General features: G+C 63.5%; 68 protein-coding genes and 1 pseudogene (1 of these 69 only partly in view). 37 read left to right on the forward strand and 32 right to left on the reverse strand.

Features of this window, described 5'->3' with window-relative positions; translation table 11 throughout:
• From nusG to B5F74_RS08200, 6 genes are all read left to right on the forward strand, one after another.
• Nucleotides 1-462, forward strand: partial view of a transcription termination/antitermination protein NusG gene (gene nusG, locus B5F74_RS08175; RefSeq protein ID WP_066829720.1) — the 3' portion only. The gene continues 75 nt to the left of window position 1, outside the view; only the last 462 of its 537 coding nucleotides appear in the window; the start codon falls outside the window, past its left edge; its stop codon occupies nucleotides 460-462.
• Between the two features lie 119 nt (nucleotides 463-581).
• A complete protein-coding gene (gene rplK / locus B5F74_RS08180) occupies nucleotides 582-1013 on the forward strand; it encodes a 50S ribosomal protein L11 (RefSeq protein WP_087201539.1) in 432 nt (143 codons plus the stop codon).
• Between the two features lie 106 nt (nucleotides 1014-1119).
• On the forward strand, nucleotides 1120-1827 hold the full coding sequence (rplA, locus tag B5F74_RS08185) for a 50S ribosomal protein L1 (protein ID WP_066829712.1): 708 nt from the start codon (nucleotides 1120-1122) through the stop codon (nucleotides 1825-1827).
• A 235-nt stretch (nucleotides 1828-2062) separates the two neighbouring features.
• Nucleotides 2063-2413 (forward strand): PadR family transcriptional regulator, encoded by a 351-nt coding sequence (locus B5F74_RS08190; RefSeq protein ID WP_066829709.1) that lies wholly within the window; start codon nucleotides 2063-2065, stop codon nucleotides 2411-2413.
• The gene (locus B5F74_RS08195) at nucleotides 2410-3543 is read left to right on the forward strand and encodes a permease prefix domain 1-containing protein (RefSeq protein WP_087201541.1); all 1134 of its coding nucleotides are present in this window, start codon (nucleotides 2410-2412) and stop codon (nucleotides 3541-3543) included. The genes B5F74_RS08190 and B5F74_RS08195 overlap by 4 nt, the downstream gene beginning before the upstream one ends.
• A 562-nt stretch (nucleotides 3544-4105) precedes the next feature.
• On the forward strand, nucleotides 4106-5320 hold the full coding sequence (locus tag B5F74_RS08200) for a mandelate racemase/muconate lactonizing enzyme family protein (protein WP_087201543.1): 1215 nt from the start codon (nucleotides 4106-4108) through the stop codon (nucleotides 5318-5320).
• A gap of 227 nt (nucleotides 5321-5547) precedes the next feature.
• Here the strand turns inward: B5F74_RS08200 and B5F74_RS08205 are convergent, their stop codons facing one another.
• Complete coding sequence (locus B5F74_RS08205) at nucleotides 5548-6591, reverse strand: threonine aldolase family protein (protein WP_087201544.1); 1044 nt, start codon at nucleotides 6589-6591, stop codon at nucleotides 5548-5550.
• 523 nt (nucleotides 6592-7114) lie between these two features.
• On the opposite strand from B5F74_RS08205, the gene B5F74_RS08210 reads away from it, so the two are divergent.
• The 4 genes from B5F74_RS08210 (at nucleotide 7115) to leuB (ending at nucleotide 11743) form a co-directional block, all read left to right on the forward strand.
• Complete coding sequence (locus B5F74_RS08210) at nucleotides 7115-8656, forward strand: 2-isopropylmalate synthase (protein ID WP_066829697.1); 1542 nt, start codon at nucleotides 7115-7117, stop codon at nucleotides 8654-8656.
• Nucleotides 8657-8701: 45 nt separating this feature from the next.
• Nucleotides 8702-9967, forward strand: coding sequence for a 3-isopropylmalate dehydratase large subunit (gene leuC, locus B5F74_RS08215; protein WP_239283424.1), 1266 nt, complete (start codon nucleotides 8702-8704; stop codon nucleotides 9965-9967).
• Nucleotides 9968-10045: 78 nt separating this feature from the next.
• On the forward strand, nucleotides 10046-10543 hold the full coding sequence (locus B5F74_RS08220) for a 3-isopropylmalate dehydratase small subunit (RefSeq protein WP_066829689.1): 498 nt from the start codon (nucleotides 10046-10048) through the stop codon (nucleotides 10541-10543).
• A gap of 39 nt (nucleotides 10544-10582) precedes the next feature.
• Complete coding sequence (leuB, locus tag B5F74_RS08225; RefSeq protein WP_204212514.1) at nucleotides 10583-11743, forward strand: 3-isopropylmalate dehydrogenase; 1161 nt, start codon at nucleotides 10583-10585, stop codon at nucleotides 11741-11743.
• Between the two features lie 185 nt (nucleotides 11744-11928).
• Here the strand turns inward: leuB and B5F74_RS08230 are convergent, their stop codons facing one another.
• Nucleotides 11929-12582, reverse strand: a complete 654-nt coding sequence (locus B5F74_RS08230) for a Crp/Fnr family transcriptional regulator (protein ID WP_087201548.1) — start codon at nucleotides 12580-12582, stop codon at nucleotides 11929-11931.
• A 111-nt stretch (nucleotides 12583-12693) separates the two neighbouring features.
• Between B5F74_RS08230 and hcp the strand changes: the two genes are divergently transcribed.
• The 3 genes from hcp to B5F74_RS08245 all read left to right on the forward strand — a co-directional run bounded on the left by hcp (nucleotide 12694) and on the right by B5F74_RS08245 (nucleotide 17483).
• Entirely contained in the window at nucleotides 12694-14298 is a 1605-nt protein-coding gene (hcp, locus tag B5F74_RS08235) for a hydroxylamine reductase (RefSeq protein WP_239283425.1), read from the forward strand.
• Nucleotides 14299-14636: 338 nt separating this feature from the next.
• Complete coding sequence (locus B5F74_RS08240) at nucleotides 14637-15620, forward strand: hypothetical protein (RefSeq protein WP_087201550.1); 984 nt, start codon at nucleotides 14637-14639, stop codon at nucleotides 15618-15620.
• A gap of 333 nt (nucleotides 15621-15953) precedes the next feature.
• A complete protein-coding gene (locus B5F74_RS08245) occupies nucleotides 15954-17483 on the forward strand; it encodes a helicase HerA-like domain-containing protein (RefSeq protein ID WP_087201554.1) in 1530 nt (509 codons plus the stop codon).
• 73 nt (nucleotides 17484-17556) lie between these two features.
• On the opposite strand, the gene B5F74_RS08250 is transcribed toward B5F74_RS08245, so the two are convergent.
• The 11 genes from B5F74_RS08250 to asnS all read right to left on the reverse strand — a co-directional run bounded on the left by B5F74_RS08250 (nucleotide 17557) and on the right by asnS (nucleotide 28595).
• A complete protein-coding gene (locus B5F74_RS08250) occupies nucleotides 17557-18336 on the reverse strand; it encodes a mechanosensitive ion channel domain-containing protein (RefSeq protein WP_066829675.1) in 780 nt (259 codons plus the stop codon).
• A gap of 29 nt (nucleotides 18337-18365) precedes the next feature.
• The gene (locus B5F74_RS08255) at nucleotides 18366-19328 is read right to left on the reverse strand and encodes an acyl-CoA dehydratase activase (protein ID WP_239283426.1); all 963 of its coding nucleotides are present in this window, start codon (nucleotides 19326-19328) and stop codon (nucleotides 18366-18368) included.
• Between the two features lie 62 nt (nucleotides 19329-19390).
• A complete protein-coding gene (locus B5F74_RS08260; RefSeq protein WP_204212516.1) occupies nucleotides 19391-20650 on the reverse strand; it encodes a 2-hydroxyacyl-CoA dehydratase in 1260 nt (419 codons plus the stop codon).
• Nucleotides 20643-21674 (reverse strand): acyl-CoA dehydratase activase-related protein, encoded by a 1032-nt coding sequence (locus B5F74_RS08265; RefSeq protein WP_087201557.1) that lies wholly within the window; start codon nucleotides 21672-21674, stop codon nucleotides 20643-20645. Before B5F74_RS08265 ends, B5F74_RS08260 begins: the two co-directional genes overlap by 8 nt.
• Nucleotides 21675-21795: 121 nt before the next feature.
• Nucleotides 21796-22590, reverse strand: a complete 795-nt coding sequence (locus B5F74_RS08270) for an ABC transporter ATP-binding protein (protein ID WP_066829664.1) — start codon at nucleotides 22588-22590, stop codon at nucleotides 21796-21798.
• A gap of 3 nt (nucleotides 22591-22593) precedes the next feature.
• Nucleotides 22594-23523 carry an ABC transporter permease gene (locus B5F74_RS08275; protein ID WP_066829661.1) on the reverse strand — a complete coding sequence of 310 codons (930 nt, stop codon included), beginning with the start codon at nucleotides 23521-23523 and terminating at the stop codon, nucleotides 22594-22596.
• 239 nt (nucleotides 23524-23762) lie between these two features.
• Nucleotides 23763-24797: an ABC transporter substrate-binding protein gene (locus B5F74_RS08280; RefSeq protein ID WP_087201559.1), complete on the reverse strand. Its 1035-nt coding sequence runs from the start codon at nucleotides 24795-24797 to the stop codon at nucleotides 23763-23765.
• A gap of 101 nt (nucleotides 24798-24898) precedes the next feature.
• The gene (locus tag B5F74_RS08285; protein ID WP_087201561.1) at nucleotides 24899-25912 is read right to left on the reverse strand and encodes an ABC transporter substrate-binding protein; all 1014 of its coding nucleotides are present in this window, start codon (nucleotides 25910-25912) and stop codon (nucleotides 24899-24901) included.
• Between the two features lie 435 nt (nucleotides 25913-26347).
• The gene (locus tag B5F74_RS08290) at nucleotides 26348-26668 is read right to left on the reverse strand and encodes a hypothetical protein (RefSeq protein WP_066829654.1); all 321 of its coding nucleotides are present in this window, start codon (nucleotides 26666-26668) and stop codon (nucleotides 26348-26350) included.
• 1 nt (nucleotide 26669) lies between these two features.
• Nucleotides 26670-26978, reverse strand: coding sequence for a hypothetical protein (locus B5F74_RS08295; RefSeq protein ID WP_087201563.1), 309 nt, complete (start codon nucleotides 26976-26978; stop codon nucleotides 26670-26672).
• A 213-nt stretch (nucleotides 26979-27191) separates the two neighbouring features.
• On the reverse strand, nucleotides 27192-28595 hold the full coding sequence (gene asnS / locus B5F74_RS08300) for an asparagine--tRNA ligase (RefSeq protein ID WP_087201565.1): 1404 nt from the start codon (nucleotides 28593-28595) through the stop codon (nucleotides 27192-27194).
• A 239-nt stretch (nucleotides 28596-28834) separates the two neighbouring features.
• Between asnS and B5F74_RS08305 the strand changes: the two genes are divergently transcribed.
• Nucleotides 28835-30562 (forward strand): ABC-ATPase domain-containing protein, encoded by a 1728-nt coding sequence (locus B5F74_RS08305; protein WP_087201567.1) that lies wholly within the window; start codon nucleotides 28835-28837, stop codon nucleotides 30560-30562.
• A 513-nt stretch (nucleotides 30563-31075) separates the two neighbouring features.
• Nucleotides 31076-32080: a VanZ family protein gene (locus B5F74_RS08310; RefSeq protein ID WP_087201569.1), complete on the forward strand. Its 1005-nt coding sequence runs from the start codon at nucleotides 31076-31078 to the stop codon at nucleotides 32078-32080.
• 31 nt (nucleotides 32081-32111) lie between these two features.
• On the opposite strand, the gene B5F74_RS08315 is transcribed toward B5F74_RS08310, so the two are convergent.
• A complete protein-coding gene (locus tag B5F74_RS08315; protein ID WP_087201571.1) occupies nucleotides 32112-33716 on the reverse strand; it encodes a hypothetical protein in 1605 nt (534 codons plus the stop codon).
• Nucleotides 33717-33724: 8 nt separating this feature from the next.
• The gene (locus B5F74_RS08320; RefSeq protein ID WP_087201573.1) at nucleotides 33725-34444 is read right to left on the reverse strand and encodes an ABC transporter ATP-binding protein; all 720 of its coding nucleotides are present in this window, start codon (nucleotides 34442-34444) and stop codon (nucleotides 33725-33727) included.
• A gap of 231 nt (nucleotides 34445-34675) precedes the next feature.
• On the opposite strand from B5F74_RS08320, the gene B5F74_RS08325 reads away from it, so the two are divergent.
• Nucleotides 34676-36031: an ABC transporter permease gene (locus B5F74_RS08325; RefSeq protein ID WP_087201575.1), complete on the forward strand. Its 1356-nt coding sequence runs from the start codon at nucleotides 34676-34678 to the stop codon at nucleotides 36029-36031.
• A 45-nt stretch (nucleotides 36032-36076) separates the two neighbouring features.
• Here the strand turns inward: B5F74_RS08325 and B5F74_RS08330 are convergent, their stop codons facing one another.
• Nucleotides 36077-37207: an aldo/keto reductase gene (locus B5F74_RS08330; protein WP_087201577.1), complete on the reverse strand. Its 1131-nt coding sequence runs from the start codon at nucleotides 37205-37207 to the stop codon at nucleotides 36077-36079.
• Nucleotides 37208-37537: 330 nt separating this feature from the next.
• Between B5F74_RS08330 and B5F74_RS08335 the strand changes: the two genes are divergently transcribed.
• Genes B5F74_RS08335 through B5F74_RS08345 form a run of 3 tightly spaced genes read left to right on the forward strand, consistent with a single transcriptional unit; the run spans nucleotide 37538 to nucleotide 40000 of the window.
• A complete protein-coding gene (locus B5F74_RS08335; protein WP_087201639.1) occupies nucleotides 37538-38440 on the forward strand; it encodes an alpha/beta hydrolase in 903 nt (300 codons plus the stop codon).
• A gap of 42 nt (nucleotides 38441-38482) precedes the next feature.
• Nucleotides 38483-39487 carry a YdcF family protein gene (locus tag B5F74_RS08340; RefSeq protein ID WP_087201579.1) on the forward strand — a complete coding sequence of 335 codons (1005 nt, stop codon included), beginning with the start codon at nucleotides 38483-38485 and terminating at the stop codon, nucleotides 39485-39487.
• A gap of 33 nt (nucleotides 39488-39520) precedes the next feature.
• Nucleotides 39521-40000, forward strand: a complete 480-nt coding sequence (locus B5F74_RS08345) for a YbaK/EbsC family protein (RefSeq protein WP_087201581.1) — start codon at nucleotides 39521-39523, stop codon at nucleotides 39998-40000.
• Between the two features lie 372 nt (nucleotides 40001-40372).
• Here B5F74_RS08345 and B5F74_RS12660 read toward each other — a convergent pair whose 3' ends face one another.
• The 4 genes from B5F74_RS12660 to B5F74_RS08360 form a co-directional block, all read right to left on the reverse strand.
• Nucleotides 40373-41134, reverse strand: a complete 762-nt coding sequence (locus B5F74_RS12660) for a PrpF domain-containing protein (protein ID WP_343217552.1) — start codon at nucleotides 41132-41134, stop codon at nucleotides 40373-40375.
• Complete coding sequence (locus tag B5F74_RS12665) at nucleotides 41029-41517, reverse strand: PrpF domain-containing protein (RefSeq protein WP_239283427.1); 489 nt, start codon at nucleotides 41515-41517, stop codon at nucleotides 41029-41031. The genes B5F74_RS12660 and B5F74_RS12665 overlap by 106 nt, the downstream gene beginning before the upstream one ends.
• Nucleotides 41514-42689, reverse strand: a complete 1176-nt coding sequence (locus B5F74_RS08355; protein ID WP_087201584.1) for an isocitrate/isopropylmalate family dehydrogenase — start codon at nucleotides 42687-42689, stop codon at nucleotides 41514-41516. Before B5F74_RS08355 ends, B5F74_RS12665 begins: the two co-directional genes overlap by 4 nt.
• Before the next feature lie 124 nt (nucleotides 42690-42813).
• Entirely contained in the window at nucleotides 42814-43788 is a 975-nt protein-coding gene (locus B5F74_RS08360) for a LysR family transcriptional regulator (RefSeq protein ID WP_087201586.1), read from the reverse strand.
• 219 nt (nucleotides 43789-44007) lie between these two features.
• On the opposite strand from B5F74_RS08360, the gene B5F74_RS08365 reads away from it, so the two are divergent.
• From B5F74_RS08365 to feoB, 7 genes and pseudogenes are all read left to right on the forward strand, one after another.
• The gene (locus B5F74_RS08365; RefSeq protein WP_087201588.1) at nucleotides 44008-46287 is read left to right on the forward strand and encodes a hydratase; all 2280 of its coding nucleotides are present in this window, start codon (nucleotides 44008-44010) and stop codon (nucleotides 46285-46287) included.
• 127 nt (nucleotides 46288-46414) lie between these two features.
• Nucleotides 46415-47785: a citrate:proton symporter gene (locus tag B5F74_RS08370; protein WP_087201589.1), complete on the forward strand. Its 1371-nt coding sequence runs from the start codon at nucleotides 46415-46417 to the stop codon at nucleotides 47783-47785.
• Between the two features lie 732 nt (nucleotides 47786-48517).
• Nucleotides 48518-50706 (forward strand): annotated as a pseudogene (locus B5F74_RS08375) (hydratase).
• A gap of 119 nt (nucleotides 50707-50825) precedes the next feature.
• The gene (locus B5F74_RS08380; protein WP_087201591.1) at nucleotides 50826-51728 is read left to right on the forward strand and encodes an alpha/beta hydrolase; all 903 of its coding nucleotides are present in this window, start codon (nucleotides 50826-50828) and stop codon (nucleotides 51726-51728) included.
• 152 nt (nucleotides 51729-51880) lie between these two features.
• Nucleotides 51881-53842, forward strand: coding sequence for an aconitate hydratase (locus tag B5F74_RS08385; protein ID WP_087201593.1), 1962 nt, complete (start codon nucleotides 51881-51883; stop codon nucleotides 53840-53842).
• 195 nt (nucleotides 53843-54037) lie between these two features.
• Nucleotides 54038-54937, forward strand: coding sequence for a LysR family transcriptional regulator (locus tag B5F74_RS08390; RefSeq protein WP_087201594.1), 900 nt, complete (start codon nucleotides 54038-54040; stop codon nucleotides 54935-54937).
• Nucleotides 54938-55103: 166 nt separating this feature from the next.
• Nucleotides 55104-57461: a ferrous iron transport protein B gene (gene feoB, locus B5F74_RS08395; protein ID WP_087201600.1), complete on the forward strand. Its 2358-nt coding sequence runs from the start codon at nucleotides 55104-55106 to the stop codon at nucleotides 57459-57461.
• Nucleotides 57462-57566: 105 nt separating this feature from the next.
• On the opposite strand, the gene B5F74_RS08400 is transcribed toward feoB, so the two are convergent.
• Nucleotides 57567-58097: an isochorismatase family cysteine hydrolase gene (locus tag B5F74_RS08400; protein WP_087201602.1), complete on the reverse strand. Its 531-nt coding sequence runs from the start codon at nucleotides 58095-58097 to the stop codon at nucleotides 57567-57569.
• 213 nt (nucleotides 58098-58310) lie between these two features.
• On the opposite strand from B5F74_RS08400, the gene B5F74_RS08405 reads away from it, so the two are divergent.
• A complete protein-coding gene (locus tag B5F74_RS08405; RefSeq protein ID WP_204212518.1) occupies nucleotides 58311-59888 on the forward strand; it encodes an aminotransferase class I/II-fold pyridoxal phosphate-dependent enzyme in 1578 nt (525 codons plus the stop codon).
• A 202-nt stretch (nucleotides 59889-60090) separates the two neighbouring features.
• Nucleotides 60091-61026 (forward strand): hypothetical protein, encoded by a 936-nt coding sequence (locus B5F74_RS08410; protein WP_087201604.1) that lies wholly within the window; start codon nucleotides 60091-60093, stop codon nucleotides 61024-61026.
• A gap of 160 nt (nucleotides 61027-61186) precedes the next feature.
• On the opposite strand, the gene B5F74_RS08415 is transcribed toward B5F74_RS08410, so the two are convergent.
• Complete coding sequence (locus tag B5F74_RS08415) at nucleotides 61187-62464, reverse strand: putative ABC transporter permease (protein WP_087201606.1); 1278 nt, start codon at nucleotides 62462-62464, stop codon at nucleotides 61187-61189.
• Between the two features lie 286 nt (nucleotides 62465-62750).
• Between B5F74_RS08415 and B5F74_RS08420 the strand changes: the two genes are divergently transcribed.
• Both B5F74_RS08420 and B5F74_RS08425 read left to right on the forward strand, forming a co-directional pair.
• A complete protein-coding gene (locus tag B5F74_RS08420; protein WP_087201607.1) occupies nucleotides 62751-63164 on the forward strand; it encodes a hypothetical protein in 414 nt (137 codons plus the stop codon).
• A gap of 456 nt (nucleotides 63165-63620) precedes the next feature.
• Nucleotides 63621-64541, forward strand: a complete 921-nt coding sequence (locus tag B5F74_RS08425) for a LysR family transcriptional regulator (RefSeq protein ID WP_158095730.1) — start codon at nucleotides 63621-63623, stop codon at nucleotides 64539-64541.
• An 84-nt stretch (nucleotides 64542-64625) separates the two neighbouring features.
• Here B5F74_RS08425 and B5F74_RS08430 read toward each other — a convergent pair whose 3' ends face one another.
• Together B5F74_RS08430 and B5F74_RS08435 are read right to left on the reverse strand one after the other, a co-directional pair.
• On the reverse strand, nucleotides 64626-67733 hold the full coding sequence (locus B5F74_RS08430) for a mechanosensitive ion channel domain-containing protein (protein ID WP_087201610.1): 3108 nt from the start codon (nucleotides 67731-67733) through the stop codon (nucleotides 64626-64628).
• A gap of 11 nt (nucleotides 67734-67744) precedes the next feature.
• Nucleotides 67745-68602 (reverse strand): transporter substrate-binding domain-containing protein, encoded by an 858-nt coding sequence (locus tag B5F74_RS08435; RefSeq protein ID WP_087201612.1) that lies wholly within the window; start codon nucleotides 68600-68602, stop codon nucleotides 67745-67747.
• 284 nt (nucleotides 68603-68886) lie between these two features.
• On the opposite strand from B5F74_RS08435, the gene B5F74_RS08440 reads away from it, so the two are divergent.
• Nucleotides 68887-69141 (forward strand): hypothetical protein, encoded by a 255-nt coding sequence (locus tag B5F74_RS08440; RefSeq protein ID WP_087201613.1) that lies wholly within the window; start codon nucleotides 68887-68889, stop codon nucleotides 69139-69141.
• Between the two features lie 232 nt (nucleotides 69142-69373).
• Here the strand turns inward: B5F74_RS08440 and B5F74_RS08445 are convergent, their stop codons facing one another.
• The 3 genes from B5F74_RS08445 to B5F74_RS08455 form a co-directional block, all read right to left on the reverse strand.
• Nucleotides 69374-69937 (reverse strand): ferritin family protein, encoded by a 564-nt coding sequence (locus B5F74_RS08445; RefSeq protein WP_066829589.1) that lies wholly within the window; start codon nucleotides 69935-69937, stop codon nucleotides 69374-69376.
• A 224-nt stretch (nucleotides 69938-70161) separates the two neighbouring features.
• Complete coding sequence (locus tag B5F74_RS08450; protein ID WP_087201615.1) at nucleotides 70162-71049, reverse strand: DUF5131 family protein; 888 nt, start codon at nucleotides 71047-71049, stop codon at nucleotides 70162-70164.
• A 327-nt stretch (nucleotides 71050-71376) separates the two neighbouring features.
• The gene (locus B5F74_RS08455; RefSeq protein WP_087201617.1) at nucleotides 71377-71787 is read right to left on the reverse strand and encodes a peptide deformylase; all 411 of its coding nucleotides are present in this window, start codon (nucleotides 71785-71787) and stop codon (nucleotides 71377-71379) included.
• 8 nt (nucleotides 71788-71795) lie between these two features.
• On the opposite strand from B5F74_RS08455, the gene B5F74_RS08460 reads away from it, so the two are divergent.
• The gene (locus B5F74_RS08460; RefSeq protein WP_143753832.1) at nucleotides 71796-74852 is read left to right on the forward strand and encodes a DEAD/DEAH box helicase; all 3057 of its coding nucleotides are present in this window, start codon (nucleotides 71796-71798) and stop codon (nucleotides 74850-74852) included.
• A gap of 24 nt (nucleotides 74853-74876) precedes the next feature.
• On the opposite strand, the gene B5F74_RS08465 is transcribed toward B5F74_RS08460, so the two are convergent.
• Nucleotides 74877-75275 carry a (deoxy)nucleoside triphosphate pyrophosphohydrolase gene (locus tag B5F74_RS08465; RefSeq protein ID WP_087201621.1) on the reverse strand — a complete coding sequence of 133 codons (399 nt, stop codon included), beginning with the start codon at nucleotides 75273-75275 and terminating at the stop codon, nucleotides 74877-74879.
• 188 nt (nucleotides 75276-75463) lie between these two features.
• Between B5F74_RS08465 and B5F74_RS08470 the strand changes: the two genes are divergently transcribed.
• The 4 genes from B5F74_RS08470 to B5F74_RS08485 all read left to right on the forward strand — a co-directional run bounded on the left by B5F74_RS08470 (nucleotide 75464) and on the right by B5F74_RS08485 (nucleotide 81509).
• Nucleotides 75464-76255 carry a 4Fe-4S binding protein gene (locus B5F74_RS08470; RefSeq protein WP_087201623.1) on the forward strand — a complete coding sequence of 264 codons (792 nt, stop codon included), beginning with the start codon at nucleotides 75464-75466 and terminating at the stop codon, nucleotides 76253-76255.
• A gap of 765 nt (nucleotides 76256-77020) precedes the next feature.
• The gene (locus B5F74_RS08475) at nucleotides 77021-78415 is read left to right on the forward strand and encodes a hypothetical protein (protein ID WP_158095731.1); all 1395 of its coding nucleotides are present in this window, start codon (nucleotides 77021-77023) and stop codon (nucleotides 78413-78415) included.
• 202 nt (nucleotides 78416-78617) lie between these two features.
• Complete coding sequence (locus B5F74_RS08480) at nucleotides 78618-79148, forward strand: nitroreductase family protein (protein WP_087201627.1); 531 nt, start codon at nucleotides 78618-78620, stop codon at nucleotides 79146-79148.
• Between the two features lie 525 nt (nucleotides 79149-79673).
• Nucleotides 79674-81509, forward strand: a complete 1836-nt coding sequence (locus B5F74_RS08485; RefSeq protein ID WP_087201630.1) for a DUF2130 domain-containing protein — start codon at nucleotides 79674-79676, stop codon at nucleotides 81507-81509.
• Between the two features lie 131 nt (nucleotides 81510-81640).
• On the opposite strand, the gene B5F74_RS12410 is transcribed toward B5F74_RS08485, so the two are convergent.
• A complete protein-coding gene (locus B5F74_RS12410; protein WP_158095732.1) occupies nucleotides 81641-81802 on the reverse strand; it encodes a hypothetical protein in 162 nt (53 codons plus the stop codon).
• Nucleotides 81803-82035: 233 nt separating this feature from the next.
• Here B5F74_RS12410 and guaA point away from each other — a divergent pair, with 233 nt between their 5' ends.
• Entirely contained in the window at nucleotides 82036-83019 is a 984-nt protein-coding gene (gene guaA, locus B5F74_RS08490) for a glutamine-hydrolyzing GMP synthase (RefSeq protein WP_079989040.1), read from the forward strand.
• Between the two features lie 154 nt (nucleotides 83020-83173).
• On the opposite strand, the gene B5F74_RS08495 is transcribed toward guaA, so the two are convergent.
• From B5F74_RS08495 to B5F74_RS08505, 3 genes are all read right to left on the reverse strand, one after another.
• The gene (locus B5F74_RS08495) at nucleotides 83174-84004 is read right to left on the reverse strand and encodes a class I SAM-dependent methyltransferase (protein ID WP_066829561.1); all 831 of its coding nucleotides are present in this window, start codon (nucleotides 84002-84004) and stop codon (nucleotides 83174-83176) included.
• A gap of 115 nt (nucleotides 84005-84119) precedes the next feature.
• Nucleotides 84120-84725 (reverse strand): class I SAM-dependent methyltransferase, encoded by a 606-nt coding sequence (locus tag B5F74_RS08500; RefSeq protein ID WP_066829560.1) that lies wholly within the window; start codon nucleotides 84723-84725, stop codon nucleotides 84120-84122.
• Nucleotides 84712-85104, reverse strand: a complete 393-nt coding sequence (locus B5F74_RS08505; protein ID WP_343217553.1) for a class I SAM-dependent methyltransferase — start codon at nucleotides 85102-85104, stop codon at nucleotides 84712-84714. The genes B5F74_RS08500 and B5F74_RS08505 overlap by 14 nt, the downstream gene beginning before the upstream one ends.
• Nucleotides 85105-85208: the final 104 nt, after the last annotated feature.

Genomic DNA, 85208 nt, shown 5'->3' on the forward strand with positions numbered 1-85208 from the left:
ATCGAGACCATGGGTATGCAGGACCGTATCTTCAACATCGAGATTCCGGTAGAGCGCGTCACCGAGATCAAAGAGGGCGGCAAGCGCGAGACCAAGGATTCGAAGATCTTCCCGGGCTATGTGCTGGTCCGCATGGAGATGGACGATGATGCTTGGACCTGCGTTCGCAACACCCCCGGCGTGACCGGTTTCCTGGGCGCCAACGGCAAGCCCGCTCCGCTCTCCCGCGATGAGTACAACAAGATGATGCGCAAGTCCGCTAAGGGCGGCGCTCCCAAGCGCACGTCGGTCGCCATCGAGGTCGGTACGGCCGTCAAGGTCATCTCCGGTCCTCTGGCCGATTTCGACGGCAAGGTGTCCGAGGTCAACGCCGAGTCCGGCAAGGTCAAGGTCACGCTGCTCATCTTCGGCCGCGAGACGCCGGTCGAGCTTTCGTTCGACCAGATCACGGTCATCGGTTAGGTTGTCCGTTCGCGCGTGCACGCTTCGTCATCCGGCCGCTCACCGGATGGTGTGCTTCTAACGGGTTCGCGCTGACGATATAGCACTTGTTCACACGTTCGTGTTTAGGAAGGTTTGACATGGCTGAGAAGAAAGTTGCCACCGTCATCAAGCTCCAGATTCCCGCTGGCGCTGCGAACCCCGCTCCTCCCGTCGGTCCTGCCCTGGGTGCCGCTCAGGTCAACATCATGCAGTTCTGCCAGGCGTTCAACGCCGCTACGGCTGACAAGCAGGGCGACATCATCCCCGTCGAGATCACCGTCTTCGAGGATCGCTCCTTCGACTTCGTCTGCAAGACCCCTCCTGCGGCTCACCTGATCAAGAAGGAGCTCAAGCTCAAGGGCGGCTCCGCCGTTCCGCAGCGCGACAAGGTCGGCCAGCTCACGCAGGAGCAGCTCACCAAGATCGCCGAGATCAAGATGCCGGACCTCAATGCCAACGACATCGAGGCCGCCAAGAAGATCGTCGCCGGCACCGCCCGCTCCATGGGCGTCACCATCGCCGACGCGTAAGTTGTTTTCCTTGCAGGCGCGGCATTCGTTCGCGCCTGTTTTTGCGCAATAGGGCGCATATCGATGTGGGAGGGCTCGTGCCCGTTCACCACAGGAGGTAAGAATCATGGCTAAGCATGGTAAGAAGTTCCGCGCTGCTGCGGAGAAGGTCGATCGTTCTCAGCTCTACACGCCGCTTGCGGCCGTGAAGCTGGTCAAGGAGCTCGCTCCCGCCAAGTTCGACGAGACCGTTGAGGCTCACTTCCGTCTGGGCATCGACACCCGCAAGGCTGACCAGAACATCCGTGGCTCCATCTCCCTGCCTCACGGCACCGGCAAGTCCGTTCGCGTTGCCGTGTTCGCCGAGGGCGCCAAGGCTGACGAGGCTCGTGAGGCCGGTGCCGACGTCATCGGTTCCGACGAGCTGATCGCTGACATCCAGAAGGGCGAGATCAACTTCGACGCCGCCATCGCCACCCCGAACATGATGGCGAAGGTCGGCCGCATCGGTAAGATCCTCGGCCCCCGTGGCCTGATGCCGAACCCCAAGCTCGGCACCGTCACCATGGATGTCGCCAAGATGGTCAGCGAGCTTAAGGCCGGCCGCGTCGAGTATCGCGCTGACCGCTACGGCATCTGCCACGTGCCCCTGGGCAAGGTTTCCTTCGACGACCAGAAGCTCGTCGAGAACTATGCCGCTCTGTACACGGAGATCCTGCGCGTCAAGCCCGCTTCCGCTAAGGGCAAGTACGTGAAGAGCATCACGCTGACCTCCACCATGGGCCCCGGCGTCAAGGTCGACTCCGCTGTCCAGCGCAACTTCATGGAGGAGTAGCGTTTAGCGCTTTACATTTCCGGTGTTGCTGACAGCCCGGTACCGTTCGCGGTACCGGGCTTTTTTGGTGCAGTTGTGGGCAAATGGTCCCGTTTCAGAACGTTCTTACGAAATCCTACCGTTTACCTTGCCTAATCTACCGTCTATCTGTGTGAGAAAATGTATATCAACACACAAAGTAATCTGTGCTACATTGGAGCTGTCAGAAAGCACGTATCCGACGGGAGGTGACGCAATGTCCACGAGGGATGCGGTAAGCGATCTTATTCGCGGAAATATCGACGCCATCATCTTGTGCACGCTTTCGAGTGGTGACAGCTATGGCTACGAGATCCTCAAAGAGATCGCCACGGCCAGCGGGGGAGAATATGAAATGAAAGAGCCCTCGCTGTACACGAGCCTCAAGCGCTTGGAGAATCAAGGGTACGTTGAGAGTTACTGGGGGGATGAGTCGCAAGGCGCCCGACGCAAGTACTATCGGGTTACCCCTTCGGGTGGCGATGAGCTCACCGAAGCGACGAAGCGCTGGGTTCGTGTTCGCAATATTATCGATAGGCTGCTGAAACAGGAGGGGGACAGACGATGAACGAGCTTCGTATGTACGTTGAGCATCTGTTCCAGGGTAGGGTTCTCACTGAAGAGAACATCGAGCTCAAGGAAGAGATCTACGGCAACCTCGTGGCGCGCTACGAGGATTATCTTGCCCAGGGGCTGTCTGAAGAAGAGGCGATGGCGCGCACGAAGGAAAGCGTGCCAAGCATCGATGACGTGCTGTCGGGAGGTGCCGGCACCGATGAGCCCGTCGAGGCGCCGACGACCGTGCTTCCCGAGACGGAGCCGACGGTCGTTATGGCTGCGCCCGCGGTAAAACCCGAGACGCCTCGAGGGCCGACTCCACCGACATCCTCTGCGGCCTCTGAGGGCTCACAGCACCAGGCGTCCAAGTCGCGGGCCAAATGGCCGCTCGTGCTCGGCATCGTCGCCGTTGCCCTGATCGCCGCGGTGCTCGGCCTGTTCGAGTTTGTGATCGATCCCATGCTGGATCATCAGGAGGATGTCGCCGAGGCCCAGGCAGAGCAGCAGTGGCGCGAGCAACAGAACCAGAGCCCGCAGACCTCGCAGGGCGACTCGACGAGCGGTGATGCGGCCACGTCGTCGAACACTCAGTCCCAAACGCAGGCCCAGACCCCGCAATTCGACGACCCTGAGGATCAGCGGGAGTGGGAGGCTACGACGGCGCTCGACAACGAGATCGCCAACAACTCGATCGATACGCTGAAGTCCTATACGGGGAACGGCACGACCAAGGTGCAGCTGTTCGAGAGCCTTCCGCTCGGCTCCTATGTTGATAGCTCCGGCGTCGAAGAGAACGGCGACAGCTTCAACGTGCGCTACAGCAATGTGAGCGAGGACATCGATGGCGACGCTCTCGACCGCGCGATCGTCTACGACGCCGTGGCGGCACTGTCGGTCTACGAGGACCTCAACACGGTGAACATCACGGTTCACGAGCAGTACGACAGCGAATACGAGACCGACATCTACAGCTTTGAACGCACGATGCTCGAGCAGCTCCTGTCGGATGCGAGCGGAGGTTCGATCACGCAGCTGAACTCCTCGCTGTTCGAATCCGGCGACCAGTGGAACGCTGTGCGTGACCTGGTGATGCGCGAGAACGTGTACGACACGGCAACCGATCGGGCTGAGCGCAACTAACTTGATACCTCTCGGATGGGGGCGGACATCATTTGGATGTCCGCCCCCCTGCGTTAGGGAAACACTGAACAATTGCTTTTGCGGTGGGTAGCATAAAGCGGCCTTGCGCTCACGTCCTGGGAGGACGCCCAGCGGAGATTCAGCCGTACAGAATTGCTGAAAAATCGACGTTATGAGTGAGTGGATTTGGAAGGTCCTGAAAATCGCATCCGTTGAATGGCTGTGACCTGCGGAAACATCGGCTCGAAGATGCCGTTTTGTTCGAGTTTGAAATCGATGCGCTCAAAACGTCGATTTTTCAGCGAACGCTCGGCCAGAACCCTCCGCAGTGGGCTGCGGGCCGTTAAGCCGTGCCATCAAACGCCCCCCGTGGGGCCGGCTTCCTACCCGGGGTGCTCCTGCGGAAGCCCTTACTCCGTGGTCCCTTTGCCATATCTGTTACTGCCGTTTATCGAATGTGTATTTCGTACCGATGACGAGTGCGTGGTTTCTCTATAGAACGGATGAAAGGGAGTGCTGATGATGCGCTTCGGTTCGAGACGCGGACGACGGAGGAACGGCCATGGCTATCATTACCACATTGCGGACGATTCGCGTAGAGCAGTATCCAAACTGCATATGGGTCGAGGTCGAGACCGACGACGGGCTTGTCGGTTTGGGCGAGGCGTGGCGCGGCGCCGCGGCGATCGAGGCGGTCGTGCACAGCGAGCTGGCCGATTGGCTGATCGGCCAGGATGCCCGTCGCATCGAGTTTATCTCGCGCACGCTGCTGACGCCCTACGTGGGCTTCCATAGCGCCAGCGCGGAGGTCCGCGCGGCGAGTGCGGTGGATATCGCCCTGTGGGACCTGTTCGGCAAGCGTGCCGGCATTCCGGTGTACGAGGCCCTGGGCGGTGCCTCTCGGACCTCACTTCCGGTGTACAACACGTGCTCGGGTTATTCGTTCAACGCGAGCAGCAGCGCCTATGACTCGGGGAACGCCCGTCGCGTCATCACCGATGCCGACGGCATGCGCGGTCCCTATGACGATCAGATCGCCTTCACACGCGATGCGGGCAAGCTGGCCGAGAGCCTGCTCGCGGAAGGCTATCGCGTGATGAAGATCTGGCCGTTCGATCCGTATGCGAAGGCGACCCAGGGCATGTGGATCTCCGACGAGGATCTGCAGGCGGGCATGGAGCCGTTCCGCAAGATTCGCGCCGCGGTGGGCAACCAGATGGAGGTCATGTGCGAGCTGCACAGCCTGTGGAGCGTGCCGGCGGCGCGCAGGATCTGCCAGGCGCTCGAGGAGGTGGACGTCTTTTGGGCGGAGGACCCGCTGTGCAAGATGGACGACGTCGAGCAGCTTCGAGACCTTCGCGCCGGGACGCGGACCCCGATCTGCGGCAGCGAGACGCTGTCTTCGGCTCCGGTGTTCCGCCGGTTGCTTGCCGAGCAGGCAGTCGACTACGCGATGCTCGATTTGGGCTGGTGCGGCGGCTTGACGGAAGGGCGCAAGATCGCCGCGCTGGCGGAGAGCTTCAACATCCCCATCGCACCGCACGATTGCACCGGTCCCGTCCAGCTGTGGGCGGGCCTGCATCTGGGCATGTATGCACCGACCGCCATGTTCCAAGAGGTGGTGCGCGCGAACCTCGCGACGTGGTATCAGGATCTGGCGGATGCGCTTCCCCAGATCGATGGCGGTCGTGTCGGTCTGCCCGAGAGGCCGGGACTCGGCGTCGAGCTGCGTCCCGAGGTCAAGCAGCGCCCGGATGCCATCATCCGTGAGAGCTAGAAGCTCTGATTGATTGGCCGATGCGCGCCCGAGGTCTCCCTTCGGGCGCTTTTCTGTGTGCGTCCAACGACGACACCCCTCTTCATTCATGAATGAAGAGGGGTGTCAGAAATTTGAATCCTGGGCAAACGTCGAAAAGGACCCCGCTTATTCATGAATAAGCGGGGTCCGAGGGGGTGCGGCAGGCCGATTCGTCTCGATCCGTTTCACGCGTTATCGGAAGCGGATCAGCCCGCGAGCTCGTTTTCGAGCTCGCGCACGATGGCGGCTGCTTCGAGGGCCTCGTCGCGCGTGATGCCGCGGTAGAAGACGAATCGGATGTAGCGCTTCATGACCGGGCGGATGATAAGGCCCCGTTGGGCGGCGAGCTCGCAATAGCGCAGCGGGTCATCGACCAGGTCGCTCACGTCTATCACGACGATGTTGGTGACGACATCGCCCACGATATTCGTATGCGGAAGGTCGAGGATCGCATCGGCGAATGCGCGGGCGTTCTCATGGTCTTCTGCCAGGCGGTCGATGTTGTGGCGCAGCGCGTAGAGTCCCGGTGCGGCGATGACGCCGGCCTGCCGCATGGCCCCGCCGAGCGCCTTGCGCATGCGGCGCACCTCCAGTATGGTGCCCTGATCTCCGCAGACGATCGAACCGACGGGGGCCGAGAGCCCCTTGGACAGACAGAACATAAGGGTGTCCACGGATGCGCACAGCACGGCGGGGGCGATGTCGAGGGCGACGGTCGCGTTGAACATGCGGGCGCCGTCCATGTGGACGGGGATGCCATGGGCTCCTGCGAGCTCGTGGATGGCGGCGAGGCGCTTGAGCGAGACGACGGCCCCGCCCGCGTAGTTGTGCGAGTTCTCGACGCAGACGAGGTCGATGCCGCCCGCATCGAGATGCCGTTCGATGTCGGCGAGGTCGGGCTGGCCGTGCTCGTCGTGGCGGTAGGTCTGGAACTTCATGCGTCCGAAATCGGGATCGAACAGGTACTTCTCGCTGATGAGCAGATGCTGCTGCTCGTCCACCAGCAGGGTGCTTCCCGGTTTTGCCTGGGCGAGCACGGCTGCGGTGTTCGCCATGCTGCCCGACGGCATGAGGACCGCGGCCTGTTTGCCGGTGATCTGCGCAGCGAGGTCCTCGAGCTCGTTGACCGTGGGGTCTTCGCCGCGGCCAAGCTCATGGGTCCGGTCGTCGTCGCCAAGCGGGGCGTCGAGGATCGTCTCGAGCATCTCAGACGTCGGTTTGGTGAGGGTGTCGCTGCGCAGGTCGATCATAGTGCCTCCTCGTGCCGGTGGTGCGGCACCATCATATCGTGCGATCGGGGAGTGGGCGAGGCGGCACCGTTCGGACGGAGGCATCGGGCCGGCTGAAGGCCGATGTCCTGCTGGGGCCCTCTCGGTGTGCCCGGGCATCCCGCGCTGGGCTGCCAGAGGCACCGTGCGGACCATTTACGGGATTCTGACTTGCATGAGCGCTTTAGTTTGCTAAACTGCAATACATTCGCCTACGAAAGGACGGAACGCATGGCAACAAGGGAGTACAGCATGACTTCGCGCGCGAGCGCCTCTGCTGCTCAGTCCCTATCCCTAGCGCTCCTACTAGCCGCCGATGCGCGCTAGGGTCCTTCGTATGGCACGAATGGCATAAGCCGGCACTTCCAGAAGCACCCCACCGCGCATCTGACCGACGCCTTGCAGGGCGTGACGCGCGACGGGGTGCTTTTGCGTATCTTGCGCAACCGCAATCGGTGCCACCTCCTGCAGGCACAGCACACGACCACGAGCACAGGAGGAACCCATGACCCGCAAGATCGCCATCTTCGACACGACGCTGCGCGACGGAGAGCAGTCGCCCGGCGCAAGCATGAACACCGAGGAAAAACTCATCATCGCCCGTCAGCTTATCCGCATGAACGTCGATGTCATCGAGGCGGGTTTCCCCATCTCGAGCCCCGGTGACTTCAAGAGCGTGGCCGAGATCGGCCGCATCGCGGGCGACAAGTGCACGGTGTGCGGTCTGACGCGCGCGGTCGACAAGGATATCGAGGTCGCAGCCGAGGCGCTCAAGACCGCCAAGCGTCCGCGCATCCATACCGGCCTGGGCGTGTCGCCCTCCCATCTGCGCGACAAGCTGCGCCTCACGGAGGAAGAGGCCATCGAGCGTGCCGTCCATGCGGTCAAGCATGCGCGCAACTTCGTGGACGATGTCGAGTTCTACGCCGAGGACGCCGGTCGTGCGGATCAGGACTTCCTGGTGCGCATCATCGAGGCGGCCGTCAAGGCCGGCGCCACGGTCGTGAACATCCCCGATACCACGGGCTACAACATGCCGTGGGAGTTCGGCGCGCGCATTCGCGACCTGCGCGAGCGCGTGGACGGTATCGAAGATGTCACTATCTCCGTCCATACCCATAACGATCTTGGTATGGCGACCGCCCTGGCGCTCGAAAGCGTGCGTAACGGCGCCACGCAGATCGAGTGCACCATCAACGGCCTGGGTGAGCGCGCGGGCAACACCTCGCTCGAAGAGGTCGTCATGGCCATCCGCATGCACGGCGCCGAGCTTGACGCCCACACCGACATCGTCACGCAGGAGCTCACCCATGCGAGCAAGCTCGTGAGCTCCATCACGGGCATCATGGTTCAGCCCAACAAGGCGATCGTCGGCGCCAACGCGTTCGCCCATTCCTCGGGCATCCATCAGGACGGCGTTCTCAAGGCGCGCGATACCTACGAGATCATCGACCCCGCCGACGTCGGCGCCGCCGGCTCGCAGATCATCCTGTCCGCGCGCTCCGGCCATGCGGCGCTGCGCCATCGCATGGCAGAGCTGGGCTACACGTTTACCGATGAGGAATTCGAGGGTATCTACCAGGCATTCCTCGAGGTCGCCGACAAGAAGAAGGAAGTGTACGACGAGGATCTGGAGTCCATCGTCCACGAGCGCGAGCGCGTGAGCGCCGCGATCTGGACGCTGGGCGCCGTGCAGGTGTCCTGCGGCTTCCCGCTGACGCCGACGGCGACGCTGACGCTGGTCGACGAAGAGGGCACCGAGCATACCGTCGCCGCCTACGGAACCGGTCCGGTCGACGCCGTCTACAAGGCGGTCGACCAGATCGTGGCCGTGGACAACGACCTGTCCGAGTTCTCCATCAAGTCCATCACCCGCGGCATCGATGCGCTGGGCGAGGTCACGGTGCGCGTGACCGCCGCCAACGGCGAGGTCTACATCGGCCGCGGCAGCGATAACGACATCATCGTGTCCTCCACGAAGGCCTATATCAACGCCCTGAACCGCCTGATCTCCGATCAGCGCGAGGCAGAAGCCAGCGCCGCCTAACGGCAGGCGACACGCAACGTCAGATCACAGAAAGGGATGCAACCAATGCCAAGACCTATGACCGTGGCCGAGAAGATCCTTGCGGCCCATGCCGGACTCGATGAGGTCCGTCCCGGCCAGCTCGTCGAGTGCGATGTCGACATCGTGCTGGCCAACGACATCACGGCGCCCATCGCCATTGACGTGTTCCGCGAGCTCGGCGCGACCGAGGTGTTCGACCGCGACCGTGTGTGCCTCGTGCCCGACCATTACGCGCCCAACAAGGACATCAAGAGCGCCGAGCAGACCAAGAAGATGCGCGACTTCGCCCATGAGCAGAAGGTGACGCACTATTGGGAGCAGGGCTGCGCGGGCATCGAGCACGCGCTGCTTCCCGAGACGGGCACCGTCGTGCCGGGCGACCTGATCATCGGCGCCGACTCGCACACCTGCACCTACGGCGCACTCGGTGCGTTTTCCACCGGCGTAGGCTCCACCGATGCGGGCGTGGGCCTGGCGACCGGACGGTGTTGGTTCAAGGTCCCGCCGACCATCAAGTTCGAGATCGAAGGCGAGCTTGTCGACGGCGCGACGCCCAAGGACGTCATTCTGCACATCATCGGCATGATCGGCGTCGACGGCGCTCTGTACCAGGCCATGGAGTTCACCGGGTCGGCCATCCGCAGCATGTCGATGGAGGGCCGCATGACCATCTCGAACATGGCGATCGAGGCCGGCGGCAAGGCGGGCATCATGGAGGTCGACGACGTTGCGCGCGCATGGCTCGAGGGGCGCTGCCAGCGTCCGTACGTGGAGTACCACGCCGATCCGGATGCGGAGTACGCGCAGGTCATCCATATCGACGCGGCCGACATCAAGCCGTGCGTCGCGTGGCCGCATCTGCCGGGCAACGCCCATCCGGTGAGCGAGAGCACCCATATCGCCATCGATCAGGCCGTCATCGGAAGCTGCACGAACGGCCGTATCGAGGATATGCGCGCTGCTGCAGAGGTGCTGCGCGGGCGCACCGTCAACCCGAACGTCCGCTGCATCGTGATCCCCGCGACGCAGGCGGTCTTCAAGCAGTGTATGGCGGAGGGTCTGGCCGATGTCTTCATCGATGCCGGCTGCGTGTTCTCCACCCCCACGTGCGGTCCCTGCCTGGGCGGCTATATGGGCATCCTCGCTGCCGGTGAGCGCTGCGTGTCCACCACCAACCGCAACTTCGTCGGCCGCATGGGCGATCCCACCTCGGAGGTCTATCTGGCAAGTCCCGCGGTCGCCGCTGCAAGCGCGGTCGCCGGCCATATCGCCGCGCCGTCCGACCTGTAATGATTCCTTTTGGGACGGGGCCATCTTGTTTCATGCGGGCCCCGTCCCGCCCAGATCGTGAGTACGAAAGGACCGCTCATGCATTTTGAAGGCACCGCGTTCCGCTATGGACGCGATATCGACACCGATGTCATCATCCCTGCCCGCTATCTCAACTCCTCCGACCATGCGTACCTGGCGTCGCACTGCCTGGAGGATCTCGACCCGACGTTCGTCGAGCGCATGAAGCCCGGCGACATCATCGTGGCCGAGGAGAACTTCGGCTGCGGCTCTTCCCGCGAGCATGCGCCGGTTGCCATCAAGGCCGCGGGCGTGTCGTGCGTCATCGCCAAGAGCTTCGCGCGCATCTTCTACCGCAACGCCATCAACATCGGGCTGCCGATTCTGGAGTGCCCCGAGGCCGTCGACGCGATCGCCGACGGCGTACGGGTCTCGGTCGACACGGATACCGGAACCATCACCAACATCGATACCGGAGAGGCGTTTGCGTCCGAGCCGTTCCCGCCGTTTATCGCCGAGATCATCGAAGCGGGCGGCCTGGTCAACCGCACGCGCGCCAAGCTGGCCGCGCAGTAATGCCATCCGGTACGTTTTGGGACGGGGTCGTTTTTGCTCATGGACAATCCGTTTTCCGCGGGCCCGAGCTCGCTTGATTGGAGCTGCAACGTGAAGAAGAGCTACAAGATTTGCTGCCTGCCCGGTGACTGCATCGGGCCGGAAATCATGGCCGAGGGCAAGAAGGTGCTTGCGGCCGTGGGTCAGAGGTTCGGCGTCGAGTTTGTCTGCGAGGACGCCTTGATCGGCGGCGCGGCGATCGACGCATGCGGCACCGCGCTGCCCGATGAGACGCTTGATGCCGCGCGCGCGTCCGACGCTGTGCTGCTTGCCGCCGTGGGAGGTCCCAAATGGGACACGACCGACCCTGCCGCGCCGCGTCCCGAACAGGGTCTGCTCAAGATCCGCAAGGAGCTGGGGCTGTACACCAACCTGCGCCCCGTGCAGATCTTCTCGGCGCTTTCCGGTGCTTCCACGCTGAAGCCCGAGGTCATCGATGGTGTGGACATGATGATCGTGCGCGAGCTCACCGGCGGCCTGTACTTTGGGCGTCGCGAGCGCTTCTATGACGAAGAGGGTGCGGGCGCGGACGGAAAGCCGGGCCAGCGCGCGTATGACACGCTCGAGTATCGCGAGTACGAGATCGAGCGCATCGCCCGCCAGGCCTTTGAGGCGGCGCGCAAGCGTCGCGGCAAGGTGGCGAGCGTGGACAAGGCGAACGTGCTGGAGACGAGCCGCATGTGGCGCGAGATCGTGCATCGTATCCACGACGAGGACTACGCCGACGTGGAGCTCGAGGACGTGCTGGTAGACAACGCCGCGATGCAGCTCATCAATCGCCCTGCGGACTTCGACGTCGTGGTGACCGAGAACATGTTCGGCGACATCCTGTCCGACGAGGCGGCGCAGATCACCGGGTCGCTCGGCATGCTCGCCTCCGCGAGCCTGGGCGACGGCGTGGCCCTGTACGAGCCGAGCCACGGAAGCGCGCCGGATATCGCGGGCAAGGGCATCGCGAACCCGCTTGCCCAGATTTTGTCCGTTGAGATGATGCTGCGCTACAGCTTCGACATGGGCGAGGCCGCCGACGCCATTCGCGCTGCGGTGACCGCGGTTCTCGATGACGGCCTGCGCACGCGCGACATCGCTGACGCCGGGACGCCTGGGGAGAACGTGCTGGGCACCGCCGCCATGGGGGATGCCGTCGTGGCACGGCTGTAGGGTCGCGCAAGGCCGTTGCGGGCCGCAGAATCGACCGGCTGCTCGGCAGATTGTGGGTGCTGGACCCGAGTGAGAGCCCTGCGGCGTGTGCCGCGGGGCTCTTTGCGCGCTGCGGCGCGCAAGGCCGGCAGCATATCGTCACCTCCTGCGGTCCCAACTGGCTCGCCCCGGCAAGTACCGCCGAATCATGTGAGCAGCTCGAAGCGGTTCTTTTTGAACCGGATGAGCCCGTCGCGCTGCATCTTCGAGAGCTCGGCGGACAGCGCGCTGCGGTCGACGCCGAGGTAGCTGGCCATCTGCTCGCGCAAGAAGGGGATGGCAAAGCTGCGGCTTTCGTGCTCGAGCGCCTGCTCCGCCAGGTAGGACAGCACACGTTCGCGAATGGTCTTGGGCGCCGTGTGCATGATGCGGCGCGACAGCGCGATGTTCTTCAGGGCGGCGATGCGTATAAGGTTTTGGATGATGCGGTGGTGATAGGGGCAGGACCGTCCGCACACGTGCAGCAATTTCTCGGCGTTGAGCAGCAAGACGCGGCTCGGTTCCGCTGCGACGGCATCGACGAGCAGCTTCGACGCGCTGACGGCGTACGCCTCGCCGAACATCTGCCCCGCCTCCGCATGCACGAAGATGTCGCGCGCGCCCCAGATATGATTCGCAACGATGTTGACGCTGCCGTCCAGCACGATGCCGAGGCTGTGCGTGACGTCTCCAGCGCGCATGATCGTTTCGCCCTTGTCGTAGGTGCGCTCATGGACATCGAAGCAGGGGAGCATGCGCTCTACGTCCAGAGGATCGATGCCCTCGAACAACATGGCGTGTGTGGGAGCGATGTGCTTCATGCGGAGTTCCATTTCGTTGTTGTGACAACATACTTATCGTAGCCCTCCCGGTATAACTGGGCAAGCGCGGGGTCGGATACGGAGGCCCCCGAGAGCAAGGAGGGCTCTGACATGGCATTCGAACCCATGATGTTCTGCTTCCAGTGCGAGCAGACGGCAGGTTGCAGTGGTTGTACGGGAAGGGCGGGCGTATGCGGCAAGCCGGCCGACGTCGCCTATCTTCAGGACGAGCTGACGGGCGCGCTCATCGAGCTGGCGCGCCTGAGCGATGAGGCGGAAGGGGTATCCGAGAGCGCGTGGCACCTGGTGATCGAGGGGCTGTTCGCGACCGTCACCAATGTCAACTTCGACGGGGATGCGCTCCAGAAGCTCATCGACCGCGTCCATGTCGAGCAGGCGGAGGCGGCATCGGCACGATGCGCGGAGGGCGTTCCCTTTGTGGTGTCGGATTACGACATGAACCGCGTGTGGCATGCAGACGAGGACATACGCTCGCTGAAGTCCCTGATTCTGTTCGGTATCCGCGGCATGGCGGCGTATGCCTATCACGCGCTTGCGCTGGGCTATGCAAAAGACGAGGTGAACGCGTTCTTCATGAAGGCGTTGCGCGCGGTGGGCGACGATGCGGCGGCACCGGATGAGCTGCTCGCGGTCATGCTCGAGGTGGGCGAGAAGAACTACCTCTGCATGGAGATGCTCGATCTCGCGAACACCTCCGCGTACGGATCCCCTGTTCCCACCGAGGTTCCGCTGCTGATCGAGAAGGGGCCGTTTATCGTCGTGTCCGGTCACGACCTGTACGACCTGCGGTGCCTTCTTGAGCAGACCGAGGGCCTCGGTATCAACATCTATACGCACGGCGAGATGCTGCCGGCGCACGGCTATCCCGAGCTCAAAAAGTTCTCCCATCTCAAAGGGAACTTCGGCACGGCGTGGCAAAACCAGCAAAAGGAGTTCGCGGGCATCCCCGCGCCGGTGCTGTTCACGACCAACTGCCTGATGCCGCCGTGCGCGAGCTACCGGGACCGCGTGTTCACCACCGGTGTCGTCGACTATCCGGGACTGGTGCACATCGATCGGGAGCGGGATTTTTCGCCGCTGATCGAGATGGCGCTCGAGTTGGGCGGGTATCCCGAAGACCGCCAGTTCACGGGCATCAACGGCGGCACCAAGGTGACGACGGGCTTTGCGCGCGACGCCGTGCTCTCCGTGGCAGATCAGGTGGTCGATGCGGTGCGCGAGGGCAAGATCGGCCACTTCTTCTTGGTCGGAGGCTGCGACGGTGCGCGACCGGGGCGCAATTACTTCACGGAGCTCGTCAAGCAGACGCCGGCCGACAGCGTCGTGCTTACCCTGGCGTGCGGAAAGTATCGCTTCAACGACCTTGATCTCGGAACGGTCGCCGGTCTGCCGCGCCTTATGGATATGGGGCAGTGCAACGATGCGTTCAGCGCGGTGCAGGTGGCTTTGGCGCTGGCGAAGGCGTTCGGCTGTGGCGTGAACGAGCTGCCGCTGTCCATCGTGCTGTCGTGGTACGAGCAGAAGGCGGTGTGTGTGCTGCTGACCCTGCTGTACCTAGGTATCCGCGATATCCGTCTCGGGCCCACGCTGCCGGCGTTCGTGTCCGATAACGTGCTTCGTTATCTGGTGGAAACCTACGGCATTTCGGCCATCACCACGCCCGAGAACGACCTGCAGGCGATGCTGCAGGGCTGAAGAAGCGCTGGTTCATCGGTTGATGTGCGCCCGGGGCCCTCTCTGGGCGCTTTTTGTGCGCCGCACTGCCGCCGTGAGATCCGTTCGTTCATGAAAAAGTACGGGTGTCAAACAATGGAATCCTGGGCAAACGCCGAAAACGGCCCCGCTCGTTCATGAATGAGCGGGGCCTAGAGGGTGCTAGCCGATTCCGCGCGATCATCTCCCTTTGCGCCAAGCCCATCCTGCCGTTTGCTGCCGCGTCTAAACGATTCGATTCATCGGAGCGTGAGCGCTTCGGTGCCGGTAAGATGGAGGGCAGCAGCCGGACTTGTGCGACCGTCGACGAGGTGAGCGCTATGCAGCGAGACGATTTGCGGGTTATCGAGATCCCTGAGGACGCGGTCATCGTGACGCGCGAGGGCGAATTTGGCGTCGAAGCTGCCGCTGGTCCCATGGACACCATCATGCGGTTCAAGTTCTTCGTGATCGCGCTGCTTATCGTGGCCGGCATCGTGTCGGCCGTTCCCCTGCGCGAGATCTTCTCGTCACCCGATACCTTCGCGTCGACCATCGCGACGCTTGACGAGAAGAAGGCCAACGTGCTCGGCATGGTCACCGCGTCGACAGCCGCTTCGGTCGCCATCACGGCGGTGCCCGACGACGTCGGCACGCCCATCGCCGAAAAGCTCATGGATCTGAGCTCGAACCTCATGCTGATCTTGGGCGTGCTCTATCTGGAGAAGTACCTGCTGACCATTTTCGGGTTCGCTACGTTCGGCGTTCTCATCCCATTGGCGCTGCTGTTCCTCATCGGGGCGATTCTGCTATATCGCCGGTCGGGGGCCTCGGCCGTGCTCGCGCGTCTGGCGGCAAAGCTGGTCGTCCTCGGCGCAGTGCTCGTGGCGACGGTTCCTGCGGGCGTCGCCGTGACCGATATGATCGATAGGACCTATGAGATTTCCTACACCATCGAGGAGGAGCCTCAGGAGGAAACGGATGCCGAAGAGGGCGCCGACAACCCCATCGACTTTATCCTGAGCCTGCCCGAAACCGTCGTCGACGCGGCGAGCAGCATCGGCGAGGACCTGCTCGCCCAGGTCAACCGGTTGATCGAGGGTGTCGCGGTCATGCTGGTCACATCGTGCGTCATCCCCGTCCTCGTGCTGCTGTTCTTCCTTTGGATCGCGAATATGCTGCTTGGCATCAACGTCGACGCGCCTATGCGTTCCATCGCGAATCGAGGGCGCCGGATGATGGTGAACCGCAACGACATCGCAGCCGTCAAGGCTGGCATTCGGCAGCATCGCGCGGGTACGGACAGTTCCGCTCCGAAAGAATAAGGCCATCGTGCGCCGCACATTGTTTCCCAGAGGGGTGAAGAGGTGTCGATGACACAAACCGGGCAGTTTGACACGCTAAAGGGGGTCAGCAAAGGCTCTTAGCGTGCCAAATTGCCCATTTTGTGTCATTAGCACGTGCCTCTCCGAGGCGGAGGAGGCGGGCTGATCGGCCCTCGCCCCCGCAAAACGCAGCTTCGCGGAACGTGGCCTAAACCGCTATTTGACCTCCTCGGTATTGGCAACGAGGTGCGCCGACGGCTTGTTATTGTGGATGGAGCGACCTAAGGGCGGAGGCCGAAGGTCCGTCCGATTCTGCCGAGTGAGGAGCTGCCGATGCTGCAAGAGAACGCAATTTGGATGGGCGTGGGTGCCGAGCCCGACAGCAAGCACGTCAGTCTGCTTCTGAACCAGGCGAATCGCCATGGCTTGATTGCCGGTGCGTCGGGAACGGGCAAGACGGTGACGCTCAAGGTCATGGCGGAGGGCTTTGCGCGGGCCGGAGTCCCCGTGTTTATGGCCGACGTCAAGGGCGACATCACGGGCATGTGCGAGCCGGGCACGGATTCCGAGGACATGCAGGAGCGCATCGCTCGCTTCGGCATCGAGGGCTGGAGCTATGCGGGCTGTCCGGTCCGACTGTGGGATATGCTCGGCGAACAGGGGATTCCGGTTCGTATCACGGTGTCCGACATGGGTCCCACTATGCTTGCGCGCCTGCTTGAGCTCACCGAGGTGCAGGAGGGCGTGCTGGACATCGTGTTCCGCATCGCCGATGACAAGCAGCTGCTTCTGATCGATCTCAAAGACCTGCGCTCCATGCTCAACTACGCCGCCGAGCACGCCAGGGAGTACGAGTCGACATACGGCAAGGTGTCATCTCAGTCGGTCGGCGCCATACTTCGCTCGCTCATCTCCATCGAGGATCAGGGCGGCGACGTGTTCTTCGGCGAGCCTGCGCTTGATTTGGCGGACTGGTTCGCCTGCGCGCCCAACGGCGAGGGCTATGTCAACATCCTGAACGCGGCCAAGCTCATCCAGAGCCCCAAGATCTATGCGATGTTTCTGCTGTGGATGCTCTCCGAGTTGTTCGACACGCTTCCGGAGGCCGGTGATTTGGACAAGCCGAAATTCGTGTTCTTCTTCGACGAGGCCCACCTGCTGTTCAACGACATGCCGAGCGAGCTGCTCGACAAGATCGTGCAGGTCGTCAAGCTCATTCGCTCCAAGGGCGTCGGCGTGTACTTCATCACGCAGGGCCCTTCCGACATTCCGGATGAGGTGCTCGCCCAGCTGTCAAACCGCATCCAGCACGGCCTGCGCGCCTACACGCCCGCCGAGCAGAAGGCGGTTCGCGCCGCGGCGAGCTCGTTTCGCGCAAACCCCGCGTTCAAGAGCGAAGATGCGATCCTCGAGCTCGGTACGGGCGAGGCGCTGGTGTCGTTTCTGAACGCGGACGGCCAGCCCGAGATCGTGGAGCGCGCCAAGATCCTGCCGCCGCAATGCCTGATGGCGGCGGCCTCCGGCGAGGCGCTTCGTGAGGCATGCGCAGATCAAGGTGACCTGATGGCAAAGTACGGCACGGCGCTCGATCGCGAGAGCGCGTTCGAGCAGCTTGAAGAGGCCGCGCGCGACGAGGCGGATGCCGACAGGCTCGCGGCGGAGCGCGAGGCGCTTGAGAAGGAGAAGGCTGCGTTCGAGGCGAAGAAGGCAAAAGAGGCGGAGCGAGCCGAGCGGGCTCGCGAGAAGCAGCAGGAGCGGATGATCAAGGGCATCGGCAAGCTCGCGAAGCAGATCTTGGGCACGTTCGGCCGTGAGGCGACAAGACAGATCACGCGCAACCTGTTCGGAGGGTGCCGCCGGTAACCGCGCGATCGCGGGCCCGGTCAGCCGGGCCGGGGCCGAATCTGCCAGCCGTACACACCCCTGAGGCGGCGGGCTATGCCATGTCGCTGGCGATGGCGCGCACGATGGCGTCCGCCGCGAGCGACACCTTGCCCGGATCCTCGACCTGCAGAACGATCGTCCCCTTGATGCCGAGTTCGGTGATCTCGGAGAAGAAGACCTTAGGCCCGTCGGTGACCGGCGAGATGCCGCCCGCCGCCTCGCGCGCCATCGCGATGAGCCTGTCGGCGATCGCGTCCATCGAGAGGTCCTCGTGGGCGTCGTCCTTGTAGCGGGGCACGGCGAACGGCACGGACACGCGGTTGGCCGGCAGCAGGTGGACGAGCGCGGTCTTGGATATCACCGAGTTGGGCACGATCACGGTCTGCCCCATCGGGTCCTTGATCGTGGTGTGGCGCCAGGAGATGTCCTGCACCACGCCCTTCTCGGTGCCGATTTCGATGTTGTCGCCCGGCTTGATGATGCCCATGAATGTCATCTGGAGACCGCCGATCAAATTCGACAGCGTGTCCTGGAAGCCGAGCGACACGGCGATACCGCCGACGCCGAGGGCGGTGAAGATGGCGTTGGTGCTGTATCCGTAAACCCCGTCGATGATGATGCTCGCCCCGACGATCCAGATCACGGCGCGCACGATGTTGACGATGATGCTCGATGAGGGCAGCGGGTTGCTGTCCATGTTGAGCAGATGGCGAAGCGCCCGCGCGGCGATGCGTGCGACGATGATGGTCGCCGCTCCGAGCACGACGGTCCAGAAGATTTGCTGGACCAGGGGGTTCGTGGCAAATGCGAGCAGATACTCGTTGATCTCCATGGCTCCTCCGCGAAAGTAGGGGATTAGGGTTATTTACCCACTCGAATCGCTCCGCGGTCGCAGCGATTGCCCCACGAGTCGATCAGGTCGTCATCTTTGTAGACGCAGATGATCTCGCAGTGGTTGGCGCAGCGGTTGCAGACGACCTCGCGCGTGCGGAACTCGAAATCGTCGACATCGAAGGCGAAGGGGCGGCGCTGTGAGGTCGGCACGTCTGCCGCAAGCAGCGCGGCGCCGAACGCGCCCATGAGATGGCCGTCGGGGTCAACGAGGACCTCCATGCCGAGCGCGTCCTCGAAGGCGCGCACCACGCCGATGTTCTTGGAGACGCCGCCCTGGAACACCACCGGCGCGACGATCTTTTTGCCCTTGCCCACGTTGTTGAGATAGTTGGTCGCCACGGCGCGGCACAGTCCGGCGATGATGTCCTCTTTGGAATAGCCGACCTGCAGCTTGTGCACGAGGTCGCTTTCGGCGAAGACCGTGCAGCGTGCGGCGATGTTCGCGGGCTTCTTGCTCGACAGGGCGATGGCGCCGAACTCCTCGACCTCGACGCCCAGACGATGCGCCTGGCTGGACAGAAACGAGCCCGTGCCCGCGGCGCACAGCGTGTTCATGGCGTAGTCGACGGCGATGCCACCCTCGACGCAGATGATCTTGGAGTCCTGGCCGCCGATCTCCAGGATGGTGCGGACATCGGGGTGCAGGAAGGTGGTGCCCACCGCGTGCGCGGTGATCTCGTTTTTGATCACCTGCGCGTCGAGCACGGCGCCCACCAGGCGCCGGGCCGACCCGGTCGTTCCCACGGACACGACCTGGACCTCGGAGGTGTCGATCTGCGAGGCGAGCTCGTCGACCACGCGCCGGGCGGCGTCGGTGGGATCGCCCTCGGTCCACAGGTAGGAGCGGGCGATGATGTTCTTGTCGGCGTCGATGATGACGCCCTTGGTGGAAATGGAGCCGGTGTCGACTCCCAGATAGGCTTCGATCATGGTTCTTCCTTTCGTGGCGATCGGGCGACGCCGTCGCGCTCGGAACGCGGGGCGGGCTGCGATCAGCGGGCCTTGCGCATGGCGATCATGTCGTAGAAGGCCTCGAGACGCGTGTCCAGGCCCGTATCGCTTGTCTGCGAATCGTAGGAGAGGAACAGCACGGGCACGTGATAGTCGCGTGAGAGGCGCTGCAGCACGGGCATGACGTCGATCTCGGGCGTGCAGCCCGAGGACTTGAGGTGCACGATGCCGTCGAACCCCTGCTCCATGTAGCGCTTGGCCGCGGCGATGGTGAGCGTGCTTGTGGGCCCCATGTCGTAGGCGACGTACTCGGAGATGCTGCGCCGCAGGTTGGGCTCGTTGTAGTGCAGGTGCCGGCTCGTCATGTTGAGCGCGCGGGCGAGCTCGACGTGCATGGCGAGCAGCTTGTCCTCCAGGTGCAGGTTGCTCGGCGCGTCCTGAGCGGTGAAATACTCGCCCACGATGCCGACGCGCACGGGGTCCGCCGGCTTGTCGATGGCGATGCCGTCGAGCTCCGCCATGCCGCGACGGTAGGCCTCGTCGATGTCCGCCGCGCACGTCGCGTCGCGCATGTCCTGGAAAAAGCGCTTCTGGGCGGCCGCGAAGCTGCCGCGCTCGACTTCGAAGCCGGCGCGGGCCAGGTAGGCGTCGTTGTAGCTGTCCATGCGCTCGACCATGCGCAGGCACGCGAGCAGGTTTGCCACGCCTGCGGGGATAGACAGGTGCGGATTGACCACGCGCTTGCAGTACGCCACGTACTCCTTCATCGAGCCGCTCGGCACGTTGGCGAAGTTCAGCATCTCGAAGTCGTAGCCCATGTCGCGCAGGATGGACTCCTGCAGCTCGCCGTAGTACCCCAGACGGCACGGCCCCGTGAACTGCATGAGCACGTCCGCACCGGCATCGAGCGCCTCGATGTAGGCGCCCATGATGTGCTTGAACGGTGCGCAGACGTAGTCGTTGCTGTGCTGGCTGCCGATCTCGAGCGTGCGGCGCGTCGGCTCTCCCATGTCGAGATACTCGGCGTTCAAGACCTGCTCGACAAAGTATTTGAAGACCGGGCCGTAATAGCTGTAATGGAAGAAGGCGACACGGCGCGCGGCGTGATGCTTGTCGCGGCGACGTGCGCGGTCGGCGCGCTTTGCCGCGCGGCGGTCGGCACGCGTGGCGCCGTCGGATCCGAACAGGCCGCGGCGGGCGCCCGTCTCCACGGCCACGCGGGCGCGCGCCTCGTTGGATACGGGGCGGTGCAGGGTGTCGTCGGCGAACTCGCCGGGCTGCCTCATGCGGGCATCAGTCATGCAGGTAACCTCCCTTTTGCTGATAGCGAAGGATATCGACGAAGCTCTCGATGCGGGTCTCCACGCCGGCGGTTCCCGACTGCGCGTCGACGGTCAGCGCCAGGATCGGCTTGCCGTGGACGCAGCGCTGCACGGCGTCATCGGTCATGGAGTCGGGGCCGCAGGGGAACGCGCTCATGATCACGATGCCGTCGACGCGGTCGTGCAGCGCCAGGATGGCGCCGACGAGCTCACGGTTGACGATCCAGGGCAGCGTCGCCGAGAACTCGAAGCTCTTCTTGTAGGCGCGCTCGCGGTCGTATTCGTCGGCATAGATGACCTCGGCGCCCGCCGCGCGCAGCGCGTCTTCGACCGCGCCGCCGACAAAGGGGTCGTGCGCCACATAGGGGTGGGCCGCCACGAGGATGGTGAGCGGGCGCCCGCCGCGCGGCAGGCGCTCGATGCTGTCAAGCAGGTCGCGTTGGGCGCGGGCGAGCATCTCCTCGGCGCGCTGCTGCTCGTGCAGGGCGGCATGGATGGCCGCCTTCACGTCGCGGGGACGCTCGCCGAGGCGCGCTCCGAGCTCCATGAGGCCCTCGCGCAGCGAGATGTGCGCTTCGAGCTCGTCGACCGCGAAGGACAGGATGCGCGGATGGCGTTCGTAGAGCGAGTTGGCCACGAGATCGGGAAGGGCCTGGAACTTGGTGCAGAAGTGCTTGAGCTGGCCGAAGTTGGCGGTGCTGGGGATGAACAGGGCGTCGACGGGACGGGGGTTTCCCGCAGGGTCGAGCCCACGGCCGTCGAGCAGCGCAAGGACGTGGCCCATGTAGAGCTTGGACGCCAGGCAGCATTCGTCGACCGAGACGGCATCGCCTGCGGCGAACGTGGCGCGCGTCGAGGGCTGGTCGACGACGACCGTGCGGCTGAGGCGTTCGAAAAACGTGCGCCAGAGGGTGTGGTAGCGGTAGTACAGCAGACCGCGCGGAATGCCGACGGTGCGAACGTCGGCGGCATCCGCCTCGCGGCTTTTGATGAGCTTCGGCATAAGCCTCCTTGGATGGGACGGGGCGGGAGAGCGAAGGCGCCGGGCCTTGCGCTCTGCCCGAATAAGAACGGCCCCGGTGCTGGGACCGGGGCCGAAAGAAGCGCTCGTGAGGGCGGTTGGGCTACGACAGGAGCATGCGGTCGTTCGCGAGCTCGCCGCCGGAGACCTCTTCGAATTTCTGCAGGAGGTCGGGGACGGTCAGCGCCTTCTTCTCGGCGCCCTTGACGTCGTAGATGATGCGGCCCTCGTGCATCATGATGAGGCGGTTGCCCAGGCGGATGGCGTCGTTCATGTTGTGCGTGACCATGAGCGTGGTGAGCTGGTGCTCGCCGACGATCTTCTCCGTGAGCTCGAGCACCTTGGAGGCCGTCTTGGGATCGAGGGCGGCGGTGTGCTCGTCGAGCAGCAGCAGCTTGGGCTCGGTCAGCGTCGCCATGAGCAGCGTGAGCGCCTGGCGCTGGCCGCCGGACAGCAGGCCCACCTTGCTGGTGAGGCGCTTCTCGAGACCAAGGCCGAGCTCGGCCAGGCGCTCGGTGTACTCGTCCTTCTCGGATTTGGTGACGCCCCAGGCGAGCGTACGGGTCTTGCCGCGACGCTTCGCCATGGCGAGGTTCTCGATGATCTGCATGTCGGCGGCGGTGCCCATCATGGGATCCTGGAACACGCGGCCGAGGTATTTGGCGCGCGCGGGCTCGGACAGCAGCGAGATGTCCTTGCCGTCGAGCTCGATGACGCCCGAATCGATGGGGTAGACGCCCGCGATCATATTCATGAGGGTCGACTTGCCGGCGCCGTTGCCGCCGATGACGGTGACGAAGTCGCCCGCATCAAGCGTGAGGTTGACGTTTACCAGCGCGCGCTTCTCGTTGATGGTTCCGGCGTTGAAGGTCTTGCAGACATTGGTGATGTTCAGCATCGCCTATCGCCCCCCTTCCGAGCGTGCGGCACGGGTGTAGGACCGCTTGAGCTGGTACTTCTCCCACACGACGGGGATGCACAGGGCGAGGGCGACGATGATGGCGGACAGCAGCTTCATGTCGTTGGCATCCATGCCCATCTGAAGGACGATGGCGCGGATGAGGAAGTAGACCACGGAGCCCACGACGGCAGACGCCAAGCGCCCGCCGAAGGAGTGCAGCTTGGCGCCGGGCAGGACGCGCCACAGGACCTCGCCGATGACGATGGCGGCAAGGCCGATGACGATGGCGCCCGTGCCCATGCCGATGTCGGCGTACTTCTGGCTCTCGCAGATCAGGCCGCCGGACAGACCGACCAGGCCGTTGGAGAGCACGAGGGCGATCATCTTCGTGACCTTGGTGTTCACGCCGAGCGCGCGGACCATGGCCTCGTTGTTGCCGGTGGCGCGGCAGGCGGAACCGATCTCGGTGCCGAAGAACCAGTAGAGCACGACGATGATGAGGACGGCGGCGACAAGGCCGACGACGATGGCGCCGGCGTTCGTGGACAGGCCCGTCATGTCGGTGACCTTGGAGAAGATGGTCTCGTTTTTCAGCAGCGGCGTGTTGGACTTGCCCATGATGCGCAGGTTGATGGACCACAGGCCGATTTGCGTGAGGATGCCGGCGAGAATCGCGGGGATCTCGAACACGGTGTGCAGAAAGCCCGTGACGGCACCTGCAACCATGCCGGCGAGCATGGCCGCCAAGATCGCGACCAGGGGGTCCACGCCTCCCACGACGAGCACGGCGCACACGCAGCCGCCGAGTGCAAAGCTGCCGTCGACCGTCAGGTCCGCGATGTCGAGCAGCTTATAGGTGATGAAGACGCCGAGGACCATGATGCCCCAGAGAATGCCCTGGGATACGGCGCCAAGTAGGGCGAGCCCCATATCTCTCCTCCTTTATTCAGCCAAATGAACCCCGACGGGTATGCTCGCCGGGGTTCATCGCGAGAACGATGTAGATACATCCGACAAGTCTAGCACGGCGACTTGCCCGATGGAGCCAGAAGGTATCTGTAATGGAGTTGAAACGTGCGAGCTCCGGGGTACCGGGCCCCGGCAAGAACAAAAAAGGGCTGGAGACGCAGGTCTCCAGCCCTGAGGTGCAAGCTGTCTGCAGGGGAGGGTTACGCCGAGACGTCCTCTCCGCCTTCATCTGCCAGGAAGGACACGTCGATGCCGAGCGTATCGGCCGTCTCCTGGTTGTAGACGAGGTCGCACTCATCGGCAGTCATCTGCTCGATGGGCATCTCGGCGGGATCTGCACCCTCGGTGAGGATCTGGACGGCCATCTCGCCTGCGCGGTAGCCGAGCTCTTCGTAGTTGATCGACACGCTCGCCAGCGCGCCGCCCTCGACCATGCCGACCTCGCCGACGACCGTCGGGAGGTTGTTCTCGTTCGTCACCATGGTGACGGTGGAGATACCGGCGGAGATGGTGTTGTCCGTGGGGATGTAGACGGCGTCGACCTTGCCGACCATGGACTCGGAGACCTGCTGGATCTCGTTGGAGCTCGAGGCGGTGTAGCGCTCGTGCGCGATGCCGAGCTCGTCGAGGGTCTCCTCGGCCAGCGCGACCTGGATGTCGGAGTTGGACTCGGCGGTGCAGTACAGAAGGCCGACGGTCTTGGCGTCGGGCACGAGCTGCACCAGCAGGTCGATCTGGTCGGACACCGGGTTCATATCGGAGGTGCCGGTCAGGTTGCCGCCGGGGGCGTCGTTGTCGTCCACCAGGCCGGACGCGGCGAAGTCGGTGATGGCCGTGCCGATGATGGGGATGTCGCTCGTGGCGCCGGCGACCGCCTGGGCGGCGGGCGTCGCGATGGCCAGGATCAGGTCGCACCCGTCGTTGACCAGCGTGGAGGCGATGGTCTGGCAGGCGGACTGGTCGTTCTGCGCGTTCTGCTGCTCGATATCGTAGGAGATGCCCGACTCGTCGAGCGCGCGGACGAAGCCGTCGTTCGCTGCGTCGAGGGCGGCGTGCTCCGTCAGCTGCAGCACGCCGATCTTATAGGTCTTGCCGTCGCCGGAGGCCGAGGTGGAGCCGCTCTCGGCGGTGTCGCCGCCGCAGCCTGCAAGCCCGAGCGTGCCGGCAGCGGTCAGCGCCGCCATGCCGGCGAGCCCTTTGGAAAATGTGCGGCGGGAAAGCGTGGTGCGTTCCATAGTTATCTCCTCATATTGCCTTGCGCGGAGCGCAAGGGGGATGCGACGCCGGGGTCCAGTCATTCGGCCCCGGCGCGTGAGCCGTATCGTGTTCGGTAATTCTAGACGATTTCAGCATCTTCGAGGCCGGAGATGTCGATGCCGACCTCATCGGCGGTCGCCTGGTTGGCGATGAGCTGGCAGTCCTCGGCGGCGAGGTACTCGATGGGCATCTCGGCGGGGTCGGCGCCCTCGGTGAGAATCTCGACGGCCATCTCGCCGGCCTTATAGCCCAGGTCGTAGTAGTTGATGGAGTAGGAGGCGAGGCCGCCGTCCTCGACCATGGTGTCGCAGCCCACGATCACGGGCAGGTCGTTCTCGTTGGCGACCATGGAGACCGTCGCCATGCCGGCGGCGATGGTGTTGTCGGTGGGGGTGTAGACGGCGTCGACCTTGCCGACCATGGACTCGACCACCTGCTGGATCTCGTTGGAGGACGACACGGTGTAGCGCTCGTGCGCGATGCCGGCCTCATCCAGCGCCTCCTCGGCCATGGCGATCTGGACCTCGGAGTTGGACTCGGCGGTGCAGTACAGAAGGCCGACGGTCTTGGCGTCGGGCACGAGCTGCTGGAGCAGGTCGATCTGGTCGGCGACGGGGGTGAGGTCGGAGCTTCCGGTCACGTTCCCGCCGGGGGCCTCGTTGTCAGCGACCAGGCCGGACTCGGCGAAGTCGGTGATGGCCGTGCCGATGATGGGGATGTCGCTCGTGGCGCTCGCGACCGCCTGCGCTGCGGGCGTGCCGATGGTGAGGATCAGGTCGTCGCCGTCGTTCACGAGCTTGCTCGCGATGGTCTGGCAGGCGGACTGGTCGTTCTGCGCGTTCTGCTGGTCGATCTCGTAGTCGATGCCGGCGTCATCGAGGGCGGCAACAAAGCCCTCGTTGGAGGCGTCGAGCGCGGCGTGCTCGGTGAGCTGCAGCACGCCGATCTTGTAGGTCGAGCCGGTTGCGGCCTCGGCAGTGGAGCTTCCTTCGTCGGTGGTTTCGGTCGTGGCGCCGTTGCCACCGCAGGCGGCAAGCGCGAGCGCAAGCGTGCCTGCAACGACGGCGGATGCCAGGGTCTTGAGCCGTTTCATGGCGAATCCTTCCTCTCTTCGGTTCTTTCCCGAACGAATATGCAGATAGATAGTTATTGATGATAGAGGGCACCGCCGCGGTGCCCATTAATTCCGTCGCGCAGGTTACACAGTATTAACGTTTGCTCCGGCGATAGGAAAAATCTGCCCGCCGACCGAATTGCCCGGCGCGGATCTTCCCGGATCGGTTCAGCGGAGGCTTCGGCCCCAACTTTTGCTGAAAAATCGACGTTGTGGACGAGTTGGTTTGGAACGCTCGCAAAAGGGCACCTGTCGTACGGCCGTTACCTGCGGAAACGTTGACACCGAAGATGCCATTTCACGCGGGTCGGGATTCTATCCGTCCACAACGTCGATTTTTCAGCAATTCTTGATGCCGGAGCCTCCGCTCCCGCCGGTCTCGGTGGCACAACCGTGTTCCGGTCCCGCCGTATGTCAGAAAATCCTGTTTCCATGGAGCTTCTTCCAGCGCCTCCAGAGGTGCGCCGCCCGCACGGCGTCTGCCCCGCGGATGCGGCCGGCGCCGCCAAGAAGGAGAACGAGCCGGTAGCCCCTTCTCGCGAGATAGACCCGATGTCTCGCCTCGTCTCGAAACCTCAGCTCGAACACGCCGTTGGCGACCTGCTTCCAATCTCCGAGCAGATGCCCCTCGCGTGCGATGGCGCGGATCCTCCGGATGATCGAGAAGCGCACCGGCCTGTTAGGTACGCGGTTGAGCCATCGATCGAATTCGGCCGTGCTTTCGATGCGGTACACGTCAGTCACCCTTCGCCGTCGTGTCGCACCGGTTATGCAGGGAGGGACGGTATCGGCTGGCGCGGGAAAACGCGAAGGCGTGCAGATCCGCTTGGCGCCGGCGGAACAGCGGCGTGTCTTCGGGCAGGTTCTCACCGAGTGCGGCGGCGAGCCGCTTGGCGAGCGCGCGGAATGATTCGAGATCGCTTATCTCGGCGACGGTGGTCTGGATGACGGTCGCGTCGGGGTCGGACGCGCGATCGAAGGGGCGCGCGTGGGGATCGTCGACGATTTCGAGCGCGACATGCTGTTCGGGCCAATAGAGTGCCATGGATACCTCCCGTAAGACGGCTGAAGATGGGCCCAGCCTATCAAAGGGGGTCTAACAGATTTCCAACAGGTATCCTGATGGTGGCCAACGCAGCAGATAGTCGCTGTATACGTATAAAAACAAGCAAAATATATATCGGCGAACGTTACAAAAGCAGCCCCCAGCGGACTGGACGTTCGCTGGGGGCTGAGCGGTCGCAACGTGTTTTGAAGATTAGAACTCCGCGTTGCCCACGGTGCGCGGGTGCGGGATGACGTCGCGGATGTTGCCGACGCCGGTCAGATACATGACCATGCGCTCGAAGCCGAGGCCGAAGCCGGCGTGCTTGCAGCTTCCGAAGCGGCGCAGGTCGAGGTAGTACTTGTACTGGCCCTCGTCCATGCCGAGCTCGGCGATGCGGCGCTCGAGCACGTCGAGGCGCTCTTCGCGCTGGGAGCCGCCGATGATCTCGCCGATTCCGGGCACGAGGCAGTCGGCTGCGGCGACGGTTTTGCCGTCGTCGTTCATGCGCATGTAGAACGCCTTGATCTCGGCGGGGTAGTCGGTGACGAACGTCGGGCACTTGAAGTGCTCTTCGGTGAGGAAGCGCTCGTGCTCGGTCTGCAGGTCGATGCCCCAGCTCACGGGATACTCGAACGTGTGGCCGGCGGCGACGGCGCGCTCCAGGATCTCGATGGCCTCGGTGTAGGTCACGCGCGCGAAGTCGGAGGTGGCCACGTGCGTCAGGCGCTCGATCAGGCCCTTGTCCACGAACTTGTTGAGCATGTTGAGCTCGTCGGGGCACTTCTCCATGACGTAGGTGATGATGAACTTGAGCATGTCCTCGGCGAGGTCCATGTCGTCGTTGAGGTCGGCGAACGCGATCTCGGGCTCGATCATCCAGAATTCGGCGGCGTGGCGCGTCGTATTGGAGTTCTCCGCGCGGAACGTCGGGCCGAACGTGTACACATCGCCGAAGGCCATGGCGAAGTTTTCGGCGTTGAGCTGGCCGGATACGGTGAGCGATGCCGCCTTGCCGAAGAAATCCTGGCTCCAGTCGACCGTGTCGTCATCGAGCAGCGGCGCGTGCGCGGGGTCGAACGTGGTGACGCGGAACATCTCGCCGGCGCCCTCGCAGTCGCTCGTGGTGATGATCGGCGTGTTCACGTACACGAAGCCGCGGTCCTGGAAGAACTTGTGGATGGACGCGGCGGCCACGGAGCGGATGCGGAACACGGCGCGGAACAGGTTCGTGCGCGGGCGCAGGTGCTGCTGCGTGCGGAGGAACTCGACCGTGGCGCGCTTCTTCTGCAGCGGGTAATCGGGGGTGGAGGTTCCTTCGACCTCGATGCTCTCGGCGGTCAGCTCGAAGGGCTGCGGCGCGTCGGGCGTCAGCTTGACGGTGCCCGTGCACACGAGCGCGGCCGACACGTTCTGGTGGGAGATCTCGTCGTAGTTGGCGAGGTCCTCGCGGTTCATGACGACCTGCAGGTCGCGGAAGCAGCTGCCATCGTTCAGGGTGACGAAGCCGAAGTTCTTCATATCGCGGACGGATTTGACCCATCCGGCGACCGTGACCCGGCTCCCGCCGAGCGACTCGGCATCGGCGTAGAGCTGAGCGATCTTGGTGCGGTTCATAGATGCCCCTGTTCTTGGGTTAAAGCGAGTTACAGACCATCGACCATCATAGCAGGCAAACGGGGGACGGGTGCATGTTGGTCATTGTCAATATGGGGAAGAGGTGGCCGGCTGCGTCGCCGGTTCCGTTCCCGCGTTGCGGGCGGCGGGTTTTTCGGTGCGTCGGATGTGCCGCCGCTCGGTTCTGCGCGGATTGATTACAATCCGAGGCACGAGAGCACAACGACAGGAGTCTCCCCATGAAGACAGATCGCGATCTGGCGCGCCAGCTGGCATCGATCGAGCGCCGAGGGTATCCGGCCTACAAGAGCTTACGCGGAAGCTACGACATGGGCGGCTTCACGCTGTCGATCGACCATGTGCAGGGAGATCCCTTTGCGGCCCCGTCCCAGCTGAGCGTTGTCGTTCCGGCGCGGACCGCGGGGTTTCCCCGGCCGCTGTTCGATGCGCCCCACCGCAAGGTTGCGCTCGAAGACGTCTTGATTCGCCGGTTCGCCCAGGCCGCGTCGCGCGTGAGCTTCAAGGTCGGCGGTTCGGGCAAAAGCGGCCTTCTCGCCACAAGTCGTCCCGGACCGGAGGTGCTGGCGCGCTCTGCGTGTGAGGTCTCCCGCGACGGCTCGATCACGCTGCGCTTTGAGGCGGGCCTTCCTGCTCACGGGCGCACGGTCGATGCGCGCGCATGCGAGCGGATGCTGCTCGACCTGGTGCCGCGCTGCGTCGACGAGGCGCTTGTGTGCGATGACCGGTCGCTTGCCATGGCACAGCGCGCGGTCGATCTGGCTGATGACCAGCAGGCCGTTCGCGACGAGCTCGGGCGCCTGGGCCTGGTGGCGTTCGTGGCGGACGGGTCGGTGCTGCCGCGCGCGACGGGTGTGTCGGCAAAGCCGCTGAAGGGTGCGCGCCCGTTTGCCGCGCCGGCATCGATGCGCGTGTCGATCGATCTGCCCCATCGCGGCCCCACGTCCGGCATGGGTATCGCGCGCGGCATCACGTTGATCGTGGGAGGCGGCTATCATGGCAAGTCGACGCTGCTCCGCGCGCTGCAGGACGGCGTGTACAACCATGTCGCGGGCGATGGCCGCGAGCTCGTGATCACCGATGCCACGGCGGTCAAGCTGCGCGCCGAGGACGGTCGTCCCGTGCACGATACCGACATCTCGCTTTTCATCGGCGACCTGCCCGACGGGCGCGACACGCATCGGTTCTCGACTGAGGACGCCAGCGGAAGCACCTCGCAGGCGGCGGGCGTCATCGAGGCGCTCGAGGCGGGCGCGCACGCGCTGCTGGTGGACGAGGACACGTCGGCGACGAACTTCATGGTGCGCGACGCCCTCATGGAGGCGGTCGTGAGCGGCGAGCACGAGCCCATCACGCCGTTCGTGGAGCGCGTGCGCGACCTCTGGGAGCAAGCGGGCGTGAGCTGCGTGATCGTGGCGGGAAGCTCGGGAGCGTTTTTCTCGGTCGCCGATGCCGTGATTCAGATGGACCGCTACGAGGCGCACGACATCACCGAGCGCGTCCGTAGAGTGTGTGAGGACCTGCAGGCGCCCCAGACCCCGCGTGCTGCGGGGTTCGTCCTGCCGCAACGCGAGCGGCGCGTGCGCATCTTTGGCATCAAGCCGCAGGCGCGCGGAGGTCGTCGCGGTTCGGATGCGAGGATCAAAGTGCGCGTCCGCGGTCTGGATGAGTTCTCGGTGGGCGGCGGCTCGGTGGACGTGCGCCTTGTCGAGCAGCTGGTCGACGAGGAACAGACGTCCGCGCTGGCGCAATGCGTCCGCTGCGCGGCGGCGCGCGGCCTGCTCGATGGCGCGCATACGGTGGGCGATATCGTGGCCGCGCTCTACGCCATGATCGACGAGCGCGGCTGGAGCGCCTGGTCCGAGCACGGCGATGCGTCGTGCGGTTTGGCGCTCCCGCGCCCGCAGGAGCTGTTCGCCGCGCTCAACCGCTGGCGCGCCGCGGGCTGAGGGCGGGGGATCCGGCCTGCAGATTTCCGAACATGATGGGGCGTTCCGCTGTGGCGCCTCATCGTGAGCCGGCGATTAGGATTTTTGGCTAGAAATTTCCGTTTTGCTGTAGACTGGTTCGGGTAAAGGTGGCTGTGTTGGCTGTTCTGTCTATATTGACCGTTTGAAATCCCGAATTCAAAGGCCCGATCGTTCCAAATCGAGGGCGTTTTGGGAGCATACGGCGCCAGTGGCGGAATCTGGGCCCGTTTTCACGGGTCCCCCAACAGCAAATCAGAACTTTTTAGCCACTTCGGAGACATCGACTGGAAGAGGTGACGGGCGTGGCGGTTGGGTCGTCGGCCTGCGTCCGCTTGGCCCCTCGCGTCGCGCATCGGCTGGCCGACCGCGCAACCTTACCAAACCGTCATGCAACCGTAAGGCAAATCGATGGCGGCCGACCTGCCGCCTGCAGGAACATATATATGTGCGATTTCGCACCTGTTGCAGGCAATTCGGCAGAAGGCGGCATCGATGGCCCTCATCAAACGGTTCTTATCGGGATACAGCGACAATTTCCTGCTCGCGCTCACCTTGTGGCCTGCGGCTTCGTTTGCGCTGACGCTCCCGATCCTGGCGTATCTCTACCATCGCGACGGTCGTCTCAAGTTCGCATCGGTCGTCTCGACGTACCTAGCGGTGCTCTATGTGCTCGGCCTGGGATGCTTCACGCTCTATCCGCTGCCCGACGGTATGTCTGGGCCGGGAATCACCTACGGCGTGCCCTGGCAGCTCAATCCCCTGGCGCCGATCGGGGACTTTGCGCGCGAGGGCCTGTCCGTCCTGCCGCAGATCGCCTTCAACGTCGTGTTCTTCGTTCCCTTGGGCTTTATTGCGGGGCGTCTGCTCCGTCTGCGCTTCGTGCCGTCGATCGTCTTGGGTTTTGCCGCATCGTTGCTGATCGAGGCGGCGCAGGGCACCGGATTGTTCGGCGTCTATCCGTATGCCTATCGCACGGCGGACGTCGACGACCTCATCTACAACACGAGCGGGGCGGCGCTGGGTTGGCTGTGCGCCGCGGCCCTCGCCCGCGTGCTGCCTCCCGGGGCGCTTGCCGAGGAGGGCGAGGTCACCCATGCGCCGGGCTTCATCCGTCGCTGCGTGGCGTTCTGGCTCGATACGCTGATCATCGGACTGCTGTCGCTTGTGGTGAGCGGCGCGGTGTCCATCATGTTATGGAACCTGCCCGAGGGCATCGCCCGCGACCTGGCGGGCACGCCTTGGATGCTCGTCGTGATGGCGTTTCTGTTTGTGCTGGTGGAGGGCGTGCTGCCCTGGATGCACGCGGGCTCCACGCCGGGAGGAGGCTTCGTGCGTATGAGCTGCGAGACCCGCGAGCGCACCGGTGCGCGGCGCGTGGTGTTTTACCTGGCGCGCCTCGTCGTGCTCGGCGCCGCGTACCTCTTCATCCCGTTCGCGTGGTTTGCGCTCGCCCTGTTTTACCTCGTCGCTCGCCGCATGCCCTACGACTTCCTCTAGCCCTGAAATAATAGGGACCGTCCCTAGAATTTCAGGCTTGGCCGATGAGCCGCGAAACCACGAGGGCGGTCACGGCCGCGCACCCCATGAATGCAAAGGGCAGCATGCCTGCGGGCACGCAGGCGGACAGGACGGCGAGGACGATGCCGCAGACGGCTATCGCCGCCTCGCAGCTGAGATGCAGACGCCTCGGCCGCGTATCGGCGGCGTCGAGGGCGCCGCAGAGGGCAAGCATGATATCGAGCGCCAGCATGCAGACGAGCGACGGGCCGGTTGGCATGCCGGCGTATCTGTCGAATGCCGCCAGGATGCACGAGGCCAGCGCGCAGAGGATGAACGCCGGGGCTGCGTCGAGCGCGAGCAGAACGGGGCTGCTCACGGGCAGGTGGTCGCGCATGAAGCGGTTGCGCTCGTCATCCAGGAACACACGGGACACGGCGCGGGGCAGCTCGGCGCTGCGCAGGGCGAACATGATCCACATCGCGGCTCCGAGCACACGGCCGCCCGCCTCGCCGCCCATCAGGCCCAGCGCCGCCGCAGTCGGCGCGAGCGACCCGCCGAGCAGGGCGACGCCGGCAGGGGAGAGGACGGCCCCGACGCCGATGATGCGCAGCCACGTGTCGTATCGGCGCAGCGTCGAGATGAGTGCGCGCGCCAGGATCGCGCGGTTGCCCGTGCCGGCGGGCATGCGGCCGATCGGCGTGCGCCGCGCCTGACGGCTCCGGCGCACCAGGTCTCGGTAGAGCGATGGGTTGTATACGGCCATGCGCCGCACGGCGTACAGGTCGACGTCCACGCCGGCTTCGCGCGTGAGCGCAGCACGGGGCAGGCGCGCGGCGAGCGCGACGGCGAGCCCGATGGCGGCAAGGGCGATGATGGCGCAGGCGATGATGGGCGCAGAGGGATTGCCGGGCGCATGGAACAGCATGGTATCGGCGGCGCGAGCGAGCATCGGCATGTTGAGCACGGCGGCGCCGAGAGCGCATACGCCGGCGGCGATCGTCGCGATGGAAAGGGGCAGCCGGTGGCGGCTGCCTGCGCGCATCCGCACCATGCCGATGGCCCAGGATATCGCGCGCGCCGCGCTGATCGCGAGCGCCACGGTGACGGCAAACGCAAGGCAGCTCGGGACCTCGCTGCGAGCGGCGCCGCAGGCCACTTGGAAGAATGCGGCAAAGAGGTATCCCGGCACCCCGCCGACGACGCCCGCGACGATCGCCCGCGGGAGGAGTTCGGTCAGCGCCCACGGTCCGGTGCCGATGCCGGTCTGCGCAAGCCAGATGATATCGGGTGCGCTGGGCGCCCACGGCGAGCGCCATGCGCTGCGCACCGACCACAGGACTCCGCAGGCGACCGGCGCCGCCAGCACGAGGGCGGCGAGCTGGGATAGCCCAGACGGGGATGACGCGGCATATGCGGCGAAGTCTCCGGCGCTGCCCTCGACCATGCCGAGCAGCCACATCCAGCACGCAACGACGTTGCCTCCCACGATTAGGGCAAGATACAGCAGGTAGATGCGGTCGGTGAGGTCGCGCGCGTCGTCCAGGTCGGCACCGGCTGCCCACAGGTAGAAGTTGAGCTCGGAACGCAGGTGGCGCGCCTGGAGCCACAGGAGGGAGGCGAGATCGTGCAACATGGCGGCGCCTACACGCTTTTCCAGAAGTCGGGCTGCTCCGCGACGGCACCGTCGCGCGTCTCGAGCGTTCCGTCGCGCAAGACGAGCACGCGGTCGGGCTTGAGCCGCTCGAGCCGGTGGTGGCAGCTCAGCAGGACGGCGCACCCGCAGTCGGCGGCACGGCCCAGCTCTTGCTCCAGGATGTCTGCCGATGCGGGGTCGAGCGGGCCGGTGGGCTCGTCGAGCAGCAGGAGGTCGGGCCGGCAGGCGAGCGCGAGGGTGCAGGCGAGCTTCTCGCGCATGCCGCGCGAGAAGCTCTGCGGATACTGATCGCAGAACCGCGCGATGCCGAATCGCTCCAGCAGGCGGTCGGCCTCGTCCCATCGGCTGTTGCTCCACCGATTTGCGCGGCCGAGCAGCTCGAGGTGCTCGAATGCCGTGATGTCGTCGTAGAAAGCGGGCACGTCGTTGACGAACGCCATGCGGGCTCGTTCGGCTGCCGTCGCGCTTTCGAGCGGAGCGCCGCAGATCGTGATGGCGCCCGCGCGCAGGCGCTCCCAGCCGGCGAGGCAGCGCAGCAGGGTGGATTTGCCGGCTCCGTTGGGCCCGACGAGCAGGGTGAGCGAGCCCGGTTCGAGCTGGAAATCGACGTCTTCCCAGATATTTGCGCGGCCGTAGCCAAAGGCTATGCCGCGCGCCAGCAGGGCGGGCACGCCTGTGGAGCTCTGCGGTGCCTCTGCGGCTTGCATGGTTCCTCCCGGTTTCGAACGACCAGATGCCCCCATGATGGCACCGTCGGGCCGGAAACGCCAGGTGGGACTTTTTGGGACGGGCCCGGCTGCCGGGGGGCAAACGATCCGAGAAGCCCCGCCTTACAAAAGCGTTAGCCCCAAGCGCCCAACCGTAAGCCGCCCGTAAGACATCGGCGCGCGCAACGTGGAACCATAGAGGTCGTCCTGTCCCCGACCGTGGAGGATCCCATGCTCATCAAGCTTGCCCTCGGCAACGTGCGGCGCAGCGCGCGCGATTTCTCGGTCTACTTCATGACCCTCGCCTTCGCCGTCTGCCTGCTGTACTCGTTTCTGGCATCGACCGACTATCTGCTCGCGCTCGACCTCACGGCCGAGCAGCGGCTCTATTACGCCAAGTCCGGCGAGGTGCTCGTCGCGTTCGCGGTGTTCGTGGCTGTGATCTTCGCGTTTCTCATCGGATACGCCAACGTGTTTTTGGTGCGCCGCCGCAAGCGCGAGTTCGGCCTGTACGAGCTGCTGGGCATGGGGCACGCTCGGGTCTCGTGCGTGCTGGCGCTCGAGAGCGCCTCGGTGGGCATCGTGTCGCTTATCGCGGGCATGGCGCTCGGCGTGGCGCTCTCGCCCCTGTTCGGCCTGGTGGCGGCGTTCGTGTTCGGCGTTCCCTGGACGCCGGTGGTGACGGTCTCGCCCGCGGCGGCCGCGCAGACCGCCCTCGCGTTTGCGGCCATCACGGTCGTCGCCGCCCTGCGCGCGGTGCGCAGCGTGGGCAGGTGCACGTTGATCGAGCTCATGCGCACCGATCGCGCGCCTGAGCGCCGCGTCGCCTCGGGGCGGGTCGCCGTGGGCGTGCAGCGGCTGCTCGCGATCGCGCTGCTGGCGCTCGTATGGGGCGTGTGCCTGCTCGCCCCCGGCTACTTCATCGTGTTCATCATCCCCATGGGGTTCATCGCGCTGGGCGGCACCTACTTCGCCTTCCGCGTGATCGCGGCGCGCGTGCCCGACCGCCTGCGCGCGCGTTCCGAGCGGTACTACACGGGGCTCGTGCCGTTTACCGTGCGACAGGTCGAGGCGCGCATCGAGAGCGGCTGCACGGCGCTGGCCGCGGTGTGCGTGCTGCTGGCCGCGGGGATGTGCATGATCGTGGCCGGCTTGGTGTTCAGCGTGGGCCTGCGCTCGGGAGACCTGTTCGAGAGCGCTTGGGCGCTCGCCCCGCTCGCCTACGCCTGCGTGTTCTACGGCGCGGCGTTCATGGTCGCCGCGGCGGCGGTGCTCGCCTTACAGCAGCTCTCGCAGGCGGCCGACGCGGACGTCGCCTACCGCACGCTTGACCGCCTGGGGGCCGATGCCGCCCTGGTGCGATCTTCCGTGCGCGCGCAGGTGGGGGCGAGCTTCGCCGTTCCTGCCGTCATGGCGTGCCTGCACTGCCTCTTTGGGTTCGCGCTGATCTTCGTTTTGTCGATCATGTTCGCGTCGGAGGGCTTCGTGCTGTTTGCGGCAGCGACGGTCGGGCTCACGCTGGCGATTCTGATCGCCTATTACCTGGCGACGAGCTCGACGTGCATCCGCGCGCTGACGCGCCCCTAGAGCCCTGAAATTCTAGGGACAGTCCCTAGAATTTCAGGTCACGGGCTATTCGGCGATCCCCAGCGTCTTGACGCAGCGTGCGAGCTCGTCGGGAATCTTGATGTGCTGCGGGCATGCCTGCTCGCACGCTGCGCACGCGATGCACGAGGTCGCCCGCTTGTGCCCGTGCTTGCCGACGAGCCATGCCTCCTCGTCCTGTGCCTTCTTGAGGTCGCCGTACAGGGTCAGCATGTTCATGGCCATGAATGTCCCCGATATGCCGACGCCCATGGGGCACACCTTGGCGCAGTAGTTGCAGGCGGTGCAGGGGATGAGCGGGATGCGGGCGAGCTCGGCGCGCGCCTTGTCGAGCGTGGTGCGCTCGGCGTCGGACAGGCCCGTGAAGCCCTTCATATACGAAAGGTTGTCCGCCATCTGCTCGACGCTGCTCATGCCCGACAGCACGGTGATGACGCCCGGCAGGCTCGCGGCGAAGCGGACCGCCCAGCTCGCGGCGGAGGATTCGGGCTCCGCATCGTGCAGCACGCGCGCGACGCTCTCGGGTGGGTCGGCGAGCATGCCGCCCTTGACGGGCTCCATGATCACGATCGGCATGTTGTGGGCGCGCGCCACCTCGTAGCAGCCGCGCGACTGCACGGAGGGGTTCTCCCAGTCGGCGTAGTTGATCTGCAGCTGGACGAACTCCATCTCAGGATGGGCGGTGAGCAGCGCATCGAGCTCCTCGGGCGTGGAGTGGAAGCTGAAGCCGGCGTGCTTGATGCGCCCGGAGGCTTTCTGCTCCAAGATCCAGTCCCACAGACCGAACTCGTCGAAGAGCGCCGTGCGGTGCTCGCCCAGGTTGTGGAGCAGGTAGAAGTCGAAGTAGCCTGCCCCCGTGCGCTCAAGGGACGTCTCGAACTGCGCGATCGCGTCGTCGCGCGTCTTGCAGTCGATCCACGCGGCGCATTTTGTCGCGAGCCGGTAGCGCTCGCGCGGATACCGCTCGACAAGCGCCTGGCGAATGGCGTCCTCGCTGCCCTTGTACGCCCAGGCGGTGTCGAAATAGGTGAAGCCAGCATCGAGGAACATGTCGACCATCTGCTTGGTCTGCTCGATATCGATGTCCTCGCCCTGCTTGGGCAGGCGCATGAGGCCGAATCCCAGCTTGCCGATCATGTCGAATTCGTTCTCAGGCATCTTGTCTCCCATCTGGCTGAACGTCCGGCAAAACAGTTCGCGCCCGGCCCCTCCGTGACGGGCGCCGGGCGCGAAGGCAATCGGTCGGTGCTCCCTAGCTGCGGTTCGCAGCTTATCAAGCTCATCATACCCAAATACGCACCGGATGGCTTGGTATGAACCCAAGTCCGACCTCGGAGCACATGTTTGGGGGCGCGGGCGGCTTGCGGCATCCTCAAGCATGTGCGGAGACCGTGCGCGAGCCAGGCGCACGGCGCGGGAATGCCCTAAGATAAGCAGACATGCGCCGCGCCCGCGGCGCGCAGAAGAGAATGAATGGAAAGGGCCTTCATGGTTATCGAACAGCATGCCCTTTGGGGAGACGATCCGACCGACGAGCATCCGGCGACGTTTACCGCCTATCTGGCGGACCCGGTCCCGGCGCGTGAGCATGCGCCCCGCCCGGCCGTGGTCATCTGCGGCGGAGGCGGCTTCACCAACATCGCCGCCCACGAGCAGGAGCCGGTCGCGTTCGCGTTCTTGAATCAGGGCTATCAGGCGTTCGTGCTCGACTACGTGACGAGCGCCACGGGCAACGTGTCGTTTCCCAACCCCGAGGCCGATCTTGCCAAGATGGTAGCCCGCGTGCGCGCCAACGCGCAGGCATGGCACGTCGACCCCGAGAAGGTCGCCGTCGTCGGCTTCTCCGCAGGCGGCTTCATCTGCGCGTCGCTGGCGGCCCAGTGGAAGACCGGCCCGTTCGCCGCGCTTACCGGCGAGCGTCCCGACCATATCCGCCCCGATGCGGTCGTGCTGGGCTATCCGCTGCTCGACATGCGCGTGATGCGCGATGAGCGCACGCGCGATCCCCGCATCGACCTGCGCGTTCCCAAGACGGGCGGCAAGACGGGACGCGATCTGCTCAACGATTTCATCTCCATGGTCATCGGCGGGGAGGCGACCGACGAGCGCATGGCGGAGGTGTGCCCCACGACGCATGTCTCGCGCGATATGCCGCCGACGTTCGTGTGGGGGACCAGCGACGACCGTACCTGCCCGATCATCCAGGTCTACGATCTCGTCTCGGCGCTTGCGCGCGCCGGCGTCGCCCATGAGCTGCACGTCTTCGACCGGGGCGGGCACGGCCTGTCGGTCGCGAACATCAACACCTGCGCCGATAACGCCGAGGAGCAGGCCGTCGTGCGTCCCTGGATCGGTCTTGCGTGCTCCTTCCTTGAGCGTTGCGGGCTGTAGGGGACGGCAGGGGCGCGGACCATCTCGAAAGGACGAAAGAACATGGATGTGCATCTGATGGGCCTTGTGCTCGCCGTCGTGGCGCTCGCGGTGCTCGTCGTGACGTTCCGCATGGGGACGCGTGCGTTCGGTCGCGCTTCGGTGCCTACGGCGTTGATGCTGTTCGCGGGACTCGTGATCGCCACCTGCGCGGCCCCCGGCGGCTTCATGGCGACTTCCGGCTCGCTCATGATCGTGTTCGTGCTGGTCGCGGTCGAGCTGTTCGCCATGAACGGCGTGCTGCTGATCTCGCGCGACGGGGGCGTCCGTGCGGCATCGGCGATCCCTCTGGCCATCGCCGTCGTGCTCGCGCTGCTGTTCACCGTGGTTCCCATGGTCGTGGAGGGGACCGGAAACCAGCTGGTGAGCGCCCTGCTCGGGCTCATCTCGCTGGTCGGGCTGTGGATGTCGTTCTCGCTCGCCATGGTCGCGCTCGCATCGTTCGTCTATCGGGTGGCCACGCGCGGAGCCGCGCCCGACCGCAAGAACGCGTACAAGTTCATCGTCGTGCACGGTGCGGCCATCGAGGGCACGCGCCCCTCGCCCGTGCTCATGGACCGGCTCGACTGCGCCTTCACGCTGTGGGAGCGCCAGGGCAAGAAGGGCACGATCATCGTTTCGGGCGGACAGGGTTCGGACGAGGAGCTGAGCGAGGCCCGCGTCATGCACGACTACCTGCGCGATCGCGGCGTGCCGAAAAAGCAGCTCGTCGAGGAGGACCGGTCGTCCACGACGCGTGAGAACCTCGCGTTCTCACGTGAGGTCATGGGCGGCCTGACGACGGCGGGGTCGTATCGCGTGGCGCTGGTGACCAGCGATTTCCATGCGTATCGCTGCGGCTATCTCGCATGCCGCATGGGCTTGGACGCCGACGTCATGGGCGCGGCGACCGCAGGCGACACCTGGGCGCGCTCGATCATCCGCGAGTTCGGCGCGGTGACCAAGGATCTTCCCTTGACCTATCTGGCGCCGATCATCTTGTGGATTGCGGGCCTGTTGCTGCTGTAACATGCGCACTTCGCGCAGGAAAGGAATGAAGACATGTCGTTTGACGTGGCAAAAAGATATCTGGACAGCATCGGCCTCGGGGACCGCGTGATCGCGACCGAGGCGCCGAGCTCGACGGTCGAGGAGGCCGCCGCGGCGCTCGGGTGCGAGCCCGCGCATATCGCCAAGACCATGGCGTTTTTGGTGGACGACGCGCCGGTGCTGGTCCTGTGCGCCGGCGATGCGCGCGTGAACAACAGCATGTTCAAGCAGTTCTTCCACACCAAGGCGAAGATGGTTCCCGGTGATGTCGTCGAGCAGCTTGTGGGCCATGCGCCGGGCGGCGTGTGCCCGTTTGGCGCCAAGCCCGAGGCGCGCGTGTATCTGGACGAGTCGCTGCGCCGTTTTGACGTGGTGCACCCCGCCTGCGGCGACGACCACAGCGGAGTGCGCCTGACCATCCCTGAGCTCGAGCGCGCCACGCGCGCGGAGGGCTGGGTCGACGTGTGCCGCGGGTGGCGCGCGGAGGAATAGCCGCGCAGGGGCGTGGAGTGGATCTGCGCGCGCCTCGGGCGGCACCCCTGCGTTATCTTTTCGGAATCGTGGTCAATTTACCCATCGAACCGGAATCGCGCCAGGCAACAGGTTATCGTCTTGCATAAAACACTTTCAATATATCGAAGGACGGAAGATCCCCCTCGTCCATCCTGTTGGGGAAGGCGAGAGGGATCTGCTAAACCGATATATATATTATATTGTCCTTTATGGGTCGCGAGACGCTTTCGCGGCGTCGACCCTCGTATCTCGGCACATATTTCCCGGTTCGATGGGTAAATTGACCACGATTCCGAAAACATACCGGAAGGGCTCGGCGTGAGCAGCCGTGAAACCCCGGTTACCGCGGCGCTAGTCTCGTATGTAGACGGTTCCGTCCATGATGCGGCGGGCGGTTCGCTGGACGGCCACGCTGGGGACGGCGATCGTGCCGTCGGGGCGCTGCACCAGCTCCGGCTTCATGGTCATGACGCCGCTCGGGTGCCCGATGCGCACCATGCCGTCTGCGGGCTGTCCGGCGGCCATGACTTTGTGAACGATGGAGCCCTCCAGCATGGCGGCGACCGAGATGGCGCTCGAGGCGGTTAACGGGCAGGCCTTGTGGCATTTAAACACCGAGATCACGCGGGCGCAGATGTCCATCGCGCCCGCCTCGACACACCTGCCGGCGATATCGGTGAAGTTTGTCGGTGCGGTCACGAAGCCGACCTTGGGCACAGCGGGGCTATTGGCCGTCGCGTCTGCAAGATCGCTCGCAAAGCCCATCTTGACGGCCGCGGCGCCGCGGATGGCCTCGAGCAGCCTGCTTGCGCGCTCGTTGGCATCGACTTCGGCGGGAAGCTCGGTGCCGGCAAGGCCCAGGTCGGAGGCGCGTACCACCACGAGGGGATTGGAGACATCGAGGATTGTGGCCTCGATCGGTCCGAGCTCGGGAATCTCCAGCGTATCGCGCACCTGGCCGGTGGGGAGCAGCGCGCCGGTCTTGGTTCCAGCGGGGTCAAGAAACTTCACGAGCAGCTCGGCCGCGGTGCCGTCGACACCGCGGCCGAGCAGTCCCCGTCCTGCGCGAACGTCCCCGTCTTCGGGTCGATGGGTACCGTGACGTCGATGTATTTATCCGTGTTGCGGTTGAGCATGTGCACGGTGGTGATGGGCAAGACGGCTTCGACCAGCCCTTCCTCCACGGCAAAGGGGCCCACAGCGGAGGTCATGTTGCCGCAGCTGGACTTGAAGTCGACCTGCTGCTTGCCGACGATGACCTGCCCGACCTCGTACTCGACGTCGATGCCGGGCACCTCGCTTTTCCAGGCGATGACGATCTTGTTGTTGGATGAGACCGTGCCGCCCATGCCGTCGATCTGCTTGGGATCGGGATTGCCCATGACCTGCAGGAAGATGCGGTCCCATTCGGCGCGGTCGGCCGGCAGGTCCTTTCGCAGGAACATGCAGCCCTTGCTCGTGCCCCCGCGCATGTACACGGTTTTGAACTTTCTCATTTGAGGCCCTCGATGGTCTCGATCAGGTAGTCGGTGAAATCGGCCGAGGTCGGGCCGTCGCCAAATCCCATGACCACGCGACGCTCGGTGGCGCAACAGATGTCGAGCGCGCGCTCCAGCAGGGCGCGGCGGTCGGCAAATCCGATATGGCCCACGAGCAGGCCGGCGGCGCGGATGACGCTGCAGGGGTTCGCCCACGGTGCCAGGCCGCGCTCGGCGAGCGTGGGGGCCGTGCCGTGAATGGCCTCGAACAGCGCGTGCTGCGTGCCGAGATTCGCCGAGGCAGCCGAGCCGAGGCCGCCCTGGTGCTCGGCGGCGATATCGGTCACGATGTCGCCGTAGAGATTGGGCAGCACGATGACCTGGAAATCCTTGTTGAAGTCGGGATCCATGAGCTTGGCCGCCGTCGCGTCGACCAGGCGCGTCTGCACGGTGATCTCGGGGTACTCGCGCTCGGCGACATCGCAGATGATCTTTTGGAAGTTACCGTCGGCGTGCTTGACGATATTCGCCTTGGTGACCACCGTGACCGTGGTCTTGCCGTTGTCGCGTGCGTAGTTGAGCGCCATGCGCGCCAGACGCTCGGTGCCGGGAAGCGTGCACACCTTGAAGTCGACGGCGAGGTCGTCATCCACCTGGATGCCCTTGTCGCCCCAGATGTACTCGCCCTCAAGGTTCTCGCGGAAAAACGTCCAATCGATACCTTGGTCCGGTATGCGGATGGGACGCATGCCGACGAACAGGTCGAGGCCGCGGCGCAGCAGGCTGTTGGCGCTCACCAGGTTGGGCCAGGGGTCGCCGGGGCGCGGGGTGACGAGCGGACCCTTGAGCAGCACGTCGCAGGCAAGCGCGGCGTCGAGCACGTCTTGGGGGAGCGACTCGCCCAGCTCCGCGCGGCGCTCGATGGTCAGGCCGTCGATAGGACGGATCTCGATGCGCCCGGATGCGATCTGGTCGGCGAGCAGACATTCCAGCACGCGGACCGCCTGCTGGACGATGGTGGGGCCGATACCGTCACCGGGCAGGATGCCAATGGTGATGTGGTCGAGGCTCGCGTAGTCCTTGGGCTTGCCGCCCTGCTTGACGCGTTCGATGCGCTCGAACTCTCCAGCGAGGAGCTCGCCGAAACGTTTGGTTGCGCGTTCGATGGCTTGTGTGTGCAATGCGTCCATGATGCCTCCCAGATGTGAGATCGCAGGCGTTTACCATATCTTCATGGTGCGCCCGGCGCGCGCCGCAATCCAATTGAAAGCCGGCATGGCCCCATGCCGGCGCGGCATGGGGACCGCACCATTCCTACGGCAGGGGATCGGGTTCCATGACATGGGCGATGGCGTCTTCGAAGTAGCGAAGCATCTCCATGTCGGCACGGGAGAGCGAGCCGTTCGCGAACGTGGCGATGCACAGCGCCCACGCGGCGTTCAGACTGTTGTCGAGCGACAGGAACTGGGCCTCGCCCGGCTCGATCTTCGAGAGCGCCGTATAGCTCTGCGGGCCGATGGTGTAGCCGATGCCCTTGGCGGCAAGGGTCTGCACCGTCGTGTAGTCGCGCGATTCCAACAGGATGTTGGGGCGAATGCCTGTCTGCATGAACACGGTGTCGAGCACTTGGCGGATGCGCTGCCCGTACGGCACGGTGAGCAGCGGCTCGTCCGCCAGGTGGCGGATATCTATGAGCGGGTAGGGGTAGGCGGGGTCGTTGGTCGCCTTCCGCGCGATGGGGCTGTCGGCAGAAACGGTGACGACGAAGGGATCTTTCCAGAACACGTCGTAATCGATATGGCGGCTGCCTTCGCCCACCAGGCGGTGCATGACGGCGAAGCTGATGTCGCACGCCGTGAGCGCCCGGTCGAGCTCCTTGGAGTTCTTCTCCAGAATCGAGATCTTGATGTTCGGGTACCGCCTGTGGAATTCGGGCAGCACTTGCGGCAGCAGGAACTTCGCGAGCAGGCGCGTGATGCCGAAATTGATGTTTCCCTCCGAGAGGGATTCCATATCGGAGAGCTCGGCCAGCAGGTCGCCGTAAAGCTTGAGAACGCGGTTTGCCATGGCGACGTACTTCTCGCCCGCCTGCGTGAGCTTGAGTCCGGAAGGCGTGCGCGCGAAGAGCTTCGCGCCCAGCGACTCCTCGATACGCTGCAGGGACTGGGAGAGCGACGGTTGCGCGATGAAGAGCTTGCGCGCCGCCGCGGACACGCTTCCCTCTTCTGCAATGGTCTTGACGTACGTGAGTTCTCGATCGTTCACGTGGGCTCCCTCGGCGGCTTCCATCGAGATTCCTTCTGGTACGTAAGACAGTATCGAAAAAACGGCTTTTGCGAGGGACAACTTTTCCCGGCCTTAAGGGTTTCAGTTAACAAACACCTAAAGTACCTGGGCTTATAGGCAATTCTGTATAGAGTCTATTGAAAGATAGTATTTGTTGGACGGGGTCAATGGAACAAGAATGAAACCATCGAACGTCCACACAACCAGGAGGGGAGTACCCATATGGATGCAGTGAAGCTGTACGAAGGCGGCGTGTTTCTCGTCGACGGCGAGACCGTTGTCCCGGCCAGCGAAGGGGACGCCATCAAGGCCATGACCGGGGGCGAGGTGACTCCTGATACGGCGCGCCGCGGCACGATTGCCTATCGCATCATGCAGGAGCACAACACATCCGGCGACGATGCCAACCTCAAGATCAAATTCGATGCGCTGACGAGCCACGACATCACCTATGTCGGTATCGTCCAGACCGCCAAGGCGTCGGGTCTCACCAAGTTCCCGATCCCCTACGTGCTCACCTGCTGCCACAACTCCCTGTGCGCGGTCGGCGGCACCATCAACGAGGACGACCACCTCTTCGGCCTGTCCGCCGCCAAGCACTACGGCGGCATCTTCGTGCCCCCGCACATCGCGGTCATCCACCAGTACATGCGCGAGATGATGGCCGGCGGCGGCAAGATGATCCTCGGCTCCGATTCCCATACCCGTTACGGCGCCCTCGGCACCATGGCCATCGGCGAGGGCGGCGGCGAGCTCGTCAAGCAGCTGCTGGGCCAGACCTATGATGTCGCCACGCCCGAGATCATCGCGATCTACCTCGAGGGAGAGCCGGCGCCCTTCGTCGGTCCGCAGGACATCGCGCTCGCCATCATCGGTGCGGTCTACGAGTGCGGCTACGTCAAGAACAAGGTCATGGAGTTCGTGGGCCCCGGTGTCGCGAGCATGACCACCGACTACCGCAACGGCGTCGACGTCATGACGACCGAGACCACCTGCCTGTCCTCCATTTGGCGCACCGACGCCGACACGCAGAAGTACCTGGCCGACCATGGTCGCGCAGACGAGTTCAAGCAGCTCGATCCCGAGGCCATCGCCTACTACGACGGCTGCGTCCGCGTGGACCTCTCCAAGGTCCGTCCGATGATCGCGCTGCCGTTCCACCCCTCCAACGTCTACACCATCGACGAGCTCAACGCCAACCTGGACGACATCCTGGCGAGCGTCGAGAAGCGCGCCGACGAGATCGCCGGCCGTGCGGGCGCGCTCGATCTGCGCGGTAAGGTCGACGCCGCCGGCCTGCACGTCCAGCAGGGCACCATCGCCGGCTGCGCGGGCGGCAACTACACGAACGTCATCGAGGCCGCCCATGCGCTGCGCGGCAAGAGCTGCGGCGACGGCGTGTTCAACCTGTCCGTCTACCCCTCCTCCCAGCCGGTCTTCGCCGACCTGGTCAAGAAGGGGGCCATCTTCGACCTCATGCAGGCCGGCGCGATCATCCGCACCGCGTTCTGCGGCCCGTGCTTCGGCGCCGGCGACACGCCCGCCAACAACACGCTGTCCATCCGCCACACCACCCGCAACTTCCCCAACCGCGAGGGCTCCAAGCCCGGTCAGGGCCAGATGTCCGCGGTGGCGCTCATGGATGCCCGCTCCATTGCGGCGACGGCTGCAAACGGCGGTGTGTTGACCTCCGCCGAGACGCTCGACTGCTGGGGCGACGTGCCCGAGCACGAGTTCGACGCTTCTTCCTACGAGCACCGCGTCTTCAACGGCTTCTCCAAGGCCGAGGAGGACGAGCCGTTGTGTTACGGCCCGAACATCAAGGACTGGCCCGAGATGGAGGCGCTCGGCGAGAACGTCTTGCTCCAGGTCTGCTCCAAGATTCTCGACCCGGTGACCACGACCGACGAGCTCATCCCCTCCGGCGAGACCTCCTCGTTCCGTTCCAACCCGCTGGGACTGGCGGAGTTCGCGCTGTCCCGTCGCGATCCGGCCTACGTCGGCCGCGCCAAGGCGACCGCCGCTTTCGAGGCCGAGCGCAAGGCAGGCGCGGTTCCCGCCGACATCGCCGACGTCTTCGCCGCCGCCCAGGGCGTGTGCGCCGACGCCGACGCCGCCAACACCGAGATCGGCTCCATGGTCTACGCGATCAAGCCCGGCGACGGCTCTGCTCGCGAGCAGGCCGCAAGCTGCCAGCGCGTGCTGGGCGGCCTTGCGAACATCTGCCAGCAGTACGCCACCAAGCGGTATCGCTCCAACGTCATCAACTGGGGCATGCTGCCCTTCCAGTCCGATGACGAGCCCGCGTTCGAGCCGGGTGACTGGATCTTCGTCCCCGGCGTGCGCGAGGCGATCGCGACCGGCAAGAGCGAGTTTAGCGGCCACATCATCCGCGACGGCAAGGTCGCCGGCACCATGGCCCTCTACACCGCGCCGCTCACCGACGACGAGCGCGAGATCATCCTCGACGGCTGCCTGATCAACTTCAACCGTCGCAAGTAGGGTGATGCACGAGTGCGCGGGTCAGCTTCAAGCTGCCAGGCAGGCCCGCGCACTTGGCTTCATATAAGGAAGGAATAAGGGGTGATTCCCGCAGGGGAATCTCTCACAACGGTAAAGGAGGGAATTCATGACTCTAGCTGCGGCCGTAGGCCTAATCATGATTCTCATCTTCATCATCGGCGTCATGAAGCGCTGGCTGAGCCCGTATGTCGGCCTTGCCGTCGTTCCTCTGGCCGCCGGTATGATTTACTGCCTCTTGACCGGCCAGAACGTTTTGGACGTATTCGAATGGGTCTATAGCGGCGTGTTCTACGCCGTCGAGGACGGCGAGGTCTCCGCAGGTACCGTTCGCTCCGCGATGATGGTCCTGTTCGCCTGCACCTACTTCACGCTCATGATGCAGGTCGGTCTGTTCGATCCGTTGGTCATCGCGATGATCAAGCTCGTCAAGGGCGACCCGATGAAGATCATGGTCGCCTCCACGCTGGTTGCCGCCGGCGTGTCCCTTGACGGCGACGGCACCTCCACGGTCCTGATCACCACCGCGGCCTTCGTTCCGCTCTACAAGCAGTTTGGCATCAAGACGCCGTACCTGGCGCTGCTCATCTGCCTGCCCACGTCGGTCTTCAACATGTCTCCGTGGGGCGGCCCGCTCGCTCGCGTGCTTTCCGCGCTGAACCTCGACGTGACCGAGCTCTTCCCGCTGCTGCTTCCCGGCATGGGCGTCGCGCTCATCTACTGCGTCTTCGTCGCCTGGTTCCTGGGCAAGAAGGAGCGCAAGCGCCTCGGCTACGATCCTGCGAACGCCAGCCACATCACGGCTGAAGAGCTTGAGAAGATGTGCGACATCGTGCGCAACAACGATCCCGAGTACAAGCGTCCCAAGCTCGTGTGGTTCAACCTGATCCTTTCCGTGATCATCATGATCCTGCTCATCGGCGGTTACGCGAACTCCGCGGTCCTGTTCGGCGGCGGTCTCGCCCTCGCCCTGCTCGTGAACTTCGGCTTCGACTTCCACCTGCAGAAGGATCGTCTGGCTGCTGCCCTTGAGGACGGTATGCCCGCTGCGGCCATGATCGTCGCGTCCGGCTTCCTCATGGGTATCCTCACCAACTCCGGCATGGGCGACGACATCGCGATCTTCCTCGCGAGCCTGGTGCCCTCCGGTATGGAGAACCTGCTGCCGCTGTTCGTGGCAATCCTCGGTATCCCGGGCATGGTCTTCCTGTCCTCCGACGGCTACTACTTCGGCATCCTTCCCGTTCTCGCCGGTCTCGCCGCCCAGTACGGCATCAGCGCGACCGCCATGGGCGTTGGCGCCATGATCCCGCTGGCCACCTACTACGCGACTCCGCTCATCGCCTGGATCTGGATTCTGATCGAGCGCTGCGAGGTCGACTTCGGCGAGCATCAGAAGCAGATCCTCAAGTGGGGCCTTCCGATGTTTGTCATCTACTGCGTCGTCGCAGTTCTGACGGGCGCTATCCCCCTGTTCTAAGCGCCCTCTCTCGCCCGGATGCCGTTCAGGCAGCACGGCATCCGGGCTCTCGCGCACTTCGGTGTGCTCACAACGTGCACCCTTCTCTTTTCCCTTTTCCGGCCCCGGCGCGCCCTGCTCAAGCGTGCCGGGGTTCTTGCATGCGAGGGGAGCGCCGATTGGGTGATTTCGGGTTCCGTGCCCCGTGGGGGCGCCTGCCTTCGGTGTGTCGATGCCGCGGCTTCCTCACCGCGTTTCCGCGCCATCCCATCGCGGTGCCCTGGTGCGCGAGGGCAATCATCTAAGCCTCTCGGGGATGAAGCGTATCCCTTGTAGGGTTTTCGGCTATAGGCACAACATTATGAGATCAATTGAATTCTTATATTTGAACTATGGCATGGGGGATTCGATAATACGGGCTGACGCACCATCGAATATCGATGCATGCCATTGCGGGGGCTGACCTGAACGGTTGGCGGCAGCTCCAACCGCTCGGGTCATTCCCCGCTGTGGTATGTGGAGGCGTCGCCATGCCGTCTCGGCATGCGGTCATGCGACGTTTCAGTTGGACCAAACCTGGTATGGGGATGCACGATGAAAGCATCTCTCAGGCAGGGTGTGCTGTGCGCACGTGTGATTATCGACGTTTGATTGGGGTGTTCGATGGATGCGATGAAGCTGTACGACGAGGGCGTCTATCTGGTGGATGGCGAGCGCATCGTTACCGCGCATGAGCGCGATGCGGTCATGGACATGACAGGGGATTCCGTTTTGCCCGAGGTGGCGCGACGGGGAACCATCGCGTGGCGCATCCTCAAGGCGCACGCCCTGGGCGATGGGGACCAGATCCTGCGCATCCGCTTCGATGCGCTCGCTTCGCCTGACAACGCGTTTGTGAACATCATCCAGACGGCACGCGCCTCGGGGCTTAAGGAGTTCCCGCTTCCTTATACGCTTACCTGCTGCCACAACACGCTGTGCGCCGTGGGCGGCACGATCAACGAGGACGACCATCGCTTCGGGCTTTCGGCGGCGAAGCGCTACGGCGGCATCTTCGTGCCCCCGCATCTGGGCGTGCTGCATCAGGTGATGCGCGAGACGCAGGCGGGCTGCGGAAAGATGATCTTGGGATCTGACTCGCATACGCGCTACGGAGCGCTCGGCACGCTTGCCATCGGCGAGGGCGGAGGCGAGCTCGTCAAGCAACTGCTCGGAAAGACCTATGATATCCCGACGCCTCAGGTAATCGCCGTCTTTTTGGAAGGCAGGCCAGCGCCGTATGTCGGGCCGCAGGACATCGCGCTCGCCATCATCCGCGCGGTCTTTGCAAACGGCTACGTCAAGAACAAGGTCATGGAGTTCGTCGGTCCTGGCGTGGCGACCATGCCGTGCGATTACCGCAACAGCCTCGACGCCATGATGACCGAGGCCGCCGCACTGTCCACCATCTGGGTGACCGATGACTCGACGCGGAGGTTCCTCGCAGCGCACGGTCGCGAGGAAAACAGTACCGGCAGCTCGAGCCCGCGGCGGTCGCGTACTACGACGGGTGCGTGCACATCGACCTGTCGCGCATCCGCCCCATGATCGCGTTGCCGTTCCATCCCTCCAACGTCTACGCTATCGACGAGCTCTACGACAACCTGAACGAGATCTTGGCATCGGTCGAGTGCCGTGCCGACGAGATCGCGCGCCGGCACGGCGCGCTCGACCTGCGCGGCAAGGTCGATGCCGCCGGCCTGCATGTGCAGCAGGGGAGCATTTCCGGTTGCGCGGGCGGCACCTATACCAACATCGCGCAGGCGGCATGCGCCCTGCGCGGCAGGGGGTGCGGCAACGGCGAGTTCAGCCTGTCGGTGTATCCGGCATCTATGCCGGTCATGTCGGTGCTCGACCGTCACGGCATCCTGCGCGACCTGATGCTTGCGGGCGCCGTCGTGCGCACGCCCATCTGCGGACCGTGCTTCGGCGCCGGCGATACGCCTGCCAACGGGGCGCTTTCCATCCGGCATAACACGCGCAACTTCCCCAACCGCGAGGGTTCGTATGTCGGGCAGGGCCAGATGGCGGCGGCAGCGCTGATGGATGCGCGCTCCATCGCGGCGACCGCGGCGAACGGGGGCGTGCTTACGAGCGCCGAGGCTCTTTCGTGCTGGGAGGATTTCGACGATTACGAGTTCGATCCGCAGCCGTATGAGCACCGCGTCTACAACGGTTTTGCGCAGCCAAGACCGGATGAACCGCTCGTGTACGGCCCGAACATCCAGGATTGGCCCGAGCTGGAGCCGCTGGCCGAAAACATCGCGCTTCAGGTCTGCACGATGATCATGGATCCCGTTACCAATACCGACGAGATCATCCCTTCCGGAGAGGCGTCGTGCTATCGTTCCGACCCCTTCAAGCTGGCGGAGTTCACCTTGTCCGGCCGCGACCCCGCCTACGTCGGGCGCGCACGGCAGGTGCGCGAGTTCGAAATGGAGCGTCTGTCGGGACGCGTGCCCGCCCGGTACGTCCACGTGCTGAACGCCATGTGCGCGATTACGCCGGATGTGCAGCCCTTCGATATCGAGATCGGCAGCCTGCTGTATGCAAACAGGCCCGGAGACGGATCGGCGCGCGAGCAGGCGGCGAGCTGCCAGCGCGTGCTGGGCGGTCTTGCCAACCTGTGCCACCAATACGCCACCAAGCGCTACCGCACGAATCTCATCAACTGGGGCATGCTCCCGTTCAGGCTCGAGGGTGAACCTGGTTTCGAGGTGGGGGACTGGCTGTACGTTCCCGGCGTGCGCAGCGCCGTCATTGCGGGCGCGGGCGCGATAGACACCTATGTGATTCGGGGGGACGCACAGGTGGGGAAGGTCGAGCTGCTGCTCGACGAGCTGACCGACGATGAGTGCCAGATCATCCTGGACGGGTGCCTCATCAACAACAACCGCGTGTGAGGGATTGTACCGACGCGCCGCTATGACGTGCTCCATATCGGGCGGGCACGGGCGATGTCCCGGCTTTGAAGATGATCGAGCTATCGGTTTGCGGGAGCGCTACCAAGGAGTTGATACCCATGGAAGTCAAGGACTGGACGTACGAGGAGATGCCCGAGTTCACTCAGGACGTTGAGGGCGCCACCATGATCGAGACCTCGGGCGACGAGATCGAGATCAAGTACCTGCATGACGTTGCATACCAGAGCGCCGACGGGGCGACGCTTAGGCTGCAGGTGCTCTCTCCCACGTCGCGCAACGGCATCGCCGGCCCTTTGCCCTGTATCGTGTTCGTCAAGGGGTCGGCATGGCGCGCGCAGAAGCTGTACATGCTGATTCCGCAGCTTGCACAGATCGCTCGGCGCGCGTATGTGGTGGCGGAAGTCGAGTATCGCCCGGCCTCGCAAGCTGCGTTTCCCGCGCAGATCCAGGATTGCCAGAACGCCGTTCGCCATATGCGTGCGCATGCGGATGAGTTCGGCATCGATCCCGAGAAGATTATCGTTGCGGGCAATTCATCAGGTGGGCACACGGCGGTGTTCGCATCGTTCTACGATGCGGGAGGCAGCGCCTATCCAGGGGTTTCTTCTCGGGTGCGCGGCGTGATCGACCTCTACGGCGCGGTGAGCCTTGTGCCGGACGATGCGTTTCCCATCACGTCGGATCATCACACGCCCGAGAGCCCCGAAGGCGTGCTGATGGGCGGGGCGGACATGCGCGCCGACCCCGCGTTGCGCCGCGTTGCGACCGCTTCGTGCTACATCACGCCCGAGCTCGATATTCCCCCGATGCTGATCGCCCACGGCACCAAGGATCGCAAGGTCAACACGGAGGTGTCGGTCGACCTGTACCGCCGTCTGCGGGAATGCGGCAAGGACGTCGAGCTGTACCTTGTGCGCGGCGCCGACCATGGGGTCGCGGAGTTCTACACCGAGCGCATGGTCGATATCTACGACGCGTTTATCCGCCGTTGCCTTGCATGACCGTTGTCGCGATGGGTTGGAGCGAACCCGTCCCCAAATGACCCATCATGCCGTCCGGGCATGGGCTTCATGCCCGCTTTCAATTGGATAATGCGCCCTGCCCGTTGCACCATATGTATGAGATACATCACGCTGCAGAAAGGTTACGCACCATGGGATCGTCTCTTGTCCATAAAATCATCGAGTCGCATCTCGTCTCGGGCACCATGAAGCCCGGCGAGGAGATCTTGCTGCGTGTCGACCAGACGCTGACGCACGACATCAACGCGGTCATGACCTACCTCGCCTTCGAGGCGACCGGTCTTGACCGCGTGCGCACCGAGCTTTCGGTCTCCAACCTCGACCACAACCTGCTCTACATCGACAACAAGACGCCGGACGACCATATCTACCTGCAGTCGGCGGCCAAGCGCTTCGGCGTGTACGTGTCGCGTCCGGGCAACGGCATCTGCCACGCCATCCACACCGCCCGCTTCGCGGTGCCCGGCAAGGTGCTCTTCGGCGGCGATTCGCATACCCCGCACAGCGGCGCGGTGGGCATGCTCGCCATCGGCGTGGGCGGTATGGACGTCGCCTGCGCCATGGCCGGCCAGCCCATGCGCCTCGTCTACCCCAAGGTGGTGCAGGTCTACCTTACCGGCTCGCTCAGACCCGGCGTGAACGCCAAGGACGTCATCTTGGAGATGCTGCGTCGCGTGGGCGTCAAGGGCGGTCTGGGCCGCGTGTTCGAGTACGGGGGTCCCGGAGCCGCGACCCTCGAGGTGCCCGAGCGCTGCAGCATCGCCAACATGGGTGCCGAGATGGGCGCCACGACCTCGATCTTCCCCGCCGACGAGCAGGTGCGCCGCTTCATGGCCGCCCAGGGCCGCGAGGACCAGTACACGGAGCTGCTGCCCGACGAGGACGCTGTCTACGACGAGCGCATCGACCTCGACCTCTCCTCCCTCGAGCCGCTCATGGCCTGCCCCGACCTCCCCGACAACGTCCACAAGCTCGCCGATGTGGAGAGGGTGCCCGTCCAGCAGGTCTTTATCGGCAGCTGCACCAACGCGAGCTACTCGGATATCGCCAAGGCGGCGCTCGTCATGCGCGGCCTGCACGTGAACGAGAACGTGAGCTGCACCTGCGCCATCCAGTCCAAGCAGGTCTACAAGCAGCTGCTGCACGACGGCTACATCGACATGCTGCTCGACGCGGGCGTGCGCCTGCTCGAGTTCGCGTGCGGCCCGTGCTGCGCCATCGGCCAGGTGCCCGCTACCGACGGCGTCGCTGTGCGCACCTCCAACCGCAACTTCCGCGGTCGCGCCGGCAGCCCGTCGGCCAAGGTCTACCTGGCGAGCCCCGAGAGCGCGGCGGCCACGGCCATCATGGGCACGTTCGCGAGCGCCTATGACATCCTGGGCGAGGACGTCGACCAGCTCGCCCGGATCCACGAGCCGGACTCCTATCCCATCGACGACAGCATGCTGATTGCCCCGCTGCCGCCCGAGCAGGCGAAGCAGGTCGAGATCGTGCGCGGCCCCAACATCAAGTTCCTGCCGGTACCCGAAGAGCCCGTCCAGCACCTGTGCGTGCCGGTCTCCCTCAAGGGCGGCGACAACATCTCGACCGACGACATCACGCCCGCCTCGGCCGAGCTCTCCAGCATGCGCTCGAACATCCCGCTCATGTCCAAGTACTGCTACATGCGCTACGACCCCGAGTTCTCCGAGCGGGCGCGCACCATGGGCCAGTCCATCATCGTCGCAGGCGAGAACTACGGCCAGGGCTCGAGTCGCGAGCACGCCGCCATCAACCCCATGTACCTGGGCGTGCGCTGCGTGATCGCCAAGAGCATGGCGCGCATCCACAAGGGCAACCTCATCAACCACGGCATCATCCCCATGCTCTTCGAGGACCCCGCCGCCTACGACTCCATCGAGATGGGCGACGAGCTGGAGATCGAGGGCCTGCTCGACCAGATTCCGACGCGCCGCGTCCGCGTGAAGAACGCGACGCGCCATTTCGAGTTCAACGTCGTGCTCGACCTCTCCGATGCCGAGATGGAGGTCGTGCTCGCCGGCGGCCAGCTTCGCCTGCTCAAAGCCAAGCTCGCCGCGGAGGATGCCAAGTAGCCGGTCTCGACTGCCCCGTGTCTGGTCTTTCATGAAAAACCAGGCAGTCGAAAAACCGTTACCTGCGGAAACGTCATCATGCCCCTGTACTTATTCATGAAATAGTACAGGGGCATCTGCTGTGCCATGCATTGTGTTCGCGCCTGTTGGGCGATAATGGTGTGGACGTGTTGACCGAGGGCGGGAGGTGCTGGTGTGAGGGACTTCGATTGGGAGATCATCGACGAGTTGCACCGTAATCCGAATGTGTCGCGCGCCGCGGCTGTGCTCTACATGACCCAGCCCACGCTTACCAAACGCCTGCAGCATATCGAGCGCGAACTGGGCGTTCGTATCGCCGAAAGAACGCCCAAAGGCCTCATGTTCACGCCCGAAGGGGAGTATCTGGCCAGACGCGCTGCCGAGCACAAGGCGTTTGTCGAGCAGACGCATCGCGGTCTTGAGGAGCTTCGCCAATCGTCAAGCAAGATGATCACGGTCGGCTCCTCCTACACGTTCAATAAGTACAACCTGTGGGATGTGCTGAGCGGATATGCAGAGGTCGGAGATCCCGAGGTGCGTTTTTCCGTCGTGAACGACCAAAGCGACGCGCTGTTCCGCATGGTGCTCGACGGCAAACTCAACCTTGCGTTCGTGCGCGGCGATTACGAGGGGCCGGTACGGCGCATCCTCGTCGACTGCAATCAGGCCTATCTCATGAGCCGGGAGCCTATCGATATCGAGAACTTGCCCGACCTGCCGCGCATCGATTTCAGAACGAACGCTCAATCTACCGAGCTGATAGAGCAGTGGTGGCGTGAGCGCTTTGGAACGAAGATGGGCCCGGGTATGAGCGTCGGGTACATCGACTTCGTATGGGAGCTCGTGGCGCAGGGGCGCGGTTATGCGCTGTGCTTCGTCTCGTCGAAGTTCGAAAACGAGCGCGGTCTCTGCTTGACGCCTTTGACCTGGGCGGACGGGTCTCCGCTCGTGAGGCGCACATGGTGCGTCTGCCCGAAGGCGGCGCTGCCCGCCCACGTGGAGAGCTTCATCCGTTACGTGCGAGATGATGTGGCGATCTCCGATGGGGCGGTGCTGCGGCCCGCTATGCCATAGATGGGTTCGTTGGGGACGGGTTCGTTCCAACCCATGGGTTGGAACGAACCCGTCCCCAACGAACCCATTTGAAGATTGAGAAACCACCTCTAACCGTTCGGCTCCACGCTATCATGTCTTGGAACGTCATGCATGTACGGCGATTCAGAGGGGAAGAACGGTACGCATGAGACTAGATACGCTCGAGATCGGCAAGGACGCGATCATCGCGTCGGTCGATTCTGATGACGCTGCGCTCAGGCAGCATATTTTGGACATGGGCCTCACGCCTGGCACCGAGGTCACCATGATGAAGTACGCCCCCATGGGCGATCCGCTGGAGATCCGCCTGCGCGGGTACGAGCTGACGTTGCGCAAGGATGACGCCGCCCGCATCGAGCTGCGCGACATCCACGATGCGCATGCGCTCAAGCGTGCCGACGTGCGCACGGGCACCACGGCGCATCCGGCGCTCGGCGAGAACGCGGCGCGCCCCCGCTCCGGCGGCAGGCCCATCCCCGAGGGGCAGGCGCTGACCTTTGCGCTGGCGGGCAACCAGAACTGCGGCAAGACCACGCTGTTCAACCAGCTCACCGGCTCCAACCAGCACGTCGGCAACTTCCCGGGCGTCACGGTCGACCGCAAGGACGGCCAGATCAAGGGCCATCCCGAGGCGACGGTGACCGACCTGCCGGGCATCTACTCGCTGTCGCCCTACACGAGCGAGGAGATCGTCTCGCGCGAGTTCATCCTGAACGAGCAGCCCGACGGCATCATCGATATCGTGGACGCGACCAACATCGAGCGCAACCTCTACCTCACGTTGCAGCTCATGGAGCTCGACCGGCCCATGGTGCTCGCGCTCAACATGATGGACGAGGTCGCGGCCAACGGCGGCACCGTGGACGTCAACCGGCTCGAGGAGCTGCTCGGCATCCCCGTGGTGCCCATCTCCGCGGCAAAGGGCGAGGGTATCGGCGAGCTGGTGGAGCATGCCATGCACGTGGCGCGCTACCGCGAGCATCCGGGCCGCCTCGACTTCTGCGCGCAGGATGGACCGGACGGCGGCGCGCTGCACCGCTGCATCCACGGCATCTGCCAGCTTATCGAGGACCACGCGGCGTCGGCCGGCCTGCCGCTGCGCTTTGCCGCCACCAAGCTTATCGAGGGCGACGCGCGCGTGATCGCGGCGCTCGCGCTGGACCAAAACGAGCTCGACGCGCTCGAGCACATCATCGTGCAGATGGAGGGCGAATCGGGTTCCGACCGCCTTTCCGCCTTGGCCGACATGCGCTTCACCTTCATCGAGGAGGTCTGCTCCGCGAGCGTCGTGAAGCCGCATGAGAGCCGCGAGCACATGCGCTCGGTCGCCGTCGACCGTATCCTGACGGGCCGCTATACGGCCATCCCCGTGTTCATCCTCATCATGCTGGCGGTATTTTGGCTGACGTTCGATCTGATCGGCCAGCGCCTGTCCGACCTGCTTGAGCTGGGAATCGAGTCGTTCACCGACGTGGTGGACGCATGGCTTACCGACTTCGGCGTGAACCCGGTGGTCCATTCGCTCGTGATCGACGGCATCTTTGCCGGCGTGGGCAGCGTGCTGTCGTTTCTGCCCATCATCGTCGTGCTGTTTTTGCTGCTCTCCATTCTCGAGGACTCCGGCTACATGGCCCGCGTCGCCTTCGTGATGGACAAGCTGCTGCGCAGAATCGGCCTTTCCGGCCGCAGCATCGTGCCGATGCTGATCGGCTTCGGCTGCAGCGTGCCGGCGATCATGGCGACCCGAACTCTTCCGTCCGACCATGACCGTCGCATGACCGTGATGCTCACGCCGTTCATGAGCTGTTCGGCCAAGCTGCCGGTCTACGGCCTGCTGACCGCGGCGTTCTTCCCGCGCTACGGAGGGCTGGTCATGGCCGCCATGTACCTCATGGGCATCCTGGTCGGCATCCTCGTGGCGCTCGTGCTCAAGCACAGCGCGTTTCGGGGCGATCCGGTGCCCTTCGTCATGGAGCTGCCGAACTACCGTCTGCCGAGCGCGGGGACGGTCGCGCGCCTCGCGTGGGACAAGGGCAAGGGCTTCGTGCGCAAGGCGTTCACCATCGTGTTCGTCGCGACCATCATCATCTGGTTCCTGCAGACGTTCGACATCCGCTTCAACGTGGTCACCGATCAGTCCCAGAGCCTGCTTGCCGGCGTGGGCCAGGTGCTGGCGCCCATCTTCGCGCCGCTCGGCTTTGGCGACTGGCGCGCCTCCACGGCGCTCGCTGCGGGCTTTGCGGCGAAGGAGAGCGTCGTCTCCACACTGACCGTGCTTCTGGGCGGCGACGTGTCGGCCCTCTCGACGCTGTTCACCCCGCTGACGGCGTTTTGCTTCCTGACGTTCACGCTGCTCTACACGCCGTGCGTCGCGGCCGTGTCGACCGTGCGCAGCGAGCTGGGGACCCGCATGATGTGGGCCGTGGTCGGCCTGCAGTGCGGCGTCGCCTGGATCGTATCGTTCGCGGTGCACCTGATCGGCATGGCTGTCGGATTGGGATAGCGGCACGTCCCGCCACTTCTTGAGACGGCATATATGGGGACGGGGCCATTTCCACCCATGGCAGGCGCTGCGCCGCCATGGGTGGAAATGGCCCCGTCCCCATATTTAGCGCACTTCGACTTGGCAGCTCTTCATGGTCGTCAGCGCCGCGTCGTGCGAGGCGGGGGTGACGCCGGCGCAGAGCGCCGAGTTGACGCGCACGGGGATCTCGGGGAAGTGCGCCTTGATGAGCAGGGCGTTACTCACCACGCAGATGTCGGTGCACAGGCCGATGAGCTCGATGGAGTCGATCGACTCGGCATCGTTCTCCTCGGCGAGCCACCAGACGAGCTGCACGGAGCCGAACGTGGGCTTCTCGAACACGAGGGCGCCGCGCTCGGCGCGAACCTCCTCGAGCTCGGGCACGAGCTCCCAGCCCGGGGTGTCGCGCACGCAGTGGACGACCGGAAGGTTGCGCCCCTCCTGCGTCTCGAGGTAGCCCTCCTCGTGGGTGTCTTTGGTGAACACGACGGTCCCCTCGAAATCGCGCGCGTAGGCGGCCGCGTCCGCAACGATCGCCTGCGCCTCGGGCGTTCCGAGCGCGCCGGATACGAAATCGTGCTGCATGTCGACGACGATCAGGTAGTTGTTGGCCATGATGGTGTCCTTTCGTCAGCGGCTGGCGAGCGCCCTTCACGGCGTTCGTGTTGAGACCATGATGATACCGCGCCGACGAACTATCCGGGAATTCTCGGCAAGTTCAATTTCTTTCTGTGGTAGACTCCCCATAAATTGAACTTTGAACTTGATTAGACAAATCACAAGCAAAAAGTTCAATTATGATTCGGAAATTGAACTATTGGAGGCGAGATGGCGCAGAACACCGAGCACGAGTCGTTTGCCGACCGTCTCAAGACGGCCATGGCGCATCGCGGCCTCAAGCAGAGCGATATGATCCGTGCGGCGTCCGAACTCGGCAGCAAGTTGGGAAAAAGCCAGGTCAGCCAGTATGTGAGCGGTAAGACCGTTCCCCGTCGCGACGTGGTCGCCCTGCTGGCCCGCATCCTCGACGTCGACGAGGGCTGGCTTGAAGGCGCCGCTTCCCTGCAGGCGGAACCGATCGCACCCGTCATACCGAACGACGAGCGAGCTAGCGCGCGGCATGAGGCCGCCGACCAACCTTCCGATTCCGACCGTCAACATGACGCACCAACGCAAAGGAGCACTTCAATGCGCGAGTTCAATAAGTCAAGCAAGCTCGATAACGTCCTGTACGACGTCCGCGGCCCCATCACCGACGAAGCGGCCCGCATGGAGGCCGAGGGCCAGCGCATCCTCAAGCTGAACATCGGCAACACGGCGCCGTTCGGGTTCCGCACCCCCGACGAGGTCATCGAGGACATGCGCCTGCAGCTGACCGACTGCGAGGGCTACTCCGAGGCGCGCGGCCTGTTCAGCGCCCGCAAGGCGATCATGCAGTACGCGCAGCTCAAGGGCATCCCCAACGTGAGCATGGACGGCATCTACACCGGCAACGGCGTCTCGGAGCTCATCCAGCTGTGCATGAACGCGCTGCTCAACAACGGCGACGAGATTCTGATCCCCATGCCTGACTACCCGCTGTGGACCGCCTGCGCCACGCTCGCCGGCGGCACCCCGGTGCACTACGTGTGCGACGAGCAGGCCGAGTGGAACCCCGATGTCGCCGACATCGAGTCCAAGATTACCCCGCGCACTAAGGCGATCGTCATCATCAACCCCAACAACCCCACGGGCGCCGTGTACCCGCGCGAGGTCCTCGAGCAGATCGTCGAGATCGCGCGCAAGCACCAGCTCATGATCTTCTCCGACGAGATCTACGACCGTCTGGTCATGGACGGGTTCGAGCACGTTTCCACCGCGACGCTCGCCCCCGACCTGCCGTGCGTCACCTTCTCCGGCCTCTCGAAGTCGCACATGGTCTGCGGCTTCCGCATCGGCTGGATGGTGCTTTCGGGCAACAAGCGCTGCATGAAGGACTTCATGTACGGCGTCAACATGCTGTCGAACATGCGCCTGTGCTCCAACGTCCCCGGTCAGTCCATCGTGCAGACCGCGCTCGGCGGGCATCAGAGCGTCAACAGCTACATCGTTCCCGGTGGGCGCATCTACGAGCAGCGCAACTACATCTACGAGGCCCTCAACGCCATCGACGGCGTCACCGCGGTCAAGCCCAAGGCGGCCTTCTACATCTTCCCCAAGCTCGACGTCGAGAAGTTCAACATCACCAGCGACGAGCAGTTCGCGCTCGACCTGCTCCACGAGAAGCGCATCCTGATCACCCGCGGCGGCGGCTTCGCCTGGCCGGAGCCCGACCACTTCCGCATCGTCTTCCTGCCGCGCATGGGCGTGCTGCAGGAGGCCGTCGAGGATCTGGCGGACTTCCTGGAGCACTATCGCCAGCGCTAGTCATGGCGCCCGCAGACGGCCCCCACACATCGACTCGGCAAGGCAGCGGCACCTCGGTGTCGCTGCTTTTTTGTGCAGACATTGATTCTCTACATCTGTAGCCTGCGGAAACTTTACACTAGCTGACGGCCGGAAGGCCTGTATGTGATTGCGGTCCAAAAAAGAGGCCGCCTGTTGAGCGCCGAGGGCGCAGGAGGAACGCATGTCTGAGTACAGCGAAAACGATGTGACCATGACCGAGAACGATGAGATCGCCGTCGAGAAGACGGCCGAAGCGGATGTCGTGTCCGCTGACGTGACGGCTGAGGTCGAGGCCGAGGAGCCCGTGGCCGAGACCGTCGTTGAGTCCGAGGCTGACGTCGAGAAGGAAGAGGACGCCGAGGATTCCAAGATTGCGCCCGAGAATCTGGATGATGAACTGTTTGACAAGGTGAACCGTGCAGCCCGTCTGCTGCGCGGTCGTCGCGATATGATGCGCGAGGAGGCCGAGGAGGACGCCAAGCGCATGAACGACCTCATGCGTGCGCTCAAGCTCCTGGAGCTCAAGCCCCGCATGGAGCAGAAGGAGATGGCCGAGCTCATGGGCATGCGCCTGCGCGAGCTCGACGGCATCCTGGCCGAGGCGGAGAAGAACGATATCGTCGCGCGCATCGAGCCCGAAGAGGAGGATATGCGCAAGATCGTCGTCATCGCCAGCGAGGACGCCGAGGAGCTCATCGCCGCCCTGGGCAACAAGCGCAAGAAGCTCGTTCCGCAGCTGTCCGCTGCGACGGCCGAGAGCCTGATCGAGATGCTCGACCAGGTCGTCGAGCCGCTGGTCGCCATGGGTCTCGACTCCGACCGCGGCCCGCGCGGCGGCCGTGACGACCGCGGCCCGCGCGGCGGTTTCGGCGGTCGCGATGACCGTGGCCCGCGCGGCGGCTTCGGTGGCCGCGGCGGCGACCGTGGTGGCGACCGTGGCGGTCGCGGCGGCTTCGGTGGTCGTGACGACCGCGGCCCGCGCGGCGGCTTCGGCGGCGGTCGCGGCGGCGACCGTGGCCCGCGCGGCAACTTCGGTCCGCGCGGCGGCCGCGGCGGCCGTGACGACCGCGGCGGTCGTGGCGGCTTCAGCGGCAACCATCGCGGCGGCCGCTTCTAAGCGATACGGCATATATGCATGAGCCCTTGGCGGTGTTCTCGTCCGCCAAGGGCTTTTTTTGTTGCCGGTTTCGGCGGGCTTGCCGAGACCTGCGCATAGGAAAGGCCCCGACGACGCGCCGTCGGGGCCTTTCGCCACCCGTTGGAATCGAGGATCGTCCTTACGCCGTCGTGGCGGTGTCGGACGCGGTCCCTCCGTCGATACGTCCGGAGTCCTCGGGCGTGATCGTCATGCTCTCGAACCGATGCTCCATGTAGTCGTTGTCGAAATGCTCGGCATAGAACTGCTCGATCGGCGTCGTGCTCGCCACGCCGGAGAGGCGCTCGAACCAGCAGTCGAGCGCCTGCAGGGTCATGACGCCGTTGACGACCATGAGCACCGTGCACAGCGCGGTGAACGAGTAGCGGAGCTTCCAGGGAATGATGTTGATGAGCTTGAGCAGCCACGGCAGGCAGAGCTTGATCCATACGAATCCGAGGGCGCCCCACATGCACATGAACAGCGTGCTGGTCCTGCCGCCGAACAGCACGGCGATCGGATCGGGGAACAGGCCGAAGATGGTCGAGCCGGAATAATCCCATGCGACGGCGCCGAAGCCCGTCTGCATGAACCAGCTGACCGCCGCCTCGAACAGACCGCCGATGACGGCGGACACCACGAAGATGATGACGGGGTTCGAGCGGTAGAAGCGGTTGAGCGCCACCGTCATGAGCACGGCGCCGAATCCGTAGATGGGGGAGAACGGACCGAACAGCATGCCGGCACGGTCCTGGTATACGCCGGGCTCCACGATCACCATGTGGTAGATGGTCTCGATGATGAGGCCGAGCACGCAGCAGACCACGAAGACCCAGAACAGATTGAAGAAGTTGAGCTGGATGTAGCCCTCGCCCTTGAGGTCGCGGCCGAGCATGCCGATGCGCGCGGCCTCGCGATCCGACAGGTCGCGGGCGGTGCGCTCGAGATGGCGCTCGTGGCGCAGCGAGGGGTCGACGGTAACCGACAGCGTCAGCAGGATGGCCAGCTGGATGGTGTCGGGGATGAGGCTCGTGCTGACGCCATCGAGCATGATGCGCAGAATGATCTGGACGAGCGTCGTGGCGATAAGCGCGTAGGACCATCGCGCGGCATGGCGGCGGCGGTTCTTCAACAGGGAGCGGCCGAACACGATGAGGCCGATGGCGTTGCCGAACGTGGTGACCAGCGAGATGCCCAGCAGGATGACCGGCAGCGTCGGGTCGGTGCCGACGATGAAGGCGCTCGGGTCGGTCTGCAGGGCGAACAGGAGCAGCAGGCCGAAGACCAGCACGGAGAAGACCGTGAAGATGCCGTCTGCCATGCAGAGGAAGCCGTATGCCTTGAGGATGAGCGGAATCTTCTTATCTGCTTGAGGCTCAGGTGGGAAGACGCCTTGCTGATCGAGTGCGGTTTGTGCCATGGATGTCCCTTTTGGTCGCGTTGACGGATGGGCCATGCCGGGGATGCGCCGAGCTGCAGCGTGCATTCCGGGCATGCGCAATACAGCAAAATCATAGCCTATGCGCTGCGGCGCAGCAGGATACGGGTGGTGTCGGGCCACCCTTCAAAGAACGGTTGATGCGATGCCCCGCTTATTGACGCCCCAGATCGCTACTCAATATAATCGCCCAGTTTGTTACTGCCAGCTATACGTCGCCTTCCGTGTGGCAAACATGCGGCGGCGATCGATGTGAAAGGACGAAACCATGGCAAGTCAGTCTAAGGAGTGCGCGATCGTCAAGGGTATCAGCATCTTCTTCTTGGTGTTCGGCATCGCGGCCATCGCCGTCGCCGCCCTCATGTTCTTCGGCGCTCCCCACGTCGATCTCAACATGGAGGATGGCACCCAGATCGCCCAGCTCTACGCGGTCATCATGGCCCTCATCGGCCTCTTCGAGTTCGTGACCGGCTTCGTCGGCATCCGCGCCGCCAAGAAGCACTCGCTGCTCAAGCCCTATGTATACCTGTGCGCCTTCATGGTCGTGGTCAACCTCGCCGAGACCGCCCACACCTTCATGAACGGCGGCGGTTCGGTCTACATGCATCTCGTGTTCGCGGCGACCGCGTTCGCCGGCATCGTGTTCGCCTCCCGCGCCATGAAGAACGAGGGCGTGAATTAGGGAACGCTGGCAGATTCATTCCGCGTCTGGCGGCACCGTGGCATCGTCCGAATCGACGGTACGCATAGGGCACGCCGCTCCGCCGAGAGTACGGTATAGGCACGTTTTTCGTCCAAAAGCGTGCCTATACCGTACCGTGGATGGGGCGGCGTGCCTATATCGTACCTTCGATTTCCCCGTCGCGCCGCTCGCCACGGGTGTGCACGGCGCGGGGCGCATCAATCGGCGCCTGCGGGAAACACCGAACCATGCTTTCGTGCCCGTCTGCATGAGCAGGCGGGCTTTTTCATGTCGCGCGTCAAGCTGCATGCTCAACTCTTCGTTGATGCGGGCGGGAATTCTCCGCGCGGTGAAGTGCGAGACGTATTCTATTCTGATGGCCTTCGCGCCGGGTGGAGAGCGTTCCCGCGTAGGGCCGGGGATGTCTGCTGCCGAGCGGTGTTGTGGGGCGTGATTGTGAACATACGACAGCTTCAATATTTCTATCTTGCCGCGTGCTGCGGGAGTTTTTCCGAGGCGGCCCGTGCGGAGAACGTCTCGGTCCAAGCGGTGTCCAAGGCGATGCTCGACCTCGAGGAAGAGGTGGGCGCCCCCTTGTTCGTGCGCGGGGGAAGGACCGTGAAGCTCACACCGTTGGGAAAATCCCTGGTCGGTCCCGCCCGTGAGGCCGTGGCGAGTTTCGACGCGTTCGGCCGGGCGGTCGAATTGCGCACGCAGGCGGAGGTCGGCAAGAAGCAGGCCGATGTGCGCCTGGCGCTGATCTCTCCGCCCTTTGCCAAACATGAGCTCGTATGCAACGCGTTCTCCCAGCTCATTTCCCATATGGCGGGAATCAAGACGCAGCTCGAGCTCGCCATGGGAACCCAGGCGCTCGCGGATCTGCGTGCGGGGAACATCGACGCGATGATCACCATCGGCGCCTTCTCCGATCCCCGCTGCAGCTGCCTGGTGCTCGGCACCGTGTCGGTCGGCGCGTTTATGGGCAAGAACCATCCGCTGCGCCGCAAGCGCCTGCTGACGTTCGCCGATCTCGAGCGGTATCCGGTGCTCTACAACGAGGAGATCGATTCGTTCAACGAGACGATCCTCTCCTCATGCCGCAAGCGCGGTCTCACCTCACCGTTGATAAGCGTCGACACCGATGAAGGGGTCGCGGAGTTTCTCGAGCAGAAAGACGGGTATGTCCTGGGCATCCACCTGAAGGCGCTCGATATCAAGCCGCTCGCCATCATGCATCGCGTGGACCCTTCAGATGCGCCGCCCGTGCCGATATGCATGGTGACGCTGAAGGGCCGCCAGAGCGACGCGATCGATCGCCTCAACCGATTCGTCCGCAACGAGTTCCCGTTCATGAAGCGCGTGCTCTCAAGCACGTAGAGGTACCCGACATAACAGGTGCAAAAGAAAACGGCCTGGAAGCGCGCGCTTCCAGGCCGTTTGCGTTACCGCTTCTCGCAGCTATCAGTGGCGATGGGAATCGTTGAACTCGTCGAAGTCCTCGTTCTCGTCCACGAAGTTCTTGAACGCCTCCTTCTGCTCCGCGTTGAAGGCGTCTGCGGCGCGCTTCTCGGCGGCCGTCGCCTTCTTGAAGACGGTCGGCTGGTTGACCACGACCTGCGGGAAGGGGATGGAGATCCCGTACTTGTCGAACAGCAGCTTCATCTCGCGATTCAGGTCGTTCGTCAGGCCGCCGCGTTCCTTTTCGTTGCACTCCGCCACGATCTTGATGTTGACCGAGTTGTCGGCGAGCATCGTGACGCCGCGGTAGAACGGGCCGTCGATGATGGCGGGCAGGCGCTTCCTGATGTTCGGCAGCTCCTTGGCGAGGATGTTCTCCACGCGCTCCAGGCTCTCGCCGTACTCGATGCCGACCTCGACGGCGGCGAACGAATGCTCCTTGGTCATGTTGACCACGTTGGAGATACCGGAGTTGCGCAGGACGAGGATGTTGCCGGAGCCGTCGTTGATCTTGGTGGTGCGCACGCCGATCTCCATGACGGTGCCCTTGCTGCCGCCGACCTGGATGATGTCGCCGACGCGGAACTCGCCCTCGAAGATGATGAACAGGCCGGCGATGATGTCGGCCACGAGGTCCTTGGCGCCGAGCGAAATCGCGAGCGTCAGCAGGCCGGCGGAGGCGAGCAGCGTCGCGGTGTCCACGCCCAGCAGCGCCAGGCACCAGTACAGCATGCCGATCATCGCCGCGTACTTGACGATGCTCGCGGCCAGACGGCACATGGTGACGCCGCGGGCTTCAACGACCTGGGCGATCAGCATGAAGATCTTCTGCAGGATCGTCGCGACGGTCATGATGACGCAGGCGGACATGAGGCTGGCCGTGATGGCGAAGATGTTCGGGCCGTGCTGCCAGGAACCGCCGAGGATGTAGGCGAAGATGGAGTCGGTGCCGAAGATGGCGTCCTTGAAGATGACGGCGAGGCACACCAGGATCACGGCGACGCCCATGAGCCAGCGGAGCACGGTGCCGAGCTTCTGCTCGGGGGTCATCTCGTCCCAGCTGAAGGCGCGGTTGAGCCAGCGGCTCGCGGCGCTCTCGGTCTTTAGGGTGCGACCGCCCACGGTGACGTCGACCATGCGCGGGTCGTCATCGGAATCTTTGCGTGCGGACGCGACGGCCTGGTCGGCGCCGGGCTTGGGCTCGACGACCATGAGGCAGAAGATGACGGCCAGGCACACGAGCGCGATGCCCGCGGTCGCGATGGTCAGCGGTACGCGCTCGGCCATGAGGGCGCCGTCGGAGCCGACGGCGTAGACGTAGTAGTCCGACGTCTCGGCGGAGGCGGCGAAGTACTGGTCGCCGTTGACGGTGATGTAGTCGCTGTAGCCGTCGACCAGCTGGTTTTCGGTCATGCCGCATGCGGTGGCCGCCTTGCCCACCGTGTTGGCGTCCGGGTAATAGGCAAACGTTCCGTCGCTCTTGTCGATGGCGAACGCAAAGCCGTCGGCGCCCACGTGCACGCCGTCGAGCACATGGTCGATCTGGACGGACTCGAGCAGGGACTCCAGGCGCGTCGGGCGGATGCCGAGCTGGACGAAGCCGTCGATGATGCCGTCGGCGTTGTGCGTCACGACGCCGATGTACTGGCGCAGCTCGCCGGAGACCTCGTCGGGGCCGGCGGGCTGGACGTAGGACTCGACGCCCTGCAGCAGCTTGCGGAACTCATAGGACTGGTCGGCGGGATCCTCGGACAGCACGAAGTTCGTGAACGTGGAGTTCGTGGCGGTCACGCGGCCAGAGGAATCGAACTTGAACAGATACTGGATCTGCAGCGCGTCTGCGAGCTCCTGGAGCTTCTCGCGCGTGGCGAGCTCGGGGTTGCGGTCGAGGATGTAGGCCGCGACCTGCGCCTTGGAGAGGTAGCGCTCGTTGTACTGGTCCTCGAGGTCGGAGGCGCGGTCCTGACTGGTCTGGATGGCCTGGGTGATCTGCTCGACGCGCTCGGTCATGGTCAGCGACTGCGAGGACAGCGCGAACAGCGTCTGCATGTAGAACGAGATAACGATGATGCCGATAAAGCCTACGGCCGAGAGCACGGCAGCCTTCTTGGCGATGCGGCGGTTGATGCGCAGGCCGCCTGCCTTGGACCCATCCTGCTCCGTCTCGCCGCGGCGCTCGTCGTCGCGCAGGACGAAGATGCCGTACAGGGCGACGGCGGCCACGACGGCGGTGAAGGCGAACAGGATGACGCCCACGGTCACCATGGTCGAGGCGTTCATGTCGGAGGCGGGAACGGCCTGGATGTAGTACATGTCGTCGATCAGGCTGACGTGGCAGTACAGGGAATCGCCGTTCAAGGTCATCCAGCTCGTCGTGCCATCCTCGAGCTTGGCGACCTCGATGCCCGCGTCGATCGCGTCGGCGCCGACGAGGTTCTCATCGGGATGGTACTCGATCAGGTAGGTCTGGGCGGACAGGGCGAACACGTAGCCGTCCTGGCCGACCGTGATGCTTCTGAGCACGCTCGCGGTGGAGCTCGTCGCGGCGTCGAGCTCGTCGAGTTCGACGGGGCTCTGCTCGATGACGGCCATGGTGTCGTTGTCGATCTTGGCGGCGTAGTAGCGGTACAGCCACTCGCGGTCGGGCAGGTCGATCTCCACGGCACGGCTGGGCTCTCCCGTGCTCAGGGATTCGCGCAGGTAGTTGAAGCGCGCGTGGGAGAAATCGGCCTCGGTCTTCTGGGCGCACGCGACGACGGAGCCGTCGCGCTTCACGATCAGCACGTTATCGACGCCGAGGAGCTCCTGGTACTCGCGCATCTTGGCGTCGGTTGCCTCGTAGCCGGTGTTGTTGTTGGCCATGAAGGCGATGCTTTGCGCCTTGGACTGGTAGATGGCGTCGAACGTCTCCTTGTTCTGGTCGGCCTCGGAGGCGGCGTCGGCCAGCAGCGTGTCGAGCTGCTCCGCCTCGGCGATCATCTCGGAGGCGTAGTTGCTCTGCGTAAGGGCGTTCTGCATGTTGAACAGCAGGACGCCCATGACGACGATGCTGGCGAGCGCGGCGAAGATAATCGCTGCGATCTTGATTTGCAGGTTGCGTGTCATCTTCATCGGGCGGCCTCCTAGTCCCACTTGTCGATCAGGGTCTCGATGGTGCCGTCATCGAGCATGGCCTGGATGGCGTCGGAAACGGGGGCGGAGAGGTCGGAGCCCTTCTGCGTGGCGACGCCGAAGGACTGCTCGGCGACCACGAAATCGGGAAGGATCGAGCGCTTGTAGTTCATATAGGTCTTTGCGATGGCGCCGTCGAGCACCATGGCGTCGACCGTTCCCTCCTCGAGCGCGTCGGAAAGCTCCTGGTAGGAGGGATACTGCAGCAGCGTCCAGGTATCGAAGATGACATGGCTGTTGTCGTCCTTCACGACCTGCTTGATCTCTTTCGAGAAGCCCATCTCGGCGAACTTATTCGTCAGCAGCGGGGCGGCGTTGGCGCCTGACATGGTGCCGAACGTCATGCCCTTCATGTCGTCGATGCTGTCGAACATGGAGCTGTTCTGGACGACCGCGATGACCTGGTCATCGTAGTAGGCGGGGGAGAAGTCGAAGTTCTCCTTGCGCGAATCGGCGATGGAGTAGCAGGCGATGATGCAGTCGATCTGGCCATCGAGCAGCATCTCTTTGCGGTCATCGGGCGTGACGGTCGTGAACTCGACGTTCGACTTGCCCATGCGGTCCGCCATCTCCTGGGCGATGTCGATTTCCAGTCCGTAGTACTTGCCGGTCCGATCGTTGAGGTAGCCGAAGCCGACGATGTCCGAGCGGACGCCGACGCGCAGCGTGTTCCCGTCGGAGCGGGACGTGGTCGTCGCCGAGCTGCCGGCGGCCGTGCCGGAATCCGTGCATCCGGTCAACCCGGCGAGCGCACAGGCGACGGTGCCCAGCGCCAGCGCGCCGAACTGCCTCCTTGTGATGACGTGCATCTTCCCTCCTGTTTCAAGAGCAAATCTATATTTCAAACTCGTTAATTATGCAGGTCAGAGCACGAAAAAGCATTGCTTTTGAGCTGCGGTAAACGAACAGTTGAAACCACTTGAAAAGAAAGGGGCGCACAGATAGCGGGCAGGGCGCTCTCGCCGTCTTCTCGCGCATCCTTACACGAATATGACAGCCCCCTCACGCAACGTTGCCAATCGGCGATTACGTTAGTACTTGGTAAGGCATGCGCGGTCTGCATGCCGACCGTCCGATGAGGAGAGGGTGCCGTATGGATGCGATGAGTGGGTTTGTTCCCGAGCGTGAAAGCGAGTTCACGGGGCTGAAGGGGACGTTGCTCAAGTACACGGGGTGCACCTATGCACTGGTGATCGCAAGCCAGTTCATCGAGGCACTCGCATTGTCCGTCGGCGACGCGACGGGCGCGCTGTTTGCGGCCTCCCGGGTTGTGCTCGTTGCAGCGTTTGTTGCATATCCCGCGGGAGCGTGCATCGCGCGTGCGATGCGGTCGGGAAAGCGCGCATAGGAGCTACGATACGCTTGTGCAAATCGGGGGACGTACCTGTTGCGCGCATTTATGCACGCAACAGGTACGTCCCCCGATTTGCATGACCCCCTTGCGACGCCGGCGGATCGGCGGGATGGGTTGAAACGAACCCGTCCCCAAACGACCTATCCCAAACCGGCCTGGGGCAAAAGAAAAACGCGCCCCCGGAGGACCGGGGGCGCGTCTGGTGCGCAGCTACGCAGGGTTCGGCTTAGCCGAAGTAGCGCTTGAGCAGGCCAGCGAAGGCCTTGCCGTGACGGGCCTCGTCACGAGCCATCTCGTGCACGGTGTCGTGGATGGCGTCCAGGTTAGCGGCCTTGGCGCGCTTGGCAAGGTCGGTCTTGCCGGCGGTGGCGCCGTTCTCGGCCTCGACGCGCATCTCGAGGTTCTTCTTGGTGGAGTCGGTCACGACCTCGCCGAGGAGCTCGGCGAACTTGGCGGCATGCTCGGCCTCCTCGTGAGCGGCCTTCTCCCAGTACAGGCCGATCTCGGGATAGCCCTCGCGATGAGCGACGCGCGCCATGGCCAGGTACATACCGACCTCGGTGCACTCGCCCTCGAAGTTGGCGCGCAGGTCGGCGACGATGTCCTCGGGGACCTCGGGCAGCTTGCCAACGCCCACGACGTGCTCGGCAGCCCAGCTCATCTCGGTCTCGCTCTGCTTGATGAAGCGGTCACCGGAGACGCCGCACTGGGGGCACTTGAAATCCTCGGGCAGCTGATCGCCGTCGAACTCCTCAACGTAACCGCAAACGGGGCAAACGAACTTCATGATCTTCCTCCGATCATAGGCGATTGCGCGATTCCCGGTCCCTTCGGACCCTCTCCGGGACGACCGCGCCGTACATTTAGGATTATGACCAAATGTTGGCGCTATAGGCCCATATTGAGACTGATTCCTAGAAGTTCAAAGGACCTTCACAGTATGTTTAATACAGCTAACTCAGTGGGTTGAACGAACGCGTCGCGGCGGTGCGGAACGGGCCGACCGGCACCGCTCTACCGCATCCAGCATGTGGTGCATGAGCCGCAGCCGTTGCAGATGAGGCGGCTGCCGCATTGGGCGCATTGCTCGTGATAGACGGGTTGGAATAAATCCCGATTGGGGATCTCGAGCCCCAGCCGGTCGGTAAGGTGCCAGGCGATCGGGCGCCCCTGATATCCCATCCCGGACTTCCAGGCCTGCTGGCTTTGAAGCTTCTTGCCGCGTAGGTGGTAGGTGCGTCCGTCTTTGATAAAGAGGCTGCCCGTCTCGATGAAGGCGAAGGTGACATGCGCCGCGACGCACTCGCTACGCAGGGCACGAACCCAATCGAAGTCGCAGGGGCGCGCTCCGCCATAGTTCTCGCCGCCGCATATGACCTGCTCTATTCCATGAGGGCCGAGGCTTCCCGGAGCAGCCTGCTCTACGGAGACCGGCCCGATAAACGGGGCGCACATGATACCGCGGTGCTTGGCGGGCGTGGCGAGCAGTGTGGGGATGCGCTCGTCGGCGCGACGCTGGTTTTCGCATGTGACGTTCAGCATGACGTTGTCCCAGCCATCGCCCCAGTCTGCCGGGAGGCAGCCTGCAAAGCGCTCGGGCCGCTTGGTGAGGATGAAAAAGCGCACGTCGGGGCGCTCGCGGATGATATCCCATGCCTCCTCGCGCCAAGGGTCGGCCTCGGGTACAAGGAAGTCCGACGTCATGCAGATGCGGATCAGCTCGCCGGGCCGTATTCTGTACGACCCGGCGCGCGTCCGCTGCAGGGGGTAGTCGAAGTTCTTGGTGCGCGCGATCTGCGAGGCGTCCAGGCCGCGCCGCTCGTCGTTGTAGTACATGTAGCAGTTGTCGCACCCCTCGCTCACGCGCGAGCAGCCGTGCCAGGGGTTCCATATGTCGTGCACGGGCTGCCTCCTTTCGCACGTGGCGGGATGTGCGGTATCGATGGTACCCGATTGCACGGACACGCCGCGTGTTCCGCTATGGCTGACAAGGGCCTTTTGGCGGTGTTCGTGTCATCGTGCTCCAGGATTCCTGACGCATCCCCTCGTCTGCCTGTTAATTCATGAATTAGTACGGTGTCAAACAGATGAATCCTGGGCAAACGCCGAAAATGCCTCCGGTAATTCATGAATTAGTGGAGGCCTGGGATCGGGGGACCGCCGACCGGCTCGTCCCGTGCCGTGCGCCTCGTGCCGTGCGTTCGGCGCGATAGCAATCGATTGACGTTTCTAGATAAGAATCCCGTTGCAGTGATCGATCTCGTGCTGGATGATCTGGGCGGTGTATCCGGTGAATGTCTCGGTGCGCGGGGCAAAGTTCTCGTCGAGGTAGCTTACGCGGATGCGGCGCCAGCGCACGGCCGGGCGCGTGCCGGAAAGCGACAGACACCCCTCTTCCGTCTGGTACTCGTTGGCATGGTCGACGATAACCGGGTTGTACATGAGGCGCGCCCGCGGGCCGTCCTGCACGACGATGACGCGCTTTCGCTGCCCGATCATGTTCGCCGCCATGCCCACACATTCATGCGCATGGGCTACAAGCGTGTCCAACAGATCCTGCCCGATGGAGGCATCGTCCGGTGTCGCGTCGACGCTCGGCATACGCAGCATGAGAGGGGAGGTGACGATGGGTCGGATCATGGGGCTCCTTGGACGAGGACGAGGCTTTGGTTTCGCTTCGAGCTTACCATCCTTTAGCGGGGAAGAACGGCCATCGGGCTTCGATTTGCTATCCTGGGCACAGATCGGTGCAGCGTAAGAAAGAGATGCGTATGGGCGAGATGGCTTTCGAGGACAATCGGATCAATCTTCTCAGGGACGGCCTGAAAACGTCGTTTATCGATGATTCGTTTGAATCTCAAGAGGGATATCGATCTCGTCTGATTGCCAACTCACGGTCAGCTGGCGTGGACCTTCTCTCAGCAATCAAGCGACAGCTTGCGGAATGCGATTCATTCGATTTCTGCGTTGCATTTGTGGCGGAAAGCGGCCTGTCTTGCTTGGTGCAGGTACTTGCAGAATTGCAAAGGAGGGGGATCCGTGGCAGGTTTCTCACATCGACATACCTCAACTTCAATACGCCGGCATCATATCGAAAGCTGCTCGAATACGACAATATTGAAGTTCGAGTATTCCAAGGCAACATGCACGCAAAGGGCTACCTTTTTGAGAAGGGCGGAATCAGCACTGTCATCATCGGAAGCTCTAATCTCACGCAATCGGCTTTGACCTGCAATAGAGAGTGGAACGTGCTGTTCCGGTCATTCGGTCAGGGCGAAGTGCTTCAAGGGGTGCATGCCGAATTCGAGTCGCTGTGGAATGACGCGGCCACGGTGCGGCTTTCGCCGGCATGGATCGACAGATACGAAGCGTATAAAGACCGCAGCGGATCCGAGCGAAGAAGAGGGCTTGGGGCATACCGAGATGCCGGGCCGGTCGGGGAGCTCGTGCATTCTGGCGAGCAGCTCCAGCCCAACAAGATGCAGAAGCTGGCGCTTGAGGCCCTTGATGTCCTGCATCAACGCGAAGAGCCGCGCGCGCTTTTGGTGTCGGCTACGGGTACGGGCAAGACGTATCTCTCTGCATTCGATGTCGCGAGGGTCCATCCAGGGCGCATCCTGTTCCTCGCGCACCGCAAGCGCATCCTCGAGGCATCCAGGAAAAGCTACGAACGATTGCTGGGTGATTCCTATAGCTATGGCATGTATCGCTCGGGCTCTGACGGCACTGAGTATTCGTGTACGTTTGCCATGTGTTCAACCATTGCGAGGTATCTCGACCGCATCGATCCGAACCTTTTCGATTACATCGTGGTCGATGAGGCCCATCGCACCGGCTCCGCTGGTTATCGGAGCATCATGTCTCATTTCACGCCGAGATTCTATCTCGGTATGACTGCTACGCCCAATAGAACTGATGGATACGATGTATTCAGCCTGTTCAATCATGTGATTGCTTATCAGATCACCTTACAGGATGCTCTTGAAAACGACATGCTCGTGCCGTTTCACTACTACGGCATCGCGGACCTTGCCATCGATTATGAGGAAGCGGACGATTTTGCCTTGTTCAATAGGCTGACATCCGCGGAGCGTGTGAAGCATATTGTCCAGAAAATCGAAGAGTACACCGTGGACAATCGGCATCGTCGCGGGTTGATATTCTGCAACCGCAACGATGAGGCGCGGTCTTTGTCAGAGCAATTCAATGAGTTGGGCTATCGGACACTTGCGTTGAGCGGGGAAAACAGCGACGAAGAGCGCAACAGGGCAATCGAGCGTCTTGAAGCGGGCGAACTCGAGTACATCTTTTCGGTTGATATATTTAATGAGGGTATCGATATCCCCTCAGTCAATCAGATTATCATGTTGAGAAAAACGGAATCGGCGATCGTATTCGTCCAGCAGCTCGGGCGCGGTTTGCGCAAGGATTCCGGTAAAGAATATACGCTCGTTCTTGATTTTATCGGCAACTACCAAAAGAACTTCTTTGTTCCCATTGCCCTGTCGGGGGATAGAACGTTCAATAAAGATAGGCTTCGAACGATCGTCAATGACGGGAGCTCTGTTATTCCCGGCGCATCGACCGTGAGTTTTGACCGCATTTCGGAAGCGCGGATTTATCGTGCGATCGATGGCGGAGATTTCACAGGGACGAGGTTTCTCAAGGGCGAGTACTTGGATTTGAAACAGATGCTCGGCAAGATTCCGCGTCTCATGGACTTTGATCGAAATGGCTCCGTCGATCCGCTTCTCATTTTTAAGAAGTTCGGTTCATACCATGCGTTTCTCGCAAAATACGATGATGATTACGATGTCGTGTTCTCCGATAAGCAGTGCGGCGTCCTTAAGTTTCTCTCGCAAAAGCTCGCAAACGGGAAACGCTTCGAAGACTTGTTCATGCTTCGTGAGCTGATTGCGTGCAATAGGGAGGGATTGGACGGCCTGGTGAAACGAGCGAAAACTCAGCGGGGCGTAGTGACTCGCGCGTCGATCCTCTTTTCCGCGGCAAACGTTCTCGCCGGGGATTTTGCTGCATCGGGTGATTTCGTTCCCCTTGTCCTGCGTGACGAAAACGGCTTTCACCTTATGGATGAGTTTGCCGGAATGCTGCGCGACCAAGAGTTCAGGCAGCAGGTTGTCGAAGTTCTAGATTTTGGTCTTAAACGGAATGCGGACAACTACGGTGCCACATATCGAGATACCAGCTTCGTTCTGAACGCAAAGTATACCTATGAGGAAGCGTGCCGCCTTCTCGGTTGGGAGAAGAATGTAAACGGGCAAAACATCGGTGGCTATATGTACAACGAGGCGACCAAGACGTTTCCGGTGTTTATCAATTATGACAAAGCCCCGGACATCAGCGACACGATTCGTTACGAGGATCGATTTGTGTCCAGCAGCGAGCTCATTGCGCTTTCGAAGCAGAGCAGAAGCATGCAGTCCCCGGAAATCGTACGGCTGAGGGCATGGCCCGAAAACGGCATGAAGGTATACCTGTTTATGCGAAAGAATAAAGATGATGAGGGGAGCAAGGAGTTTTATTTCTTTGGCGAGATGCAGCCGACCGGGCATTTCGAGGAAATCACGATGCCAAATACGAACAGGCGCGCAATCGAGATCACGTATCGTCTTGAAGAACCCGTTCGACCTGATCTGTATGACTTCATGATGGCCGATCTGAGCGAGGCCGAGCCGGTGCGTTAGGCTCGGCCCCGTTGATCCGTGAGCCTATTTGTCATCATCAAGCTTTTTCTCAAGCTCGGTTACGACTTTGATGTCCGCTGGCAGCCATTCGACAGACCAGAGATTCTCTCGCGTGAGCCATCGTAGGTTTTCATGTTCGGAGTCATTGATCGTGCCCGATTGAATAGCGCAAGTAAAGCACTCCATCGAAAGGTGGAACGTGCTGTAATCGTGCTCGACGGTGCACAGATGTTCGAGGTTGTGAATATCCACATGAAGCTCTTCGCGGATCTCGCGGACGCACGCCTCTTCTCCACCTTCACCTGGTTCCAACTTGCCGCCTGGGAATTCCCAGCCGTCCTTGAACTCACCGTATCCTCGCTGTGCGGCGAGAATCATATCGTCTTTCCGAATAATGGCTGCTGCGACGTGAATCGTTTTCATGCGAGGCTCCTCGATGAGAATGGTAATGCCCGAACAATGGTAGTGCCGTTGGCGAGCGGTCACAAGTTGCGTCGATTGATGAGGCGGCAATGAAGCCGTTTTCTCAGGCGGACTTCCATTCGCGGGCGAACGGTGTTCGGAATACTATAAGGTGAGGATTCGACAGCAACTCGAGAAAGGCACCAACTATGACCCCTGCCACCTGCACCGTTGCGTATTTCACGGGCGCAGGGACGACGCGCGTCGTCTCTGAGCGCTTCGCCGCTGCTGTCGAGAAGGCCGGCGTCTCCGCGGGCGCCGTCGACATCACGCCGCATGGCTCCAAGGTTCCCGCGTTCGGGTCCGACGACCTGGCCGTCTTCGCCGTTCCCTCCTATGGCGGGCGCGTGCCGGCGCCGGCGCTCGAGCAGATCGCGCGCTGCGAGGGGTGCGATACGCCCGCCGTGCTCATCGTCACCTTCGGCAACCGGGCGGTGGACGATACGTTTCTCGAGCTTGCGGACACCGTGCGCGAGCACGACTTCGTGCCGGTCGCGCTGGGCGCCATCGTCGCGCACCATTCGCTGATGATCGACGTCGCCCAGGGCCGCCCCGACGCGACCGATCTCGTCGCGGTCGACGGCCTCGCCCGGGATGCGCTCGACAAGCTGGCTCAGGCGCCGACGGCGCGTGATGCGGGGCTCCTGGATATTCCCGGCAATCGTCCGTATCGAGATTTCAACGGCGTGCCGTTTCGCGCGCAGGCCGATCCCGACGTCTGCACCGGCTGCGGCGCCTGCGCCCGTCAATGCCCGGCGGCCGCGATCGACGCGGCGAACCCCGCGCAGACCGATGCCGACGCGTGCGTCACGTGCATGCGTTGCATCGCCGTCTGCCCTGCTGGCGCCCGCTCGCTGTCCGGCGGCGACGCCCTCGCGGCTCAGCGCGCCGCGTTCACCGAGCGCTTGGCGCAGCGCGTCGAGTCCTACGTTATGGCGTAGGGGAGAAAAGGAGTATTCCGAAAGCCTTTCGAGACCTCACGAGAAACGCCGGCAAGAGCGCTTCGTGCGGACTGCCTAAGAGCGACCCATGCCCTTGCCTTGGGAGGACGTCCAGCGGAGGTTTTAAGGTCCGGAGTCGCTGAAAAATCAACCTTGTGAGCGAGTTGGATTCGAGACGGCATAAAACGGCACCTCCGGGACCGACGTTTCCGCAGGTGGCGCCCTTTGCGACGGGTGCGCTTTCCCGGGGTCTCGATCCGAGCCACTCAAAAGGTCGATTTTTCAGCAAAAGTCTGTGCCGAAACCTCCGCTGGGGCTGTTTGCCCATGCGTTGTCTCTCAAAGCGTCTCTGTGACAGAGCGGCTTGTGGGGCTGTCGCTGCAAAATCCTTTTCTCATCATCCGGGCGAGGCCTAAGGGACAGGCGCGCGAGGTTCCAAACGTTCCGCAACCTCGCTATATGCGGCCCCGTCTGCTGGGAGCTGACCTTTCGCCGCGGGTCGTTATGCCACAATAGTGCCGTTCGAGCACCTGCGAGCCGCTTCGCCATTGCCACCCACGTGCGCAATCGGCCGAGGAATCGCTAGGGCCTCCTCTCGCGAGCTGGTTTGGCACTCGGCCCCCGTCGCGTCGGCTGACCTCAACGCAAAGTTGAGGAACGCGCCCGCAGGGGGCGTGTTGGAGGGGATGACCCCGTTGTCCTGTGTGAATGTGCGGCGCCCACGCTATACTTCCGCCGTACGAGCGTTGCGGAAGGGATGGCGCCATGGCACGGGATGGACAGCGGGGACGTCACGACGAGGAGACGGCGGCAGGGGCCTCGGCACCCGATCGCGTGCCGTTTTATCGTCGCCATCCGTGGCTCGTCCGCATCTCGGCTGCCGTCTTGATCGCCGCCGTGGGCATCGGCGTCGCGCTTGCCGTCGCGGTGCATAACCGCCAAGAGCAGGAGCGCTTGGGGCTCGGCGCCGTCGAGCTGCCGAGTGCGCCCGTGAGGCTCGAGGGATCGACCGCGCGCACCGGGGCCTTCACGGCGCATGTCGAGTACACGAGCATGGCCGCAACCGACGGCCAGCAGGTGGCGACCGACATCGCCTGGGATGACAGCTGGTTTTTCCAGGATCCCACCGTCTACAACCATGAGCTTGCGACCACGTGCTCGGTCCTCTCCGCCATCGCCAACTCGGAATCCGGGTACTACCAGGCGGGATCCAATGCGCCTGCCTATATGGAGGACGCGCTCGCCAAGCTCGGATTCCAGGATATCTCGACCGCGTCCTATCGGTACCGCAGCGAGATCTTCGACGAGATCGTCGACTTCCTTGCCGGGACGGATGACGTCGTGGCCTATTCGGTGGCAACCAAGCACCTCAGACATGCCGACGGGCGGGAGAAGACGCTCTACCTGGTGTCCATTCGCGGCAGCTACGGATCGGAGTGGCTGAGCGACTTCAATATGGGCGATGCGTCCGATTACGACATGGAGGCCATCGACCACGAGGGCTTCATGCGCGCGGCGAGCGAGATCGTGGACGACCTGGCAGGCCGCTTGTCCGAAGACGGTGGCAGCGACGAGGTCGCGCTGCTGTTCTGCGGTCACTCGCGCGGCGCCGCGACGGCGAACCTCGCCGCGTCGTACGCCGACGACATGACGACGGGCCTGCGCGCGCTCGCGCCGCTCGACAGCATCTACTGTTACACGTTCGCCACACCCGAGGTCACCGAGTTCGGCAACGTCCGCGACGAGCTGTACGACAACATCTTCAACATCATGAACCCGAGCGACCTGGTGCCGCGTCTTCCCCTCGCGTCGTGGGGGTACGCGCGCTACGGTCGCGACCTGTGGCTTCCCGGATACGGCGACGAGGCGTTCGATGCGCATTACGACGAGATGCGCGCGGCGTTCGAGGAAAACGTGGGCGCGCCGTGCCCGTATGTTCCCGAGGACCGTGAACGCGTCGACGCCTTGGTCGACGAGCTCGCCGTCCATATCCCCACGGCTCGAGACCTTGCGTCTGCGGGAGGGCTGGCGTCGCTTGTGCACGACGTCGCCGCGGATATCGACCCCATGCAGGTCCTCTACGGTCATTATCCCAACGTCTACATCGCGTGGATGCAGGTAATCGGCGCGCATGAGCTGCGTGCGGACGACGCCGCATGATGCGCCGAACGCCGGCGCATCGCGCTCGACACCGTGCTTATCTCGAGCGGGCAAGCTTCGGGCGTGAATCTTTACGGGCGGGGACAAACTTTGTCCGGAGTTTCCCATGGTGCCAAAAGGGGAGACGCAAAAGGGTACGTTGATTGCTGCGCGCCCTCGCAGTCGGCGCGCAACAGTATCCGCACGTGCAAAGGAGCGCTCTATGTCCATGCTTGAGGCCATGCTGCATCGTCGCAGCGTCCGCAGCTATACCGATGATTCGGTGTCCCGGGAGCAGATCGAACAGATCCTGCATGCCGGTCTGACGTCGCCCACCGGCAAGAACCTCAAATCGTGGGAGTTCGTGGTGGTCGACGACCGAGAGAAGCTCAAGCAGTTCGCCGAGGGCCGCAAGGATGGCTCCATGAAGATGCTGACGCGCGCGGCTGCCGCCATCTTCGTGTTCGGTGACACGGGCGCCTCCGACGTGTGGTGCGAGGACTGCTCGGCCGCTATGGCCAACATGCACCTCATGGCCGATTCCCTGGGTTTGGGCAGCTGCTGGATCCAAGGGCGCCTGCGTGAAGCCGAGGATGGTCGTTCCACCAGCGATTTCTGCCGCGATCTGCTCGGTGTCCCGGAGGGCTATGAGATGGAGGCCGTACTGTCCGTCGGCGTGCCCGACGGCTCCGCCCCGGTGCCACACACCCTTGATGAGGCGGATACGAGCAAGGTCCATTGGGGCGTGTTCTAGGGAACGCCGCCCATTGCCAATGGGTCATGCGGGGACGGGTTCATTCCAACCCATCCCCGCACGACCGATCGCAGCCGGATCCGTTTGACGGGTTCGGCGGCTTTTCTGTGCCGATATGGCATGGAGACCAGGTACCGCGTGTGAAAGCCGAGCGCGAGGGCCGCGAAACCGGCGCGCCGGGGTCTTCCGGGCGTATCAGTTGGACCTGCTGTCGAATTTGGTATCAAGTTCAGAGGTATGGAGGGGGATGTATTGCGATGCGCGGGGCGCAAAGCAGCTTTCCCGACGTCCTGGTCCTGAGACCGAGAACAAAATCGCAGGTCACAGCTGTCTGAACGAGGATGTTCCGCGTACCATATCTCACGAGTTGATACCAAATTTCTCTGAGGCAGTTCGAGAGGGCGTGCGCCGTGTTGGCGCAGGCCCATTTTGCGTCGTGCGCACTGTCTGTCCGCGCGACGGGGTATCGTATAGGGAGATCACGAAGCCCGTCGGCGGCGGTGCATGTCTGAAGGAGAAAGCCGCATGAACGAGATCAAATGCCCCAACTGCGGAACCGTTATCCAGGTTGATGAGAGCGACTACGCAAGCATCGTGCGCCAGGTGCGCGACGAGCAGTTTGCCTCGGAGGTCCAGGAGCGCGAGGAGGCCATGAAGCGCGATCGCGACCATGCGGTCGAGATGGCCCGCGCAGAATCGAGCAGCGCGCTGCAGAAGCTCGCAGCGGAGCGCGATGCCCAGATCGCAGAGCTGACGGCAAAGCTGGAGGCGGCGAACCACGAGCGCGAGCTCGCGGCAAAGCAGGCGGCATCGGAGGCGCGCGAGGAGGCGAACAGGACCGCGACCGACCTGCAGCGCGAAGTCGATAGGCTGCAGGCCAAGCTCAAGCAGCAGGAGGACGCGTCGGCCATCAGCGAGGGGGCCATCCGCCGCACGCTGGAGCAGGACGTGGCCGAGCGCGACACGCAGATCGCGCAGCTCAAAGCGCAGCTCGATGCCGCCGAGCGCGCCCAGGGCCTTGCGGTGCAAAAGGCGGAAGCCGAGGCGCGCGAGAAGCTTCAGGCATCCGAGGCGGAGTCCCAGGCAAAGCTGCAGGAGGCCGTCGAGGCCGCGCGCAAGGAGGCCGAAGACCTGCGCATCCAGCTTGCCCAGCAGCAAAGCGCCCTCGATGCGGCGAAGGAGAGCGTTCGCGCCGAGCTGCAGCGCGACCTCGCGTCGAAGGATGGCGAGATCGCGACCCTGCGGCAAAAACTCGAGGCGGGCGAGACCGAGCGCGAGCTTGCGGTCACCCGTGCCGTTGCGGAGGCGGAGCGCGAGCGCGACGAGGCGCGCGCCGAGCTCAGCCGTGAGCAGGCGGTGCGCGACGCCGAGCGCCAGCAGCTCGAGACCGCCCACACCCTTGAGCTCGACCAGGTGCGCAGAAACGCCGACGAGCTGCTGCGCTACAAGGACGACGAGATCGAGCGCTTGAAGGACATGAAGATCCGCCTGTCCACCAAGATGGTGGGCGAGTCGCTCGAGCAGCATTGCGAAAACGAATTCAACCGGTTGCGCATGACGGCCTTCCCCCGCGCGTACTTCGAGAAAGACAACGATGCGTCCGAGGGCTCCAAGGGCGATTTCATCTTCCGCGAGAACGACGAGGAGGGCAATGAGATCATCTCGATCATGTTCGAGATGAAAAACGAGAACGAGGACACGGCGCGCAAGCACGTCAACGAGGACTTCTTCAAGAAGCTCGACTCCGATCGCACGAAGAAGAAATGCGAGTACGCCATCCTGGTGTCGCTGCTTGAGCCCGACAGCGAGCTGTATAACACGGGCATCGTGGACGTGAGCTATCGCTACCCCAAGATGTACGTCATCCGCCCGCAGTTCTTCATCCCCATGATCACGCTGCTTCGCAACGCCGCGCTGAACACGCTGAGCTACAAACAAGAGCTGGCGGTGGTGCGCCAGCAGAACATCGATGTCACGAGCTTCGAGGAGAAGCTCGGCAAGTTCCAAAGCGGATTCTCACAGAATTTCGAGCGCGCGAGCCGTAAGTTCAACGATGCGATCAACGAGATCGACACCACGATCAAGCATCTGCAGAAGGTGAAGGACAACCTGATCTCGTCTGAGAACAACCTGCGCCTGGCGAACGACAAGGCCCAAGGGCTCACCATCCGCAAGCTCACGTGGGGCAACAAGACCATGCAGGAGAAGTTCAAGGAGGCCCGCGCCGCAGCGGAGGCTGAGCAGGCGGAGGAAGCGGTCAAGGTCGAGCTCGAGGCGGAGGAGGCCGTGGTCGAGGTGGACGAGACCGCTGAGGCCGTCGACGTTTCGGAAAACGGGGCCAGTGCCGCCGAGACCGAATAGGCGCGGCGGCAGGGGACGGCGAGCTGTTCTCATGCGCACCAAGAAGGGGCAGAGCGCATCGAGCGCTCCGCCCCGGCGTGTCTGGGCGATGGGCCTGCGCAATGGGTCTGCGCAGGTGTTGCCTCAGCGCGTTACAGGAATGGGCTGACGGGGTGGCGGCTGGGAAGACGGGCGCCGCCCGTCACGTCGTCGAGCTCCTCGGCCGTCAGCTTGCGCTTGTCATCGGCGGTTTCGGCGGTCTGCGCCTGCTCGTCCTGCTGCTGGTCATCGGGCTTGATGGTGGGTTCGCTCACGGTCTTCCTCCTTGATGTGACGATGCCTCGGTCGTCCTTACGGTTGCAGTGTATACCGCGCGGGGGCGTTTGTCTTCATGAGGGAACGGGGCGCCGGTTATTGGGGCGAAGCGTCTTTTGCCCCTCGGGCCATCCGGGGGCGGGAGCGTACCCCTTGCCGCTCTGTTGATCTGCCCTGGGATGGGCTTGGATACAATCCGAGGTATAGGTCCCATGGCAGCAAGGAGGAGTCTATGGATCCCAACAAGCGTCCCGACGATATGGAGCGCATCACCACACCTGAGCAGGCACGTGCGTTTATCGACCAGCAGGTTGCCACCTGCCGCGAGCAGATCGGCGACAAGAACGTGCTGCTTGCGCTTTCCGGCGGCGTCGACTCGTCGGTCGTGGCGGCGCTGTTGATTAAGGCCGTGGGCAAGCAGCTCATCTGTGTGCACGTCAACCACGGGCTCATGCGCAAGGGCGAGTCCGAGCAGGTAATCGACGTGTTCAAGAACCAGATGGATGCGAACCTGGTGTATGTCGACGCGACCGACCGCTTCCTCGATCTGCTCGCCGGCGTCTCCGAGCCGGAGAAGAAGCGCAAGATCATCGGCGCCGAGTTCATCCGCGTGTTCGAGGAGGAGGCGCGCAAGGTCGCAGGCGACGTGAGCTTCCTGGCGCAGGGCACCATCTACCCCGACATCCTCGAGTCCGATGGCGTCAAGGCGCACCACAACGTGGGCGGTCTGCCCGATGACCTGCAGTTCGAGCTCTGCGAGCCGGTGAAGCTGCTGTTCAAGGACGAGGTGCGCGTCGTGGGCCGCGAGCTCGGCCTGCCTGAGTCCATGGTAGAGCGCCAGCCGTTCCCGGGCCCCGGTCTGGGCGTGCGCTGCCTGGGCGCCATCACGCGCGACCGCCTCGAGGCCCTGCGCGAGGCCGACGCCATCCTGCGCGAGGAGTTCGGTAACGCTGGGCTTGCCGGCAAGGTCTGGCAGTACTTCGTCGTGGTGCCCGACTTCCGCGCCACCGGCGTGCGCGACGGCAAGCGCGCCTACGACTGGCCTGCCATCATCCGCGCCGTCAACACCGTGGACGCCATGACCGCCACCGTTCCGGAGCTCGATTGGGCGCTGCTCAAGAAGATCACCGACCGCATCCTGGCCGAGGTTCCGGGCATCTGCCGCGTGGTGTACGATCTGACGCCCAAGCCGGTGGGAACCATCGAGTGGGAATAGAACAGATGTTCGATATAATAATATAGTATCAGATAGCGGGCACGGTTTCAATCGAATCCGTGCCCGCTGCTGTATGTGCGTCCTTGCACGCCCAATATGCGCCGTAAAAGCCGTCTTCTTCAACGTTAAAGTAAATGCGCTTCGTTTTCGCCTCTCAAAATCTTATTTTCACGATTTGCATTTTCATCCCGTTGTCACCGACCCTTGCGAGAAACCGGAAAAAGCCGCCGACAGAAGGGTCCCTCAAATCGTTGTAGCCCAGCATATAGCCGCGACTCGTGACCTGCAGACGGCTGTCCCACGTGCCGATTTCCTTGACGGCATCCGAAACCGCAAAATATGCCCCCACATCCTTGATTTTTGCAGTCTTAAGCCATGTTTTTGCGATCATCTTCACTGCCGTCCGATTGGCAGCATCAAAGACCAGCACACCGCCGGGGAAAGCGTCCGCCATCCCCCGCACCAGTTCCCGGACCTGCTGAGCCAGAAAGTAATAGAACACCCCGGAGGCAAAGAACACCGCCCCGCCGGAGGCATCGATTCTGCCGAACCATGCGGTGTCTTTCAGGTCGCAGGGGATATTTTGCTCCCGATCCCCGGCGGGCAGTAGCTGCTGCCGCAAGGCAATCACATCCGGGAAGTCCAGATTGTAGATCTTGCATCTACCGTTGTCGCAGGTTCTGCCGGTGTTGTCCAGCCCGCAGCCCAGATTGACCACCGCCGCATCGGGGTGGCCTTTCAGGTAATCCCGCACCTCGAAAGCAAGATCACCCTGCCGCATGGCCACCTCCAGCGCACCAAAGCGCTGCATCAGGCTGCGGGAGTTTTTCTCTGCCTCTGAAAAGTCGTAGTCGATCTGGTCGAGCAGACGAACCGCTGTTTCATCCCTGTAAAGGTTCGGGTACAGCTCCGTACACAGCTTCCGGGAATACAGCGGGAGGATCAGCGTCTCCTGCACGGTGTTTTTCTCAATTTTGCATTTCATAGGCTCCTTCCTCAGTGAATAAAAACTGTCGTAATTGCCGCCAACACAGCCGCTATGACCGTCATGCCTATCGCCATGTGCAGGATGGATGCAAAAATGCCCGTGCTCGATGCCCTTACTTCCGCGCCGTGACGCAGAGCCACTTTTTCTTTTTGCGTATCTGCACCTCGTGAAAACCCGCCTGCTCCAGGCACGCCTTCAATTCAATGTCCTTGTAGATGGTCATGCCGCCGATGATCCGCGTCCACCTCTCGTCCTTGTCCGTATCGCCATTGCTCTCGTTGCAGATAAGAATTGTCCCGCCTGGCTTCAGCGTCCGCCAGACCTCACGGAAGCATCGGGGCAAATCAGGCCAGAAATAGACGGTCTCGAAGGCCGTGGCAGCGTCGAAGCAGCTATCCTCAAACGCCATATCCGCCACACTGCCTTGCAGAACGGCGCAACGCCCCTCCTGAATTGCAGTTCGGTTGAGCTTCCTGGCCTTCTCCACGCTAACGGGCGAATAGTCGACGCCCTTGACGACGCCATGCGGGCATTTTTCCAGCAGCCGTTTTATGTTCGCCCCGCCGCCGCAGCCGCAATCCAGCACCTTGGCGTTTGGCGCGAGTCGTAGAAATCGAAGTCCCCACCGCGCCACAGGGCTGTGGCCCAGGTTCATCATGGCAACCATAAGTTTTCCGCCGAGGCCCACGGGCTTGCGGGTGTTTTCAAAGAACGACATCCGGCCCCTCCGATTTCGTGCATTCCGCATAGGTCAACGGGAACGAGGCCTTCAGCACCGCGCTTTTCTGCACCGCCCAGCCGTTTTGACGCGGGAAACGCAGGTGTTCCTCGCTTGTCCACCTGCTGTGGAGGGGAAATCCCGCCATGCTCATGAAAAAGGCTTTTGCCTTGCCGGAAACCAAGTTCCCCGCGTGGGTGAAGGTTGGCGCGATGAGCACGCCGTCGTCCTTCAGCACCCGCCTGATTTCTCGCAGGGCCTTTTCCGGATGCGGCACTATGTGAAGCGCGTTGGACGCGATCACCACTTCGAAGGACTTCTGTGCATAGGGCAGGCGGAACATATCTTGTACGGAAAAGTGCAGCTTCGCGGATTGAATCTACCCCGATTCCGTTTACACCCTTACGCCGCCATCGGGTGGCGGTCCTCCTCGGGCCAGTTGGCCCGCTCGAACTCCTCGGGGCTGAGGTACCCCAGCGCCGA

Origin of the sequence: Collinsella sp. An271 (genome assembly GCF_002159695.1) — a bacterium.
Taxonomy (GTDB): domain Bacteria; phylum Actinomycetota; class Coriobacteriia; order Coriobacteriales; family Coriobacteriaceae; genus Collinsella; species Collinsella ihumii.

What these genes read in the sequence shown, in the direction of transcription:
- B5F74_RS08360 (WP_087201586.1), bottom strand. Translation starts at nt 43,788, where the DNA reads ATGGAAGCCGCCGAGGGAGCCCACGTGAACGATCGAGAACTCACGTAC.
- B5F74_RS08500 (WP_066829560.1), bottom strand. Translation starts at nt 84,725, where the DNA reads ATGTCGTTCTTTGAAAACACCCGCAAGCCCGTGGGCCTCGGCGGAAAA.
- B5F74_RS08475 (WP_158095731.1), top strand. Translation starts at nt 77,021, where the DNA reads ATGGCACGGGATGGACAGCGGGGACGTCACGACGAGGAGACGGCGGCA.
- B5F74_RS08420 (WP_087201607.1), top strand. Translation starts at nt 62,751, where the DNA reads ATGGCAAGTCAGTCTAAGGAGTGCGCGATCGTCAAGGGTATCAGCATC.
- leuC (WP_239283424.1), top strand. Translation starts at nt 8,702, where the DNA reads ATGCCAAGACCTATGACCGTGGCCGAGAAGATCCTTGCGGCCCATGCC.
- leuB (WP_204212514.1), top strand. Translation starts at nt 10,583, where the DNA reads ATGGACAATCCGTTTTCCGCGGGCCCGAGCTCGCTTGATTGGAGCTGC.
- B5F74_RS08220 (WP_066829689.1), top strand. Translation starts at nt 10,046, where the DNA reads ATGCATTTTGAAGGCACCGCGTTCCGCTATGGACGCGATATCGACACC.
- B5F74_RS08210 (WP_066829697.1), top strand. Translation starts at nt 7,115, where the DNA reads ATGACCCGCAAGATCGCCATCTTCGACACGACGCTGCGCGACGGAGAG.
- B5F74_RS08230 (WP_087201548.1), bottom strand. Translation starts at nt 12,582, where the DNA reads ATGAAGCACATCGCTCCCACACACGCCATGTTGTTCGAGGGCATCGAT.
- B5F74_RS08410 (WP_087201604.1), top strand. Translation starts at nt 60,091, where the DNA reads ATGTCTGAGTACAGCGAAAACGATGTGACCATGACCGAGAACGATGAG.
- B5F74_RS08480 (WP_087201627.1), top strand. Translation starts at nt 78,618, where the DNA reads ATGTCCATGCTTGAGGCCATGCTGCATCGTCGCAGCGTCCGCAGCTAT.
- B5F74_RS08195 (WP_087201541.1), top strand. Translation starts at nt 2,410, where the DNA reads ATGAACGAGCTTCGTATGTACGTTGAGCATCTGTTCCAGGGTAGGGTT.
- B5F74_RS08275 (WP_066829661.1), bottom strand. Translation starts at nt 23,523, where the DNA reads ATGGGGCTCGCCCTACTTGGCGCCGTATCCCAGGGCATTCTCTGGGGC.
- B5F74_RS08345 (WP_087201581.1), top strand. Translation starts at nt 39,521, where the DNA reads ATGTCGTTTGACGTGGCAAAAAGATATCTGGACAGCATCGGCCTCGGG.
- asnS (WP_087201565.1), bottom strand. Translation starts at nt 28,595, where the DNA reads ATGAACCGCACCAAGATCGCTCAGCTCTACGCCGATGCCGAGTCGCTC.
- B5F74_RS08285 (WP_087201561.1), bottom strand. Translation starts at nt 25,912, where the DNA reads ATGAAACGGCTCAAGACCCTGGCATCCGCCGTCGTTGCAGGCACGCTT.
- B5F74_RS08340 (WP_087201579.1), top strand. Translation starts at nt 38,483, where the DNA reads ATGGATGTGCATCTGATGGGCCTTGTGCTCGCCGTCGTGGCGCTCGCG.
- B5F74_RS08415 (WP_087201606.1), bottom strand. Translation starts at nt 62,464, where the DNA reads ATGGCACAAACCGCACTCGATCAGCAAGGCGTCTTCCCACCTGAGCCT.
- guaA (WP_079989040.1), top strand. Translation starts at nt 82,036, where the DNA reads ATGGATCCCAACAAGCGTCCCGACGATATGGAGCGCATCACCACACCT.
- B5F74_RS08385 (WP_087201593.1), top strand. Translation starts at nt 51,881, where the DNA reads ATGGGATCGTCTCTTGTCCATAAAATCATCGAGTCGCATCTCGTCTCG.
- B5F74_RS08495 (WP_066829561.1), bottom strand. Translation starts at nt 84,004, where the DNA reads ATGAAATGCAAAATTGAGAAAAACACCGTGCAGGAGACGCTGATCCTC.
- B5F74_RS08245 (WP_087201554.1), top strand. Translation starts at nt 15,954, where the DNA reads ATGCTGCAAGAGAACGCAATTTGGATGGGCGTGGGTGCCGAGCCCGAC.
- B5F74_RS08365 (WP_087201588.1), top strand. Translation starts at nt 44,008, where the DNA reads ATGGATGCAGTGAAGCTGTACGAAGGCGGCGTGTTTCTCGTCGACGGC.
- B5F74_RS08320 (WP_087201573.1), bottom strand. Translation starts at nt 34,444, where the DNA reads ATGCAAGCCGCAGAGGCACCGCAGAGCTCCACAGGCGTGCCCGCCCTG.
- B5F74_RS08240 (WP_087201550.1), top strand. Translation starts at nt 14,637, where the DNA reads ATGCAGCGAGACGATTTGCGGGTTATCGAGATCCCTGAGGACGCGGTC.
- B5F74_RS08400 (WP_087201602.1), bottom strand. Translation starts at nt 58,097, where the DNA reads ATGGCCAACAACTACCTGATCGTCGTCGACATGCAGCACGATTTCGTA.
- B5F74_RS08485 (WP_087201630.1), top strand. Translation starts at nt 79,674, where the DNA reads ATGAACGAGATCAAATGCCCCAACTGCGGAACCGTTATCCAGGTTGAT.
- rplA (WP_066829712.1), top strand. Translation starts at nt 1,120, where the DNA reads ATGGCTAAGCATGGTAAGAAGTTCCGCGCTGCTGCGGAGAAGGTCGAT.
- B5F74_RS08265 (WP_087201557.1), bottom strand. Translation starts at nt 21,674, where the DNA reads ATGCCGAAGCTCATCAAAAGCCGCGAGGCGGATGCCGCCGACGTTCGC.
- B5F74_RS08310 (WP_087201569.1), top strand. Translation starts at nt 31,076, where the DNA reads ATGGCCCTCATCAAACGGTTCTTATCGGGATACAGCGACAATTTCCTG.
- B5F74_RS08295 (WP_087201563.1), bottom strand. Translation starts at nt 26,978, where the DNA reads ATGGCACTCTATTGGCCCGAACAGCATGTCGCGCTCGAAATCGTCGAC.
- B5F74_RS08430 (WP_087201610.1), bottom strand. Translation starts at nt 67,733, where the DNA reads ATGAAGATGACACGCAACCTGCAAATCAAGATCGCAGCGATTATCTTC.
- B5F74_RS08470 (WP_087201623.1), top strand. Translation starts at nt 75,464, where the DNA reads ATGACCCCTGCCACCTGCACCGTTGCGTATTTCACGGGCGCAGGGACG.
- B5F74_RS08380 (WP_087201591.1), top strand. Translation starts at nt 50,826, where the DNA reads ATGGAAGTCAAGGACTGGACGTACGAGGAGATGCCCGAGTTCACTCAG.
- B5F74_RS12665 (WP_239283427.1), bottom strand. Translation starts at nt 41,517, where the DNA reads ATGAGAAAGTTCAAAACCGTGTACATGCGCGGGGGCACGAGCAAGGGC.
- B5F74_RS08465 (WP_087201621.1), bottom strand. Translation starts at nt 75,275, where the DNA reads ATGAAAACGATTCACGTCGCAGCAGCCATTATTCGGAAAGACGATATG.
- B5F74_RS08305 (WP_087201567.1), top strand. Translation starts at nt 28,835, where the DNA reads ATGAAGACAGATCGCGATCTGGCGCGCCAGCTGGCATCGATCGAGCGC.
- B5F74_RS08270 (WP_066829664.1), bottom strand. Translation starts at nt 22,590, where the DNA reads ATGCTGAACATCACCAATGTCTGCAAGACCTTCAACGCCGGAACCATC.
- B5F74_RS08280 (WP_087201559.1), bottom strand. Translation starts at nt 24,797, where the DNA reads ATGGAACGCACCACGCTTTCCCGCCGCACATTTTCCAAAGGGCTCGCC.
- B5F74_RS08440 (WP_087201613.1), top strand. Translation starts at nt 68,887, where the DNA reads ATGGATGCGATGAGTGGGTTTGTTCCCGAGCGTGAAAGCGAGTTCACG.
- B5F74_RS08330 (WP_087201577.1), bottom strand. Translation starts at nt 37,207, where the DNA reads ATGCCTGAGAACGAATTCGACATGATCGGCAAGCTGGGATTCGGCCTC.
- B5F74_RS08325 (WP_087201575.1), top strand. Translation starts at nt 34,676, where the DNA reads ATGCTCATCAAGCTTGCCCTCGGCAACGTGCGGCGCAGCGCGCGCGAT.
- B5F74_RS08405 (WP_204212518.1), top strand. Translation starts at nt 58,311, where the DNA reads ATGGCGCAGAACACCGAGCACGAGTCGTTTGCCGACCGTCTCAAGACG.
- B5F74_RS08315 (WP_087201571.1), bottom strand. Translation starts at nt 33,716, where the DNA reads ATGTTGCACGATCTCGCCTCCCTCCTGTGGCTCCAGGCGCGCCACCTG.
- rplK (WP_087201539.1), top strand. Translation starts at nt 582, where the DNA reads ATGGCTGAGAAGAAAGTTGCCACCGTCATCAAGCTCCAGATTCCCGCT.
- B5F74_RS08205 (WP_087201544.1), bottom strand. Translation starts at nt 6,591, where the DNA reads ATGATCGACCTGCGCAGCGACACCCTCACCAAACCGACGTCTGAGATG.
- B5F74_RS08370 (WP_087201589.1), top strand. Translation starts at nt 46,415, where the DNA reads ATGACTCTAGCTGCGGCCGTAGGCCTAATCATGATTCTCATCTTCATC.
- B5F74_RS08355 (WP_087201584.1), bottom strand. Translation starts at nt 42,689, where the DNA reads ATGGACGCATTGCACACACAAGCCATCGAACGCGCAACCAAACGTTTC.
- B5F74_RS08255 (WP_239283426.1), bottom strand. Translation starts at nt 19,328, where the DNA reads ATGATCGAAGCCTATCTGGGAGTCGACACCGGCTCCATTTCCACCAAG.
- feoB (WP_087201600.1), top strand. Translation starts at nt 55,104, where the DNA reads ATGAGACTAGATACGCTCGAGATCGGCAAGGACGCGATCATCGCGTCG.
- B5F74_RS08455 (WP_087201617.1), bottom strand. Translation starts at nt 71,787, where the DNA reads ATGATCCGACCCATCGTCACCTCCCCTCTCATGCTGCGTATGCCGAGC.
- hcp (WP_239283425.1), top strand. Translation starts at nt 12,694, where the DNA reads ATGGCATTCGAACCCATGATGTTCTGCTTCCAGTGCGAGCAGACGGCA.
- B5F74_RS08190 (WP_066829709.1), top strand. Translation starts at nt 2,063, where the DNA reads ATGTCCACGAGGGATGCGGTAAGCGATCTTATTCGCGGAAATATCGAC.
- B5F74_RS08250 (WP_066829675.1), bottom strand. Translation starts at nt 18,336, where the DNA reads ATGGAGATCAACGAGTATCTGCTCGCATTTGCCACGAACCCCCTGGTC.
- B5F74_RS08435 (WP_087201612.1), bottom strand. Translation starts at nt 68,602, where the DNA reads ATGCACGTCATCACAAGGAGGCAGTTCGGCGCGCTGGCGCTGGGCACC.
- B5F74_RS08335 (WP_087201639.1), top strand. Translation starts at nt 37,538, where the DNA reads ATGGTTATCGAACAGCATGCCCTTTGGGGAGACGATCCGACCGACGAG.
- B5F74_RS08260 (WP_204212516.1), bottom strand. Translation starts at nt 20,650, where the DNA reads ATGACTGATGCCCGCATGAGGCAGCCCGGCGAGTTCGCCGACGACACC.
- B5F74_RS08200 (WP_087201543.1), top strand. Translation starts at nt 4,106, where the DNA reads ATGGCTATCATTACCACATTGCGGACGATTCGCGTAGAGCAGTATCCA.